Origin of the sequence: Actinosynnema sp. ALI-1.44 (genome assembly GCF_001984155.1) — a bacterium.
Taxonomy (GTDB): Bacteria; Actinomycetota; Actinomycetes; order Mycobacteriales; family Pseudonocardiaceae; genus Kibdelosporangium.
This window is the reverse complement of record NZ_MTQO01000029.1, coordinates 1-115343: the sequence shown is the minus strand read 5'-3', so window position 1 is coordinate 115343 and position 115343 is coordinate 1. Positions and strand designations below refer to the sequence as shown.

The window sequence follows — 115343 nt, the reverse complement described above, 5'->3', positions numbered from 1 at the left end:
GGTACGGGCGCGCTCGCTGGAGTCGCTGGCTCTGCTGGTGCTGATCGTGAGCGTGGTCGGGATCGCGCTGTCGTTCGTGTCCGGTTCGGCGCGGTTCCTCATCGCGAAGGACTCGCTGGGCACCGGCATCGTCGGTCTGGTCGCGTTCTTCTCGGTGTTCTCGTCGAAGCCGATGATGACCCAGGGCCTGAAGCCGTTCTACACGCGCGGCAAGCCCGAGCGGGTCGCCGCGTGGGACCGCCTTTCCGCGGCGGGCAGGCTGCTGCGGCTGGAACGCCGGTGCGCGGCGATCTGGGGTGGTCTGCTCGTTCTGGAAGCCGTCGCCCGCATCATCCTGGCCTTCATCATCCCGGTCGACACGATGGTCTGGCTCTCGACCGTCATCCTGATCACCGCATTGAGCTGGGCGGGCATCCTCACCGGGATCCTCACCCAGTCGGCCGAGGCGCTCATCAACGAGGACGTCGCCAGCCGCGCGCGGCCTGGCACGGACTCGACGCCGACCGCGGCGCAGTCGCAGGCCGCCCTCTGACGAACCAGCACGCTTCACTGGGAGAAAGCATGACCGGAACCGACGGCCCCATTGTGCTGGCCGAAGGCCTGCGGAAACGTTTCGGCAAGAAGGAAGCCCTGCGGGGGTTCGACCTCAGCATCGCGCGGGGCACCGTCTGCGGCCTGCTCGGCCCGAACGGCGCGGGCAAGACGACAGCGATCCGCGTCCTGGCCACCCTGCTGGCCCCGGACTCGGGCCGGGCGGAGATCGCCGGGTACGACGTCGTCAAGGAGGCGGGCAAGGCGCGGCACATGATCGGCATGGCCGGTCAGTACGCCGCGCTCGACGAGAAGCTGACCGGCCGGGAGAACCTCGTGCTGTTCGGCCGGTTGTCCCACATCGGGGAAAGCGCGGTCCAGAAACGAGCCGACGCGCTGCTCGAGCGGTTCAACCTGACCGAGGCGGCGCACCGTCTCGTGTCGAACTACTCGGGTGGTATGCGGCGCCGTCTCGACCTGATCACGAGCCTGATCGTCGCCCCGCCGGTGCTGTTCCTCGACGAGCCGACCACCGGTCTGGACCCGTACAGCCGCAACGAGATCTGGGCGACGATCCGGCAGCTGGTCGCCGACGGCACCACCGTGCTGCTGACCACCCAGTACCTGACCGAGGCGGACGAACTCGCCGACGACATCACGGTCGTGGACAACGGCAAGGTGATCGCGTCGGGTCAGCCGGGTGAGCTGAAGGCGGCGATCAGCCGTCGCATCGACGTGGTCGTCGAGCACCAGCGGTTCCTCCCGGAGGCGGCGGCGGTGATGCAGCGGCTGACCGGGGCCTCGGCGTCGATCGCCGCGGAGATCAGGACTGTCAGCGTTTCGGTGGTCGGCGGGCCGAACCTGCCCACCATCGTGCGCGAGCTGGACGCCGCGGGCGTCGTCGCGCAGGACGTCTCACTGCGCGAACCCACTCTGGACGCGGTGCTGCTGCACCTCACCGGACACGGAGACATGGCCGACGAACTCGAACCTGCCGGGAGCGCAGCCGAATGACCACCCTCACACCCGGGAACACGAACAGTCTCCGCTGGACGTTCGTCGACGGATGGACCATCGTCCGCCGCAACCTCGCCCAGCTGCGCCACACCCCCAGTGAGATCATCGGGACGCTGATGTTCCCGATCATCATGATCGTGATCTTCGGGTACATCTTCGGCAGCGCCATCCCCGTGCCCGGCGGCGGCAACTACCGCGAGTACCTGACACCGGGCCTGTTCACGATGATCGCGACGTCCGCGGTCGTGGCGACGCTGCAGAAGGTCGCCGCCGACGGCGACAAGGGCGTGATGGACCGGTTCCGGTCGATGCCGATGGCGCGGCTGGCCATCCCGTTCGGACAGACCGGCGCCGACTTGATCGTTTCCGTGTTCGCGATGATCGCGATGGCGGTGTGCGGGCTGGCCGTCGGCTGGCGTGTCCACAATGGCATTCCGTCGATGCTGGCGGCGTTCGGTCTGCTGCTGCTGTTCGGGTATTCGCTCAACTGGGCTGGGGTGTACCTCGGGTTGCGGGTGCGTAACGAGTCCACCGCGGACAAGCTCGCGCCGCTGTACCTGCCGGTGAGCATGCTGTCCAACACCTTTGTGCCCACCGGCGGGATGCCTGCGTGGATGCGCACGATCGCCGACTGGAACCCGGTGTCCGCGCTGGTCGCGGCCTGCAGGCAGCTGTTCGGGAATCCCGGTGTCGTCCAGTCGACGGCCTGGCCGCTGCAGCACCCGATCCTGGCCACCCTGTGCTGGTCGGCGCTGCTGCTGCTCATCTTCGTCCCCCTGGCCGGACGCCGTTACGGACTCACCGCGCGATGATTTAACGGTGCACTACCGATGGTATTCAGCCGCAGTTGAACACCGACTTTCCACACCGACACGAGAGTGAACGTTTCCCAACAAGCTTAAACCGGATGAACTGGACATCTCGGCCGCGTTTTCTTTACTCGCGCATTACTGTATCGAGACGACATCGAGTTCTTCCGAGGGGAACCAGGATAAACTGGACACGGATGGTCCGAATATCTTTGCAGGGATATGCGCATATGTGACAACGGAGACGCACCACACCCCCCGGCGTCGGATATACTCCGTCCGACCGCTGGTGGGGGTTTGGTTTGCTGGGGGCAACGCTGAAACCACGCCGGGGTTAGACGAGCTTAACTTCACCCTGGGGGGTCTCAAGTTGCTTGCCGAACGACGTGAACAGCTAGCTATTCTCGATGAGATATTCTCGTCGAGTGCCAATGGCCACGGCGCCATGGCAGTCGTCGAAGGACAAATACTGAGCGGAAAGACCGCACTACTCCGGGCAATGGGCCACCAGGTCAAGAACAGGGGTGCCATTCTCCTCACCGCCGCGGGTTCACCCGAAGAGCAGGAGTTGCCCGGTGGTGTGCTGAACCAGCTGCTGAACAGTGCTATTCTCCCGCCCGAAATCGCGGCACGGGCGGACGCGCTGCTCGACGGCCTGACACATCCGGACAATCAAGGAAATCCGGACGGACACGGCGTGGTGCCGGGATTCTTCCACGGCATCCTGCGTGACCTCGCCCGCGAACACTCGGTCGTGGTCGTCGTGGACGACGTCGAGTTCAGCGACGCGCCGTCGCTGCACGCCCTGCGTTATCTGACCAGGCGGCTGCAGGTGGGCCGGCTGATGGTGGTGTTCAGCCAACGACCCACCACGGCGACCCACCAGCTCGCGTTCCACAACGAGATCCTGGGCCGGTCCTACTGCGAATACGTGCCACTGCTCCCCCTGTCCGTGCAGGGGGTCCAGGAGCTGATCAGCGACGGCACCACAGTGGACGAACCACAGGACCTCGCCCGGCGCGTGCACGCCGTCAGCGGCGGCAATCCCCTGCTGGTCCAGGCGCTGCTCAAGGACAACCTCGGCGACGCGGCCGAACCGGCGGCCGAACTGGTCGCCGGAAAGGCGTTCCAGCGCGCGGTCGCGACCTGCTTCCACCGGCTCGGCCAGGACAGCAAACTGCTGGCCCAGGGCATCGCCATGCTGGGTAGGCACGCCACCCCCGAGCTCGCGGAGGACCTGGTCGGGCTGCGCCCGTACGTGATCAACCGGGCGATGGACGGGCTCACCGGGTGCGGCCTGGTCGAGGAGGGCCGGTTCCGCCATCCGCAGGCGCAGGCGGTGGTCCTCGGGACCGTCGGCGCGGAACTGCGTGGCCAGCTGCACCTGCGGGCGGCGCAGCTGCTGCGCCACAGCGGCGCGGAGGCGACGACGATCGCGGCGCAACTGGTCGCCGCCGGGAGCGCTCCCGAATCGTGGTGCGTGTCCACACTGGAGGTGGCCGCCGACCACGCCATCGCGGCGGGCGACGCGAAGCAGGCGGTCAAGTACCTCGACCTGGCCGCGCAGTCCTGCAGCGGCGGGCGGCGCACCACCATCCTCTCGGCACTGGCCAAAGTGGAGTGGCTGATCAACCCGTCGTCCGCGGTGCGGCACGTCGAGCCGCTCTGCGCCGCCGCACAGGACGGCGGGCTCCAGCCGATCGAACTGGCGACCCTCAGCAATCACCTGCTGTGGCTGGGGCGGCTCGACGAACTCGAACAGACCCTGGCAGGTGCCGTCGCGCACGACGAGATGGCCGAACTCCACGCCAGTGAGGAGTTCGCGCCCATCAAACAGTTCTTCTACTACGCCCAGTCGTCGTTGTGGGACGAAGCGCAAGCCACCCCTACGAACGGTGTCCCCGGGCAGGCCGCAGCCCTGTTGTACGACGTGCTGCGCGGGCAGAAGCCGGCCGGGGTCAGCACGTACGCCGACCAGATCCTGCAGAGCAGCAGACTGGGCGACGGCACGATGCCCTCGACGCTGTGCGCGTTGCTCACCCTGATCTACGCCGACCAGACCGAGCGCGCGAACGAGTGGTGCGAGGCCTTGCTGGAGGATTCCGCGGCGCGCGGCCTGACCACGTGGCAGGCGGTGCTGTACGCCCTCTGGGGTGAGATCGCGCTACGCGGCGGCGACTTCCACTCGGCGGAGCAACGCAGCCGCAGCAGTATGGAGATCATGTCCCCCCAGAGCTGGGGCGTGATGATCGGCTTCCCGCTGAGCACCCTCGTGCAGGCACTGACCTCGATGGGCAGGCACAAGGACGCACGGCAGATGTTGAAGACGCCGGTGCCAAGAACGATGTTCCGGACCCGGTTCGGGTTGCACTACCTGCACGCGCGCGGGCAGCACAGCCTGATGAACAAGCGGTTCCACGCCGCGCTCATGGACTTCCAGCGGTGCGGCGACCTGATGTCGGCATGGCGGATGGACATCCCCGGCCTGGTGCCGTGGCGCGTCGGCGCGGCACAGGCCCAACTGCGGCTGGGCAACCGCGTCCAGGCGGAGAAACTGGCGAAGGAACAACTGGCCACGTTCACCGACTCCGGGCAACGAGTGAAGCTGGCGGCCCAGCAGGTGCTCGCGTCGACCGACGCACCCGCGCTCCCGAAGCACACCCCGGGTTTGCGGCCGAACCGGACCGCGGCGGCGCGTCCGTCGAGCACCGCGACGCTCGAAAAGGCGAAGCTGGCCATCGACAAGGGCGGAACCCTGACATCGAGGCCCGTCCTCTCGACGACGGCCACGGGGCAGGCCAGGCCGGTCGGCGGCGGGATGAGTGTGCTGAGCGAAGCCGAACGCCGGGTCGCCGGCCTCGCGGTGCAGGGCGCGACCAACCGGGAGATCAGCCGCAAGCTGTTCGTCACGTTGAGCACAGTCGAACAGCACCTGACCCACATCTACCGCAAGCTCTCCATCGGAGGCCGGTCAGACCTGCCGAGTGTGCTCCTGCAGACCGGGCAAACGGCGGACGAATGCGAGTGCGTCACAGAGGTGGCCGGGCACGACAACCACCACATGGCCGGGTGAACGAACCGATCCAGCCCAGGACCGTGTGCGACGCGACGCGGTCGGTTCGCTGGTTGTCGACGACATCGACCAGCGAACCGACCGCGGAGTCGGTCCCGTACGCCCTAAGGCGGTGGGCTGACCCGCTCAGCCCGCGTCCGCCTCCTGCTGGGGCCCGGACGCACAGGACAACTCGGTTGTGGCGTTGACCCGTCACCTTCCTGCTCGGGATCAGGAGAACTACGGGCCGTTGGCGTTCCACGCCCTTCGTGGACCTTCGTATCTCGTTGTACGCTGGGGGTACCACGGCCCGTCCCGGACTATTCCGTTCCCACCCGATCGAGTGATGGTGTCCGAAGTGGATGGCCGGCGAGGTGGTCCCGTAGACGCGCGTGCCGGAACTGGTACACGCCGCCCGCCTGTCGAAGCACTCCACGGCGGTGTGCGTCCGCGAGAAACGCCATGACCGACCACGGCAGACGTCTGGTCAGCGGAAGCCACAGGCGCGCGATCAACCACGGCCCCCACACCGTGACGAACAGCATCCACAGCAGCGCACCGCCGATCGTGGCGACCAGCCAGTTGATGAGCCACAACCCGTCCTGGTAGACCTGCCCCAGCGGAACTCCGAAGGTCGGTTCGAACGCGAACCCCATCATCAGCCACACCACAGTGGATCCGGCCGCGCCCACCATCATTCCCTGCCGCAGTGCGGTGCCGCGGTCGGTGCGCAGCAACTCGGCGGGGCTGACTGTCTCGGACGGGTCCACCGGCGCGCCCAGCGCCCGGATCACGGTCACGACGACCCACGTTCCCGTGCCCGCGAACAGGCCCGCGCTCAAACCGACCAGTGCGGTCGACGCGGAGTTGTCGACCAACGGCGACATCAGGCCGAACAGCGTTCCGCCGACCGCCCAGACCAACACGTAAGCCAGGTTCCGCCAGGCACGCATCCCGCGCAGGTCGTGCAGCACCCGACTCAGCCGCCCCCGGACACGCAACCGCAGCCGAGCCGGTGACGGCCGAATCCCCCGGCCCAGTCCCACAATCGTTCCGCCGACGATGCCGCAGACGAGGCCACCGCACAGGCTGGCCACGATCCAGGCCGACTGGCCGCTCGCACCCTGCCAATCCCCGAACCAGCCACCCAGGCCGATGCCCACCGTCGCGACAAGGGAGATCATCAGCCCGGCCGTGAAACCGATGGCCAGCCGGGGCACGGCGTGCACCAGTTGCCACCACGCGACGTCGTGGGTCTCGTTTCCGCGCAGGTGCCGAGCCAGGAAACCGAGCCAGCTGCGTGCCTCGTCGGCTGCGAAACCACGCGAGGAACCCGAGTAGACCGCGGGGAGAAACCCCGAGAGCAGGCGGTTCTCGAGGCTGGTCGTGGACCGGTGTGCGAGCAACTCGGCCGGGTCGGCGTTGGTGTCGCTGAAGATCGCACGGGCCAGCGAGACCATCAACGGCGTGGACAGCACGGCGGCCAGCGGCCCGGACCGCGGTGTCTCGTGCAGCCGGTCCAGCACCGGCTGCCATTTGCCGTGTCGTGTACCCGTCTTGCGAGTGGTCAACGGCAGGTACCGAGCGAGGTCCTCGACGGTGAGATCGGCCAGTTGAACCACCGCCGCACCGGTCAGCACGTCGCCGGTCTCGACCGCGGCCGCGTATTCCTCCGGCCTGCTGGTCAGCAAGAACCGGTCGCCTGGCCGTAAACCCGCGTTGATCGCCCGGATCGCCGCGGCGCGCAGGCCCTCGGTGATCTCGTCGAACCCGTCGAGCACGGGCATCACACGCCGCGTGGTCAACAGCGCCGCGGCCAGCGACTCGCCCATCGCGTCCTTGTCGGCCAGCATCGGGTAGGTGACGATCAACTGGTCGACCAGCCACTCCCGCAGGGGACACGCGACGGGATCCCACGACCCCAGCGAGAAGATCACCGGAACCGGCTCGCCGGGGCGCTCGGCGCGGTCCGCCAGGACGGTCAACGCGAACCGGGAGGTCAGAACTGTCTTGCCCGCTCCGGCTCTGCCGAGGACCACGAGCCTGCCGGACGGGATGCGGCGGAAGGTCCCGGCGATGTTCTTGAGCTCGTCGTCCAGGCGGACCGGTTCGTTCAGGTCGAGCGACTCACGGATGTTCTGCCAGTGGTCGGTCAGCTCCTCGGCGGCGTTGCTCCACCTGCACGGCAACGGAAACGGGTCGTGAACGTGCCGGATGAGCTCCTCGGACTCCCACTGGGCGCGCACCGCTATGGCGAGCATGTCGGCCAGTGCGTCCAACTGCTGCGAGGCAGTCGCGCCTTTGCTGTCCGGTTTCGCCTGCCGTGTCGAGGCCACCAGCGACAACACTGTCAGCGGCAGGCTGACGATGGCGACACACATGCTCACGACGCTGGCGATCTTGTCACCGCGTTCCAGATCGCCACTCGCGAGTTGCAGCACCACCCAGACCACGAGCGCGCCGAGAAAGGCGATACCGCTGACGATGCTGATCCGCTGCCATACCGGTGGACGGGTGCGCGACACGCGTCCATGATGCCAAACCGCCGCTTCGGCTGTACTGGGATTTCGCCAGCTCCGACCGGAATTCCGAGTCGGCTCGGTTCGCCTGCGGACGAACAGCGCCGTGATCCGCGAACGCCGGGTACCTCCTCGACGTACCCGGCTGACGCGAACGATGCCCTTGCCACTCCGGGACACGCGGCCGACGGCACACTGGATTTCGCCGGACGCGGGCCACGGAGTGAAGGATCAAGTGATCGACCTTGCCTGAATGCGGTCGATCACGGCGACCGCGAGGCGGCTTTCAGCGTCCCCGCAGTCGCATGTGGACCGTTCAGGTCACTTCTTGCCCAGCACACCACCGTTGGCGCCGACGAGGCCACCAGCGCCGTTGCCGCTCTGGTTGCCCGAGCCGGTGGCGTTGTCCACGGCGTTCTCGGCCGACGACCGCCGGTAGCCTGCGCACATGATTGTTTTTCTGCACGGAGTACCGGAAACCACCGCGATCTGGCGCAAGGTCCAGGCGGCGATCGGCGTCGAGTCCGTCGCGCTGCCGCTGCCCGGCTTCGGCTGCCCGCGACCGGAGGGTTTCACCTCCACCAAGGACGAGTACGTCGAGTGGGTCGCCGCCCAGCTCGACCAGTACGACAGTGTCGACCTCGTCGGCCACGACTGGGGCGCGGGGCTGGTGTACCAGTTGGCGTTGACCCGGCCGTTGCGCTCATGGGTCGCCGACGTCGGCAACATCTTGCACCCCGGCTACGTCTGGCACCCGCTGGCGCAGATCTGGCAGACGCCGGGCAAAGGTGAGGCCACGATCTCGCAGATGCGGGCGACTCCACCTCAGGACGCCGCAACCCGGTACACCACCGAGTTCAACCTGGACATTGTGGACGCACTGGAAATCGTGAACGGCGTGGACGAGGCCATGGGCGCGTCCATCCTGTCGCTGTACCGCTCCGCCACGCCGAACCCGCACGCCAGTTGGGGTCCGCTGAAGCGCACCGAAGCACCCGGCATGGTCCTGCACGCGACCGACGACAGGTTCTCCGACGAGGCCAAGGCACAGGAGGTGGCGACGGCGTTGGGCGCGCGGTACCAGCTGATCGAAGCCAACCACTTCTGGCCGTACCAGGCTCCGGATCAGGCAGCCGCGATCCTCACCGAGTTCTGGGCGTCGACCCGTTAGGAAGGACGGCCCGTCGTCTTGAGGAGCACGCGTGTTCCGGCAGTGCGCCCACAGCGTGGCCCGAGCTCACAGTGGAATGGCGTGCTGTGTGACGTAGTGCCGGATCAGCGCTTCGATCGATCGGCGAAAGGAATCCTGCCTGCTGTCGCTCAGAGTCCCCGCCAGTTGGCCGATCTCGGTCCGGACCGCCTCACGCACCAGGTGCACGACGGCTCGGCCGTCGTCGGTGTCGGTGACGTGGATGGCGCGCCGGTTGCCGGGGACCGCGATCCGTTGCACCAGTCCACGCCGTTCGGCGCGGTCGACCAGGCCGGTGACGCTGGACTTCTCCAGTTCGAGGATGTCGGCCAGCTGTCGCATGCCGATCTCGCGGTCGTCGAGCACGGCGAGCATCCGCAACTGGGTGACCGACAGCCCGCGTTCCCCGGCGAGGCGCCCCAGGATCGCCTGCACGATGAACGACAGCTGCATGAGCCCGTCGATCAGGTTCAGGTCCGACGTCCTGGCGCCTTCGGGTGAGGAAGCGGTCACAGTGATCAGGTTAGCTTGACCGAGTTCGCGACACCAACTATTTTGGTTCGTGACACCAACAGTACGTGCAACCAACCAAGAGGCGGGCATGACGGACAAGAAACGCATCGCGGTCGTCATCGGCAGCACCCGCCCCACCCGCATCTGCGGCGGTGTCGCCGCCTGGGCACGCGACAGCCTGCAAGAGGACAGCGACCTCGACTACGAGCTGATCGACCTCGCCGACATCGCGTTGCCGTTCCTGGACGAACCCCTGAAAGCCGCGTTGGAGCAGTACGAGCATGAACACACCCTGACCTGGAGCAAGCTCGTGCAGAGCTACCACGGATTCTTTTTCGTGTTCCCGCAGTACAACTGGGGTTACCCGGGGGTGCTCAAGAACGCACTGGACTACCTCTACCGGGAATGGCACAACCGCCCCGCGAGCCTGCTCACCTACGGCACCCGTGGCGGCAACAAAGCCGCTGAACAGTTCATCACCGTCCTGCACGGACTGAAGATGCGAGTGCTCGACACCCACGTCGAAGCCGTCATCACCGAACAGGACGTGGACGACGCCTGGCAGCTGCGCGACCTCGAAGGCACCCTGCGCCCGAACCGCGCCCTGCTGCGCAAGATCGACGAAGAGATGACCGAAGCGCTCACTGACAGCCAATGACCGCGCCCTTTTGCGATGAAGTGGGAGAGCAAATCATGACGACACCGTCGCGCCGGGTGGGCTTCATCGGCCTCGGGAAGATGGGCCGCGCCATCGTCGGCCGCCTGCTCGACGCCGGTTACGACGTCACCGTGTGGAGCCGTGGCGCGGGCACAGCGGACGATCTGGTGACGCGGGGCGCGACCCTGGGCGCCACCCCCGAGGACGCGATCGCCACCGGAACCGTCTTCTCCATGCTGAGCAACGAAGAGGCGGTGCGGCAGGTCTTCACCGCCGAGCGGATCCGCTCCGCGCCGGAGGGCTTCGTCCACGTCAACCACGCGACGATCAGCCCGGGTGCCGCCCGCGAATTCGCCGCGACCGGCGGGGGATACCTCAGCGCCCCGGTGGTCGGCCGCCCGGAAGCCGTCGTGGCCGGGAAGCTGGCCGTACTGGTCTCCGGCGACGCGGACGTCCGCGCCGCGACGGCACCGATACTCGCCGCGATCGGCAGGCGGGTGTGGGACTTCGGCGACGCCGTCGACGCCGCGCCGACAGTGAAGGTGTCGGTCAACTACCTGATCATCCACGCGTTGCAGGCACTGTCCGAATCGATCACCCTGCTGCAGCACGCCGACCTGGACGCCGGGCGGTTCGTCGAGATGATCAACGATTCCGTCTTCCCAGGCGCGGTCTACCGAGGCTACGGCGAGGCCATCACCACGGGCACCTACACCCCGCCGGGATTCACCACCACGCTGGGGTTGAAGGACCTGAACCTCGCGTTGGCCGCGGCCGGTGAGCTCGGCGTCGAACTGCCCACCGGACCGGCCCTGCACGACGTGTTCGCCACCGCGGTCGAGCAGGTCGGCGCAGACCTCGACTGGGCGAGCATCGCCGAGGTCACGCGGCGACGATCCGGGGAGTAAGGCCCACGGCCGGACATTAACGCAACGAAAAGTTGCTTTGAGGGTTCCGTCGGCGTAGGAAGGAGGTACAGCCACTTCGGCATCCGTTTGGAGGAGCGATGTCCGCAACCCCAGCAGTCGACGACCACCCGGTCACCAGCGGAGGAATCCCGGTTCCCCGCGAGTACCTGCGACGCTCGGCCGGACACCCCTTCGACCCGGCCCCGGCGTTGGACGAACTCGCCCGCCGGGCGCCGGTCTCGCGCATCACCCTCGGGGACGGCACGCCCGCTGTCCTCGTCACCGCGTTCACCGAAGCCCGGCACGTGCTCACCGATGCCCGGTTCAGCGCCGACCGGTTCGCCCACCGCTCCGTCCTGCGTCGCGAGGCGCCCGACCCGGACGCGGCCGGTGCGGGGATGTTCGTGGCCATGGACCCGCCGGGCCACACCCACTACCGCAAAATGCTGGTGGGGGGAGTTCACAGTCCGCAGGATGCGTGCGCTGGAACCCCGGGTGACCGAGATCGTCACCAGCCGCATCGACGCGATGCTCGCCACGGGCGGCGAGGCAGACCTGGTGTCCGCCTTCGCATTGCCTGTGCCGTCGCTGGTGATCTGCGAACTGCTCGGCGTGCCCTACGCCGACCGTGCGGAGTTCCAGCGCGTGACCGACGTCCTGAGCTTCGACACCCCGCCCGAGCGTTTTCGTGCGCGCATGGACGAATTCGCCGACTACCTGCGGGGGCTCATCACGCGTAAGCGCGCCCGGCCGGGCGACGACCTCCTGTCGAGGCTGATCGCCCAGAACGGTGTCTCGGACGTCGAGGTGGTCAACATCGCCCGCCTGCTCCTGGTCGCCGGGCACCACACCACCACGAACATGTTCTCCCTGGGTACTTTCGCCCTGCTGCACGATCCCGGCCAAGTGGACCACCTGCGCGAGCACCCCGACCAGATCGCCGCGGCGGTCGAGGAACTGCTGCGGTACCTCTCGATCATCCAACTGAGCATCGTGCGGGTCACCACCGAACCTGTCGAACTCGGCGGCATCCAGGTGCCCGCAGGCACGACTGTCGTCATCGCACAGGCCGAGGTCAACCGCGACCCCACCCACTGGGCCGACCGCCCCGGTGAGCTGCACCTCGATCGGCCACACGCCCCGCACCTCGCCTTCGGCCACGGCGTCCACCAGTGCATCGGACAACAGCTCGCGCGTGTCGAGATGAGCATCGGGTTCACGCAGTTGTTCACGCGCCTGCCGGGCCTGCGCCTCGCCGTACCGGCCTCGCGGATCCCGCTCAGGACCGACACCGGGATCTACGGCGTGGACTCGCTGCCCATCGCCTGGGACGCGGCGTGATGGCCGTACGGACCAAGCAGGTCGAGTAGTCCGGTCACCGCCGCATCCTGGGATCGTGCGTCGGGTCGGCGTACATGGGCGGGCACCCGTTGTGGATGGCGTCGGGGCGCAGTTCGTAGTGCCAGGGTTCGTTGCGGTAGATCTGACACAGTCCATATCGGACGCCGTGTTCGGACAGCCACGCCCTGGCCGCGGCGGGCCCGATGTCGACCGCGTGCCCCGACACGTGCGACGACGTGTCCACAGTGGCCACCCACCGGGCGGCTTCCTCCTCCGAGCCGTACTTCGAGACCGCCTCGCGGCGCAGGTGTTCCTGGTACTCCGGGGAACGCCAGCCGCCGTTGACGAGGATCTCGACCCCGTCGGCCGCGGCGTCGGTGGCGGCCCGGCGCAGGGCGTCGAGCAGGCCGGGGTCGAGGTTGGCCACGGCCGGGGTCTCGTCGTCGAAGACGGGCACGGGGACGGGGACAGCGCCGAGGGCAGGCCGGGCCGCTGTTCGGGTCGATTCGCGGTAGGGCATGCTTCCAGACAAGTCCGCGTGACGTTGCCAGCACGTACGCGATTTTCGATATGCCGACGATATGGGCTTTTTTGTACCGTCACGAGCGTGCGTGTGCTGGTGGTGGAAGACGAGCCCTACATGGCAGAGGCGATCCGGGACGGCCTGCGCCTGGAAGCGATCGCGGCCGACATCGCCGGTGACGGGGACACCGCGCTGGAGTTGTTGAGCGTCAACGCCTACGACATCGCCATTCTCGACCGCGACATTCCCGGCCCGTCCGGTGACGAGGTCGCCGCGAGCATCGTCGACTCCGGGAGCGGCATACCGATCCTGATGCTCACCGCCGCCGACCGGCTCGACGACAAGGTCTCCGGGTTCGGGCTCGGCGCCGACGACTACCTCACCAAGCCGTTCGAACTGCAGGAGCTCGTGCTCAGACTCCGGGCGCTCGACCGCAGGCGTGCCCACAACAGGCCACCGGTGCGGGAGATCGCGGGCCTGCGGCTGGATCCGTTCCGCCGCGAGGTCTACCGGGACGGCCGGTACGTCGCGCTCACCCGCAAGCAGTTCGCCGTGCTCGAGGTCCTGGTCGCCGCCGAAGGCGGGGTGATCAGCGCCGAGGAACTGCTGGAGCGGGCCTGGGACGAGAACGCCGACCCGTTCACCAATGCGGTGCGAATCACAGTCTCGGCATTGCGCAAACGCCTCGGTGAACCGTGGATCATCTCCACTGTGGCCGGTGTCGGCTACCGCATCGACACCGCACCTGGACGGGACCGTGAATAGGGAACCTGGCTTGAGCGTTCGCCTCAAACTCACCCTCAGCTATGCCGGGTTCCTGATGCTCGCGGGCGCGTTGCTGCTCGCGGTCGTGTGGGTGTTCCTGCTGCGCTACGTGCCGACGGTGATCGACATCCCGCCGCAAACGAGTCCGCCGCCGTGGACGCCCGCGCCGCCGTTCGTGCCGTCCCGCTCCGACCTGGTGGAGGCGTTCCTCCCGAAGGCGGCACTCGTGCTGGGGTTCCTGCTGGTCTTCGGTCTTGTCGGCGGGTGGATCCTCGCAGGCAGGATGCTGGCGCCGCTGACCCGCATCACCCACGCCACCCGCCTGGCCGCGAGCGGGAAGCTGTCCCACCGGATCGGGCTGGAAGGCCGCGACGACGAGTTCCGCGAGCTCGCCGACGCCTTCGACACCATGCTCACCCGGCTGGAAGCGCACGACGCCGAACAGCGGAGGTTCGCCGCCAACGCGTCACACGAACTGCGCACTCCGCTGGCCATCACGCACACGCTTCTCGACGTCGCCCGCAACGACCCGAGCCACAACACCGTCGACCTCCTCGAACGCCTCCACTTCATCAACACCAGGGCGATCGACCTCACCGAGGCGTTGCTCCTGCTCAGCCGCGCCAACCAGCGGTCCTTCGCGCGGGAGGAGGTCGACCTGTCCCTGATCGCGGAAGAAGCCGCCGAGACGCTCCTGCCCCTCGCGGAGAAACGCGGCCTCACGATCACGACCTCCGGTGACGTGGCCACCGCGCTCGGGTCACACGCCCTGCTGCTGCAGATGACGACGAACCTCGTGCACAACGCGATCGTCCACAACCTGCCCGAACAGGGCACCGTGTGGGTCACGACCAGCGTTCACCCCAGGAACGTGGAGCTCACCGTCGAGAACACCGGTGAGCAGCTCTCCCCCCGGCTGGTGTCCACGCTCGCCGAACCGTTCCAGCGCGGCACCGAACGCATCGTCGGCGACCACGCGGGGGTCGGCCTTGGCCTGGCGATCGTCAAAAGCATCGCCGAGGCGCACGACGGGACCCTCACCCTCGCGCCCGGCGCGACCGGCGGTCTCCGTGTCGCAGTGCGGCTCCCGACCTCACGAGGCGTGCCTGCGTCGCTCGGTGACCGCGGTGAGCACGTGCCGGGCCAGGACGACGTCCGCATCTGACGCGCCGACCGCCCGCGCGCGGGCCGACATCGCCGCCATCCGCTCGCGATCGATGAGCACCGGGATCAGCGTGTGCACGATCCAGCCCGGGGTGAGGGCGGCGTCGTCCACGAGCAGCGCCCCACCGGCCGCGACGGCAGGCTCGGCGTTCAGCCGCTGCTCACCGCCGCGCAGCGGCAGCGGGACGTACGCGGCAGGCAGGCCGACAGCGGCCAGCTCGGCGCACGTCATCGCCCCGGACCGGCAGATCACGAAGTCGGCCGCGGCGTAGGCGTACTGCATCTCGTCGACGTAGGGAACCACCACGTAGGGCGGCTCGCCCTCCGGCACCTCCGCCGTGTGCTGCGGTCCGGTGATGTGCAGCACCTGCACGTCGGCCGCCCGCAACGACCGGGCCGCGCCGGACACCGCGTCGTTGATCGTCTTGGCGCCCTGCGAACCGCCGGTGACCAGCAGGACCGGTCCGTCGTTGCGCAGGCCGAACCGGTGCCGGGCGGCGGAGCGCAGCGCGTGACGATCGAGCCCGGTGATCGCCGGGCGCAACGGGATCCCGATGGCGGTGGCGTGTGCCAGTGGAACACCGGGCGCGGCGGTGAACACGTGCGTCGTCATCCGGGCCGCCAGCCGGTTGGCCACCCCGGGCTGCGCGTTCGCCTCGTGCACGACGATCGGCAGGCCCCGCCTGCGGGCGGCGAAGTACGCGGGCACGGCCACGTAACCGCCGAAGCCCACCACGACCTCGGCTCCCACTCGGTCGAGCACCGCACCGGCGGCCCGTACCGAGTCACGCAGCCTGCCCGGCGTCCGCAGCAGTGCCTTGTTCAGCGTCCGCGGCAACGGCACCGGCGGAATGAGTTCGAGCGGGTAGCCGCGGGCCGGGATGAGCGTGGTGTCCAGGCCGCGGGCGGTGCCGATGGCGGTGATCTCGGCGGTGGGCGCCAGACGGCGCACCGCGTCGGCGAAGTTCATCATCGGCTCGATGTGCCCGGCCGAATGGCCACCGGCGACAACCACGCGCGGTGCCGTCACGACTGCCCCTGCAGATCACGCAGGAACCGCGTCGAACGTCCTGTCTGGTCGGTGTAGTCGCGGCGCCGGTAGAACTCGTGCGCGCCTTGGCGGCGGTCCGAACTGGTGACCTCCATGCGGACGCACCCACGGCTGGCCGCGAACGCTTCCGCCTCGGCCACGAGCCGGCTGCCGATCCCCTGGCCGCGTGTGTGTTCGGTGACGACCAGTGCCACGATCCGGCCCCAGGAACCGGCTCGTTCGAAGAACGGGAGGACCTGGACCGCGATGACGCCGAGCAGGGCACCGTCGGCCTCGGCCGCGTAGGCCGCGCCCGAGGGGTTGTCGGCCCAGGTCCGGATTCGGGCCGCTGTCGCCGCGGCGTCCTGCTGGGGATAGCCCAGCTGGTCGAGCAGCTCGTTGACGGCCGCGGCGTCCGTGGGGTGTACCTGTCTTATCTGCATTGTGTGATGGGGAAGTCGAAGTAGTCGTCCGGATAGGGTTCGTCTTTCAACGTGTAGTGCCACCACTCGCGTTCGTACGAGCTGAAACCGCAGGCTTCCATGATCGAACGGAGGTGCTGGCGGTTCGCCGCTTCGACGTAGGTGAGGCCGGGTGCTTCGTGGTGGGAGACGGAATCCATCAGGTCGTGGTCGCCGCCCATGTCGGCGAGTTCACCGGTCGCGAGGTGGTACAGCGTCAGGTCGACGGTGCTGCCGCGGCTGTGGCCCGACCTGGCGGCCACGTATCCCCTGTCGAACATCTCGGACCTGTCGATGTTCGGGTAGTGCCGCGGCTTCTTGCGGCCGTCTTCCGACTGCTGTGACCAGCGCAGGAAGCAGTCCACGGCGCGTTGCGGGCGGTAGCCGTCCCAGAGCAGCAGGCCGAAGCCCAGCGACGCGGCCTTCTCCTGCGCGCTGTCCAGTGCCTCGCACAACGCCTTCGTGCCGACGATCCGGTTGGCCAGGTAGCCGTCCACGGGCTTGCCGGTGAAGTTGTCCCAGGTGGCGTACTTGGCGTCCCAGCGGATGCCGGGCACGATCTCGTCGACGAAGACGAAATCCTCCTTCATTGGGCTTTCCCCGTCAGCGCCAGCGACACGAGCCGGTCGATCAGGTCGGCGAGCGGTATCCCCGCGGCCGCCATCATGGTCGGGTAACGGCTGTACGAGGTCAGGCCGGGGAAGGTGTTGACCTCGTTGAGGACCACCGTGCCGTCCTCCTGCAGGAACATGTCCACACGCGACAGTCCGCGGCACCCCAGGGCGCGGTAGATCGCCTTCGCCGTGTCGTGGACGAGCGCGCGCTCCTGCGCCGAGATGTCGGCGGGAACGAGGATCGTCGAGTTCTCCGAACCGCTCTCCGGGTTCTCCTCCTGGTGGATCTTGAAGAAGCCGTGGGTCAGCCGGATCTGGTCCGCTTCCCCGACAGTCAGATCCAGTTCGTTGCCGAGGACCGCGCACCCGACCTCGCTGCCGACGACCGGCTCCTCGATCAGAATCTTCGAGTCGTACTGCCGCGCGTCGGCCACCGCACCGGCCAGCTCGTCCTTGCCGGACACCTTGTTGACGCCGAAGGACGACCCGGAGCGGGCGGGCTTGACGAAGATCGGGTAGGTGAACCGGTCCGGGTCGACGGTCTCGTCCGCCGGGATGATCCAGAAGTTCGGCGTGGCGATTCCCGCGTTCTGCACGACGGTGTACGCGAGCGACTTGTCCATGCACAGCGCGGAGCTCTGGATGTCGCAGCCCACGTAGGGGATGCCGGACAGCTCCAACAGCCCCTGCATCGCGCCGTCCTCGCCGTACTTGCCGTGCAGCACGGGGAACACGACGTCCAGGCCGATTTCCTCGTAGTGCCCCTCGCCCAGGACGACCAGGCCGCGAACGCTGCTGTCCGGCGATAGCACGGCCGGACGGCCGTTCTCCCAGTCCCCGTCGGGACCGTCGCAGAGCTTCCAGGCGCCGTCCTTCGTGATCCCGATCCAGAACGGCTCGTACTTCGCCGTGTCGAGGTTCTTCGCGACCTCCTGCGCGGACTTGACCGAAACGGGATGCTCCTCGCCCGCCCCGCCGAAGATGATCCCGACCCTCAACCTATCCATACTGCTTCCCGCTTTCGAAGTTCACGCAGTTGATGAGACTGTTCTCCACGGTGTCGCTCAGGGCGTGGTCCGTGTAGTAGGCGGTGTGCGGACTGATCAGCACATTCGGCATGCTTTGCAGCCGTACCAGGGGTTTGTTGTCGATGGGCCGGTCGCGGCAGTCGGCGTAGAAGATGTTCTCCTCGCCTTCGACGACGTCCAGCGCCGCGCCGCCCAGCCTGCCGCTTTCCAACGCCAGCACGAGCGCCTCGGTGTCGATGAGCGGGCCGCGTCCGGTGTTGATGACGAACGCGCCGGGCTTCATCTGGTCGATCCGGCCGCGATCCAGGAGATGGCGCGTTTCCGCGGTGAGTGGCGTGTGCAGGGTGACGATGTCGCTCTGCTGCAGCAGTTCGTCAAGGGGAACGTAGTCGGCGGAGGTGACGGGGCGAATGTCGTAGGCCAGTTTCTGGCAGCCGAAACCCCACAGCCTGTCGATGACGGCCGCGCCGATGCGTCCCGTTCCGACGACCCCGACGGTCAGGTCGCGCAGTTCCTTCCCGCGTACCTCGTTCAGCCGGTAGTCGTGGACGTCCGTGGCCCTGATCATGGCCTTCGCGTGGCGCACTGCCATCAGCATCAGCATGATCGTGTAGTCGGCCACGCTGTCGGGCGAATAGGCGACGTTCTCGACGCGGATGCCGACGCTTTGCGCGTACTCGACGTCGATGTGGTTGTACCCGATGCTTCGCGTGGAGATGTACGCGACACCGGCCTCGCTGAGCGCGAGCAGAGTGGAGTTGGTGACCCGGTGTTTGTGGCCGATGCTGATGCAGCGGTGTCCGACGGCCAGGTCGACGTTGGCTTCGGACACCGCCGCATCGGTGATGGTCGGCATGACTCCGCAGCGAGGCGCCAGCTCGCGGAACAACACGGCCTCGTCCCGCTCACATCCGTAGATCGTGATGCCCATCGTCGGGACTGGCGGGACGACTGAGGTCATGACCCCGGAGTCAAGCCGACCTGGTGTTGCCGACGCGTATGCGGTTTTCGATATGCCGACGATATGCTACTGACGGGTAACATCCGGGTCGACGGCAGCCAGCAGAATCGCGCACGCCTGGTCGATCACCTCGGCGGTCACGTTGAGAGGCGGCATGAGCCGGACGACGCAGTCGTCGCGGCCGCCCAGTTCGACGATCAGCCCGTGGCGCAGCGCGTCAGCCTGGACAGCGTGGGCGTGGTCGGCGCTGGTGAGCTCGACACCCCACATCAGGCCACGGCCCCGCACCTCGCGGACCCCTGGACGAGCGCGCAGCACCGACAGGCGGTCCGCCAGCTGCTCACCGCGCCGCCGGACGTTGCCCAGCACGTCGTCACGCTGGACGATCCGGATCGTCGCGGTGCCCGCGGCGAACGCCGCCTGGTTGCCGCGGAAAGTGCCCGAGTGCGCGCCGGGCGCCCACGTGTCGAGCCGCTTGTCGTAGATGATCAGCGCGACCGGCAGGCCCATCCCGCTCAACGCCTTGGACGCGACGATCACATCCGGCTCGATGCCGTACTGCTCGAACGCGAACCAGGTCCCCGTTCGCCCGCAGCCGGTCTGCACCTCGTCGACCACGAGCGGGATGTCCAGCCGCGCGGTCAGCTCACGGACACGGCGGACGAAGTCCACCCGCGCCGGGATGACCCCGCCCTCGCCCTGCACCATCTCCAGCACCACGGCCGCGGGACGCGGGATGCCGCCGTTGACGTCCTGCAACGACCGCTCCAGCAGACCGACGCAGTTGGTCTGGCAGCTGTCCGCCGAGAGCCCGACCGGGCAGCGGACGCAGTACGAGTAGGGGAAGAAGTGCACGCCCGGCATGCCGTTGGCGATCGGCTGCTTCTGGCTGACCAGGCCGGAGAGGGCCATCGCGGCGTGGCTGGAGCCGTGGAAACCGCCCTGGAAGGCCACGACGTCGCCGCGTCCGGTCGCGGTCTTGCAGAGCTTGAGCGCGGCGTCCACCGCGTTGGCACCGGTGGGGCCGCAGAAGTGGATCTTCATCCGGTCGCGCATCCCCGGCGGCAGCATGGACAGCTGGGCGTCGGTGAACTCGCGCTTGGCCGGTGTGGGGAAGTCCAGGGCGTGGCTGAGCACCGAGAACTGGTGGACGGCCGCCGCGACCACCTCGGGGTGGTTGTGCCCCAAGGACAGCACTCCGGCACCGGACAGGAAGTCGATGAAGACGTTCCCGTCCATGTCCCGCACGAAACTGCCGTTCGCCTCGGCGATCGCGATCGGCAGGTGCCTCGGGTACGCCCGCGCGTTGGACTCCCAGCGCTGCTGGTGTGCCAGGAAGTCGGCGGACCTCGGCCCCGGCAGGTCACCGACGACCCGGGGGACGGGTTCGGCCGTCCTGGTTGGAACTGGATTCATGGCAGTCTCCTGGTCAAGTCAGTTCGGTCGCCGGGTTTCCGCGCCACCACGAGCCGGGCGGCGGTTGGGAACCCTTCATCAGGAACGCGTCGGCGTCGAGCACGGCACCCTCGCCCATGAACACTCCATAGTGGACGAACGCGCCGGTGCCGATGGTGGTGCCCGCGCCGATGGTGGTGTGGTCGGACTTGAACGTGCCGTCCTCCAACGAGTGGCACTGCAGCGTGCTGCCGACGTTCAGCACGCAGTCGTCCCCGACGGTCAGCAGGGACTTCTCGGGCATGGCGCAGCCGTCGTCGAACACCCGGCGGCCGATCCGGACGCCCAGCAGCCGCCACAGCACGTTCTTGAACGGCGTGCCGTTGAACAGCGCGAGGTAGCGGTTGGCGCCCATCTTCCAGAACCGTTCGTGCCGCCAGAAGATCGGGTCGTAGATCGAGCAGAACCGGGGCCGCAGCCTGCGAAACCCTTGCGCGGCGTGTTCGGCGACGATCTCGAACCCGACGGAGAACAGCAGCGACGCCAGCAGCCCCGCCGAAACGGCGAACGCGCCCAGACTCGTGTGCACGCTGCCGAGAGCGACACCGATCAACACGACACCGAGCAGCCGCAGCCACCGCGTCGCCAGGTAGAAGAAGATGGTGAGCAGGTTGTGCCTGTTCTTGGCCGCCAGGCCCCTGCGCAAGGCCAGTCCCGTGCTGAGGTGGTCGAACCGTCCGTCCCGCGCCACCGAACGCGGGATCTCGAACGCGGGCGAGCCGAGCAGCCCGACGTCCTCGCGTACCGGACCGTCCAGCGGGACCAGGACTTTGGTGGCCAGCAGGCAGTTGCGTCCCACCCTGGCTTCGGGCGGGTAGTGGATGTTGTTGCCGAGGAAGGCCTGCGGCGCGACAGACGTCCGCCGCAACCGGAATGACGAACCGGAGAAGTCCGCGTTCAGCAGTGACAACCCGTCGGAGACCATGGTCGCTGTGCCGACCGTGGTCAGGTACGGGGACTCGTGCTTGACCTCCACGCCGAAGTTGGAGCCGGTCTGCCGCACCTCGGACAGGTCGTATCCCAGTCCGCGCAGGTAGTACACGATGAAACTGCTGTCGCCGAACAGGTAGTTGAACGGCCGCTGATTGGTCAGCCTGACGACCAGCCGCTGGATCGAGTACCGCAGTCCGTACAACGGGTAGACCCGGTCCGGGGCCAGCACCCGGTTGAACAACCGCGGCACGGTGCACACGAGCAGCAGCCCGACCACCAGCAAACCGAAGTACAGCACGGCCGACGCCGCGATCTGGTACAGGTAGAACTGCCAGTTCGCGAAGTCCGGCGCCCCGTCCGGGTACACCAGATCGGACACGACCTCGGTACCGGCCAGCAGCACCGGTGACGTCACCAGCAGCAGCACCAGCAGTTGGGCCAAGGCGTACATCACCGGGCGGACCCGGCCCAACCGCGTGGAAGCGAGCGCCTGGTAGTCGACCGCGGACTTCTGGGCCGGTGTTCCGTGCCAGGACTCGCCCGCGGGCACGACCTGCCCGGAGGACAGACACGACGCGTGACCGAGTTGGCCGCCGTCACCGATCTCGGTGCCGATGTCCAGCACGGCACCTTCACCGACGAACGCGTTGCCGCCGAGGACGACCGGGCCGGTCTTGATCCGTCCGGCCTCGGCGCGGTAGCAGGTGAAGTACGTGTCCTTGCGGATCACCGCACCAGCTCCGACGTGCAGCAGATCCGTGCACACCGGCGGATTCCTGGACAGGATCAGCGCGCCTCTGCCGATCTTCGCGCCCAAGGCACGCAGGTGGAGGTTGTAGAGCGGGGAGCCGGGGAACAGCGCCAACGGGCTGAACCGGGTGAGCGTCTTGACGGTCCAGAACCGCAGGTAGCCCACGCTCCACAGGCGGATCTCGCCTGGTCGCCAGCGCCCGACCAGTACCCACTTCGCCGCGACCGGCAATGTGCACGCGGCGGTGACGATGACCGCCGAGACGGCGACCGAGCGCAGGTAGCCGTCAACGAGTCCGGTCGCGGCGTGGACCCAGGTGAGTCCGACGTCGAAAGCCAAGCCCCACAAGCAGAGGTAGGCGAGGAACACCAGCGCCTGGAAGAGTCCACAGAGGAGATACGCCGGTGTGGACGCGCGGTGCGCGGGCGCCCGCTTCGGGGCAATGGCGGTCGGCGTCGAGGCGGGCAGTGACGCGGCAAGATCGCGAACCGTGGGATGGAGGTAGACGTCCCGCATCGAGACCGGCGCGAGATCGGTGCGTTCGCGCAGTCGCGTGCAGAACCCGGCCAGCAGCAACGAGTCCGCGCCGTACTCGTCGAAGAAGTGGCCGGTCACGGAAACCCGGTCGAGCCCGAGCGTCTCGGCGAGGGCCGTGGCGAGGACGCGTTCGGTGTCGTCGGCTGGGTCTTCGTGGTCCGCGGCCACGCCGCGTGGGCCGCTCGGCGCGGGCAGGTTCTTGTGGTCCGCCTTGCCGTTCGGCGTCATCGGGATGAGATCGAGCTGTTCGAGGTACGCGGGCACCATGTAGGCGGGGAGCCGTTCCCGCAACCTGCGGTGGATGTCGTGGACGTCCACGGTCGTGGTGTCCTGCCGCAGGCTGTAGTACGCGACCAGTTCGGTCTTGCCCGGTCGTGGCTCGTGCGTGCCGACCACGGCCTGCGCGATTCCCGGCACCTGTAACAGGATCGACTCGATCTCGGTCAGCTCGATCCGGTAGCCCCTGATCTTGACCTGGGTGTCGGTCCGGCCGTGGTACTCGATCTCGCCTTCCGGCGTGACCCGGCCGAGATCACCGGTGCGGTAGATGCGGCCGGACGGGTTGTCCTCGATGCCGAGGAAGTCCGGGACGAACGCGCGTTCGGTCAGATCGGGCCGGTTGAGGTAGCCCGCGGCCAGCCCGATTCCCGCGATCCCGATCTCGCCGAGCTCACCGGCGGCGAGCGCCCTCGGCGCGTGCGGGTCGAGGATGACCACGGAATAGGTCGGCAACGGGACGCCGATCGTGACCGGCCGGTCCGGCTGGAGCTCCGACCACGTGGCGGTGACCGTCGCCTCGGTCGGGCCGTAGACGTTGAGCAGCCGACGGCCGGCACGGTGCCAACGGCTGATCATGTCCTCCGGGCAAGCCTCCCCCGACACCAGCAGGAAACGCAGGTCCGGCAGGTCCTCGTCCAGGGTGGCCAGCAGCGTCGGCACACAGCACAACGCGGTGATCCTGTTGTCCCGCAGGAACTCCTGTAACTCACTGCCGACCAGGCCGACACCGGCGGGTTTCGGCACGAGCGTGGCGCCGGACAACAACGGGACCCAGATCTCCTCGACCGAGAAGTCGAACGCGATCGTCAACCCCTGGTAGACGCGGTCGTCCGGCGTGAAGCCGTAGACCTCCACGGCGACGCGCACGAAGTTGCAGATGCTGGGGTGGTCGACCGCCACGCCTTTGGGGCGCCCGGTGGATCCCGACGTGTAGATGACGTAGCACAGCTCGCCCACCGGGTCGAGCTTCTCCGCCGCGGTCAACCTCCCGCCGGGTCGCGCGGCGATGGCCGCCTCGTCCTCGTCGGCGTACACCACGTCGACATCGAGGGACGCGAATCTGTCCCGCAGTCCGGACACCGACACCACCAGGCGGATCCCGGCGTCCCGCGCGATGTAGTCCAGCCGGTCGTCCGGGAAACCCGGATCGAGCGGCACGTACACCGCGTTGATCTTGAGCACGGCCAGCATCGCGGCGTAGGCCTGCGACGGCTGGTCGAACAGCAGGCCGATCCGGTCGCCGGGCAGGACTCCGCGGGCGAGCAGGTGACGGCCGAGCCGGTTGGCTCGTTCGTCGAGATCGCGGAAGGTCAGGCGTGCCGCACCCGTGTCCACGGCGATCCGGTCGGGCCCCTGGTCGCACTGGTGCTCGAGCAGGTGCTCCAGCCGTTCCCCGGCGTGCCAGCGGACGCGCTGGTCGAAACCACCGCAGGTCAGGATCCGGCTGTCGGCGTCGAGCAGGCCGACCGGGGCGCGCCGCCCAGTCACGGCCCGCCCTGTCATGGCCGTGCTCCGGCGAGCACGCCGAGGCCGTAGGCGTCATGCAACGCCCGGACTGCCTCATCGAGGTGGTCCTCGGGCACGACAGCGGTGAGCCGGGACGGTGACGTGGCGATCATCGGCACGCTGACACCGAGTCCGCCGACGACACGCAGCAGTTCGGTCAGGCACATCGGGTCGTCCAGCAGGGCGGCCCCGATCACCGACACCGCGCCGAGGTCGCCCTCGACTGTCCACTGTGCATCGAGCTCACGGGCGACGGCGGGCAGCAGGTCGTCGAGCGGTGCCGCGCCGCGCACGGTGAACCACAGCTCGCCCGGATCCGACGAGGTCAGCATGTCCAGCCGTAGCCCGTGCCCGACCAGTCCCGTGAGCGCGCACAGCGGCGCGCCGGGCGGCAGCACGCAGTCGGTGAGGCGCACCAGCCGGATACCGGTCTCGTGCGCGATGCCGACCACTTCGTGGCCGCGCTCCACCGGTTCGACGTCACCGAGGCTGGTCGCCGGTCCGGGACGCGACGAATGCAGCACCCGCACAGGCACTCTTCTGCTTTCCGCCAACAGCACCGACCGCGGGTGCAGGACGCGCGCGCCGTAGTACGCCAGTTCGGCCATGGCCTGGTAGGACACCGCCGGGACCGGCTGGGTGTCCGGCACGAGCCGCGGGTCCGCGGTGTGCACGCCGTGGACGTCGGTGCAGATCTCACACTCATGGCTGGCCAGTGCGGCCGCGAGGGCGACGGCGGTGGTGTCGGAACCGCCTCTGCCGAGCGTGCGCAGCTCTCCGTTCGCGTCCCGGCCCTGGAAACCGGCGATCACCACGACCTTGCCGTCGTGCAGCAGTTCGGTGATCCGCGACGGGTCGATCCGGACGATCACACCGGCTCCCGGCGGACCGGCCACCACGATCCCCGCCTGGTCGCCGCTCAGCGAGACGGCGTCGACCCCCAGCTCCAGCAACGCCAGGGCGAGCACGGCGGCGGACACCTGCTCGCCGGTGGCCATCAGCTGGTCGAGCTCACGCGGACTGGGTCGCGCCGAGTACTGTTCGGCCAGCATGACCAGGTGGTCGGTGGTGTCGCCCATTGCCGACACCACGACCACGACACGTTTGCCCCGACGGGACAAAGCGGCCACGTCCTCGGCCACGCCACGAACGAGCTCCGGCCTGGCCAACGACGAGCCACCATATTTGCGCACTACTGGTCCGTCGACCGGTTCCTCCGCGTCGACGGCCGAGCAGTCGATTGATTCATTCACCTCTCAACCCCTCTGACAGGACGTGGGGCAGCGCGCGAATATCGGGCATGTCAGTATCGCGAAAATGCGAAACGGGCGCCTGACTGGCATTATTGGCGAGTCGCCGCGCTACTCCTCCAACTGACACATCGGATGACATGGCACACCTGCCAATGCTGATCGCGGAAGTCATGGCCGATTTTCCGCGACAGGCGCCTTCTGTCCGACGTCTTCGAAAGTAATCCGCGCGAACGTGACCCGGTACCTCCAGAAGTGGTAATCAGCATACTCCATAGTTCGCGGTTATGTTGGTCTAGACCACTGTGACCAAACGGTCTTGCCCTGGGTTGATGAGGAGGGTGGGGATCGTTTACTGATCGCCAATTGGCCGATGTGCCCACATGGGAAAGTCGATACCGACAACCGGCCAGTCAGATGACGTGGCCCGACTGGCCGATGGCGTGAATGTACACGGATATGTTACATACCCGGTAATGTCAAATAACACCGATACCGACGGTTTGATAGGATCACATATGACGTCTCGCTCATATGTGATCGGTCGCCGCAGAAAGATCGCGCCGCTGACCACGGGTTTCCCCGAACACGGCTCGGCGGATGATCACAGCGCGCGCGAGGGTTCCCATTTGCCGGTAGCACCCGATCCACGCCGACCGCGGGTATTGCCCGATCCCGTCCGAGGCCCGGCGCCGTCGATCTCGTGGATGAAGGCCCACCGCAAGCAAACGTGGAATCGACACGATCGGCGCGGGAAACGGCACGTTGGCGTGCTCGTCGCGCATCAGGTTCCGCTCAATGCGGGAGTGGCCCGCGCGTTCGTGAGCAACACGTAAAATGACCAGATTGTCCTTTCCACAGTCAACGCCGTATGTGTTGCCTTTTAACGGGTGATGTTGTCGAGGATCAGGTCGAGGGTGAAGTCGAAGCGTTCGTGCCCATGGCCGGAGGTCAGCTCGGCGGCGTGCTTCCGGGTGTGCGGGAACCGATCGGCCGGCAGGGCCTCGAAACGCTGGACGAGTTCGGCACGGCTGAGCACCCACTCCTGGTCCGAATCGGCCTGCCGCGCGCGGACCAGGGAGAGCTCCAGCGCGTAGGCGGCGACGTAGAGGGACAGGGAATCCATGGCCCAGACCGCTACGCGGGGCTCGATGCCGCCGGCGAGCAGGATCGCGAGAACGGCCTCGCCGACCCGTAAGGTCTCCAGGTTGGTCGACACGACGGCGAGCGCGGCACGGGAGATGCCGGGATAGCGCAGGTACTGGTCCCGGATCTGGCCGTAGACCTCCCTGAGCTGCTCCTGCCACCGATCGGGGTCGGGGTCGGGCAGGACGAGCTCGGAGTTGAGCTTCCCGATGATCAGGTCGTCGATGTCGGCCTTGTTGACCACGTGCACGTACAGCGAGGACGGGCTGGTGCCGAGCTCGGCGGTGATGGCGCGGATGGTCAACGCGTCGTAGCCCTGGGTCGCCACGACGTGCAGCGCCGCGGCGATGATCCGCTCCACCGTGAGCGGCTCCCGGCGCGGCTTGGACTGCCCGGGAGCACCGTCGGCCTGCAGGTGACGGGCCGCGCGGCGGGCTTTCGGATCGTTGACCACGGCGACGACCCTAGTGGTCACGAACTAAGTTCACTATAGAGAACTACGTACATCACGACTCGCTGGGGCGGCGGCGTCGGCCCTGCTGCGATGATGACATCGCCGCTGAGGCAGCGAGTCTTCAGGAGTGAGCAAGGGTGGCCGACCACAGCACGGACGCGACACCCGTCCGCCGACCGGGTGGGCGGACCGCCCGACTGCGTGAGCGCATGCTGGCGGCAGCCACGGAACTGGTGGCGCAGCACGGCATCGGCGGGCTGCGCTACGAGGAAGTGGCCGAAGTCGCCGGGGTGAACAAGACCAGCGTCTACCGCAACTGGCCGGACAAGGTCCAACTGGTGACCGACGCGCTGTCCTCGTTCGCCGCGGACACCTTGTCGGTGAACGACTCCGGAGACCTCCGCGCGGACCTCGTCGACTTCCTCATGGCCCTCGCCGACTCCCTGGCCACACCGCAGGGTCGCGCCCTGCTGGCCGTGGTGACCTCGGCCTGGGAGAACACCGAGATGCACGAGATACTGCAGACCGTGCAAACGCGGCGCGGGGAGTCCCTTCGCCTCCGGGTGGGCAACGCCATCGAGCGAGGTGAGTTGCCGCCGGTGGACGTCCAGTTCCTCACCGAGATGATGTCCGGCCCCGTACACCTGGCCCACCGCCGGAGCAGGCAGCCCTTCACCCGCAAGGACGCAGAGCAAGTCATCGATGTCGTCCTCGCGGGCGTTCGGGCCGTCTACGGCGGCTAGCTTTGGCTAGAAGATCGCGATCGGGTTGACAGGAACCCCTGTCAACCCGTGAATGCGGGGCGGTGCGGCGACGAACATGAAGCTGTAGCGACCAAGTTCGGCGCAGACGGCGGCGAGTTCGTCGGCGTCCACGGCGTCGACAAGCGGCATCCCCATCCGCGGCAGGGCAACCCCGTGCATGGCCGGTGGTGCGCCGGGCGTCATCGGATAGGAGTCCGAGAGGTCTCCGGCGTACAGCGACACGCCGCGGTCGTGCATCCAGCGCGCCGCGTCGATCGTCATGCCAGGCATCGGGTTGCCGCGGTAGCGGGTCTCCACCCAGCCGAACCGGGCGACGAGCGCGTCACCTGATTCGACGCGGACGCCGAAGCGTTCCGCCGCGGCGTCGAGGTCCGCCGAGGTGATCCTGTGGTCGGCGGGCACCGGGCCGTCCGCGCCGAAGTCGAGCAGGACTCCCCTGGTCACGATCCCGGCAGCGAACGCCGTGGTCGACCCGTGCACGACACCGCCCATGGTGACGGCCTCGGCGGCCGGGCGTCCGGGGTACACCTGGCCGTTCTGGGGCATGTGCCCCAACGCGTCGAGGTGCGTGGACAGGACGTGGTGGTTGGTGACGACCATGATGTCCGCGTGCGCGAGCGCCGGGCTTCCGGTGAACGCCATGATCTGCTGGACCGGTGATTCCTCGGCGGTCCGCGGCGGGAACGGGCCGCCGACGATCGGCGCGGGCCGGATGGGCACGGCCAGCGACACCGAACGCCCGGTGCGCACCTCTCGCCCGGCTCGCTCGCGCACTTCGTCCGTGATCAGGTTCAGCGTGCCCAGTTCGTCGTCGTCGCCCCACCGGCCCCAGTTGCTCGGCATGTCGTCCCGCTCGCTCATGGTCGCGATCGTATGAGTCCTCCCCGTCGCCGGGATGGCAGGTTTTGGACAAGTCACTGTGGACGATTGACGCAACCGGCGCGGCACGCGGGCGTCACCTGACTGTGGTACGCAAGTAACTCCTCGAGGAGGTTTCGAAATGCTGCGCCGTGTCTTCGCTCTCCCGCTCATGATCGCCGGGATGATCGCGGTGCCGTCCCCGGCGAACGCGGTGATCGGCGGCTCGGTGAGCGGCTACGGCCCGTGGGCCGTCCGGGTGCTTGTGGACGGTCAACCGCACTGCACCGGGACCGCGGTCAGTCCTGAGTGGATCATCAGCGCGTCGCACTGCTTCTTCGACCAGCCCGACGCGCCGGTCGCGGACGCGCGCATCGAGTTCCGGGTCGGCAGCCTGGACATGCGGACCGGCACCCGGGTGCACCCGGTCGGCAACAGCCGGGTGCGGAACCCGAATGGGCTCGACGCGATGCTGATCAAGGTGCCGAGGATGAACGTCCCCGTGGCCGAGCTGTCCGTGTCCCCGGTGAAACCGGGTCAGCCGGTGCGCGTGTTCGGCTGGGGCGCGACCTGCACCGACGACGAGAACAGCTGCCAGTCGAACGTGCTCAAGCAGGCCGACCTGCGGGTGCTCGCCAACGAGGACAAGCGGTGCGACGGGCACGGCACCCCTGACGGCGCGGACTTCTGCGCGATCCGGGTTTCCGGGGTCCCGGCAGGCGGCGACTCCGGCGGACCGATCATGACCGCCGCGCCACACGGCAAGGAAGCACTCGTCGGCGTGTTCTGGGGATCCGACCGCGCTCGACTGGTGGACGCGGCCGCGATCTCCCACCAGCTCACCTGGATCCGCTCGGTCATCGCGAAGTAGCAGGCCGTGCGCTTCAGCCTCGAAGCGCTGCCCGCTGGCTACTCGGCGGGTGCGGTCTCGACGTTGTAGCCGCCGGGACCTTCCTGTCCGCAGTAGACGACCCCTTTGCTGCCTTCGGGGTCCGCGGCCTTCGCACAGCTCCAGTTGCCCTGGATGTCGATCACGCGGCGACCCGGGCCCTCGCCGCCGGGCGCCTTGGCGAAGTACTCGTTGAGGACCTTGAAGGCCATGTCACAGCCGGGGTTGCCGTTCTCCGTGCCGATGGCGATCACGTCCACTTTGGGCCCTTCGACCGGCCCGACCTTGCCGCCGAAGAGCTTGCTGCAGTTGACGTCCTCGGCGGGCCCGGCGCCGGCGGGGCCGCTCGGCTCCGGTTCCGGCTCCGGGGGCGGCGTCTTGCCGCCGCTGTGACTCGGCTGGACCGCACTGGTGTGGAACGACAGGCCGTCCTTGTCGCAGCTGATCGACCCGGTGCCCTTCGCCCCGGTGTCCGCCATGCACTTCCAGCCCTTGACCTCGACGTGCCTGCCGGATCCCTCGGATTTGCCCGCTTTCTGGAAGTACTCGGCGATCACGTTGATCGCCTCGGTGCACCCCGCGATGCCCTTCGGGGTCTCCACAGCGACCACGTCGACCTGGTACGGCCCGACTTTGCCGCCGCTGGCACTGCAGTTGACCTCTGTGCTGAGGTTGCTCTCCGGCTGGCCGCCTGCTTGCGTCTCCTGTTTCGGGCTTTGCGGCGGGGTACTCGCCGTCCCCGTGGGGGCACCGCCGCCGCACGCGGACAACAGCGCCCCAGCGGCGACCGCGAGACCCACCGCGAACACCTTCACCGACCCGACACGCATCGCGTTCATCCTCTCGATTCCTACGATCCTGGTACAGGATGAAGCCCGCGAACGCGGCCCGAGAAACCGCCACCCGGGAAATGTGACAAGAACACGCCTCATGCCCGCCGAGCGCCGCTCAACTCGGCGGCGACTTCGACAGCGATCTCGATCGCCCGTGTGGCGAGCGGGGATTGGGTGCGCCCGGCACGCCAGTGCAGGTAGATCTCCCGTACCGGCAGGGCAGGGCACAGCTCGTGCACGCGGAGCTGACGGTCGGATTCGACGTTGGCGCCCCGGATCGCGAGCCACGGCAGCACCGCCGACCCCATCCCGGCACGCACCATCGACAGCAGGGTTTCGTTGATCGCGCTGCGGAACACGACCCGCGGACGGGCGCCGTTGTGCGCGAGTGCCTGTTCCATCAACGGTTGGTCGCAGGTCAACGGCCAGGCCACCATCGGCGCGTCGTCGAGCTGCGCCAGCTGGACCGGACCGTCGGGGAAGGCGTCGTTGCCGCACACCAACAGGTACGGGTCGTCGAGCAGCTTGGCGCTCTCGACGTCGCCGTCGATCCGGCCGTCGTAGAACAGCAGGTCGAGATCACTGATCCGCGGTTGGTCCGGCTCCTCCTCGAACAACCTGATGTCGCAGTCGGGCTGCTCCTCCCGCAACCTGCACACGACAACCGGCAGAATCACGTTCGACACGCTCTGGAACGTGCCGATGTCGATCCGACCGCCACCTGCCTTGAACCGGTCCACCGCGTCGGCGAGTTTCTCCGCCCGTGCCAGCAGATCGCGGCCGTGCTCCAGGACCACGGCCCCGAGCGGCGTGATCCGCACCGGCTTGGGGCCACCCGGCCGGTCGAACACCGGACCGCCGACGGTCCGCTCCAACGCGGCGATCTGTTGGCTCACCGTCGATTGCGTGTAACCGAGCCGAGCGGCGGCTCGCCCGAAGGAGCCCTCGTCGGCGATGGCGGCCATCGCGGCGAGGTGACGCAGTTCGATGTCGGTCACCCCGGGAGGGTACATCGCGATGGGCGATTGAATTGATCGCAAACCATCGCTTTTCGCGATGGACGTTTCGGCTTAGCGTTGCGCCAAGGTCAACGAAGGAGAGCCGACATGACGCACACCGACGAGACGACCCGGCTGAGGTCGGCGCTCTGGCTGCCCCTGTTCGACGATCTCGCAGACCCGAGGACGGTGGCACGGCTGGCCGCCGACGCCGAGTCGGCCGGGTGGGACGGTTGCTTCGTGTGGGACCAGCTGTCCTGGCGGCCGCCCACCCGGCAGATCGCCGACCCGTGGATCACCTTGGCGGCGATGGCCACCACGACCGAACGGCTGCGGCTGGGCCCGATGGTCACTCCGCTCCCCCGCCGCCGTCCGGCCAAGGTCGCCAGGGAGACCGCGACACTGGACCAGCTCAGCGGCGGCAGGCTCGTCCTCGGCGTGGGCATCGGCAGCGACCGGTTCGGCGGTGAGCTGTCCAGGACCGGGGAGCAGCTCGACGACCGGCGGCGCGGCCGGATGCTCGACGAGTCACTGGCGATCCTGACCGCCGCGTGGTCCGGCAAGCCGGTGCGCCACCACGGCGAGCACTACACCGTCGACGACATCGAGTTCCTGCCACACCCGGTGCGGCGAGGCGGTGTGCCGGTGTGGGCGGCCGGGTTCCCCGGCAACGTCAAGCCGATCCGCCGGGCCGCCCGGCTCGACGGCTTCGTCCCGGCCAATCTCCAGCACCCGGACCAGCTCGCCGAGATCGTCGCCACCATCACCGGCCTCCGGCCTGACGCGACAGAGCCGTTCGACATCGCCGTCGGTCTCCCCTACGACATCGACCCGGCACCGTATGCCGCCGCCGGTGCGACCTGGTGGCTGCCGGAGTTCGAGCCTGGCGTATCACTGGACACAGTGCGCGGTGTCCTGCGCAACGGACCTGGGCGTAACTGAAAATGTTCGACTACGACGCTGAACTGATTCGCTACCACCTGCGGCTGCGGGCGGCCGCGGACGTCCAGACCACGGATCGAGTACTCGACATCGGCTGCGGCGCCGGACAGACCACAAGGGACGCGGCCAGATCCGCGCGGTCGGGAAGCGCGCTGGGGGTGGACGTCTCCCGCCCGATGCTGGACCGCGCCCGTGAACTCAGCGAGCGGGAAGGAATCGGCAACGTCCGCTTCGAGGTAGCCGACGCCCAGACCCATCCCTTCCCGACGGACGAGTTCACCTTGGGGCTCAGCCGGTTCGGCACGATGTTCTTCGCCGACCCGGGAGCGGCGTTCACCAACATCGGGCGAGCGTTGCGACCGGGGGCGCGACTGGTTCAACTGGTGTGGCAGGCGTACGACCGCCAGGAGTGGTCCACCGCTGTCCGGCAGGCACTGGCCGACGACAGGTCTTCGTCGCGCGGGCACGGCGCCTTCTCACTGGCGGATCCGACCGTCACCGCCAACGTGCTGGCCAAAGCGGGTTTCACCGATGTCGAGATCGCCGACGTCCGTGAGCCGGTCTACTACGGTCCGGACGCGGCCGGGGCCCGTGACGCCCTGTTCGAGCTGCGGATGGTCCAGGATCTGCTCGCGGACCTGGACGCCACGCAGACGTCTCACGCTGTCGACCGGCTGATGACCATGCTCGACGCCCATGACACCGGTGCGGGCGTGTGGTTCGACTCCGCTGCCTGGCTCGTCACCGCACGTCGTTAGCACGCCCGGTTCAGACGCTGCCCTGGATGGCTTGCAGGAGCGCGGTTGTGGCGGGCGGGTCCGGCGGGTCGCCGTAGGTGACGGCGTAGATCTGCCTCGGGTCGTCGGGCAGTTCGGTGGTGTGGACGTCGGGCTCGCGGTGAGCGCGCAGCGCGAGCCCAGGCAGGGTGGTGACGCCCATGCGTGCGGCAACCAGCGCCTGCATGACGACCATGTCATCGCTGACCAGGTTGATGCGCGGGGTGAAGCCCGACCGCCGGCATACGGTGATCAGCTCGTCCTGGCACCGCGCGCACCCGCCGATCCAGGTGGAGTCGTGGTGGTCGGCGACGGTTTGCCCGGGCTCGTAGGTGAGCAGGTAGATCGGGTCGTCGAGGAGGTGGACCAGCCGGAGCCCGTCCTCCTCGCGCGGGGTGTCGGCGTACCGGAAGATCAACGCGACGTCGATCTCCCCGGCGCGCAGCATGCGCAGCGCCTCGACCGGGTGGACGTCGACGAGTCCCAGTTCGATCCCGGGATGCGCACGGGCGAGCGCGGCTGCGGCCTTCGGGACGACGGTGCTCAGGATCGACTGGAACCCGGCCATCCGGACACGCCCGGCCCGCAACCCGACCCGAGCGGCCAACTCGGTCGCGGCGGCGTCCACCCGGCCGACGATCTCGGCGGCCCGAACGGCAAGCAGCTCCCCTTCCGGGGTGAGCCGGATGCCGCGGCCCACCCGTTGGATCAGCTTCGCGCCGGTGGCCCCTTCCAGTCGCGCGAGATGGTGGCTCACCGCAGGTTGGGTGTAGTGCAGCTCCTTCGCCGCCTCGGTCACCGACCCGTGCCGGGCGACAGCGGCCAGCACCGTGAGCTGGGTCAGGTTCATTCATCAAGAATACTTACAGGACAGCGAAAACCTTGGCATTGGACGTCATGCGGGCGGCGGGGCCACGATGAGGAGAAGCCTGGAAGGAGGAACGCAATGACCACCGCATCCGACACTCGGGCCCGGCCCGGTCTCGCGGAGCTGATCGACCGGATCCGCCAGTGCACCCACCCGAGATCCGACCCGCGCACCACCGCTCGACGGGTCGCCGACGTCCTCGCCGAGCTGAACCCCGGCGCGAACCTGCTCACCGCGGCGGAACGAGAAGGATCGGCCGACGGGTACACCCGCCACACGCTGCACGCCGAATCCAGCTTCTCCATCTCGGCAGTGGTGTGGCGCCCCGGCCAGATCACCGAGATCCACGACCACCTGGTGTGGTGTTCGTTCCTCGTCCTGCAGGGCGCCGAAACGGAGAACATCTTCGACATCGACGGTGACCGGCTGGTCCAGATCGGCCGGAAGCAACGCCCCACCGGCTCGGTCAGCGGCGTCGCGCCACCCGACGACATCCACCAGGTGCACAACACCGGTGACACGGTCGCCATCACGTTGCACGTGTACGGCGCCGACCTCAGCCAGGGAACCAGCGTGCGCCGCACGTACCGGTTACGGTGACGCGCAAGTGAACTTTGATTGCTCAGCCCCGGTCCGTTGCGTGAAGTGACCTGATCTTGCCGCCCGCCGCCAGTAGCGTTGCAGGTGTCGCTGACCGGCAGGAGGAGGACGGGTGACCGACCGAGTCTCGGTGGACGTCGAGCAGCTGCGGCGGTTGAGCCAGGAGTTCCAGACCTCGGCGGACGAACTGGGCGCGCGGATCCGGAGATTCCGGGACCAGGCCGAAAGCACCAACGGCGCCTACGGCGAGACGCCGAACGCCGAAGCAGCCGAACGCGAGTACAGGCAAACCGTTCAGCAGACCCTCGACAAGCTCGAGAAGATGCATCAGGACCTCCTGCGGAGCGCGAGCAGCTTGGCCAAGCAGGCAAAGGACTACGAGGACACCGACGCGGAGAGCGCCAGGATCGTCGCGGCCACGTTCCACCCGGAAATCTGATGTCGCAGAGCGCACTGACCCAAGTCGGCCTCGCGGACCCCGGTGGCAGTCCGGCGACCCTGTACCACAACGCCCAGTGCTGGGCGGACATCTCGGCCTACCTGGACGACCACAGCGCGCGCATCGCCGAACTCACCGCGTCCGGCTTGACCGGCTGGGAAGGTGACGCCGCGAAGGCCTTCGCCGCGCGCGGGATGTCCTTGGCGCAGAACGCTGCCGCGGCTTCGGCCAACACCGCCGCGGTGGCGGCCCAACAGCAGCAACACGCGCAAACCCACGAGATGGTCAAGCAGATCATCATCGAACTGAGCATCCAGATCGCTGCCATGCTGGCGTTCTACGCGGCAGCGGCGCTCTTCCCCCCGCTGCTCGCCTGGGCGCAGGCGTGGCTGGCCTACCTGATCGCCACCGGTGCCCGGGTGCTGCGACTGCTCGCCCAGGCGCTCAACGCGTTGGTGCGCTTCCTGGTCCAGGCCAGGGCGTGGGTCAACAACTTCGCCGAACTGACGTGGAATACCTCGCGGTTCAGCGTGGGCTACGGCCGGATGGTGACCGAAGGGGTCCGCGACGTCGCGATCGACCTGACCGCCAACTTGGTGGCGGCGGGCATCCAGCACAAGAAGATCGACCCGGCGCAGCTGTTCATCAGTGCCGCGGTCAGCGGTGGCATCGGCGGTGTGGTCGGCGGGCTGGAGAAGACGGGCGTCAAGAAGGCTGTCGACAACGCGGGCAACGTCAGGCGTGGCGCGGACGGCCTGCCCGAGTTCGTCCCGTTGGGCAAGCAAGCGCAGAACTTCGTGAAGAAGATCGGCTCACAGCCCAGGCCACGGCCCGACGCTCCCCCGCTCTCGCACGCGGACGGCTTGCTCACCAACACCAGGAACGCACACGACAATGCGCGGAACCTCGGTCTCAGGGGCGCACCCGGCGAGAACCACCGGCTCGCCGACGACCTCGCCACCACACGAAACCGCTACGACACCGCGTTGACCAGGCAGGCTGAGGCGAACGAGAACGTCCGCAGGCTCGGTGACGACGTGTGGGCGCGCGAGCAAACCGTGCGGGCCTACCGGAACGCGGCGGACCAGGCCGACCTCCGGGTACGGTCGGCAGACACCAAGGTGGTCCTGTACCGGTCCTCCGGAAACCCGGCCTGGGTGGACGAAAGCATCCGCGAACTCGCGGACGCGCGCGCGGAACTCACCGCAGCGACCCAGGGCCTGCGCACGGCCGAGAACTCCCTGACCACGTCGCGGCGGAATCTCACTGACGCACAACGCAACGCCGCCCGCGCGAACGACGAAGTCACCGCGGCCGAGGACGCACACCGGCTCGCGAGGGACCGGGCGAACGCGTGGATCAGGCACGACGCCGCCCGTGACGCCGCGCGGGTGCAGACCACGTTCGGCGAGCAGTTCCAGTTCGTCCGGCGGAACAACGAGTGGCGTGACTCGTTCGGCGGGCCCAAGGTGTGGCAGGAGATCGTCTTCTACGACATCCCCAAGGACGCGATCAAGGGCGCCGCGAACGGCGCGGCCAAGTCGGCCGTCGAGGTCGCCAGGGGCAACGGCACCAGCGGCGACATCTGGAAGGACGCACTGCTCGGGGGTGCGACGGGCGCGGTACGCGGCGGCGTGAACTCGTTGGGCAACAACAGGGCCTTCCCCGCCGGGGGCCTGGAAGAGACACTGTGGAAGACCGGCAGCAAGACCATGGACGACTACATCCGCCGCAAGATCAAGGACGCCACGTACGGAGCGCCCTGATCCTGCCCCTGGATCTTGCACTGTGGACAGTCCGCCTGCCCCAGGTGTGGCAGGGGGTGTCCCGGCGAGGCAGGATGACGCGGTGAGCGAGCCATCCTTCACCCTCGTCCAGCTCCGGTACTTCGAGGCGGCGGCACGGCACCTCAGCATGACCGCCGCCGCCAGGGAGCTGGTGGTGTCGCAGTCGGCCGTCTCCACCGCGATCGCCCAGCTCGAACGAGAGCTCGGCGTGCAACTGCTGCTGCGCCACCATGCTCGTGGGCTCAGCCTCACCACTGTGGGTCAGGCGTTCCACCAGCGTGTCCTGGACTTCCTCGCACACGGCGCCGAACTCGTCGAGGCGGCAAGGCACGCGGGCGCCGGGCTGGTCGGGCCGCTGGCGGTCGGGTGCTTCGCCACGCTCGCGCCGTTCCGGTTGCCGGGCCTGTTGGCCGAGTTCGAACGCAGGCATCCGAAGGTCGTCGTGGCGGTGCGTGAAGGCGAGCACTCGGCGCTCAAGGCGGCGCTGCGGTCCGGGGAATGCGAGGTCGCCCTCCTCTACGGCTACGACCTCGACGACGACATCGACCGCGTGGTCGTCGACACCGCGCCGCCGTACGCCCTGGTCGCCGCCGACCACCGGCTCGCTGCCCGGGAGACAGTGTCGCTGGCCGAGTTGGCCGACGAGCCGATGGTGCTGCTCGACCTGCCGCACAGCCGCGAGTACCTGCAGTCGGTGCTGCTCGACGCCGGTGTCGTGCCCGTGATCCGGCACCGCACGACCGGATACGAGACCGTCCGCGCCCTCGTCGCGCACGGACACGGCTTCGCGCTGCTCAACCAACGCCCGCCAGTTGATATGACGTACGCAGGCGCTCGGGCGGTTCCCCTCGCGTTGACCGACGACGTCGCGGCGCTGGAGATCGTCGTGGCGTGGATGCGCGGGGTCCGCGTGACCCGGCGCGCGCAGGAGTTCCGCGAGCTGTGTCGTCGCCTTTATGCGCACTGACCTGGTTAGATCTGTTCTGTTGATGCATTAGCCCGAAAACATCTGTTGGACGGATCAAAGCGGCCTGCGTCACGCTGACGCGATGACCGTTCACAAGCGTGTCCGGCCGTTCAACACGCGCGACACGTACCCGGAGCAGAACCTCGACAACGACTTGTGCCAGGCCGTTGTCGCGGGCAACACCGTGTACGTCCGCGGCCAGATCGGCCAGGACCTGGACACCAGCGAATCCGTCGGGATCGGGGACGCCGCCGCCCAGGCCGAGCAGGCCATGGCGAACATCAAAATGCTGCTCGAAGAAGCGGGCAGCCGGATGGAACACCTGGTCAAGCTGACGATCTACCTGGTCGACCCGCGCTACCGGGAACCGGTGTACCGCACCGTCGGCAAGTGGACGAAAGGCGTGCACCCGATCTCGACCGGCCTCGTCGTGTCCGGCCTTGCCCGCCCGGAGTGGCTGTGCGAGATCGACGCGATCGCCGTGATCCCGCAGGAGGAGAGCCGATGACCTTCTCGCTCGTGGCCCGGGACGGGAACCGGTTCGGCATCGCGGCCAGTTCGTCGAGCCCGGCGGTCGCGGCGAGGGTGGCGCACCTGCGCCCCGGGGTCGGCGCGGCCGCGTCCCAGAACATCACCGACCCGCGACTGGGCACCGCTCTGCTCGACCGGCTCGCGGCGCACGGCGACGCGGAACGCGCACTGTCCGAAGTGGTCAAGACGGGCGAGAGCATCGAGTACCGGCAGCTGACCGTGCTCGGCCGGACCGGCGCGGGCTTCGCCTACAGCGGCGGCCACACGCTCGGCACCCACGCCACCGCGACCGGGGACGGCGTGGTCGCGGCGGGCAACATGCTCGCGGGCGACCACATCCCCCAGGTCATCGTCGACGCGTTCACCTCGGCGACCGGCGAACTGGAGCAACGGCTCGTCACCGCTCTCCAGGCCGCTGTCGAGGCAGGCGGCGAAGAAGGGCCCGTGCACTCCGCCGGGCTGGTCGTGGTCGCCGACGTCGAGTGGCGCGTCACCGATCTGCGGGTCGACTGGGCCGACGACCCGATCGACCGGCTGGCCGACCTCCTCGACGTCTGGCTGCCCCAGCGTGACGACTACGTGCGCCGCGGCCTCGACCCCGCCACCGCCCCGTCCTACGGCGTCCCCGGGGATTCCCGATGACGACGCCGAAAGCCGCCGCCCGCGCCCGGGTCGACCAGCACGCCGACGAGCTGGTCCGGCTCTCCGAGCGGCTGCACGCCGACCCCGAGACGGCATGGGAGGAACACCGTGCCGCGGCCGCGGTTCCCGAACTGCTCGACCGCGCCGGATTCCAGGTGACCTCGCGCTACCTGGGCCTGGACACCGCGTTCCACGCCCGCTACGGCAGCGGCCCGTTGCGCATCGCGTTGTGCGCCGAGTACGACGCCCTCCCCGGATTGGGCCACGCCTGCGGGCACAACATCATCGCGGCGAGCTCGATCGGAGCCGCGCTCGGCCTCGCCGCCGTCGCCGACGACATCGGCGTCACCGTCGAGGTCTACGGCACCCCGGCCGAGGAAGGCGGTGGCGGCAAGATCGAACTGCTCGACCGCGGCGCGTTCGCGGGCGTGGACCTGGCGATGATGGTCCACCCCGCGCCGGTCGACGTCGCCGAGGCCAAGCCGTTCGCGGTGAGCCACTCGAAGATCTCCTACACCGGGAAATCCGCGCACGCCGCCGCCTACCCGGAGGCCGGGATCAACGCCGCTGACGCGTTCACCGTCGCCCAGGTCGCGATCGGCCTGCTGCGGCAACAACTGCCCGCCTCGGCCCGCGTGCACGGCATCGTCACGCACGCAGGGGACGCGCCGAACGCCATCCCCGAACACGCCTCCGGCCGCTGGTACGTCCGGGCCGAGACGCTGGCCGAGCTCGCCCGGCTGGAACCTCGTGTGATGCGGGCGTTCGAGGCCGGTGCCCTGGCGACCGGTTGCGAGCTGACCGTGGAACCGGAAAGCAAGCCCTACGCCGAGTTCCGCGCCGACGAGTCCACTTTGGCCGCCTACCGGGCGAACGCGGCGGAGCTCGGCAGGGAGTTCGCCGACGGCGGCACCGCCGCGCGGATGAACCGGGCCTCCACCGACATGGGCAACGTCTCGCAGGTCGTCCCGGCGATCCACCCGTACATAGGTGTGGGCTCGCTGCCCGCCATCAACCACCAGCGCGAGTTCGCGGCGGCCTGCGTCGGCGGCGTCGCGGAGCGAGCACTGCTCGACGGCGCGATTGCGCTCGCGTGGACCGGAGTGGACCGCGCGAACCGGTTCAAGGAGGCGCCTTGACGGCACATTCCGCACCTCTGACCGAGGAGGTGCCCGAGGCCACGATCGATCCCGCGATCCTGCGGCGCAGCATCGCGGCAGGCGCAGTCGGTGTCTTCGTGCACTGGTTCGACTGGGCCGCCTACGCGTACCTGGCGAGCACGATCGCCACGGTCTTCTTCCCGTCCGGTGACCGCACCGCCGGGCTGCTCGCGGTCTTCGGCGTGTTCGCGGTGTCCTTCGGCATCCGCCCGGTCGGCGCGCTCGTGTTCGGCCCGCTCGGTGACCGGATCGGCCGCAAGCGGACCCTCTCGATCGTCATCTTCGTGATGTCGGGCGCCACGTTGGTCATCGGCCTGCTGCCGGGTTACTCGACGATCGGGATCGCCGCACCGATCCTCCTGGTGGCACTGCGGTTGGCGCAGGGGTTCGCGGCGGGCGGGGAGTTCGGCAGCGCGGCCAGCTTCCTCGCCGAGTACGCACCGCGCCGCCGCCGCGGCTTCGGTGTCAGCTGGCTGGAAGTCGGCTCGCTGCTCGGTTTCCTCGCCGGGTCGTTCGTGTTCTTCCTGCTGTCGGTGGGGTTGACGGGTGACCAGCTGTCGGCGTGGGGCTGGCGGATCCCGTTCCTCGTCGCCGCGCCGTTGGGGATCATCGGCTTCGTCATCCGCAACAAGATCGAAGACACCCCCGAGTACCGCACGCTCGAAGCCACCGGCAACATCCCGCGCAGCCCGACCAAAGAGCTGTTCCGCAACAACTGGAAGCAGTTGCTGCAGGCGGCGGGCCTGATGACGATGATGCACGTGCCGTTCTACGCGGTGCTGACCTACCTCGTCACCTACCAGACCGACTACCTCGGCCACTCCGCGGGCGACGCGGCGCTGCTGTCCACTGTGATCTCACTGGTGGGTCTCGTCCTCGTGCCCGCGTTCGGCCGGCTCTCCGACCGGGTCGGCAGGCGCCCGGTCCTCATCAGTGCGGGCTTCGCGCTGCTGGTCCTCGCGACCCCGGCGTTCCTGCTGATGCGCACCGGTATCGCGGGCACCTGGGTTGCGGCGCTCGGCCTCGGGGTCGTCCTCGCGGCCATCCTCGGCACCTACGCGGTGTGGTCGGCCGAGATCTTCCCGACCCGCACCCGCCAGGGTGGCCTGTCGATCGCGTACAACACCACGGCCGCGCTGTTCGCCGGAACCGTCCCGTACCTGATGACGATGCTGATCTCCGCGACCGGGAGCACCCTCGTCCCCGGCCCGTACCTGATGGTCGCGGCCGTGATCGGCCTCGTCGCGGCGTTCTCGCTGCGCGAAACCGTCGGTGATCCGCTGTTGCGGGCGGAGGACATCCGGAAGTGAAGGCCGACAACACCATCGAACGGAGGTCTGCGATGTCGGGCCAAGAAGTCGAAGCCCTTGTCGTGGGCGGGGGCCAGGCCGGGCTGGCGATGAGCGAGCACCTGAGCGACTGCGGCGTGCCGCACCTCGTCCTGGAACGGCACCGGATCGCCGAGCGCTGGCGTTCGGAGCGGTGGGACTCGCTGGTCGCGAACGGACCCGCCTGGCACGACCGCTTTCCCGGGATGGAGTTCGCCGACCTGGCGCCGGACGCCTTCGCGTCGAAGGAGCAGATCGCGGACTACTTCGAGGCCTACGCGGCGAAGATCGCCGCGCCGATCCGGACCGGTGTCGAGGTGACGTCCGTCCGGCGGCACGTGGGCAGGCCCGGCTTCCGGGCAGAGACCTCGGACGGACCTGTCGACGCGCGCTTCGTGGTCGCCGCGACGGGACCGTTCCAGCGACCGGTGATACCGCCGATCGTCCCGGACGGCGCAGGTCCGTTTCAGCTGCACTCCAGCGCCTACCGAAACCCGGGGCAGCTGCCCGCCGGAGCCGTGCTCGTCGTCGGAGCCGGATCGTCCGGGGTGCAGATCGCCGAAGAGCTCCGCCGATCAGGGCGCCGCGTGTACCTCTCCGTCGGCCCCCACGAACGGCCGCCGCGCAGCTACCGCGGTCGCGACTTCTGCTGGTGGCTCGGCGTCCTCGGCAAGTGGGACGCCGAAACCCCGCCGCAGGGCGCCGAACACGTCACCATCGCGGTCAGCGGCGCACGCGGCGGCCACACCGTGGACTTCCGCGCCCTCGCCGCCCTCGGCATCGACCTCGTCGGCCTGACCGGCTCGTACGACAACGGCACCATCCGCTTCGCACCGGACCTGGGCACCAACATCGCCAACGGCGACGCGAACTACCTGGCGCTGCTGGACGAAGCCGACGCGTACGTCGCACGAAACGGCCTGAACCTCCCCGAGGAACCGGATGCCCGCGCACTCGGCGCCGATCCGGCCTGTGTGACCGATCCCCTCCTCGAACTCGATCTCGCCGCCGCCGACGTCACCTCGATCGTGTGGGCGACGGGCTTCGCCACCGACTACAGCTGGCTGCGGGTCGACGCCTTCGACGACAACGGCAAACCCCGGCACCGGCGCGGCGTGTCGGCCGAGCCCGGCGTCTACTTCCTTGGCCTGCCTTGGCTGGCGCGGCGTGGATCGAGCTTCATCTGGGGCGTGTGGCACGACGCGAAGTTCGTGGCGGACCACATCATGACCCAGCTCGCCTACTCACATCGTTACTAGGCAGGTAACTCGCGACGCGAAGCACCCATCTGCGCTGGCTTGCGCAGATGGGTGGTGGGCGTGCATACGCCGCGCTGCGCGGCTACGTGATGCCGGATCATTCCGGTAGTAGCGCACGCCAGTTCAGGGCAAGGTCACTGCTCTCGTTCTCGTGTCAGTCTTTCACGGTCCAGTGCTGCCCGGGGTGCGCCGAGTTGCAGTGCTCGGTGTAGACGCTCGAACTGTGCCCGTAATCATTGGCCAGACAATAATTCGAGTCGAGGGTCAGGGCAATCCGATCACCGTTCACGGTCCAGTGCTGCCCGGGTTTGGCCGAGTTGCAGCGCTCGACATAGACCGCCCCACTGCTCCCATAGTCATTCGCCAGGCACCAGGCCGGATCCAGGGCCAGGGCGATCCGATCGCCTTCAACTGTCCAGTGCTGCCCAGGTTTCGCCGAGTTGCAGTGCTCGGTGTAGACGCTCGAACTGTGCCCGTAATCATTGGCCAGACAATAATTCGGGTCGAGGGTCAGGGAAATCGAACTGTCACTGGCTCTGGTGTCAGCCTGCGCGCTCGCTGCTGCTGCCGCCACCGACAGCGATGCCGACGCCGTCAGTGCGAGAGCGGCGGAAACGAGGATCTTGCGAAGCACGGTTGCCACGACGAAACCCTTTCGTGATTGCGGATCCGCACTGGCCAAGATGTGACTACTGGCCCAGCCAGCGCTCTTGGTCAACAATCCCCATGGAACCACCTCTCCGGGTTCGGCCCCATACCCAAGACCCGAGTTGACTATAACGAGCTACGTTCATGACCGATCCGGGCAAAGCACGACGTTCGCATAACCGGCTGTCATCTCTCGACGCCGGTGACATCATGCGGAGCCGCTACGGCACTGGAAAGACCGCGACGGGGCCGTTGTGGCTCGAGGCCCAGGCCAGAGTGGTTCGAAGGCAGCGAGCAGTCCTGGCCGGGGCCGGTCTCAGTGGTGCACGATCGTGACCACCAACCGGTCGATGCCATGTACGCAGAGGTTTTTTCATGCAGCGTTCGACATGCGACCACACGTGCTCGGCGAAATCGGAACGCGGGAGCGCGCACTCGACCTCCTTGACCTCTTTTTGTCCCGCGCGATCTGTCGGATCCGAAGTATGACGAGATCCGCCTGCAGCCGGGTTCTGGACAGCTGCCGGGTTCAGTCCACCGCGGCGGGCAGCTCGGTGAACACACCGTTGCCGTCGTTGGTGAAAAGCCTGACGATGAGGCTGCTCCCGCGGCGTTCGATCACTCCGACATCCGGCACACCGTCGTGGTTGAAGTCGCCGACGTAGACCTCCCGGCCGACGTAGTCCGACGAACTGATCAACACCGCAGGCGGGGATCCGTCACCGAAGTAGACCTCGACGAAACTGCCCTTCCGCACGCAGAGACGGGAAAGCACCATGTCGTTGTTGCCGATCCCCTTGAAGTCGGCGAAGGCGTGCGACGGAACGGGAACGTAGCTGCAGGCGTTGACCGGCCCAGGGCGCAGGACTTCGTCCCTGCTGTTGAGGAAGGACGCGATCCTGGGCGACTGGTCGCTGGAGGCCCAGATGTCCTGCAGCCCGTCACCGTTGAAGTCGACGGTCCGGATGGTACTGGGGAAGGCGATTCCGTCGTACTGGCGGAGCAACGCGAAGTCGCGCACCAGGAACATGCTTCCCTTGGTGTCGGGGAAGTCGAAGCCGGTCAGGACGAGGTCGATCTCACCCTTCCCGCCGATGTCGATGGCGACACCCATGTCGGGGCAGTACGGCGCACGGGTGTACGGCGACCGGCAGCTGTAGCTCAGCGGCGGTTCGTAGGTGCCGTCCGATCCCCGGTACTCGACCGTGAACGTGCAGATCGGATTGTTGCCGACCGGGCCGAGCACGACCCGGTCGGCGAGACTGTCGCCGTTGAAGTCGCCGTGGATCGGCTGCCCCCTGTTGCCGGCCAGTGCGTGCCCCGGCCAGACCAGTGGTACAGCGAGCAACAGGCCGAACAAGGCCACCAGTCGTGATCGCACGAGTCCTCCCCTGTTCCGTGTCGTCGACGGCAGTCCGGTGGCACGCCGATCAGGGCACTGTCCACCGGAACGCACGCGACGTGTCGCGCTTGAGTGTGTTGCCGACCACCACACCGGCGTTGTTCAGCGCGGTGGCCTTGGCAGGCAGGTCACCGGGTGTCGGCAGTCCGATGAGGACACCGGCACGCCAGTGGAACGGACGCGGCTGACCGTTGACCGTCTGCCAGCCGACGACTTCGCCGCGGTCGTTCACCGCGACCGCTTCGCTCTCACCGGATGTACCGAGATCGACCAGGTCGCCCGCGCGCCACAGCGTCGCCTTGCGCACGCCGGCGTCAAGTCGCCAGCCGACGACGTCACCGTTCTCGTTGATGGCACGGGTGTTGTCGGCGACAGCAGCCGTGCCACCGGGCAGAACCGTTGGCTGGTCGTTGGTCCACCTGACCGCCCGCGAGTTCCCGCCGGTGTGCCAGGTGGCGGCGATGGCGTTGGTTTCGTTGACGGCCGCGACCGTGTAAGTGCCTGTCGGCCCTGCTTCTGACAGGCGGCTGCACCGGGTCGCGGTGCAGCGGAACACGAAGGCCGCACTGCCGTCACGTGGGTGCCGGGACCCCGCAGTGGCGCCGTTGCCGCTCGTGGTTTGGTGATGGACGTACTGACCTTGCGGCGAAAGGGGAACGTCGGCGAACGCACCCTGCCGCCAGGCTCCCGCGTGGTCGTTGGAGTACGACTCGGAATCACCCGTTCTGTCGTAGGCCAACGGGATCACGCCGGTGTCACTGAGATCGCGGACCGTCATCAGACCCGCGCCGCGCTGCGGCGGCGTGCGGTCGACCGCCTGGCCGTTCTCCCAGACACTGACGGACGTGACCTGCGCGCCACCCTGCTTGGTGACGAGTGAGAACACCACGTCCCCACGCGCGTTGATGCCCGTCGCGTGCCCGTCTCCCAGAACCGTGGGAGTCGTCCCGTCCCAGCTGGCGGCACGAAGCGTACCCGGGTACGGGAATTGCGTCGGCGGCTTCCACCCGGATCCCGCGGCCCGCCCCGATTCGTTGAGCACCGAAACCACAGCGGCGGTCATACCGGACGGCGGTGGCAACTCCTCGAACCCGACAGCGGCAGTGACAGTCCCAGTGACAGTCGCAGTGGCTGGCGTCGTTACGAGGACAACCATCGCGGCCGCGGCCAGCCCGGACAACAATCGCATCCTGACGCCCCCTCATTTCACTGGTCGGCGACGACTCGACCACCTACCGTAACCAGATCCCGCCGCGCCCGGTCCCGCCAAGCGGCGCAAGCGCCGACGAGCCATCCGGCTCACTGTGCGCGTGCCGCCCGGAATGCTCCCGTTGGCGAAAACATGTCTACTTCGGACTCGATAGTTCGCGGGCGGTCCGGGTACCTGCGGGTGGATGATCGCGAGGGTCCCGACACGTAAGGAGATGTTTGTGCGGACAACGTGGGGAAAGGGGGCTTTGGCCGTCTCTGTGCTGGCAGCAGCCACAGCGGTGACCGGCCCGGTATCCTGCCGAACCCGAAGAAGTTGTCCACACCGAACGCGGACCGGGGTTACTGCCATCCGCTGCACTGCACCGACTACGGCCCGATGCGCGGCGGACTGCGGCTGGACATGAAGCGGGACGACGGCACGTGGGGCGGGTGCACCAGCGCTTTCAACCTGCGGTCCACCGGAGGCGGATTCCCGGGCAAGGGCTGGGTTCTGACAGCGGGCCACTGCATGCGGACCAAGACCAACAACACTCCGACTCAGCACAACGGCAACAACGTGTTGATGCAGCACGGCATCGAGAAGAGCTCCTATCCGTACGACTACGCCGCGCTGCCGTACGTGGACGACGCGGCGGCCACCAAGTGGCTGGAGGGGCAGACTGGTCGTAACCGTGTGCTGAAGTACTGCCGTAACAGCGGTATGGACAACGACGCCGACAACCCGTGTGGTGAGCGGATCAAGTCACAGGACGAGCTCATCACCGGCACGCACACTCTCGCCGAGATCAAGGCCGGATGGATCGTCTGTGCGACCGGGTCGGCGTCGAGCGCGGTCAACTACCCCGAGTCGGTCGACAGTGGTGCGGGCGCGGGTTACCTCGTCGGCACCCGTTGCGGTCGCGTGCTGTCCACTGACGTGGGCATCAACACCGACCTGTGCGCCCGTCCCGGTGACAGCGGCGGCCCGTTGTACAGCCAGGCCGACCACACGGCGCTGGGCATCCTGATCGGCAACCAGCAGAGCCGCTCCGGGCCGTGCCAGGCGGGCGAACTGAACAACTACGCGCCGATCGACACCATCACCACCGACCTCAGTGCCCGCGTCGCGAGCAAGGGGTCGAAGTTCGCGGTGATCACCACGCCGAACGGCTGATTCCCACCTGCCCGCGGGGTCCTTCGCGACCCCGCGGGCCGCATCTCGCCGACAGGTTGCCTCCCCCGGACGAGGATCACCCGGTGCACTATTTAACTAGTGAAAGGTGCTACCTTGGCCGCCGTCGATGACGGAGAGGACGGCCATGAACGCGCGAAGGCAGCCTGAACAGGCGCTTCCGGTGACTGCCCGAGATCTGGGCAAGAAGTACCGCAGGGGTTGGGCACTGCGGGAGACGGCACTGGTGATCCCGGACAACCGGGTCGTTGCCCTCGTCGGCCCGAACGGCGCGGGCAAGAGCACGCTGATGGGGCTGATCACCGGCTTGCTGCGCCCGACGACCGGGGAGATCACCGTCTTCGGTGACCACCCGACAGGCAAGGGGTTGCACCCCGCGGTGGCCTACCTGGCCCAGCAGAAACCGCTGTACCAGCAGTTCACCGTGACCGAGACGATGACGTTCGGCGCGCGGACCAACCCGACCTGGGACCAGCGCTACGCCGAACACCTGATCGAGCAGGCGGCGGTGCCGATGGACGCGAAGGTGGGCACCCTGTCAGGCGGTCAACGCACTCGCGTCGCCCTGGCCTTGGCGTTGGGCAAGCGCCCGCGCCTGCTGCTGCTCGACGAGCCGCTGGCAGATCTGGACCCGCTGGCCCGCGAGACCGTGCTGCGCACGCTGATCGCCGAGGCGAGGACACAGGGCATCACCGTGGTGCTGTCCTCCCACGTGTTGGCGGAGCTGGAAGGCGTGTGCGACCACCTCGTCCTGCTCCACAGTGGACGAGTTCTGCTCGCCGGTGACGTCGACCAGATCGGCGCCGACCGCGTACCGCTCGGTCAACTGGTCCTCGACCGCATGCGCGAAGCAGCAGCCCAGGATCAAGCAACACGAGGAGCAGCGGCATGATGTGGGTCTCGTGGCGGCGGCAACGCGCGCAACTGATCACTCTGCTCGGAATGCTGGTCGTCGGCGCGGGCGTCATCGCCCTGCTGCGGTCCACCATGATCGACGCGATCACCTCGTCGCAGCTCGCCCGATGCGTGACGCAGGCCCTCCAGGACTGCACCGCGCCCGACGGGGCGGCGAAAGCCTTCCAGGAGGCGTGGACGACCCGGCTCAACATCGGGCAGGCCGTGATCCTCGGCCTGCCCGCCCTGATCGGCGTCTTCATCGGGGCTCCCCTCTTCGCCAGGGAACTGGAACAGGGCACGCACGTGCTGGCCTTCACCCAGTCGGTGCGCCGCACCCGGTGGATGGTCAGCAAGCTGGTGGTCGCGCTGGTGCCCTCGTTGATCGTGCTGATCGGGCTCCAGTACCTGGTCTCGTGGTGGCTGTCCGCCGCGGGCACGCTGGGTCCGCGCAAGAACGGTTCGTTCACCGCGCTGAACTTCGGTATCGAGCACGTCTCACCGGTCGGCTACGCGCTGTTCGCCTTCGCGCTCGGCGCCTTCCTCGGTGTGGTGTCCCGTCGCACCCTGGCGGCGATGACGGCCGGGCTCGGCGCGTTCGTCGTCGCGCGATTCGCCCTGTCCGGCCTCGTGGACCGATTGGTTCCCGCCCAGCGTTTGGAGGTGTCACCCGCGACGAACGTGAACGTGTACCACGACGGCAGCCTGGTGCTGGAGACGGGCTATCTCGACGCCGCCGGACAACTGGTCTCCAAAGAGAAGGCAGGCGCCTTGCTGCAAGCCTGCAAGTCGACGTCCGAGGGGACGCCGAACTCGCAGGAGGGGTTCCTGGCGTGCTTGCCTCAGTCCGGCCTCAGCAAGTGGTACGCGTCCTTCATCCCGAAAAGCCAGGCATGGCAGCTGCACCTGGTCGACCTGGCGATCTTCGGGGGACTCGCGCTGCTGCTGCTGGCGGGTACCGCCTGGGTGCTTCGGCGGCAGAGCTGAGCGTGGTGGGGCCCTTGAGCGGCGGGAACGCATATGCTGACCGGTGTGATCGAGTTCCGGATCGACCGGCGCTCCGGGGTCTCCACCTACATGCAGATCATCCAGCAGGCCAAACAGGCCATGCGACTGGGACTGCTGCACCCCGGGGACCGGCTGCCCTCAGCGCGGGAGGTGGTGGAGGCGACGGCCGTCAACCCCAACACCGTGCTCAAGGCCTACCGCGAGCTGGAACGGGAAGGACTGGTGGAAGCCCGCCGTGGCCTGGGCACCTTCGTGACCAAGTCGCTGTCCTCCGCGGCCACCGCGGGCGATGACGCGCCGCTGCGGCAGGAGCTGTCAGGCTGGATGGGCCGTGCCCGGCGGGGCGGCCTCGTCGTCGAGGACGTCGACGCGCTGTACTCCGCAGTCCGTGATGAGCACTACCCTGCCGAGGAACAAGCATGACAGCCATGACCGCCACCGCCGTGGGCAAGCGGTACCGCACCCGATGGGCAGTCCGCGACTGCAGTTTCGCCGTGCCCGAAGGCAAGGTCGTCGCCCTGGTCGGCCCGAACGGCGCGGGCAAGAGCACCCTGCTGCGCATGGCCGCCGGCCTCGTCCGCCCGACGACCGGCGAACTGAGGACCTTCGGCACTCCCGTCGACGGCCGCATCCACCCGGACGTCTCGTTCCTGGCGCAGAACCGTTCGCTCTACCGCGACCTCACAGTGCGCGAGCTGACACGTGCCGTCGGGGCGATGAACGACCGCTGGTCCACCGACCGGGTCGAGGAGGTGCTCGGACTGCTGGCGGGCGTGGACCACGACGCGAAGGTGGGCACCTTGTCCGCGGGCGCCCGGACCCAGGTGGCCATCGCGCTGGCGCTGGGACGGCTTCCCCGGCTGCTGCTCCTGGACGAGCCACTGTCCGATCTGGACCCGTTGGCGCGCGACGAGACGCTGCGGGTCATCATGACCGATGTCGCCGACCACGGCACCACGGTGGTGATGTCCTCGCACCTGCTCAGCGACCTGCGCGAAGTGTGCGATCACATCCTGTTGATCGACGACGGCCGGGTCCAGGTCGACGGCGACATCGAGGAAGTCCTCGCGGAGCACCGGGTCCTGGTCGGCCCGGTCGCGGACGAGTCCGCTGTGGCGGGAACGCTGATCAGCGCGACCCGCACCGAACGCCAGTCCACCCTGTTGCTGCGGAAGGCCGAGCCCACACCGGCGGGGTGGGCCGACACCGAACCCGACCTGGAGTCCCTGGTGATGGGCTACCTGCGTGCGTCACGCGATCGGCGATCACCGGCCCGACGCCGATAGCCACCCCCCGCTTGGCAACCAATGTGGCATTCGTTGCGTCCGCGTACGCCGTGGGACATCCCCGGCGCACGTGTTCGGTCAGAGCACTAATGACCAGTGTGGACGTAGGCAGCCCATTGGATGGGTTGTCTGGGATGGTTGTCGCGGTAGCGACGGACCGCGTGGTGGAGGGCTTCGGCCGCGAGATGGGTTCGCGGCGGCACGGTGTGCTCTTGGGTCAGGTAGTCGTAGACGTGGCGGGCGATCGTAATGGCGTTCCGGTCGTTGATGGGCCACAGAGTTCCGATGACAGAGCTGTACCCGGCGAGGTGGAACGCGGCGGTGAGGTGGACGGCTTCGTCGGCGTGTTGCAGGTTCGTACCGGTGGTACTGCATACGGAGAGGTAGGCGAGGCGAGTACGGGTGAGCCGGAGCCCCGCGATGTCCGTGACCGTCAACGGATGTGTCCGGTGGTCGTGCAGCAGCAGCCTGCTTGAACTGGGGTCGTCCCAGTCGGTCAATCCATGGCACGCGAAGTGCGCGACCTCGTAGCCGGGGAGGGCTGTGAGGATCATGTCGCGGTCTGTTTCCACACCAGGCGGGGGAAGCGTTGTCACGGTGGCGACTTTCACTGCGAGTTCGTTCGCTTCCTCGGCGGCTCCGGGCAGGTGTGGTACTCGGGTGTCGAGCGTGTCGGCTATCAGCAGTCCTCTGGTCTGCCGCGGTTGGGATCGCCGCCGCGTTCGTAGGCGTGCATCGCGTTGACCGCCGCGTCGCGTTTGTCAGTCACGTCGAACTCCTCGGTCACCAGCACTGACGCTCAATTCGCCACGTACATCTCAGCTTTCAGAATCGTCCGCGTCGGCACCGTGCGACCCCGATGCATCTTGATCAGCAGGTCCACGACACAGCCCGCCAGGCGGTGGGTGTCCTGAACGACAGTGGCGCGCAGCGGACTACCGGTGGTGTCGATCAACGCTTTCGCTTCCAGAACTCCATCGATTCCCACCACGACAGTGTTCCGGGTGACCGAGGAGGGCGTCGACAGCGCGTCGACGGCCCCCAAGGCCATCTCGTCGTTGGTGCAGAAGATCGCGTCGAGACACTCGTGAGGATCCATTTGCCGGACGTGAGCGCGTACAGCGTCGCATGCGCGAGAACGCACGAAACCGCACCGGTCTTCGGTCGTGATCATCACATCCGGCAATTCGCGGCGCAGGATCTTCTCGCACCGTTCCTGCCGGGTGCTGTGTTCCAGACTGGCGACGATGAGGACGCGTGGCTGTCGCTTCCCGCGAAGGTGCCTGGCCAGCCACTGACCGGCCTGCTCACCGAGTTCACCGGTGTCGTATCCGATGTACGCGCTGTTGGGCGGGTAGTCGGCCACCTTGTCGAACGGTTCGATATCGGTGAAGACCACCGGTAATCGTGATCCGCGGCAGAACGTCACCAGGTCGTCACGTAACCGGTGCACCTCACCGGCGAAGATGATCCCACCGACGTACTCACGCCGCCTGTCCAGGAGTCTGCCCAGGTGGTGGGACTGCGCACTGGCGTCATAGTCCCGGTCAGGCACCTTGAGCACGAGGTCGATTCCCTCGCTGTCCAGCGCGCTCTGCGCACGCAGAACGAAATCCGCGACGTAGTACTTCTGACCGAAGGCCGACGTGATCAGAAATGCCCTTCTCGAACGATTTCGCGTACGACGGATCAGCATCATCGCACCGAACGAAAATGCCGCGACACCGCCTGAGGCCATCGCGAACCACATCAGAACAGCACCTGTTGGGAATGCCCTCACGATGACGGCCAGTATGAGTCCGCTTGCCACCGACGTCACTATCGCGAACCGTACCGGCATTTGATCTCGATCGAGCCAGGCCATCGAAGTTCCCTCCGCACGAACCGTCATGCACGCCATCGTCCCGCAATATCAACTCTTCCCGATGACGGGTTGGAGCCCGCGGGACGACAGCACAACGGACTGCACCCCACGCGATTTCTCTCGCGCGGGGTGCTGCGGCGATGCGTGCGGTCAGGCCGGGAGGATCTCGTCCCACGTGACCGGGAGGGCGACCGGGCCGTAGACGGTGGTGTCGGCCTTGAACCGGATCTCCTTCTGCGGCACGGCAAGCCGCAGGGTCGGCACACGCCGGGGCAGGGTGGCCAGTGCCGTGGTCAGCTCCAGCCGTGCGATCTGCTGGCCGACGCACTGGTGCGGCCCGTACCCGAAGCCCATGTGACCGCTGGCCTGTCGGTCGATGTCCAGGCGCTCCGGCTCGGGGAAGCGCTCGGGGTCGTGGTCGGCCGCCTGGATGGCGACGACCACGTACTCACCCGCGGCGATCGGCTGGCCGGCGATCTCGGTGTCGACCGTGGCCACCCGCATCAGCCCGGAACCACCGCCCAGCAGCCGCACCAACTCCTCGGCGGCACCGGCGGCCAGCGACGGGTCGGCGGCCAGCCGGTCGAACTGGGACCGGTCGGCCAGCAGCGCGAGGACGCCGTACGTGATGGCGCTGGCGGTGGTGTCGTAGCCCGCGGCGAGCAGGCCCGCGGCCATCTTGGTGAGTTCCAGGTCGGTGAACGGTTTCTCGTGTGCCTGGCCACGCGTGACCAGCACGCTCAGCGCGTCCTCGCCGGGGGTGACACGCCGCGAACGGATCAGGTTGGCGACATAGCCGAACAGGGCGACCCGCACAGCGGCCAGGTCGTTGACGCCGGTCCTGCCGTCGAACATGGTCTCGGCGTAGCACTGGAACATGCCGCGGTCGGCGTACGGCACGCCGAGCAGTTCCGCGATCACGGACGAGGTCAGCGGTTTGGCGAACCGCTCGTGCAGGTCGACCGGCCCGGACACGGCGGCAAGGCCGTCCAGCAACTCGTCGGCGGTGCGCCGCACCATCGGCCGGAACTCCTCGATCCGGCGCACGGTGGTGACCGCGGGTGCGAACACCCGCCGGAACCGGACGTGGTCCTGTCCGTCCATTTTGGAGAAGTCGCCTTCCCCGACGGGTACGCCGGGCGGCATGTTGGCAAGCATGTGGCCTGCCGGACCGCAACGGTTGCTGAAGCGCCGCGAGTCGCCCAGCACTTCGCGGGCGTCGGCGTATCGGGTGACCAGCCAAGCCTCGATGCCTGTCGGGCAGGTGACCCTGGCCACCGGGGTTCGCGTGCGCACCTCCGCCACCTCGGGAGCCGGCCCGAACGGGCAGACGTCCTCACGGGGTACCGGCAGCGGGCGAGCACTGATCGTGGACGACAAAACGGCTCCTGGTGCGGCAACAGGTCTGTCAGGTCGCTTCGACGTTAGGCACCGGACCGCGCGATCCGCGACAGATTCCACCCCGATCTGCCCGTTCAGCCGTCTCGCTTGGTACGAAAAGGCCGCGCTGCCCGTCGGTGGTTCCGGCCACGCACGCCGGAACCACCGACGGAAGCACGCTCAGTTCGTGTGTGAGATCTCGATGTAGTGCTTGCCGTTCATGGGTATGCACTCCATGCCGTTCACGGTGGGATCGTGCGGCAGGTTGCGCAGGGCTTGGACACACTCGTCCGGAGTCTCGTAGGGACCCTTGTACTCCACGTGATCCGCATAGGCGGTACCGCTGATGAGCAGGGAAACACCAACACTGGCAACTGCTGTTGCCGCGAGTTTCCGCATGTTCATGGTGCCGTCTCTCCTTGTCCCGACTGTGCCGGCAACTACGGGGGCGAAACGCCCGCACAAGATCGTTACCCGCGCGTCGACCGCACGGAATCATCCCTTGCCCGTTCGGTACCGGACGGCTGCCCGAACACACAACAGCTATTGTGCGGCGGGAAAACGCAGCGTCGCGAACTGGGGGAAGTCGGCCACTGTCCTGCCGATCAGGCGATCCGGCGCGTAGTCGGCAAGCAGCGGCGAACGCTCACCGGTGAGCACCTCGGTTCGTCCTCGGTGACGTCCAGCACGTCGACCGGTGCCGGCCTTGAGTCCCGCCGCTTCGACCTCATCCTGTCCATCAACGACCTCGCCGAGCGATACTCGCCAGAAGCGCCGCGCGGGTGGATCTCAGTGGTGTCCGCATCGGACGGTCCCTCTCACTTCGTCGGGGAGGAGCTGTCGGTTGCTGTGTTCCCCCAGCCTCAGCCACCCGGGAGGGTTTCGGTAGGCCGAATTCTCATACCGTTAGCGGTAGTCTGCGCCTATGGCTGGGTCAGCCCTGGAGACCATGGACCTCGTGGTGCTGTCGGCGATCGCCCGGCTCGGGAGGGCGAACCGCTCGCGCAGGTCTTCGACCACCCGGACCGTCGGCGTGACCGCCCGGTGCACACGACAGGATCACCGGAGACAGCGATCCGGTTGGCCGCCGACTCCGACCACGTCGCGGTCGTGCCGAAGTTCACCGCGCACTGGTCGCTACGGGACGGCGTCGTGCGGCTCCTGCCCGTCCAACTGCCCCTGTGGAGCGTCGAACTGAGATTCGTGTACCTGGCAGCGAATGCCACTCGCCCAGGCATCACAGCACTGCTCGACGCGCTGCCGCGGCTGCGCGCCGAGCTCGCGAACGGGCCGCGGTAGACGTCAGCTTCACGCACGGATATTGCGACAACCGGCGGTACTTTCGCACAAACAGACAGTTCTTTTGTTGACTTGCGGCCGAAGTTGTTTTCTTCTGTGACAGACGTGGTCGTCACGCGAACGGGCGTGGGCCGCGTCGTCGGCCCCAAGGAGGTAGCCCTGCCATGCCGCCAGCCGCTTGGTTCGCCCGTCTTGCCCCACTTCTTGCCCCTGTGATCGCGCTCCCCCTGCTCCCGGTTCCAGCGTCCGCCCAGGCTCACATCCCACCTCAGGAACCGGGCGTGACGATGCGCGTGTTCGACGTGCAGGTCCCCCTGACCGACTACTGCAAGCTCAAGCCAGGCCAGACGCCCAACGTCGACAAGCTGATGCCGACAATCGACTGGTCAAGCTCCACGGACTTCGGGTTCGCTGATCGTTTTGTCACCGAAGTAAGCGCTTACCTCCACGTCTCCAGCGCCGGGACCTACGGCTTCCGGCTCACGAGTGACGACGGCGCCCGGTTCCTGCTCGACGGCACCCAGGTGATCGATCACCCCGGCCGTCACGGTGCCACGCCGAAAGACGGTTCGGTTCAGCTGGCCGCGGGCCCCCACGCGCTGCGCATCGACCATTTCGACGCGGACTTCGACCAACGGTTGAAGCTGGAGTGGCGACCGCCGGGCGCGACCGCGTACACCCTGGTGCCGAACTCGGCGCTGAGCACCGATGCCGACGTCGTCCGGGTCACTTCGCCGGGCCGCAAGCAGTGCGAGGGTGTCGCGGATTCTCCTGGTGACGGTCTGCCGCTGACCGGCGTGCACCCCGGCTACAAGCTGACGAACCTGCGTCCTGCGGGCTTCGAACCACAGGTCACGGGCATGGACTGGCTGCCGGACGGCCGACTGGCCATCTCCACGTGGGGCGGCGACCGGCTGACCGTGCTCGGTGAGGTGTATCTGCTTTCCGGCGTCACCGGCACCACCGATCCGGCCAAGGTGACCATGAAACGGATCGCTCACGGCCTACGGGAACCGATGGGACTCAAGTACGTCGACGGCGCGGTCTACGTGTCCGAGAAGCACCAGCTGACCGCCCTGGTCGACAAGACCGGTGACGAGGTCGCCGACGAGCACCGCAGGATCGCGACGTGGCCGTTCGGCGGCAACTACCACGAGTTCGCGTTCGGCCTGCTGTACAAGGACGGATACTTCTACGTCACCACCGGCATCGCGATGGTCCCCGGCGGCGCGACCGCCAACCCGCAGCCCGTGCCCAACCGGGGCAGCACGCTCAAGATCGACAGGAACACCGGTGAGGTGTCCTATGTAGCCGGTGGACTGCGGACACCCAACGGCCTTGGCTGGGGACCCGAAGGGGACGTCTTCGTCACCGACAACCAGGGCATGTACATACCAGCGTCGAAGCTGGTGCGTATCAAGCAGCGCGCCTTCTACAACCACTACACGAACCCGACCGGTCCGTACGACACCCAACCGGTGACCGAACCTGTGCTCTGGTTGCCGCACAACGAGATCTCCAACTCGCCCAGCAACCCGATCGTCCTGCCCAACGGGGTGTTCGCGGGTCAGATGGTGTTCGGTGACGTGACCTACGGCGGTCTGCAGCGCGCGTACCTGGAGAAGGTCTCCGGCGAATACCAGGGCGCGGTGTTCCGTATGACGCAGGGGCTCGAGTCCGGGGTGAGCCGGATCAGCCTCGGTCCGGACGGCGCGATCTACACCGGCGGCATCGGCTGGCAAGGCAACTGGGGGCAGGCGGGCAAACTCAAATACGGCTTGCAGAAGCTCAGCCTCGACAACGCCGACGCGTTCGACATCCACAAGATGCGGGCCATCAGCGGCGGTTTCGAGCTGGAGTACACGCAACCGTTGGCCGACGAGACCGCGAAGAACCTCGCCGCGAAGTACAAGGCCCAGCAGTGGCGGTACGTGCCAACGCCCCAGTACGGCGGCCCGAAGGTCGACGAGGAGACCCTCGGCGTCACCTCGGCGACGCTGTCAGCGGATCGCAAGAAGGTGACGTTGCAGATCGCGGGCCTGAAGCCTGGCCGCGTGGTGTACCTGCGTTCGCCGCGTCCGTTCAGCTCGGTGTCCGGTGCTGAACTGTGGAGCACCGAGGCCTGGTACACGCTCAACCGGCTGCCCGGCGGGACGCCCGCGCCACCGGAGTACGAGGCGGAGTCGGCGAGGTTGACCGGCGGGACCGGGTGGAACACCGACCACACCGGCTATTCGGGCGCCGGTTTCGTCGACCGCAACTGGGAACCGGGCAGCACCACCACGTTCGCCGTCGTACCCGAGCGCGCGGGCCGTCACGATGTCGCCCTGCGGTACGCCAACGGCCCGAACCCCAGCCCGACCCCGGTGTCGAAGTCGATGAGCCTGTACGTCAACGGCAAGAAGGAGAAACAGATCTGGCTCGCCGCCACCGGCAGCTGGGACAAATGGGCCACCCATGTGGAGACGGTGACGCTGCGACCCGGCCCGAACACCATCTCCTACGTCTACGAGCCCACCGACACCGGGCACGTGAACCTGGACAAGATCACCCTGACACCGACGAACCGGGTCACGCTGTTCGACGGCACCAACCTCGACGCGTGGGAGGCGACATCCGGCGGCGCGGCGAGATGGCCTGTCGCGGACGGGTCGATGGAATCGGTCGGCGGTGACATCCGCACGAAGGAACGCTTCGGCGACTTCCGCATGCATGTCGAGTGGTACCAGCCGGACTACCCGCCGGAGGTCACCGGGCAGGCTCGCGGCAACAGCGGCGTGTACATCTACGAGAGTTACGAACTGCAGGTGCTGGAGTCATCCGGGCGTCCACCGGAGCTCAACGGCGCCGGTTCGATCTACCTGAAGAAGGCGCCGGACGTCAACGCCGCGACACCGACCCGCACGTGGCAGACCTACGACATCGAGTTCCACGCGGCGCGTTTCGACAGTGCGGGCAAGAAGGTGCAGAACGCGCGGATGACTGTGTGGTGGAACGGAATCCTGGTGCACCGCGACGTGGCCGTCGACGGACCGACCGGCGCGGGCAAACCGGAAGACCCGGCACCGGGCCAGATCAAGCTGCAGGACCACGGCGACCCCGGCGCCAACCCGCGGTTCCGCAACGTCTGGATCGAACGGATCTGACGGCGAACGGCCAGGGAAGGCCGTCCTTCCCTGGCCGTTCGGTGATCTAGCCGTTAGGGTTGCTGTAGTCCCATTGTCCGGCGTACAGAGGTGTCCACAGCGTCGGGTACGGCTCCTGCATCGGGGCACAGGTGCGCAACTGCATCGCGGACCGGTACCCGGTGTCGGTCAGGCACTTGCCGCTCGAGGCCTCGACGATGTCCCAGTGGTTCGAGCCCCGGTCCACCCACCGGAAGTGCTGGCCGGGACCCTGGCAGTGGCCCAGCACGATCGGGGTGTTCTCCGCGGTGGACGCGTTCTGGGTGCCGAGGCAGTACGCGAAGGCGCCCATGTGGAACAGCCCAGGCGTGCCCGAGCGCATGAACCAGAAACGCTGGTGCAGTCTCCCCTTGCAGTCGAAGGTCTGTACGACGGTGCCCGGGTTGTTCGACCCGCCTCGCAGGTCGAGGCACTTCCACGAATAGGAAGCACGCACCTCGTAGATGGATGCGCTACGCATCGAGGTCGTGTAGTAGATCGCAGGTTCGCTCTGCGTGGCTGCTCCGGCCATCGGTTGCACGCACAACACCGTGAGCAACGAAAGCAATCCCGCTACGAGCAAAGCGACAACTCTTCGCGACATCTTCTCCAGTCCTTTCGGCTGGCGACGTGTCGAACCATGGGACGCGACGGCGCCGGGGTGAGTGGGTCCCACGGGTCAACCTGACGTCGCAGACGCTAGGGCGACGCCAACCGCGCGGAGTCTCATCAGGGTCTCATCCTCGCCGTCGAGATCCACTCTGGATGTTGCCGAGCGCTGTTTCCATTGCCGCACCATGATCCTTTCACGATGGCACGGCTCAGGTAAGGGCACCCAGTTTTCGCTGGAGCCGGTCGGCCTCGTCGTGGCGCTGCTGTGCCCGGTACAACTCCTGCGCCTCCCGCCATGTCACGCGGGCCTGATCATGCTCGCCGAGGGCCAGGTGCGAGTCGCCCAGTCCGTCGAGAGTGTTGGCGACTTCGTAGGTGTAACCGAGTTGGCGGAGCAGAGTGAGGGCAAGTTGGTAGTGCTCAACGGCTTCGCGGTACCGGCCGGTGTGGTGGGCGATGTAGCCCAGGCTGTCCTGGGCGTACGACTCACCGTCGGGGTTGTCGTGGCGGCGGTGCAACGAGAGTGCGTCGCGGCAGTGATCACGGGCCTGTTCGTACTCTCCGAGCCGGGCGGCGTGCCAGCCCATCTCGTTGAGCGCTTCGGCTTCCCACACCGGGTTGTCGAGGGTTCGATAGAGATCCAAAGCGTGGGCGGCGTGCTCACGCGCCTGCCTGTTGTCTCCTCGCTGCCCCCAGGCTCGCGCGAGCAACCGGTGGGTGTGGGCCTGGTTGGTGTGGTCCCGGTGCCCTTCGGCCAAGGCAAGGGATTGCCGCAGGTGCTCGATCGATTCGTTGTGCCGCCCCACCTCGGCGCAGGCATAGCCGAGGACCCGGTGTGCGCGGATCTGGGCCGCGGGGTCGGCAAGGCGATCGGCGGCGGCCAGGCCGGACTGCCAGACGGCGAGCCGGTCATGGCCGCGTCCCCGCCGATCGTGGTAGGTGCCCATGGTCCAAGCCAGGTGCCACACCGCTCGGTGCCATCGGTGGGTGGTCGCCGCGTGTTGAGCGGCCAGCAATGCGGAATGCTCGGCGTCGAACCACGCCAGGGCCGCCGCGTGGCCGGACAGCGGTTCGGGCAGGCAACCCGGCGCTCGCGGGTCGAGTTCGACGGGCGGGCGGTGGGGGTCCAGCAGCAGGTCGGCGGCGTGGGCGGTGTGCAGGTAGAAGTCGACCACCCGCCGCAGCGCCTGTTCCCGTGCCTCCTTCGGTACCTGGTGGTCGGCGATGTCGGTGGCGTAGCGGCGGATCAGGTCGTGCATGGCGTACCGGCCACGCCCGACCCGGTTGAGCAGCGATGCCTTCTCCAGTTCCAGCACCAGTTTCCGGGCCTCCGGGTGACCGATGAGACTGGCGGCGGCAGGCAGCGTGATGTCGGCGCCGGGTGCGACAGCCAGCAGCCCGAACATCATCTGCTGGTCGGCGCTCAGTGCACGGTAGGACCAGGACAACGCGGCGGGCAGGCTCGCACCCGGGTCCTCGTCCTCCAATGCCCCGAGCCCGATTTCCCTCAACTCGGCGGCGAACTCGGCAAGGGGAATGCGGGGGTGGGTGTTGGCACGGCCCGCGATGATGCCCAACGCGAGTGGCAGTCCACCGCACAGCTCGACCAGCTCCCGCACCGCGGCGGGCTCGGCCGTCACTCGATCCGCCCCCACACGCGTGCCCAGCAGGGCGTGGGCCTCGTCGGCGCTGAGCATGTCCAGGGGCAGGTGGTGTGCGCTGTGGCGAGCGATCAGCCCGGTCAGGGTCTTGCGACTGGTGACCACCACCGTGCAGGAGTCCCCGCCCGGCAGCAACGGCACGACCTGCTCGGCGTCGACCGCGTTGTCCAGAACGATCAACATGCGCTTGCCCGCGACCAGGCTGCGGTACAACGCGATCTGGGCCTGCGGGTCGACCGGGACGCGTGCGGGCTCCACACCCAGTCCGTCGAGGAACCGCCGCACCACGGCACTCGCGGGCACCGGTTCGCTGTCCGGACTGAAGCCGCGCAGGTCGGCGAACAGCTGCCCGTCAGGGAAATCCGCCAAGTGCTGGTGCGCCCAGTGCAGGGTTAACCAGGTCTTGCCGACTCCCCCGCCTCCGCCGATCGCCGAGACCACGACCGTCCCGTGAACGACCGCGGCGCCATCCACAGCCGCCGAGAGCGCCTCCAACTCGCGACGCCGCCCGACGAACGCCCCCGGCGGCGCGGGAAGCTGCCGGGGCACCGGCGTACTGGTGTCGGGAGTGTTGACGGTGTCGGTGACCTCGGTGTGCAGCGCGGCGGCCAGCAACTCGTCACGCTCAGCCGACCGCAACTCCAACGCGTCGGCGAGCAAGCGCACCGTCACCAGTCTGGAGTCGGTCCGCTCCCCGGTTTCGAACCGCCGGATCGTCCGCGCGCCGATCCCGGACCGCTCCGCCAACTGCTCCTGCGTCATCCCCGCCTGTTGCCGAAACTGCCGCAGCAGCGCGCCGAACCGACCCGTCACGTGGCGTCCTTCGATCCCGTCGTCTCCCCCGGATTCGCACACTCACGCGCAAACCGGCCACAACCGGTGAGAGTACCTTGATCATCGCGGCCCCGTGGGCGGTCCGAGCACGTGCACGGTCAGTCCTCTTCGGCACGCTTCCGGTGACGCATCTCGTTCCGGATCGCGAGCGTAGAGCGTTGCTTGACCATCTGCGAGACGAGCCAAGCGGCGTCGCTCAACGCCGTCCGCGTGTCGAGTTCGTAGTCGTAATCGGCTGACTGGTACGCGGCCCACTCCAGTTCGCCGTCGGTGCCGACGGCGGACGTCCGCAGCCAGGCCACCGTGGCCTCGATCATCGCATCCAGCTGCTCCAGCCTGGCGTCCAGCCCGCCCGCCACGCTCCGGTCCGGCGGCGGGGCGGCGAACCGGCTGGGCTCGTCGGCGGCCGCCCCCACCATCTCCCGCGCGGACTCGGCAGCGATTTCCTCGGCGTCACGCGGCAGTGCCGCGGTGAGCTCCCACCGGTCGCCGACGAAGCGTTCGACCATCACGATCGCGGAGTACCCGTGCAGCGGGGTGGTGCGGTACACGGCCGTGCCGTGCGCCAAGTGGAAAGCCATGCGCCGCAGGCTACTCCCGCGGAACGGAGACAGGGTCAAGACGTGACTTCCCCACAGCACCCGGCCCGCTCTCCACAATGGAGAGCGGGCGCTCGTGGTCCCTGTTCAGCAGACGATGTCGGTGAGGTGGATGTGCTGACCGTCGTACACCTTGTACCAGCCAGGGCCGAGCTTCTGCACGAATGCGACCTTGCCGAAGCAACCTTTCGGAATCCAGAACCCGTCGGCGTCCTTCACACCGATCTCTTTGGAATTCTGCCCGACTTTCAGCGTGCGCCAGGTGGCGGAATTCGAGCGTTTGCCCCAATCAGTGGTGATGCGCAGGTTCTGGTTGTTGTCGTCGTTGTAGATGTGGCCGCACAACATCCCGCCGAGGCTGCAGTTCCCGAGGACGCCGACCGGCGGCGAACTGCTGACCAGCCGCACATCCGGATGCGCCAGGACCGTGTCACTGACGTCGCCGGTGTCGGCGCTGACGGAGGCAGGAAGGACCACCATGCCGGAAATCAGCGCGACAGCTGCGATCAAAGAAGCACGTATCAACTTGATTTCCTCCACTACGTCACGGACGGAGTCGGTGTGTCAACTCGCTTGAAGATAGTAAATGTGTTGTTTCGACATCCCTTCCTCGTGCGGCTTTCACCCCAAAGAACAGACCGGCCTCGTCCGCCGACGAGCTTGACCGGACCGCCTGTTACCGAGCTCTGCTGTCAGGAATGGACGCCGCGGCACTGCGGCGCCCATTCCTACCCCCAGATCCCGAACGGCGACGAAGCACTGCCGCTGGTTTGTCGAATCCCGAACCTCAGCCACGCTCGGCCGTGGGATCCACGACACCGTTTGTAGCCCGTTCGGGTTGTCCGGTGTCGACCGAGGGACACCGGACACCAGTTTTCGGACAATGGAGGTGACTGCTCAGGAGGGGGTGGTTGGATTGCCACGAGCTGAGCGCCCGCTGGACGCCGACGGGAAAGCGTTGACCGGTTTCGCCGCCGAGCTGCGGCGGCTCCGGGAAAGGGCGGGCAGTCCGCCGTACCGGGAACTCGCCCGGCGAGCGCATTTCTCCTCGACGACATTGTCGGACGCGGCCGGTGGCCGACGGGTACCCAGCCTCGCCGTCACGTTGGCCTACGTCCGGGCATGCGGGGGTGATGCCACGGAATGGGAACGCCGGTGGCGAACGCTGGTCGCGGAGTCGGCCAGGGAAACGGACGTCGAGAACGGGACCCGTGTGGATCAGGACAACGGGACCGCTCCCTATCGCGGGCTCGCGTCGTATCAGGCCGAGGACAAGGATTGGTTCTTCGGCCGGGAACGCCTGATCGACGAAGTGGCGGACGCGGTTGCGACGAAGCGGTTCGTGATGGTCTTCGGCGCTTCCGGTGCCGGGAAGTCGTCGTTGCTGCGCGCGGGTCTGGTACCCAGGCTGACGGCTCAGGGTTCGGCACGAGTCGTGGTGTTCACCCCGGGTCCCGACCCCATCGGGGAATGCGCTGTCCACCTCGCCCCACTGCTCGGTCAACTGCCTGGTGCCGTGACCGCGGAACTCGCCACCGACCCCCGCAACCTGAATCTGGTGGCTCGGCAGGCACTCGTCGACGACCCACCGGAGACCGAACTGGTGCTCGTCGTCGACCAGTTCGAGGAGCTGTTCACCCTCTGCCGGACCGCGGCGGACCGGTCCGCGCTGGTCACGGCGCTCGTCGCGGCGAGTACGGCGGCGAACAGCCGTTGCCGGGTGGTGCTCGGTGTCCGTGCCGACTTCTACTCCCATTGCCTGCAGGACGCCGACCTGGCCGCTCAGCTGCGGGAGGGGCAGGTGGCCGTCGGACCGATGTCGGTCGACGAGTTGCGCCGGGCCATCGTCGAGCCGGCGCGCCGCGCGGGTTGCGTCATCGAAACCTCGTTGCTCACCAGCCTTGTCGCGCAGGCACACGGGCGAACCGGGGTGCTGCCGCTGCTGTCCCACGCTCTGTTGGAGACGTGGCGGCGGCGTAAGGGCAACACGCTCACCCATGCGGGCTTTGACCGTGTCGGAGGAATAGGAGGCGCGCTGGCGCAGTCCGCGGAAGCGGAGTTCGCCGCTCTCGACGAACCCGAGCAGCAGGTGGTCAAAGACCTGTTCCTGCGCCTGGTCGCGTTGGGCGAGGGCACTGAGGACACCAAGCGCCGGGTTGGGCCGGACGAACTCGACGACAGTGCTGAGGCCGTCCTGGGCAAGCTGGTCGACACGCGGCTGGTCGTCCAGTCCGACAAGGGTGTGGAGATCACCCATGAGACGCTCATCAACGCGTGGCCACGGCTGCGGACGTGGCTGGATGAGGACCGTCAAGCGCTGCGCGTGCACCGCGAACTCACGGACGCAGCCGCTGTCTGGCGCGACAACCACCGCGACCCCGGCACCCTTCTGCGGGGTACTCGCCTGGCCGTGATCAAGGACTGGGCGCGCAACGTCCCCCGCGCGAACCAGTCCGAACAGGAGTTCCTGGACGCCAGCGTCAACGCTGAGGCCGCGGAACGGGCCACTGAGGTGCGCAACCGCCGCCGGTTGCACCGCCTGGCGGCCGGGCTGGCGGTGGCACTGCTGTTCGTCACGGGGCTGGCTGGTGTCGCTCTCGTGCAACGCCACGACGCGGTCGCGGCGCGGCAGACCGCGGTCTCCCGGCACCTCGCGGCCGAGGCGTTGAGGTTGAAGGACACCGCGCCAGGCACAGCGATGCTGCTCAGCGTCGCGGCCTTCCGCACAGCCCCGACCACCGAAGCCCGCGGCGCGTTGCTGAGCATGGCTGCCTACCAGGTCTACCAAGGCGAACTGACCGGGCACGGCGACGCCGTCTCCGACGTCAGCTTCGGCAAGGACGGCACCCTGGCCAGCGCCGGCAGCGATCAGCAGGTCATTCTGTGGGACACCCGGAGCAAAACCCGCCGGGCCACGCTGACCGACCACCCGACATTCCTGCGCGCGGTGGCGTTCAGCCCGGACGGACAGCAGATGGCCACCGGCGGCGAGGACGCGAACCTCGTGCTCTGGGACGCCAACCGCGGCCAACGGCTCGCCACCCTGGCCGGTCACACCGAACGGATCAGGGACATCAAGTTCAGCCCGGACGGGCGCTCCGTCGCCACCTCGAGCAACGACCGCACGGTCGTCCTGTGGGACGTGCGCGACCGCACCGCGGTACGTCGCCTGACCGGCCACCAGGGCGTCATCCAAGCAGTCGCCTTCAGCCCCGACGGCAGCATCGTCGCCACCGCCGGCGGCGATCGCACAATCGGGCTGTGGGACACCGCGACCGGCAGGCGACTGGCCACCCTCACCGGCCACACGGCCTCTGTGGACAGTGTCGTGTTCAGTCCGGACGGCCGTACCCTCGCCAGCGCGAGCACCGACTACACCATCAGGTTATGGGACGTCACCAGTCATGCCTCCGTGGCCACGCTCACCGGACACACCAACCAGGCACGAGCCGTCGCGTTCAGCCCGGACGGCCGCACTCTCGCATCGGCGGGCCACGACCACACAGTCATCCTGTGGGATGTCGCAAGCCGCACTGTCCGGGCCCGGCTCACCGGGCACACCAACAACATCTACGCGCTCGCCTTCCACCCCCGCCTGCCGCTGCTGGCTTCCGGCGAGGAACAAGGCCGCATCCTGTTGTGGAACATCGACCGGGCGCCACTGGCCGGGCACACGAAGACCATTTCCGCCACCGCGTACAGCCCGGACGGCAAGACCCTCGTCACCGCGAGCACCGACCACACCGCCACACTCTGGGACGTCGACGATCGCACACCCCTCGCCACGATCCGCTCACGCACCGGACCGGCGAACGCGGTGGCGTTCAGCCACGACGGTCGCTGGCTGGCCATCGGCACCGGTTCACCCCGCCACGCCACGGGTCTCGCCGACGGTGGCGTCATGCTCCTCGACGTCACCGACCGCGCCAGACCAACCGAACTGGCCACCTACACCGGCCACACCGACGAGGTCACCGGAGTGGCGTTCACCCCTGACGACCGGATGCTCGCCACCGCGAGCGCCGACGAGTCGGTGATCCTCTGGGACACCCACCACCACACCAAAGTCGCTGCCCTGCCCGTCGGTGACGCGGTGAACGCCGTTGCGATCAGTCCCGACAGTCGAACCCTCGCGTTGAGCACCGGGAACGCGCACCGGGTCACCCTGTGGAACCTGGCCGATCGAACCAAGTCGGCCACCCTCACCCATCCCGGCCTGCCGCGCGAGATGGCGTTCAGCCCGGACAGCCGCACCCTCGCCACCGTCGCAGCCGACCGGACTGTGACATTGTGGAGTGTCCAGCGCCACGAACCAACCGCGACCTTCACCCACAGCGACACGCTGATCAGCATGGCGTTCAGCCCGGACGGCCGCCTGCTCGTCACCGGCGGAGCGGAGAACACCGTCGGACTGTGGGATTCCGCGACCGGGAGCCGGTTGGCGACGTTGTCCGGCCACACAGGACCGGTCGCTGCCGTGGCGTTCGCCCCCGGCGGCCACGCGGTGTCCAGTGCGGACGCCCGGGCGATCACCTGGACGATCGACGAAGACCGGGCCATCCGGGACATCTGCGACATCATCCACCGCGAACTCACCCGCGAGGAACGCGACCAGTTCCTGCCCGACGCGGACCATCCACCCACCTGCCCGTAGGTCTTCGGTGCCGAACAGTCCGGCCGGGTGACGTGGGCACAGCGAACGCGGGCCGAAGTGCCGGGTCCGCCGTTCGACCTCGATCTCCGACCTTGGTTGGCGGCCGTTCGGGGTCTTTTCCCAGTGACACGGGGAAATCGTTCGTCCGGGCCGATCGCGGCGCCGACCGCTGCCCGTAGCCTGCGATCGTCCGGAAAGCGAACGAAGGAGGTGCGATGAGGACAGGATCCTGGTTGGCGGCCACGGCATTGGCGGCCGGTGGACTGATGGGTGTGCCGCCCATGGCTGTGGCCGATGTCCTGGGCGCGAACACGCCTGGCGCGATCGACGGCAGCTATGTGGTGGTACTCAAGGGACAACGCCCCGTTGACGACCTGGCGGCCCGGTACTCAGGTACGGTCGTGCACACGTTTTCTCACGTTTTCCACGGGTTCTCGGCGCGGATGACGGAACGCGACGCACGGCGCATCGCCGCGGATCCCGCGGTGTCGTACGTACAGCAGAACCAGCGGATACGGGTCTCCGGCGAACAACGCAACCCGCCTTCGTGGGGCCTGGACCGGGTCGATCAACGGCGCCTGCCGATGGACGACGTCTACCGGTACCCCGGCTCGGCGTCGAACGTCACCGTCTACGTCGTCGACACCGGGATCCGGATCAGTCACCGGGACTTCGGCGGACGTGCGATCTGGGGCACGAACACCGTGGACAACCAGAACGTGGACTGCCACGGACACGGTACCCACGTCGCGGGCACTGTCGGCGGGCTGGATCACGGTGTGGCGAAAGGCGTCCGGCTGGTCTCCGCCAAGGTGTTCGACTGCGCCGGCAACGGAACCAGCGAACAGCTCGCGAAGGCGTTGGACTGGGTGGTGGTCGACCACGCGTCCGGCCCGGCCGTGGCGAACATGAGCCTCGGCGGCCCCGCGCCGGACCGGGTGATCGAAGACGCCGTGCGGCGGGTCATCACCGACGGTGTCGTAGCGGTGGTGGCAGCAGGCAACGACTCCGACGACGCCTGCAGGCACTCGCCGTCCCGGGTGCGGGAAGCGTTGACCGTCGGGTCGATCGGCGGGTCGGACTACCGGTCGTACTTCTCCAACTACGGCAGCTGCGTCGACCTGTTCGCGCCAGGGGAAAGCATCACCTCCGCGTACAACGGCAGCGACACGGACTGGGGTGATCTGTCCGGTACGTCCATGGCGACGCCCCACGTGGCCGGCGCGGCCGCACTGGAGCTCTCCCGAAACCCCACGCTGACACCCGCTCAGGTGGCGACCGCGTTGCTGAACGACTCCACCAAGAACGTGGTGGTGGACCCGAGGGGCTCACCGAACCGACTGCTGTGGGTCCGCCCGTAGCTGGCCGGACCTCGAGAGAGGGATGACAGGTCAGACATCGGCGCAGGTAGCAGCTTCGGCTACGGCTCGTCCAGGTGTTGCAGATGCCGTAGCGGCATGTGATGTCGTAGGGGGACCCACTGCACGAAAGGCGCCCTCCGCGATGCACCCCTCCATCACGCCTCCCCGCCAGGTCAAGATCGGTGATGCGGCCGCGTTCGCCGGGACCACCCCGCGCGCGATCCGCCACTACCACGAGATCGGCCTGTTGCCGGAGCCCGAGCGGGGCGTGGACGGCCGTCGCCGCTACGGCTACGACGAGATGATCCGCCTGCTGTGGATCCGCAGGATGGCCGAGGCAGGCATCAGCCTGGACGACATGCGGGCCGCCTTCGACGAAGTCGGCGACATCGAGGAGAGCCTAGGCCGGTTGGCGGACACCCTGGCCGCCAAGGAGGCCGACATCCAACGCCAGCGGGCCGTCCTCCAGCGCCTGCGGGCTGTGGGCAGTCCGCTCGGGTTGCTCTCCGAACTGGTGACGGACCGGCTCAGCTCCCTGCCGCCAGGCGCACTGCGCCGCTCCGACCTCGACGCCCTGCTGGTCACGGAACGGGTCTTCGGCCCGCTGGGCGCCGCCGTCCAGGCGAGCGTGTTCATCGTGTTGGCCACCCACCCCGACCTGCGGGCCGAAGAGGACCGTCTGGACGCCGCCGAGGCCGCACTCGACGACGGCGTGGATCCCCATGATCCCCGCGTCGACGAACTCGCCGCACAGCGGTACGCCCACCACAAGGCCATGGAGGAAGCCATCGAGACGATCGGACTGGACATCGACGAGGAGGCGCTCTTCGAGACCTACGACGCCGATCTGAAGGGCGAGGAGCCCGCGCGGATGAGCGTCTCCGAAGCGGTCACCAAGATGCCCTACGACTTCTCCCCCGCCCGGATCCGCTGCATGGAGCTCACCGCGGAACTCCTCGCCCATGACCACTCCGCGGACAGCTGAACCCCGGTGTTCCCGGTGGCCACGCAAGCGCTTGGCAGGGGTCAGTTGCCGGTGAGCGCGTCGGTGCGGAGTTGGTCGGTGTCCCAGGTCAGCGCACCGGCGCGGATGGCCGCGAGCGCGCGGTCGATCCAGGCGCGCTCGGCTTCCAGCATGGTGATGATGTAGTCGTTCTCGATGAGGAAGATCTCGGGCAGACGCCGGCGTCCGGCATCGAGGGAGATCTGTTCCTCGTCGATGCGCCTGTCGAGTTCGGCGCGGCGCCGGGTGAGCATCTCGGTGACCGCGCCGACAGTCGTCACCGACATGAACGACAGCGCGGCGGCGAACATCGGGTGCTCGAGAGCCGGTCGGGCCAGCGCGTCGTGCAGCGCGTCCAGCAGCGCCGCCGCGCCTTCGTCGGTGAGGCTGTAGACCGTGCGTGCCGGGTGGCCGCCCTCTCGGGAGGGGGTCGAGCTCTCGATCAGTCCGGCTCTCTCCAGCCGGGTGACCGTCTGCTGGACGCTGTTGCGGCTGCGGACGTTGACGACCTTGTCCTTGCCCCGTTCGACGATCAGCTTCTGCATCAGGTACGGGTGCATCGGCCGTTCGAACAGCAGCGCGAGCACAACCAGGCTCAAGGGCGACCGGAGGGTGAAATCGCTGGACGGGGACATACGACTCACCCTATCGCCATAGTCATAGTATGCCGTTTTGCCTTATAGTTATAGTATGTCGTTTCTTCTTCGTCCCGCGGCTGCCACCTCGAGCACTGGCCGCCTACCCGGCGCACTGCTCCTGCTCGGGGTGGCGCTCTACGTACTTCCCACGGCGCTGCACGGCAACCCGCCGATCGACGACGCCGAGGCGACGCTGCGTTACGTGGCCGACCGCGGTTTGTGGACACTCGCACACTTCGCCAACATCGCCGCGGTGGTGCTGTGGGCAGTGGCGGTCGCGACGCTCGTGCCCTCGTTGCCTGTCTCACGGGCCCTCGCCGGTGCGACGGTCATGGTCTTCGGGATCGCGGCGGCGACGTTCGCCGTCTACTTCAGCCTGCACGCCCTGGGGCTGAGCACCGCGGCCGACCAGTACCTCAACGGTGACACGGACCCCGTCGCCGTGCTCGAAAGAGCCGAGACGCTGCTGCTGGTACTGGGAAGCACGGCCTTCGTGGCGCAGGGTCTGCTCGGCAGCGCGATCGCCGTGTTCGCCGTCCTGCTCGCGCGCATCCCGGAGGTGAACAAGCCGTTCGCGTTCACCGGCGTCCTCGCCGGAACGGGCTGGCTGGTCGGCGCGCTGACGATCGACTTCGCGGTGATCGTGCCCTGCACGATCGTCGTCTGGCTGTGGCTGCTGATCCTGGGGGGATTCCTGCTCCGGTCAAGGCTTCCCGGCTCATCGCGACAGCCGGACTCAGCGGGAAGCTAGTGGTTGCGAACGGAAGTTCGTTACCACTAGCACAGGGCGCAGGCCACCACGTCCGGCTCGCTCCGGCGCTGCCCTGGTCGGCAACGCGGAGTGCTGGATTGTCCTCGACCCGGGGCCGCGATCACTCTTTGTGTTCGCCCACTGTTGCCGTTGACGAAGAGGTACTTTAGTGTTCATCGCACATAAGCCATCCGGCAGCTCGGCGAACGGGTCTGAACAGTGGCAGCCTTGGATGTTTCCGGCTCGTTGCGGGTCCAACTGCTGGGACCGGTGCGCGCCTGGCGCGGCGACGAGGAGATCAACCTCGGCAGCGGCGCGCGACGCGCTGTGTTCAGTGCCCTCGCCCTGCACGTGAACAACACCGTGTCCAAGGCAGATCTGGTCGACGGGCTCTGGGGCGAATGCCCGCCTGCCAACGCCGTCGGCATCGTCCGCATCTACATCTCCGACCTGCGCAGAGCACTGGACCCCGGCCGGGGCAAGCGAGCCGACTCCGAGGTGCTCGCGACAGTACAGACCAGTTACTCGTTGCGACTGCCTGAGGACCAGCTCGACGAGCGGTTGTTCGCGAAGCAGCAGGAGCAGGCACAACGGCACTGGGCCGCCGGTGACCTCACCGCAGCGGTCGACGCGCTCGACGCCGCACTGGCGTTGTGGCACGGCCAGGCTCTGCACCGGCTCCCCGGGCCGTTCGCCGAGACACAGCGCGCCCGCCTCGAGGAAAGCCGGATCACCGCGGTGGAGCGCCGTAGCGCGCTGCTGTTGCTGCGCGGCGAGCACGAAAGGGTGAGCGGTGAGCTCACCGAGCTGGTCGCCGCGGCGCCGTCGCGGGAAACCGCGCGCGGGCTGCTGATGGTCGCGTTCAACCAAGCCGGGCGGCGTGCCGACGCCGTCCAGCTCTACCGGGACACAGAACGGACATTGGCCTGGGAACAGGGCATCGAACCCGGACCGGCGCTGCGCCGGATCCACCAGGACATCGCCGCCGGAAACCCGGTGCCCGCCGACGCCATCAGCGCGGGCATCTGGACACCTCGGCACGACACCGACCGCACGATCGTCCTGTCCGGCGCCACCCGCCCGGCTCTTGCCCCGCTCCTGGTCGGCCGGGACGACGAGATCGCGTGGCTGCGCTCCCTGTCACGTGACGTGCTGAACGGCGACGGCAGGTGCGTGGGCGTCGAGGGCATGGCGGGGGTCGGCAAGACGGCGCTGGTCTCCGCCGCGTTCGCCCACCCGGACGACAAGTACGCCGTCGCGTGGAGTTCGCTGACCGAGGACACCGACCATGTCGTCTCGCTTGTCGAGCAACTGTCGGCGGCGCGGCCTCTCGTGTTCGTCGTCGACGACCTCGATTCGGTCGACGAGAGCGGGCTGCTGGCCTGGGATCGGCTGTTCCAGCTGACCCTGCGCCTGCCGGTGCTGCTGGTCGGTGTGTTCCGCACGCATCCGACGCGACCACTTCGCGTGCGTCTCCGTCAGACCATCGGCACCACAGGTGGTCGGCTCAGGACCATCAGACCACTACCCTCGCGCGACATCATCGAACTCGCGGAGCGGCGTCTCGACGCGCGGTGCGGTCCTCGGCTACGGGAACTGCTGGACGGTGCGGGCGGCAACCCGTCGTTCGCCCATCAACTGCTGGACGCTGTGACGAGCTCTTCCGTCCTGCACACCACGGCGGGCGTCGCCGATCTCGACGAGGGATACGAGACCGAACTCGCCGATGAGCTCGTGCGCCTCACCAAACAACACCATCTCGCGCTCGCGCCCCGCACGCGGCAACTGTTGCGTTCGGCCGCCATGCTCGGCGAACAGTTCGACCTCGGTGACCTCGCAGCGCTGATGCGCACGACCCCGGCTGGTCTGATCACGCCAGTGGAGGAGGCTGTCCTGACGGGCAGGCTGGACGCCGACGGCCACCGCCTCTCGTTCCGCAGCACCGTTCTGCTCAAGGCGTTGGTCGACCACCTCGGTCCCGTGGCCAGAGCCGCGCTGCACCGGGACGCCGCCGAAGCCCTCGCCTCAGCCGGGACGCCGGTGGAGCGGGTCGCGGCGCACCTGCTCGCCGTGAACCACGTCGACGCGTGGACCGCGCGATGGGTCCTGGACAACATCGAGACTGTCGCCACACGGGACCAGGCTGCCGCCTTCGAGTTGCTCGACCACGTCATCGCGAACACCGATGCGAACGAAGAGCAGCGCGACGCGCTCACGGCACGCCGGACGCGGATGGAGTTGCAGCTCGGCCGAAGACCGAGGACCGCGGCCGTGCCGGACACGCCGAGCGACGTCGAGTATCCCGCCGAGATGCGGTGGATCCTCGACTACCTCGACTGCCGGACATCGGACGAGGAGGCCGAATCGGCAGTTCGGGTGGACCTCGAACACACCCTCGACGACCTCGGCGGCGCGGAGCAGGCAGCACGAGCGGTGCTCTGGCACGCGACGAACACATCGGATCCCGTCGCCACAATGGACGCGCACAAGGTGTTGTGGTTCATGGCGACCATGCGACGCGACCACAAGGCTGCCCTGGCACACGCCGACAGTGCGCTGGAGACGCTGCAGCACACCACCGACCGCGTCTACCCGCAGCTGGACCTGTTGGCCGATCGCGCTTTCTCACTGCAGAGCCTGGACCGCCTCGACGACGCGACGCACACCCTCGCGCGGATGCGCTACATCGGCGACCGCCTGCGTCCACCAGCCGCGCGTCCGCACGTCCTGACCGCCATCCACCACTACTGGCTGGGCCGCTGGGACGAGGCACTCGGCCATCTCGACCGCGCCGCACTGGACAATCAGGACGAGACGCACGACCCCTCAGGACATACGCAACTGGTGCGGCACAGCGTCGCGGCCCTGGTCGCGGGCCACAGAGGGGACACACCCGCATTGCACGCCCACCTCCGTGTGGCGGAAAAGTACTCACCACGCGCCGGCAATCCCTGCGAAGGCAGTGACTTCCACCTGGTTGCCACGGCGATGCGCGCAGGCGTCGAATCGGGTGTCGCTGAACAGTTGGCCGCCATGGACCCCCTGCTCGACCGGACACAGGACCGGATGGCACCGCGCCACCAGTGGATGCCCCGGATCATGCGGCTCGCCATGGACGTCGGCGACCAGGGCCGGGCAGCGGCGGCCCTGCGTGTGTGCCGGGCCGAAGCGGCGAAAGAGACGATACCGGCTCGTGCCCACGCCGCGGTGCGCTGGTGCCAAGGGCTTGCCGAGCGGGACCCGGACGTCCTGATCGACGTCGCGTGGCGCTACAAGCAAGTCGGCAGGCCGGTCGAGATGGCCGCCGTTCTCGTGGACGCCGCCGTGGCCTTCGCCGAACGCGGCCGGATCAGTCTCGCCACCCTCACGTTCGCCGACGCGCTGCCGGTACTGACCGAGTTGGGCGCGACGGCCGATTTCGACCGAGCGGCCCAGCGGATGCGTGGGCTCGGTGTCCACAGCACAGCCACCCCGGTACGCCGGCAGACCATCCCGAAATGGGGCTCCCTGTCCGATCTCGAGCGCCTCACCGTCGAGATGGTCGCCGCGAGGCGGACGTATCCGGAGATCGCCGCCCAGCTCTCGCTGTCCCGCCGGGACGTGCAGGCCACCTTGTCCGCCGCCATGCGGAAGCTGGGCATCGAATCCCGTTCCGACCTGATGGAACGGGTTCGCAGCTCACCCGGCGAAGTCTGACCGGTTCGGCACCGGCTCCGCCTCCTGCTCGTCGATGATCCGTTCGATCAGGTCGTCGACGGCGACGTACCCGTCATCCATGCCGTGCCCTTCTAGATTATCCCCGCGCGCCAGGCGAAAGCGACGGCGTGTGCCCGGGTTTTGAGTTCGTGGCGGCTCATCAGGTCGTGCAGGATGTAGTTCACCATCCGCTCGGAGTAGCCGATCCGGTCGGCGACTCCGCCGGTGTTGTGGCCGTCGGCGACCAACTGGAGCACGTCCCGCTCCCGCGCGGACAGGCCTGCCACGGTGAGTCCCCTGGGCTCCAGGACATCCCGCCGCATCCGGTCGATGTGGGCAAGCAGGCTGCCCTGCAGCCACGGCGGCAGGAACGCCGTGCCCTGGCTGACTCCGACAACCGTCCGCAACAGCTCCTCACCAGTGGTGGTGTGCAGCTGCAGCACCGCCGCCGTGCCGAAGTGGATCGCGGTCAGGCCGTCGACGCGGAACCGCTCGGTGACGATCACGCACCGCGGCGTCGAGTCCAGTCGCGACTGGGCCCGAGCCTTGCGCAGGAACGCTATGACCTTGTCGTCGAAGGACTCCTCGATGACCACGATCACCTCGGCCTTGGCCACGTCGGAGTCGCCGAGCACCGTCAGCCGGTCGTCGGCGCCCAGGATGCGCTCCGCGCCGAGGGCGGTCATCGGGTCCGAGGCGCGCACCGAGATGGCAGTCGCCTTCCGCGACTCCACATCGTTCGACAAGTGCCTTGGTTTCACGACGAAAGTCTCCTGCAAGGGTCTTCATCTTGCGTAAACGCGCGAATCGGCCGGACGAGCCCTCAGGATCACGGTCCGCGACCCCTGGCACCGGCATATAGTATTACTATAATACTGTCAGGTAGTTGACGGCGGAAGGGACGAGATGACCACGACCACTGACCGGGATCCGCAGCGCTACATCGACGACATGGCGCGCGAACGGGGCTACGTCCTCGATTACCACAAGGTGATGGCCAAACAGGACTTCGACGTGCTGCGGGCAGCCAACGATCTCGTCGGCGCCGCCTACCTCGACCAACGAACGCTGGACCGCAGGACTAAGGAGCTCATCTTCATCGTCAGCCTCACGGTGATGCGTGCCACGAAGGGACACATCCAGAGCCACATCAAGGTCGCCCTCGATCTGGGCGTCACGCCTCGGGAGATACTCGAAGCGATCGAGATCTCCCTGCCCGAGGCGGGAATCGTCGCCTTCCAGACCGGGTTCGAAGCCTGGCGCGAGGTCGTCGGCGCGGACGGCCTCGAACCGACCGTCGACGCCTTCCACGGCTGAGTCACCGGCCATCCACGAAGGGAAAGACCATGACGGACGCCGTCACCTTCATCGGACTGGGCACGATGGGGCAGCCCATGGTCCGCAACCTCGCGCGATCCGTGCGGGTCGCGGTGCACGACACGGACCGCGCCGCGATCGACGCGGCCACCCGGAACGAAGGGGTGACGGCGTTGCCCGGCCTGCTGGCCGGGGCCGACGCCCATGTCGTGATCCTGATGCTGCCCAACAGCACTGTCGTCGAGCAGGTGCTCGGCGACCCCGGCGACCGGGGAAGCTTCGCCGGCCGTCTGCGGCCGGGCGCGCTGGTCGTCGACATGGGATCGTCAGCGCCCCGCGCGACCCAGGACCTGGCCAAGCGGCTCAGTGAGCACGGCGTGGCGATGGTGGACGCGCCAGTCTCCGGTGGTCCGCGCAAGGCCTCGACTGCCGAGCTGACGATCATGGCAGGCGGCTCGGCCGAGGACTACGAGCGAGCCCTTCCCCTGCTGCGCACGATGGGCACGTCGGTGACGCACACAGGACCCGCCGGGTCCGCGCACGCGCTGAAGGCGCTCAACAACCTGTTGTCCGCCATCGGCCTGGTCGGGGCGCTCGAGGTGCTCACCACGGGCACCAAGTTCGGCCTCGACCCGCGGACCATGCTCGACGTCATCAACCGGTCCACCGGCCGCAACCAGTCGACCGAGGTCAAGATCGGACCGGAGGTGCTGGCCGGGCGGTTCCAGGTCGGGTTCTCGCTTCCGTTGACCGTCAAGGACATCACCACCGCACTGGACCTCTCGACCTCGCTCGGCCTGGCGCCGGAGGTGTCGCGGGCGTGTGTCCGGTTCTGCCAGGCCGCGCTGTCCGACCTGGGCGAGGGCAATCCGGACCAGTCCGAGATCGCCCGGTACCTGGCGAAGGTGACCGGCGTCGACCTGACTCGCTGACCAGGGCGTCCGCCGCGTCGGCCACCCACCGCGTACTACTCTGATACCGTCATAGGCTGGTGAAGAAGGGGGCGTCCGCGTGACAGGGCAACGAGTGCAGCGGGTCGCCGCGCCACTGCGCACCCAGGTCCTCGAAGCGCTCCGGCAGGACATCCTCCTCGCGGAGTTCCAGCCAGGCGAACGGCTGGTCGAGGCGCGGCTGTGCGCGCGGTACGAGGTTTCCCGCACGGTCGTCCGCGAAGTCCTGCGGCAGTTGGAGTCCGAGGGGCTGGTGACCACGGTGGCCAACCGCGGCCCTGTCGTCACCGAGCTGACATCCACCGACGCCAAGGCGTTGTTCGAGGTTCGCGGCGCGCTGGAGGGCTTGGCCGGTGCTTTGTTCGCCGAACGGGCCACCGCCGAGCAGCGCGACCAGATGGGCAAGGTGATCCGGCGGTTCGCCAGGACCTACCGCAGGACGGACCTGGCCGAGCGGTTGGCGATGAAGGACGAGTTCTACGACATCCTCATCGCGGGCGCGGCGAACCCGATCGTCGACTCGACGCTGCGCGGTATCCACGCCCGGGTGCAGATGTTGCGCGGGTTGTCCCTGCAGGCCGAAGGCCGCGGGCCGGAAACCGTCCGGGAGCTGACCGCCATCCACGAGACTGCGGCCGTGCGGGGCGACCCGGTCGCCGCTCGTGAAGCATGCGAAGACCACGTCCGCAACGCCGCGGCCACCGCGCTGCGCGAACTCGCCGCCCGGCAGCTGGAACACCCGCAACCACGCGCCGACTGAGTCCCGGCCGACCGCCGTCGACCGGGACTCGGCTGTCCTATTCGGACATCACATCGGCCAGCAGCCCGGCCGTGGCCTCGGGCGACTCGGCGTGGAAGTGGTGGCTGCCCAGGTCGACCAGCTCGATGCGGATCCGGTCGCCATAGCGGTCGATGGCTTCCTGGGTGATGATCTCGCGCACGGCGAACAGCGTGATCGGCTGCGTGATCGCGTCCAGCGTGGCGTCCATGTCCCAGTGCAACAGGGCTTCGAGGGCGTGCAGCCCCGCGGGCTGGCGCACCGCGCCCATCTTGGTGGTGTACTTGTCCACCAGGGCCGGGTCGGTGCTGGGCAGTGAGCCCGCCTCCACCATGCCGCGCATCGCACCGGCGAAGTCCTCGCGGAACGGGCGCAGCAGAGCTTCGGCCTGGTCCTTGTCCTGCGCGGGGAACAGCGACAGGTAGTGCAAGGCTTCGAGCTCGACCACGCGAGTGACCACATCGGGCAGCAGCCGGGCGGTTTCGAGCGCGACCGCCCCGCCCAGCGAATGTCCGACGACGACGCACGAGCCGACCGACTCGGCTTCCAGCACGGCCGCCACGTCACGGGCGAACTCCTCCATCGTCCAGACCTCGCGGGTGGACCGGGAGTCCCCGTGTTCGGCGAGGTCGACCGCCAGCACGCGGAGGTGCCGCGGGAGGAAACCGGTGATCGCGTCGAAGTCGTGGCGGTCGCACCCCCAACCGTGGATGAGCGCGATGGTGGGCCCGTCGGCGGGACCGCTGGCCGTGTACCGGATCGTGGTGCCGTCGGGACGCCGGACCTCGTCGTGCTTGGTGTTGTCGATGACCACCGTCATGGCGGTTCCTTTCGGGGTAGTGGATTCGGTCTCAGAGCGCGCGGTGGTACCGGACAGGCCATGCGTCCTTGTCGGTGGGACGGTGGCGCAGCGCGAGGTACGGGTCACGCAGCAGTGCGCGGCCCAACAGCACGGCGTCCGCCTCCTGGGCGCCGACGATCCGGCCCGCCGTCGCCAGGCTGCCGATCTGCCCGACCGGGGCGACCGCGAGTCCCGACGCCTCCTTGAGGGTGGCCGCGAACCCGACGTTCACCCCTTCCCTCGTCGGCGGGCGGGCCTCCTCGTCACGCACCAGGACGCCGGAGGTGACGTCGAGGAGGTCGATGCCCGCGGCGGCGAGTTCCTTGGCGAACTGCACGGCGTCCTCGATGGTGATGCCGCCGTCGATCCAGTCGGTCGCGGTGATGCGGACGAAGACGGGCTTGTCCTCCGGGAAGGCCTGCCGGACGGCGCGGGCGACACGCAACGGCAGGCGCATCCGGTTCTGCGGGCTCCCGCCGTACTCGTCGGTCCGGTGGTTGGCGAGCGGGGACAAGAACTGGTGCAGCAGGTACCCGTGCGAGGCGTGGATCTCGACCGCGTGGTAACCGGCCAGATGGGACATCCGAGTCGCCTGGGCGAAGGCCTCGACGACCTCGTCGAGGTCGTCGGGGGTCGCTTCGCGAGGCGTGGCCAGGTCGCCGAACGGGATCGCGGACGGCGCGATCAGGTCCCAGCCGCCGTCGGCCGCGCTCACCGGACCGTTCTGCCCTTCACCCTCCCAGGGGACCTGGTGCGATCCCTTCCGGCCCGCGGCGATCAGCTGGATCGCGGGCACCGCGCCGTAGTCGGCGACGAACGAGGTCAGGCGCCGGTGCGCGAGGGCCTGGTCCTCCGTCCATATCCCGAGATCCGCCGCCGTGGTCCGGTGCAGCGGTCCGACCGCGGTGGACTCGACCATGAGCAGGCCAACGCCGCCGAGCGCGCGAGGGCCGTAGTGCACCATGTGCCAGTCGGTCGGCATGCCGTCGGGCCCTGCCGCGTACTGGGCCATCGGGGACATCCACACGCGGTTGGGGGTCGTGACCTCCCGCAGCCGCAACGGGTTCATCTCCGGGCCGGGGGTCTCTGTGCTGGGCACAGCTGAACTCACTTCCTCACGGGTTTCCTGGGAGCACACTACGAGGTGTTGACATACGAGAATACCGTATTACGGTAATCCCGTCGATGGAGCCGGTGCCCAGCGGGTGAGACGAGCAGCACGATCCGCCCCGGTCCCCCGCCGCCTCTCCCGGAGTGGTCAGTCCACTCCGGTCACCCCCGATCTCAGGGAGAGCCGTGACAGCACAAGAGCACACCGTCGTGCCCGAAAGCCCGGTCCGGATGACCGGCGAGCAGCGCAAGGCCGTCTTGGCCGGAGCGCTCGGCAACGCGGTCGAGTACGTGGACTGGGGAATCTACGCCGCCCTGGCACCCGTCTTCGCGAGCCAGTTCTTCCCCCGCGGCGATTCCACCGCCGCGTTCCTGTCCACATTGGCGATCTTCGCCGCGGGCTTCTTCGTCCGCCCGCTCGGCGGTGTCGTGCTCGGCGCCTACGCCGACCGGTTCGGCCGGAAGAAGGCGCTGACGCTGACCATCAGCCTGATGTCGGCAGGCGGTCTGGCCATCGCGGTGTGCCCGACCTACGAACAGGCAGGGGTGTTCTCCCCACTGATCCTCCTGGTCGCCCGGCTCGTGCAGGCGTTCTCCGCGGGCGGGGAATGGCCGAGTTCGGTGTCCTACATCGTCGAGAACGCGGCCGCGGGGCGGCGGGCGTTCGCGGGGTCCTTCCAACAGGTGTCGACCGCGGGCGGCATCCTGCTCGCCTCGCTGCTCGCACTCACCGTGACCGCGCTGCTGGACGATCGCCAGCTGCACGAGTTCGGCTGGCGGATCGCGTTCGCCATCGCCGCCGCACTGGGCCTGGTGGTCCTGTGGTTGCGGTTCCGCACCAAGGAAACCCAGCACTTCGACGACGCGGCGGCGTCCGGTGGATCGCGCCGACCGGTGCGGACCCTGTTCGCCGAGCACAAGCTGAGCCTGCTGCGGGTCGTCGGGATCACGGTTCCCGGCACGATCATCTACTACCTGTGGATCACCGCCATGCCCGGCTACGTCACCGTGACCACCGGTCTCGACCTGGGCAAGGCCCTGCTCGCGAACTCGTTGTCGGTCGTCGTGTTCATGCTGTTGCTCCCGCTCGGGGGACTGCTGTCGGACCGGTTCGGCAGGCGGCCGACTTTCCTGTTCTTCCTGGCCGGGTTCGCGGTGTACGCGTGGCCCGCCTACCACCTGCTCGACGGAGGTGGCTTCTGGACGTTGCTGCTCGTCGAGCTCGTCGGCGTCGTGCTGCTCGTCGGCAATTCGGCCAACGTGGCCGCCATCTACGCCGAGCTGTTCCCGACCCGGGTGCGCACGACCGGGATCGGCCTGCCCTACGCGACGGCGGTCGCCGTGTTCGGCGGTACGGCACCGTATTTCACGACCTGGCTGGCCAGCATCGGGCACCGGGACAAGATCTGGATCTACGTGGTGACCGCGGCCGTGGTCGGCATGGTCACGATCATGACGATGCCCGACGGCGCGAAGATGGACCGGCTCCGGTGACACGGCTGTCAGTCCGCCGACATCAGGTGGCTGACCTCGGCCGCCGCGGCCACCACCAGCGGCGCGAGGGTTTCCTCCCGGGCCCGGTCGTAGCGCATCTCCGGAACGGCGAGCGTGACCGCGGCGACCGGGCGGCCGTCCGCGTTCGTGATGGCCGCGGCGATGGAAGCCACGTGCGGGCGGTACCACGAGGAGGAACCGTTGAGCGCGTATCCACGCTTCGAGGTCTGGCCGATCTCCCGCTGGAGCTCCGCGGCGTCCGGCACGCGACTGTTGGCGAACTCGGAGAGCTCGCGCTCGAGCAGCCCGTCGACCTCGGCACTGTCGAGCAGCGCCATGATCGCCACGCCTGCCGAGGTCGCGCGCAGCGGCACCCGCGAGCCGACGTCCATCACGACGCGGATCACCTGGGAGGTGTCCTCGCGGGCGAGGATGACGAGGCATTCCCCGTCGCGCGCGCCGAGAAGAACGGTCTCGTCGGTCTCGGCCGCGAGTCTCTTGATCACGGGTCCCGCCACTTCCCGCAGGTCCCGCTCCCCCGCGCCGCGCAGGCCGAGCGCCAGCACCTTGCTCGTCACACCCCATCGCGCGCGGTCGAGGTCGACGACCTTGAGCCAGCCTGCCTGCTGGAGCGTCACCAGGCACCGCTGCACGGTGCCCTTCGGAATCCCGGTCACCCTGGCCAGCTCCGAGACGCCGATCGGTTGCCGCATGGCGACTTCCTCGAAGACCCGCAAGGTGTTCAGGACGCTGTTCATCGACCGGACGCTGCCAGCCGGTTTGTCCGCCTCTTCCGCGTACACAGCCCGATCGTATCACTCTGCGCACCACCGTTTCTCATCGTGATACAGCACGCAGTGCTTCGGACCAACAATTGGACTACATTGTGATACCTCGTATCACATTGCGAAACGGAGGATCATGGATCTCGTCGTGGTGGGAGATGTCGTCGCCGCAGGACGGCCGCGGCGCCCGGTCGTGGCGCACCCCGGGCCGGGCGACTCGGCCCCGCGTCGTGTCCGCCGCCGGGCGGACGCTGGCCTTCTTCAGCTTCTGCTCCGCGCTGCCGCTCGGCTTCAACGCCACGGCCGACAGACCGTCCATCGTGGTCGACGAGGGCGGGCGCGTACGGCGAACCCCCATCAAGGAGGAAACATGAGTGAACCGTGGCAGTGGGATGAGGAAACCTGGCGCGGACACGTCGGGCGTGTGCGCGCCGGACGGCCGTTGCGGCCGGATTCCTGGCCGGGCGACGCCAAGGCGGCGGTGACGTTGTCGTTCGACTCCGACCACGAGACGATCCCGTTGCGCGACGGGGAGGTACTGCCGGGCAAGCTGTCACAGGGCGAGTACGGCGCGCGGACCGGTGTGCCCCGGGTCCTGAAGCTGCTCGACCGGTTCCGGGCGCCGTCGACGTTCTTCATGCCCGCCGTGTCCGCGCTGCTGCACGACGGCGAAGCGAAGTCCTATGTGGATGCCGGGCACGAGGTCGCCCTGCACGGCTGGATCCACGAACGCAACACCCAGCTGCCGCCCGAAGCCGAACGCGACCTCACCTTCCGGGCCGCGGACACGCTGGAGCGCCTCACCGGGACACGACCGGTTGGCATCCGCACCCCGTCGTGGGACTTCTCCGAGCAGTCGCTGCGGATCATCCGCGAGCTTGGCCTGACGTACGACTCCTCGCTGATGGCCGACGACGACTGCTACGAGATCCTCGCCGACGGTGAGCCCACCGGCATCGTCGAACTGCCGGTCGAGTGGATCCGCGACGACATGCCGTACTTCATGATGGAACGGTTCGGGGCGCAGCGGCCCTACACGCCACCACGCGGCGTGTTGTCGATCTGGCGCGACGAGTTCGACCTCGCCTACGCCGAAGGCGGTGTCTTCCAGCTCACCCTGCACCCGCACGTCATCGGGCACCGCTCGCGCATCACGATCCTCACCGAACTGCTCGAGCACATCGCCTCGCACGAAGGCGTCTGGTTCGCCACCCACGCCCAGATCGCCGACCACGTCTCCCTCGGAAAGGACCTGGCGCGATGACCGAGATCGACCCCGGCATCGACCACCGCATCGAGCGCGCGTTCGAGGAGAACCTAAGCTCGGTCCTGGACCTCTCGCACCGGATCAACGCCAACCCCGAACTGGCCTTCGAGGAACACGAGACCTCGGCGGCGCTCATCGAGATGCTGGAACGCGGCCGGTTCACGGTGGAGAAGGGCGTCGCAGGCCTGTCGACGGCCTTCGTCGCCTCGGCCGGGTCCGGCGACTTCGCGTTCGGTCTGTGCGCGGAAATGGACGCGCTCCCCGACATCGGGCACGGCTGCGGCCACAACGTCATCGCAGCGTCCGCGGTCGGCGCCGCCCTGGCTTTGGCCCCCTACGCCGACGAGCTCGCGCTGACCGTACGGGTCTTCGGCACCCCGGCCGAGGAAAAGGGAACCGGCAAGGAAATCATGGTCAACTGCGGCGTCTTCGACGACACCCACGCGGCCATGATGGTGCACCCCACGCTCAAGGACGTCGTCATCCCCCACCTGCGCGCTTCGCGGTCCTGGCAGGTGACCTACACCGGGATCGGCGGGCACGCCTCACGCCCGTGGAGCGCGCTGAACGCGGCGGACGCGACAGTCGTCGCCCAGACCGCCATCGGCCTGCTGCGCCAGCAACTGCGTGACGGCATCAGGGTGCACCACGTCGTCAAGGAGGCCGGTGCCGCCGTCAACGTCATCCCCGACCACGCGGTCGTCGACTGCATGATCCGCGCTGACACGATCGACGAAGTCGACGAGGTATGGGAACGGGTGCGGCCCTGCTTCGACGCGGGCGCCATCGCCACCGGCACCCGCGTCGAGTACACGACGCTGCCGTCCGTCTACCGCGAATTCCGGCACGACCCAGACCTGGCCCCGCTGTTCGAAAAACACGCGAAAGCGACCGGCCGGACCTTTCCCGACTACCCCGACAAGATGTTCGGCTCGACCGACATGGGCAACGTCTCGCTGCGCGTCCCCGCGATCCACCCCATGCTGTCCTTCGACCTCCCGCCCGAGGCCGGAAACCACACCGCGGCCTTCGCCGTCGCGGCAGGCGGCCCCGACGGCGACCGGTTCGTCCACGACGCCGGTCTGGCGATGGCCCTCACGATCGCCGAAGTCGCGCAGTCCGACCAGATCCGGGCGCGGCTGATGGCCAAGACAGCCGACCGCTGACCGCAGGGCGCGAACACCACACAGAGAAATCCGCCGAACTGGAAACAACTGCACTTTTCTTGCCGGGAAGGGAAGGATTCCACGACAGGGCGTTCACGAATGGCACGATCATGTCAATCCGCAGGTAAACCACTGTTTCGACGGCGCCTTCGGTGATTAGCATCCGGTGGCGACAATTCCGAGGGACATGGCCGGAGAGCGACCTGCGTCCACACGCGCCATTTTCACCCAGCGGAGGAACACGTGGACATCCCGGTCACCCAACCCCTTTCCTACCCGTTCAACCGGTGGGAGGGCCTTGAGGTAGACGAACGCTACGCACGGTTGCGTGCCGAATCGCCGATGGTCCGGGTCAAACTCGCGTACGGCAACGAAGCGTGGTTGGCGACCCGGTACGAGGACGGCCGTCTCGTCCTGGCCGACCCCCGCTTCAGCCGGGTGCTGCCGCCCGGGCTCGACATGCCGCGGATGGGTGAGCGCAAAGTGGACTCCGGGCTGATGGCCACGGATCCGCCGGAGCACTCCAGGATTCGACGCCTCGCCGCGAAGGCGTTCACCCAGCGCGGAGTCGAGTCGCTGCGCCCCACCGTGACCAAGGTGGCCAACGAGCTCGTGGACGCCATGATCGACCTCGGCCCGGCCGTCGACCTGGTCGCGAACTTCGCCGTGCCGCTCCCGACGACCACGATCTGCGTCCTGCTCGGCGTGCCCGTCGCCGATCAGGCGCTGTTCGGCGAATGGGCGTCGGGGTTCCTGTCGGCGACCGGGCTCACCGCCGAGAAGATCGACGAGTACCAGCGCAACCTCTGGACCTACATGGCCGAACTGCTCGCCGAGCGCGTCGCCGATCCCCAGGACGACCTGCTCAGCGCATTGGCCAACGCCAAGGACAACGACGACCGGTTCAGCGGCGAGGAGGTCCTGCACCTGGCCGCGAGCCTGCTCGCCGCGGGCCACGAGACGACCACCGCCGCGATCTCGGACTTCGTGCTCACGCTGCTGCGGCACCCGGGTGAACTCGCCAAGATCGAGCAGGACCCGGAGCTCATCCCGCAGGCAGTCGAGGAACTGATGCGGTTCGTCCCGCTTGGCGTCGGCGCGACCCTGCCGCGGTACGCGAAGGAGGACGTCGAGGTGGGTGGCGTGCTGGTCAGGGCGGGCGAGCCGGTGCTGGTCACGATCAACTCGGTGAACCGCGACGACGCCGTGTTCCCGAACGCCGCCACCTTGGACGTGACCAGGACCGTCAAGGCGCACCTCGGGTTCGGCCACGGCGTCCACCACTGCCTCGGCGCGTCGCTGGCCAGGACGCAACTCCAGGTCGCGCTGGCCACACTCGTCGGCCGGCTGCCGAACCTGCGTCTCGCCGTGCCCGCTGACCAGCTGCGCTGGAAGCAGGGCGGGTTCGTACGCAGCCCGGCCGAGATGCCGATCAGCTGGGACCCGCCGGTGGTACAGAACCTCCCCAGAAGTACCCACCCGTGACGGGTGCCGACACCCGCGGCGCACTCATCGCGGCGCGTATCGACCGGCTCCCGGCCGACCGGCTCCCGGCTTCCAGGCTCGCCGTCCGGGCACGGCTGGTGATCGGCGCGGTCACGTTCTTCGGCGGTTTCGACCAGTTCCTGATCGCCTACGCGTTACCCGCGTTGCGTGCGCAGTACCAAATGGACACCGCCACCACCACGCTCACCATCACCGTCGGCTCGGTGGGCACGCTGATCGGCGCACTGCTCACGGGCAGGCTGGCCGACCGGTTCGGACGGGTGCCGGTCGTCGCGTGTTTCCTGGTGCTGTACTCGTTGAGCAGCTTGTTCGCCGCGTTCGCGCCGAACGTCGAGTGGCTGCAGGCAGCCAGATTCCTGCAAGGTATCGGAGTCGGCGGCGAAGTGCTCGTCGCGGCGACCTACATCAGCGAGATCATCGGCCCGAGAAGGCGTGGCAGGTTCGTCCTGCTCTACGAACTGGCGTGTGTCACCGGGCTCGTGATGGCATCACTGGTCTCGGCGTGGGTGGTGCCGTCGTTCGGCTGGCGCGCTTTGTTCGCGGTGGGCGCGTTACCCATCTTCGTGGCGGTCGCGCTGCGAACAGTCCCCGAATCGCCACGATGGCTGGCGGCACGTGGTCGTTACGACGAGGCCGAAGCGGTAGTGGACCACTTCGAAGCCCTGGCACACAAACAGTTCGGCACACTTCCCGACATCGAGCTGTCCCCCTCGGCAACCGCGACCGACCACCCGAGGCTGCTGGATCTGTTCGGCCGCCGGTACTTGCGTCGCACGGCTGTGGTGTCGGTGCTGTGGTTCGTGTCCTTCCTCGTGAACTACGGCCTGTCCTCATGGCTTCCGACGATCTACACGAGCATGATCCACCTCGGCATGAGTACCTCGCTCACCTACAGCATGGTCACCACCGTCGCCGGGCTCGTCGGCAGCATCGTGATCGCCACCACCGTCGACCGACTCGGCCGACGGACCGGACTCATCGTCGGACTGCTCGGCGGCACGGTAACCCTCGGCGCGGCCGCGGTCATGGCCCCGGCGACAGGGCCGGGCGTGATGGTGTTCGTGTCGGCGGCCGCGCTGTTCGTGTTCGCAGTGAGCCTCGTCGTGAACCTGTACGGCCCGGAGTTGTACCCCACTCGCTCCCGCGCGGCCGGTGCGAGCATCGGTGGGGTGTTCGCCAGGCTTGGCGTGATCGTCGGACCGATCATCACCGGGCTCGCGGTCGGCGCGAACGGCGGCATCGCCCCGGTTTTCGGCGTGCTGGCCGCGGCGTGCGCCATCGGTTGCGTCACCGTTGTGCTGTTCGGTGTCGAGACCGCGCGCCGACCGCTGGAGCCCTTGTCTCCCTGAGATGACCGTCAGCGGACCGGACCGAGGTGGAGATATCGCTCAGCCGGGATCGTGGTGCTCCGTGTCCACGCGTGGAAGAACCCGCCGAGGTCCACTCCGGACTCCCGCTGCGCCAGCTGTTCGAACTCCGGCCACGAGGCGTTGCCACCCCGGTGCAGCTCCTGCCAGCGGGTCAGTAGCCGGAAGAACGTGTCATCGCCGATGCTCCGGCGCAGTGCGTGCACCATCAGCGGCCCGGTCCGGTACACCGCTGCGAGGTACTTCTCGGCGCCGGGGTCGTAGAGCGGCACCTTCCAGAAGTCCGGCTTGTCCCGGTTGACGGCGACGAGCTCGCGGTAGTGGGCGTCCAGGTCCTTGCCTTCTTTCGCTTCACTCCACAACCACTGGGCGTAGGTGGCGAAGCACTCGGCAACGCAGATGTCGCGCCAGTTCCGGCCGGTCACGTTGTTGCCGAACCACTGGTGCGCCTGCTCGTGCACGATGAGGCCGACCACGTCGTTCCACGCCGTGCCCGGATACAGCGGCCTGCTGTGGGTTTCCAGTCCCATCGCGATGTCCTCGTTGAAGTAGATCCCGCCTGCCGAGGAGAACGGGTACCTCCCGAACTTGGCCGAGAGGAAGTCGATGATCTCCGGGACGCGGTCGCCGTGCTGGCGGGCCGCGGCCTCCGCCCCCGGGGCATAGGCGCTGATCACCGGGGTTCCGTCGGCCAGCGCGGCGTTGACGACGGTGAACTTGGCGATCGCCAGCACCGCGGTCCACGTGGACAGCGGGCTGTCCTCGCGCCAGCGGAAGGTGGTTCGGCCCCGCTCAGTGGTGGTGGGGCCTGGCCTGCCGTTGCCGACCGCTGTCCACCCCTGCGGCACGGTCGCGGTCAGCGCGAAGGTGGCCTTGTCCGACGGGTGGTCGTTGGACGGGAACCAGCTGGTGGCCGAATGCGGCTCGCCTGCCATGAACATGCCGCCGGTTTCGGGGTTGTACCGGGTGTCGCCGTTCTTGCCCGAATACACCACCCGCACGTCGAACCGGGCACCCCGGCGGATCGGCCGGGCCGGGGTGACCACCAGCTCGTGTTCCCCTTCCCGTGTGAAACCCCGGGCCGGTACTCCGTTGACGGTGATCGTGGAGATGTCGAAGGTCGGGGTGAAGTCCAGGTTGAACTGGTCCAACCCGGCGGTGGCGGTGGCTGACACCGTGGTGTCCCCGGTGAGCTCGTCCGGCTTGTCCGGGTCGTAGCCCACTTTCACGTCGTAGTGGCCGACGCGGTAGCCGCCGTTGCCGTCCTGCGGCCAGTACGGATCACCGATCCCGTCTCCCCCGACTCCGGCGAAGGCGACAGGGGCGGTCAGGGTCAGGCTGGTGAGCAGTGCTCCCAGCGTCAGCAGGTGTCGTTTCCTGATGGGCAACACAGAGATCTCCTTGGGCCAGTGCGGGGTTCAGGAGGCGGGGGTGCCGGGCTTCCAGTCGGGGTGTCCGGGCATCGGCGGGGTCTTGGTGCCGTACAGCCAGTCCTTGAGCAGGCCGCTGACATCACGCCCGGACACCTGGTTCGCGACGGTGATGTAGTCGGCCGTGCTCATCACACCGTCCTTGAACCGCGACACCACCGTGCGTTCGATCCGCTCGAAGGTCTGCGCGCCAACGGTTTGGCGCAGCGCGTACAGCGCGAGCGCCCCACCGACGCGTTGGGTTTGGCCGGACACCGGCTTGGGCCGCGCCGGGGCTCCCTCACGGTCACGGTTCTCCTGGTCCATCTCGTAGTTGAACCGCATGCCCGCGGCGAAGGCATCAGGGGAACCGGGCTGGCTCAGCTCGGAGTCGTACCAGGTGCCGTAGAAGTGGGCGTGTCCCTCGGCGGTCCAGTCGTCGTCGAGGTTCACGGGGGTGACGGATGCACCGAACCACTGGTGGTTGAGCTCATGGGTTCGCAAGTAGTCCGCCGGGTCACTGGCCAGTGTCGATGCCGCGATGGTGGTCATCGTCTGGCTCTCGAAAGGGCTGATGGTGCCCAGCGGGGCGAAGATCCCGTAGGTGCCGAAGGGGTAGGCACCCAGCCTCGCGGTCTGCCACCGCAGCTGGTCGTCAGTCCTGGCCAGCGTTTTCTCGAGCTGGTCGGCCTGGGCGGTCGGCACGACATCACGAATGGTGACCCCGTCCGGGCCAGGGCGGGTGATCAGCGAATAGGGGCCGACCGCGATCTGCCCGTCGTGCGCGGGCATCGGGTGAACCATGCGATAGGTGCGCGCGGTCCGGCCGCCAGGCAGCTGCCGGGTCTGCGTCAGATCGCCGTTCGCCACCCCGGTCAGGTGGGCGGGAGCGGTGACGCTGATGGTGTACGTGGCCTTGTCCGCGATGTCGTTCTTGCACGGGTACACGTGGTGCATGGTCTGGTGGTTCTGCGGGGAGATGGCGAAGCCGTCATCGATCTCCCGCCATGGACCGCGGTTGTCCGGTCCATTGGACCTGGTGACCACATAGTCGACGGTGACCGAGAACTCCGCGCCGCGGGCCAGCGGCTTGGGGGTGACCAGCAAGCGCTCGCCGCTGGCCTGGAACCTGGCGGGTCGCCCGTTCACCGTGACCTGGCTGACCCGGCCGCCGCCGAAGTCCAGCGCGAACCTCGGCAACGCACCGGTGGCCCTGGCCTTGAGTGTGGTGGTGCCCGCCATGTCCTTCGAGCCGGAGCGGTACTCGAGGCTCACGTCGTAGTGCAGCGCGTCGTAAGCATCCGTTACGGCGGGACGGGCATCGGCGCCCGCAGCGGCGCCCAGTGCGGCCGTGGCGCCGACCACGACGATCGCGATCATGCGGTAGGTGGTTTTCACAGCCGCGAAGTTAGGAGCCACGCGTCCGCGGCCCGTCCCTGTCGTGTCCCAGTTGTGTCGCAGCGGTCACTGTGGCGTGCAGCGTTCGGCCAACACAGCCAGGAAGCTCTCCCCCCAGGCGAGGATTGTCGACTCCTCGAAAAGATCGGTCGAGTACTCGAACACCACGCGGATGGTGTCGTCGGACGGGATGATCACCGCGTACAACTCGTTGCGAGCCATACCAGGATGGGACAGTTCGCGCAGCGTAGCGCCGGGCAGGCCGAACGTCGGCGCGGGCGTTGTCACCACGGTGAACAGGACAGTCGGGAAGAGGCCATCCGCCTCGGACGGGGCGACCAGCCGCGCGACCTCGGTCAAGGGCAGAGCCTGGTGGTCGAGCGCCGTGTACACCGTTTCGGCCATCCGAGCCACCACGTCTGGAAAACCGCCGTCCGGGCGTACTCTCAGCAGTACCGCGTCACCGAGCGGACCGACGATTTCGTCGTGGTCGCCCTGCAGGCGATTCGCGCTCGACGCGGCCAGCACGATGTCCGGCTGGCCGCAGAGATCCGATATCCACGCCGCGAAGGCCCCGGCCAGCACCATGTAGGGAGTGCTTCCGAACTCGGCAGCCCGTCTGCGGACCCCTTGAGCGACCGGAGCACCGGCCACGAACTCGTGACGAGCGCCGCGGCCGGACAACCTGCCAGGGCGCGGATGGTCGACGGGCAAGGCCAAGCGCAACCTGGCGCCGTCCAACTCCTTGCGCCAGAAAGCTTCCAACTCCGCTCTCCGGGGTGGAGCGAGGTTGCTTCGTTCGCAGCGAACGTACTCCGCGAACTGTGCTCGAGGCGGTCGTAGCTGAGTCCCTCGGTACAGCTCGCCGATCTCACGCCACAAGATGTCGAGCGACCACGCGTCGCACACCGAATGGTGCCACACGACAACGAGTACCCACCGAGCATCGCTGATTCGTGCCAGGCGGAACCGGAACAGAGGTGCCTCGGTCAGTACGAACACCTCGCCCACCTGCTCCCGGCACCACCGCTCAACGTCATCCGGGTCCAGGTCGGTGACCGGGAGCTCAACGGGAACCTGCGCCAGGACCTGGATCGTGTCGTCGGACAATCTCATCCGCAAGGCGTCATGCCTGCGCACCAGTTCGGTGAACGCCTGGGTCAGCGCGGTCAGGTCCAGCGGCCCTTCCACGTCGACGCGATGCGCGATGTTGTACACAGCCGGGTCGACGCGTTCGTGGTGTCTTTGCCAGAGCCTGCGCAGGAACGACGTCATCGGCAACTCCGTCTGCCGTCGTGCTGCCACAGCGCGGATCGTCGGCGCGTGGAAGAAGTCCGTGATGGACAGCTTCAGCCGGTGTTCGGCAGCTATCCGGTTCACCAGTCTGATCGCCGTCAACGAGTGGCCGCCCAGTTCGAAGAACGACGCGTTGACTGGCACCGACTCCCTGCCCAACTCCGCGCACCACGCCGCGTGCAGTGACCGCTCCAGGTCGTCCGCAGGCGTGTCGTCGTTCCTCGCCCTCCCGTATGTCGGCGCCGGGAGCCGGTCGCGATCCAGCTTTCCGCTTGTGTTGTAAGGCAGGCGATCGAGCTGCACCCACCGTCGCGGTATGGCGTGGCCCGGCAACCACTCGGCGAGCTCGTCAGCGAGGTCCCCGCGACCGGAGACCACATACGCGACGAGTTCCGGCTCTCCGTGCACGTCAGGCCGAGCCACCACAGCGGCGTCGACGACGCCGTCCAGCTCCTGCAGCACGGCCTGCACCTCGCCGGGTTCGACCCGGTGACCGCGGATCTTCACCTGGTCGTCGATCCGGCCGACGAACTCGACCGTACCGTCCGCCCGCCAACGGCCAAGATCACCCGTGCGGTACACACCGTTGAACGGCGACCGCACATAGCCCTGGGCTACTGCGATTCCGGCGATGTGGATCTCCCCCACCGCGCCAACGGGAACCTCACGACCACCGGAATCGAGCAACAGCAGTTCGACGCCGTCGATCGGCGCACCGATCGGTGGGCGGGATTCGCTCTCGTGGTCGACCAGCTGCGAGGTGACGATGATCGTCGTTTCGGTCGGACCGTACTGGTTGTACAACGCGCAGGAAGGGTGCTCGGCCAGGAACCGGCGTAACGCTGGTGTGACGGACAAAGCCTCCCCCGCCGAGAATATCTCACGCAACGACGGCAGGGACGGCAGCGACTCCACGAGATACTTCAACGGCGTGAAAGGCAGGAACAATCGCTGGACGTCGTACTTCGCCACCACGGCAGGCACGTCGTGCCGCATGTCCTCGGTGATCAGCACGAGCGTCGCGCCAGCGGCGAGCGTCGTGAAGATCTCCTGCACGCTCACGTCGAACGCCGTCGAAGTCCACTGCAGCGTGCGCAGCGCCCGGTGGTGCCGCAACTGCCAACGAACCAGGTTCACCGGCCCGCGGTGGGGCACCACCACGCCTTTGGGCCGCCCAGTCGACCCCGATGTGTAGATGCAGTACGCCGGGCTGTCCGGCGTTGTGGTCACTGCGGGTGGCGCGGAGTCCAGGTCGTCCGCGCTCCCCCACTCACTGAGGACCTCGGTCGTGAGCAGGAGCGCGACCGCGCAATCCGCCATCATGTACTCGCGCCGCGCTTTGGGCGTATCCACATCGATTGGCAGGTAGGCCGCACCGGCCTTGAGAACGCCTAGCATCGCGGTGATCTGCTCGGCACCACGCGGCAGGAGCACCGCGACGAAGTCCCCCGGGCCGATCCCGCGTTCGTGCAACCGTCTGGCCACCCGGTTGGCGTGTTTGTCCAGGTCCCGGTAGGACACCTCGATGTCCTGCCCGAGCAATGCGACGGCGTCCGGCGTATCGGCGGCCTGGCGTTCGACGAGATGGTGCAGACCTTCGGACGGCACCGCGACCGGCGCGCCTTGCCACGAGTTCAGCGCGGCCCGATCGTGCTCGGTGAGCGTCACCAGCTCGGACAACACCGCATCGGGACGGGCCATCGCGCGGCGGAGCACTGCCTCGACGAGATCGAGGACGCGACGCACTGTGACCTCGTCGAACAGCCTTGTGTCGTACTCGACCGAGCAACGTAGCCCGGCACGGTGCTGCGTGAGGTAGAACGTGATGTCGAAAGGCGCTCGATCACTCGGTACGTCGAGCAGATCAACGGTCAACGGCGCCGCGAACTCGACTTCCTCGGCGTTCTCGAACTCCACCATCACCTGGAACAACGGGTTGCGGCTCGCGTCTCGCGTCGGGTTCAGCGCCCGGACGAGCTCGTCGAACGCGACGTGGCGGTGCTCGTAGGCAGCAATGGTGCGGTCCCGCACCTGGCTCACCAGGTCGGCGAACGCCGGATCGCCGGACAAGTCCATCCGCAACGCGACCGTGTCGAGGAACAGACCGACCTCACCTTGGGCATCCGGTGGCCGGTTCGTCACTGCGGTGCCTATCACGACGTCGTCCTGGCCACTGAACCGCCCGAGCGCCGCGGCGACCGCACCGAGCATGGCCATGAACGGTGTGACTCGGTGGCTCGCGCAGAATCGTGCCAGTTCACGCGTGAACTTGAACTCGTGCGTGAAGCTCGCGCCTTCGGCGTGCCGTGCCACCGGACGGGGCCGGTCCGTCGGCAACCGCAGCACCGGGGCGTCCGCCAGCTCTCGTTGCCAGAACTCGAGATCGGCCTCCTTGGCCGATCGGCTGTGTTCGGGCGTCACCCTTATGTCCACAGTGGGCAACGTGCCGCCACTGTAGTGGGCGGCCATGTCCCGGACGAGCACCGCCGTCGACGACGAGTCGAACACGATGTGGTGCGCCAGCAGGAAGAGCAGGTGGTGCTCGTCGTCCAGCCGCAGCAGCCTGGCCAGCACCAGCGGACCTTCCGCCAGGTCGAAGATCTCCCGGCCGACCGTGCTGAGCACCGAGCGCAAGGCCGTGGTCTCGTCGGTGCCGGTGTAGTCGAGCACCGGGCAGTCGAACTCGACGGCAGGCAGCACGACTCGATGCGGTTCACCGTCCTGCTCGCGAAAGACAGTCCGCAGCTCAGGTTGCCGGTGCACGGCAGCTTGCAGCGCGGCAATCAGTTTCCGCTCGTCCAGCCGGCCGGTGAACCTGATGGCTTTGGGCTCGTGATACGCGCTGGTGTCCGGATGCAGCTGTTCCATCAGCCAGACTCGTCGCTGCCCCGGCGACAACGGCAACCGCGGCGTCGAATACCGCTCGCGCAGACGGTCGACGGCAGGCAATGCCTCGATGACGTTCCGAGTCGGCACACCGAAGTCCACGAAGCACGCGATCTCGTTCACACCGGCGGCGATCAGCCGGTCGGCGACAGCCGCGACATCCTGCTCGGCACCGATCAGCGCGCGCGACTCGCAGTATCGGCGGTAAGCCTGGTCGAGCAGGAAATCGACGTCCTCCTCAGGCGTGTTCGCCAGGTCGATGTCGAACCCGAGGCTGTTCGTGACCTGGTCGAACAGGGACAGCGAAGACCGCAGGTAGGCACAGAACGGCTGGTAGGCCTCGGTTATGGCATCGGGGCCGACGTGGGTGTGCACGAGCACGACGACTCGGCCCGCGGCCGGGTCGAGGCCGTGTTCACGGCGGGTGCGCCGGTACAGGGCGATGTTCTCCGCGAGTTGGTCCACGGTCTGCACCATCAGGTTCGTAACGACCCCGAGGTCCTCTTCAGCAGCCCGCCGGTAGCTGTCCGGGTTGCTCACCACCGCGACGAACATCGGTGGCCGTTGCTGGATCGGACGGGGGTACAGCCGCACGTCGATGGGCTCGCCGCTGCCGGAAGTGGCCTCGATCGCCTCGCCTGACCACAGCCGCCGCACTGTGTCCAACTGTTCGTACATGAGCTCGCGGTGCTTGCCGAAGTTCTGGGGCGCCAACGCGAAGTCCCCGGCGTGCCAGCCACTGGCGAAGCACAGCCCGACACGGCCGCCGGACAAATTGTCCACGACCGACCACTCCTCCGCCACCCGGATGGGATTGTGCAGCGGCAGCACGACGGAGCCGGCCTGCAACTTGATCCTTCTGGTGCGGGCGGCGAGTGCGGCAGCGAGCACCGACGGGTTGGGGAACAACGCGCCGAACGAATGGAAATGCCGCTCCGGCAGCCAGACCGAATGGAAACCGTGCCGGTCCGCGAACTCGGTGGCCGCGTTGATCAACTCGTACTTGTTCGTCTCCTGCTGTTCCGGGTAGTCCCCGAAGAAGTAAAGACTGAAGTCACAGGACACGCCACCGCTCTGGGTCGCCCGCTCGTCGGGCACAACTGGTTCGGGCGGCGCGGAAAGCACCACCGGCTCGGGATCGCGCTCCCGCACAGCGACGGTGGCGGTGTTCTGCGGAGGCAGCTCGACGGAACTGGTCGTCAACATCGCCAGTTGCCGTTCCATCAGGTCGACCAGGCGTTCACCGAGGCGCAACTGGCGGTCCACCGTCTCCTGTACGACCGACGCCGGTCGGCTCACCGTTTCCGGCTCGTCGGGGACATCGACGATCTCCGGCTCGGTACCGATCAGCGATGCGAGCTTGCGGGGAGTGTCAGCGTCCGCGAAAAGCGTACGCACGGGCACCTTTGCCCCGAACTCCGCGTCGACCGCTCGTGCCAGGCTCATCAACGTCAACGAGTCCGCGCCGAAGTCGAAGAACGACTTGTCGGCTGTCACCGCGCTCTCCTCCGCGCCCAGCACACGGGCCACAACAGCGCGCACGGAGCGCAGCCGCCCCTGCGACGGGACGACGTCAGGCGTCTGTTCGGCTTCCTCCACCGGGAAACGGGTGCGTTTGAAGGGGTAAACAGGCAACGAGATCCTGGAACCACCACGGATCACAGCCGCCCAGTTGATGTCAGCACCACGAACGTAGAGCTCCCCCAGAGTGAGCCAGAGAGCGGTGACCCGGTCGACCCCGGCGCGTTGGCTCGGCAGCCAACCGTCGCCCAGTCCAGTGAGGACTTCCCCAGGCCCGACCTCGATCACGTCGGATCCGTCCACAGCAGACATCACGAGGTCGAACCGCACCGGCTGACGCGCCTGGCGCACCAGGTAGTCCGGATCAGGCAACCACCCGACAGGACGCTCCCGACCGTCCAGGCTGCTCACGAACCGCACCCGCAACGGGTTCAACGGGACGGTCTTCGCGTAGTCCCGGAACTGCGCGAGCGCGTCATCCATCAGCGCCGTATGAAAAGCCCTGTCGAGTGCGAGCCGGGTGGTACGCACATCCGCACGGTCCAGGACCCGGCGCACCGCGTCTGGCGTACCGGCCAACACGTGCGCCTCGGATCCGTTGACCGCAGCGAGCACGGTCCCTGTCGCATCAGCGATTTTCTGTGCCACAGCGATATCAGCGTGCACCGCGACCATGCCGCCCGGTTCACTGTCCGCCATCAGCCGCGCGCGCTCACCGGTCAGGCGCATCCCGTCGGCCATCGTGATCGCACCACCGACGCACAAAGCCGCGTACTCGCCGAGACTGTGCCCCGTCACCGCATCCGGTGTGATGCCGAAGCTCTCCCACAGGCGCGCCAGCGCGACCTCGAACGCGAACAGCGCAGGCTGAGCGGTCAACGTCGGCCACACTGCCTCGGCACGGTCGTTCAGCAGCAGGTCGAGCAGCCCGCCGCCGTAGACATGATCGCATTCGTCGAGCACGTCACGCACGACGGGGAACACATCGTACAGTTCACGTGCCATGCCGTATCGGGCACTCCCCTGGCCGGAGAACGCGAACAGCGTCCGCGTCAACGGTTTCGACGCCTCCCGCACCACGAACCCGCCGCCACCGATCGCCACAGCCCGGCAGGCGAAGTGTGCACGACCCAACGCGAGCGTGGCAGCGATGTCCGCAGGCGCGGCGCGGACAGACCGGAACTGGTCCACGAGGTCGGCGAGCGCCTCCGGATCCCGTGCCGACAGCGGAGCGATCGTCGGCACAGGAGACGGTGGCGAGGTGCGACGCCGCGGCGGCTCTTCGAGTATCACGTGTGCGTTGGTGCCCCCGACGCCCAGTGCGCTGACTCCGGCGCGGCGTGGTCCTTCGGTCGTCCAGTCGTTCAGGCGAGTCGCCAGGACGAACGGGCTGTCGTCCAGGCGCAGTCCGGGGTTGGGTCTGCTCAGGTTGAGCGTCGCGACCAGTTCACCGTGCCGCAGCATCAACACGGTCTTGATCAGCCCGGCCATCCCGGCGCAACTGTCCAGGTGCCCGACGTTCGCCTTCACCGACCCCAGTGCGCAGAAGCCGGACCGCTCGGTGTCCGCTCGGAACGCGCGGGTCAAAGCCTCGAACTCGATCGGGTCACCCAGTTCGGTACCGGTCCCGTGCGCCTCGACGTACGAGATCGAGTCCGCCCGGACACCCGAGCGGGTCAACGCTCGTCGGATCACGTCGACTTGACCGGCCACCCCCGGCGCGGAGAATCCCGCCTTGCTCGCACCGTCGTTGTTCACCGCCGAGCCGAGGAGCACAGCGTGCACGGTGTCGCCGTCGGCGATGGCCCGGTCCAGTCGTTTGAGCACGACAGCGGCGACGCCGTTGCCGCCGACCGTGCCGTCTGCCTCGGCGTCGAACGGACGACAGCGGCCCGTGGGCGAGAGCGGTGCGCCTCGGCGGTAACCGGACTGTTGCGGCAGGTGCACCGCGGCCGCTCCGGCCAGTGCCATGTCCACCTCACCGGCCAGCAGCGACTGAACCGCGAGGTGCACGGCGACCAGCGAGGTCGAGCACGCCGTCTGGACGCCGATCGCGGGTCCGGTCAGGCCGAGCCGGTAGGCGACCCTGGTCGCCAGGAAGTCCGGTGCCTGCCCGATGACCGCCTGCATGGCGGCGGCCGAGTCACCGGTCACGGCCGCTCGCGCCTGCTGGCCGTACAGGTTCGAGCCGGATCCGGCGAACACCCCGGCGACCTCGGACGTGCCCGCGTGACCGGCGTCCTCCAGCGCGTGGTAGCACACCTCGAGGAACAGCCGCTGCGCCGGATCGGTGACCGCCGCTTCGCGCCCGTTCATCCCGAAGAACTCGGCGTCGAAAGCGTCCACGTCCTCGAGCACACCCATCACCGGCACGCGGTCCGGATCGTCGGTGCCGAACACGCTGACGCTGTCGACACCGGCCCGGAGGTTGGCCCAGAACTCGTCCACCGAGCGCGCCCCGGGAAAACGCAGTGCCATTCCGATGACCGCGATCCTGGTGTCCTGCGGTGGTTCCGCAGGTCGGGGTGCGGCGGCGACGGCGACCGCGTCGAGGTAGGCCGTCAGCGCCTCGACAGTGGGGTGTTCGAAGAGGGCAGTCTGCGCGATCTCCCTGCCCAGCTCACGCTCCAACCGATCACGCAACCGCACCAGCAGTACCGAGTCCAACCCAGCCTCGTAGAACGGCTTGTTCCTGGCCACTGGCATGCCCAGCACCGCGGCGACGCTCTCGGCTACCACGCCCAGGGTGTCGACCACCAGGCGGTCCCGCAACTTCGCGCGCTGCACCTTGCCCGACGGCGTCCTCGGTAGCTCCGCCACCGCGACGACGTGCGCCGCGGTCAGCCTCAGCCGCTGGTGCAGAACTCGACGGATCGCCTGGGCCGTCCGGTTGTCGTCATCACCGCCGACGAAGAAGATCGCGAGTTGCTCCGTGCCGCTCCGCTCGTCCGGTACGCCACACGCGGCGACCTCACCCGGTCGCACGCCGGGCGCGGTCGCGGCGACCTGCTCGATCTCGTGGGCGAAGTGGTTGTGGCCCTTGAGGACGATCACGTCCTTGTGCCTGCCGGTGATCACGAGCTGTCCGTCGGACAGGAAGGCGAGATCACCGGTGTCCAGCCAGTCCGGCTCGCTGAACGCGGCCGCGGTCGCAGCAGGGTCGTTGAGGTAGCCGGGTGTGACGCGCGGCGAGCTGATGTGCAACCTGCCGATGTGCCTGTCCGGTAGGACAACGCCGCGGTCATCGACGACACGCAGGCGCGTTTCGTGTGCCGGTGGACCGACGGCGACGAACGTGGACACGTCATGCTCAGGCGTGTCGTCGTCGGCGTAGAGGAGCTCTCCGCCAAGGCTGGACTTGCGGACGCGGTGCACGGCGTGGGGGTCGGCGAGCCGGCCGTACGTGATCGCAGTCGTCGTCTCGGCCATGCCCCACGCAGGCACGATGCAACCGGGGCCGACGCCGACCGCGTCCATGAACCGGTCGAGCACCGGCAACATGATTTGTTCGCCGCCACACAGCAACGTGCGCACGCACGACAGGTCCCACGTCTGGTCGGTCACCGCGTCCGCCACGAGCTGGTAGGCGAACATGGGTGCCCAACTGTGGTTCGCACGGTGCTCAGCGATCAGGTCGAGCCAGCGAGTGGGATCAGCCAGCACGTACGACGTCGGCGCGTGCACGTTGGTGCAGCCCGCGAACACCTCCACCAGGTGCGAGAGCAGGAACGCGCCGCTGTGGTCGAGCGGTAGCCAGTTGAGGCTGACGTCACCGGGCCGCACATCGAGAAGGCGCCTGGTGCTGGCCGCGAACCGGACCAGTGCTCGCTGGGTGAGCTGCGCGGCCTTCGGCTGGCCGGTGCTCCCCGACGACAGCATCAGGACCACGACGTCGTCGTCATCGACATCGGCGAACTCGACCGCGGGCTCGTATCGCAGACAGGAGGCCACCGTGACCACAGCGCTCGACGCGAACGACGCAGGTACAGCGTTCGCGATCACCAACGGCTCACCGAGCAGGCGCCATGTGTGCCGCAGGCGCTCCATGGCCGGTCCACCCTCATCCGCGGGATCAGCGACCGCGGCAGGCGTGATGCCGCCGAGTACGCACGCCCAGAGCGCAGGGAAGAAGTCCGCGAGCGCGAGGCCGGAGAGCACGACATGATCCCCTTGCCGCACACCGTGTGCGCGCAGCCCCGTCAGGATCCGACACGCCTGTGCCAGCAGTTGCGGGTAGGTGATCAGACGACGCACACCGTCCGCGACCACCATCACCCCGGCATCCGGGTGCGATTCAGCGGCCCGCCGCAGGGCGCCGACGACGTCGCGCGGGTCGTCCTCAGTCAGGATCAGATCGGGTCCCGATAGCCATGTCATGTCTTGTCCCCCAGTGTTTCAGCAACAGCAGAACTGCTGCGGCGGTCAGTGCGACGCCGTGGAACATCGCAACGACCACGACAGCGGGCAGGATCTCGAGCGAGGCACCTGCGGCCACCATGCCGACAGCGAAACCGGCTGTCTCGGCGGCCGAGGACAGCCCGAACAAACCACCGCGCCTGCGCTCCGGTTCCTCTTGCAGGCGCGAGGTGTACGCGATCTCGGTGACACCGTCGGCGAACCCGGCCATGGCGACCAGGCACAGCCACACCGGCGTTGGCGGTGAGGTGAACGCCAGCGCGAAGGAAATCGACATCACACCGGTGCCGAGTGCGAACATCCGCTCACCCGAAGCCGGTTTCCAATATCTCTTGACGACGTGGTGCGCCAGCAGGATCCCCACAGCCCACGCCACCCAGAACCGGCTCAGGAACGCGGCGCCGTCCTGCGTCGTGCCTGCCAACACAGACAGCGCGACGTTGTGCGACGACGACGCCAGCGCGTCGATGCCGCGCACGACCACCATCGCCAACAGCAGGAACGGCAACGCGCCCAGGGTCACCCGGGCCGAAGTGCGCTGTGGCGCCGAATCCTCGGTACGCAGGCGAACGATCGTGATCGCGAGGGCGGAAACCAGGAACGTGGCCGCGTTCATCGCGAACGCGGCTTCGACACCGCCGAAGCCGATTACGACACCCGCGCCGCCAAAGCCCGTCACCGTCGCGAACGACTTGGCGATGACCAACAACCCATTCGCCTTCACCCTGGCGCTCTGCCCGACCATCTCCGGAACAGAAGTCCGCAACGCCACCGTGAACAAGCTGTTTCCCGCGCCGAGCAACACAACGACTCCCGCGAGCACGACAACGTGCCGCGCGGACAGCACGAGCACAGTCATGGCAGCCGCCTGCACGAGGTCCGCGCCGATCATCAACCTGCGGCGGTCGAATCGACCGACCAGACGACCGGCGACCAGCCCGCCCAGACTTCCCGCTGCCAGCCGTAACGCCATCACCAGTCCGACGCCAAGGCCGCCGCCGGTGACCTCGTAGGTGTACAGACTGAGTGCGACCAGGTTGAGGTAGTTTCCAGCCGCGGACAACGCGTATCCGCCTGCCACGCACCGGAAGCGGAAGCCCACATCAGATGCCGACGTGGCTGTCATGCTGTCGTTCTTGGCGAGACAGCCGACCCTCCAAGGTCTCCGCGTTGCCGGGATGTGGAGGCGTCACGACCACGGGACGACGCGCGAACACGTAACAGGTGCGGACAGGGCCGCAAGCCACATTCGTCAACCACGATGCCCCCCACAGACAGACCTCCGACGCCTCGGCCCGGCGTCAGTCAGGCCATGATCGAACGGATCTCCGTGATCAGGATATCCAGCGCCACTCGTTCGGCCATAGATGTCTCCGGTGCCACAGATCGACCACCAGACAGGTGCTCGGGACGCTCATCGTGGTTCCACGCCTGGTGTTCGAACGATTGGCCGAACGACAAGCACCGCCCCCACACCATTTCCCGGTCTCACCGGCATCCCTAATTCCGCAGTTCGGCGGGATTGGGCGACGCCACCCGTGTGCGGGAAGCAGACCAGTCGGACTGATCGGCTGTCCCCAACGCGCGCCAGCGGCGTTGGCAGAGTGCGGCGAGGTTGGCGGCGGCCAGAATCGCCGCGGCCACTGGGAAGAACGGAGCCGGTCCGATCTCGTCCACCACGAAACCCGCCAGTGCGACCGAGATCGGCAGGACTCCGAAGCTGGCCAGCAGCAACACTCCGCTCGCGCGGCCGAGCAGGGCGGGTGGAATCGATCGCTGGAACGTCGTGATCATCAGGACGTTCGCGAAGCCGTTGCTGAGGCCGACGATCACCATCGCCACACCGAGCGCCCACGTGCTGTTCGGATATGGCGCGACGGCGAGCGTGGCCGCTTGGAGGAGAAACGCACACGACGCGAAGACGGCGGGACGAGGTGGCGAACGAACTTGGCCAGCGACCAGCGTCCCGACCAACGCGCCCGCGGCGATGGCGGCGAGCAGTCCGCCGTAGAAGGTGGCGTTGGTCTGTAACGTGTCTCGCACCAGCGACGGCAACGCCACTTCGCTCAGGCCGCCCAATCCGAGGTTGGCGGCGGCGGTGGCCGCCAGCCCGAACGGCAGAATCGGGATGGCACGTATCAGCGCGCGCAGCCCTACGAAGCTCGGTTCCTCGCGCCTCCCGCGGGTGGTGTGTCGCTGTGCGGAACGAACACCCAGCAGTGACAGCGCCGAGACGACGAAGGTGGCCGCGTCGATCGCGAACGCGGGCGCCGGGCCCAGACAGGCGACCAGGACTCCACCGAGCGCGGGCCCTGTCAGCGCCGCCAATTGGGTACCGCCGGACGCCAATGCGTTGCCGGCTTGCAGATCCTTGTCGGGCAGCAGGGTGGGGACGATGGCGAACGACCCTGGCAGGAAGAATCCCGTTCCCGCGCCGACCAGTGCCGCGATCGGAACGATGATGCCGATTCGCGCCGGTCCGAGGGCTGCCTCGACAGCCAACGCGGCGACGCCGATCGCGCGTACGCCGTCGGCCACCATCATCACCGTCCACGGCTGCCAACGGTCACTGGCCTTACCACCGACGGCCAGCAGAAGTGTGCGCGGAATGCCATACGCGGCAAGGACCACACCAAGAGTGAGGGCCCCGCCGCCCGCACTGAGGACGTACCAGGGCAGGGCCACCGCATAGCACACGTCGCCCACGTTGGAGGCGAGCTGACCGGCTACCAGGAAACGAAAACCCCGGTGCCGTAAAGGTTCGACAGCGCGAATCACCGCTCGTTCTCGCCGTCGTCTCCTGCCGGGACGCTGATCGGGTAGGAGAACACCAGCATCTCGACCGGCAGCGACGCCCCGGGCCGTTGTGCCGGATCGTCGAGGCGTTCGCGGAACCGCGACAGCAGCATCGCAGAGATCTCCTGGTTCAGCTCCGCCAGTTCCGCCGCGGTCAAGTACAGCACGAACTCGTTGTTCTGGGCCGCGTCCTGCCAGCGCTCAGGATAGGTTCGCCTGGTCTCCAGCCATTGCCGGTGCCGGTCGAGTTGACGCTCCCGCACCAGGCGCGTCAACGCGTTCGCCGCGACCTCGCTCGCCGCGTCGCCGGGGGTCGATCCGATGGACATCCCGATCGCGGTCATCCGCCACGGCCGTGCCCGCCCCTTGCCACCACCTGCCTCTTCGACGAATCCGTACTTCGCCAACTGCCGCAGGTGAAACGAGCAGGTCGTCGGTGATTCGCCGATACGGTCGCCGACCTCGGTGGCTGTCATCGCGCCACCCAGGCTCAACGCCTCCAGCAACGCGATGCGCACGGGGTGCGTGAGCGCGCGAAGAGTCCGCACGTCCGTGACCGACCGCAGCTCCACCGCCTCCGGCCCTTCTTCGAGAGACATCTCTCAAGAGTTATCTCTCGACACAGTTCTGTCAAGAGCTCGACCGCTCACCCCCTCCGGGAGCGGGCACCGAAGTGCCCTCGGATTCCGGCCACCATCCTGATGAACAACAACGACTCGCCACTGAGGTCGAAGAAGTCCGGCTCGGCACGCGCTTCGCCGACCCCCAGCAGGTCTCGCCGGATCTTCATGACCTGGTCCAGCGAGCGTCCCAGCGGACCCGGCAGCCGACCGTCCACAAGTGACCCTGAGCGCCTTGCGCGCTGACGAAAGTTTGGTCACGCCAAGATCGTCGCGGGCTCACCGCCGAGATGACGCGCTTGATCGCCGCCAACCCGACCTGGAGCCGGGCTTCGTCTTGCGTTCTACACTTCGGCCGACGTCAACAGGTGTCAGGGACGGGCGGGATGGTGTGGTGGAGCTCCGCGAGATCGAGATCTTCCTGGTTCTGGCCGACGAGTTGCATTTCGGCCGGACAGCGGAGCGGTTGTACCTGTCGTCGTCGCGGATCAGCCAGACAGTGCGCGTGTTGGAGTCACGGGTCGGCGGGGCCTTGTTCGAGCGGACGTCGCGGCAGGTGCGGCTGACGTCGTTGGGTGAGCGGTTGCGGGATCGGCTTCGTCCGGCCTACGAGGAGATCCACCGGGCGTTCGGTGAGGCCAGGGAGACGGCGTCGGGGATCACCGGGACGTTGCGGATCAGCCTGTTGAACTTCGTGGCGGGCGGACCGGTGTTCGCGGAGATCGTTCGGCAGTTCACGACGGCGCACCCGGGGTGTGAGGTCGACGTGTACGAGGCGTTTCCCGGTGAGGCGCTCAACCGGCTCCGACGCGGTGAGCTGGACCTGGTGGCGCACTGGTTGCCGGTTCGGCAACCGGATCTGACGGTAGGGCCGGTTGTGATGCGTGACGACCGCGCGGTCGCGGTCCGCGTTGGACATCCGCTGGCCGAGCGCGGCCATGCCACCGCAGCGGACCTCGAGGCGTTCCAGATGGTCGACGCGACGGACGTGGTTCCCCCGGAGACACTGGAGGTGCTCTATCCCGGACCGGTCGGACGGCACCGCGAGGGGCGGATGGTCGAGGTGCTGTCCCTGGTGGCTCGTGGGGAGATCGTGCACCCCACGGTGGCCACCCTCGGGGACTACTACAGTCATCCCGGGGTCTCGGTGGTTCCGCTTCGCGGCTTTCCCGCGCTGGAGAGCGCGCTGGTGTGGGTGACCGAGCGGGAGTCCGCGGCGGTCCGGGCGTTCGCCGCGATCGCCGCCGAGCTGTCGAACGCGGCTCCGGCGACCGGGTCGCCCCGCTGAAGGACCAGCCAGATCCGGTCCCGCTCGCGGAGCAACGCCGGGTCGGCCAGCGGGTCGCCGTCGACGACGACGAGGTCGGCGAGCTTGCCGGGCTGGACGGTGCCGAGCCGGTCGTCCAGGCCAAGCGCGCGGGCGCCGGTCGCGGTGGCGGCGAGCAGCGCCTCGTGGGTGGTCATGCCGTGTTCGACCAGGCGGGTCAGCTCGACCGCGGCGTCGGAGAACGGCTGCCAGTCGTGGCCGAGCGCGATGGGCACGCCCGCGGCCCGCGCGGCGAGCAGAGTGCGTGACGCCTCAGCCAGATTGTGGCGGGCCAGCCGGATCAGGGGCGCGGTCCACTGTCCGGACGCGACACCGTAGTAGCAGGACAGCGTGGGCACGAGGACCTGGCCTGCCGCAGCCATCCTGTCGAGCAGGTCGGGTCGCTGGTTGAGGTACATGCCGTGCTCGATCGTGTCGGCACCGAACCGGATGGCGAGTTCGGTCCCGGCCAAACCCTCGGCGTGCGCGGCCACCCGGAAACCGAGCCGGTGTGCCTCGTCGACCAACGCGGCGACCTCGGGGCCAGTCAGCTGAGCGGGATGGGGATCCTCCAGTTCGACCGAACGGGCACCGGTGGACATCACCTTGATGAAGTCCGCACCGCGGCGCACTTGTTCGCGGACTGCCTTGCGCACCTCGTCCGGCCCGTCCGCCTCGCGGTACATGCCGTCGAAGAAACGTCCGCCGGGCGCTGTCGCCGACACGATTCGGCCACAGGTCAGCAGGCGCGGCCCGCGGAAAGCCCCGTATCGCACGGCTTGACGGACGGTGACCACGTCGTCGCCGTACGAGCCGACGTCCCGCAGGGTCGTGAAACCCATCCGCAGGGCTTTCCGCAAGTCGGCGGCCACGAAGTGCGCTGCCGTCCCCGGCCAGAGCGGTTCTGCGCCGTCATCGGGCGTCGGCGGGGTGGCGAAGACGTGCGCGTGCGCGTCGATCAGTCCCGGCAGGACAGTGCGTCCGGCCAGGTCGATCACTTCCGCGTCGTCGGGCACGGCACCGGCGCGGTCCTCCGCGGCGATCAACCCGTCCTCGATCAGAATCGCCCGGCCGTCACGGGCGGCGGCCCCGGTCGCGTCGAACACCCGGGCGTTGGTCAACCACATGCTCTGCACCCGTCCAGCCTGAACGACCCGCCCCAACCCGAACAACAACCGTTGGCTCACCCCATCGTTGAGCCACGCTTACCGATGCGGTGAGCGCGGCGCCGTTGTTCCCACCAGGAACTCCTGCCGAAGATGGAGCGAGCAACGACACGGCTTCCACGGGAGAGGAAAGAAATCATGACCAACCGGCAGCGGGCACGCATCGACGCGGTGCGAACCGTCGGCATCCCGGTCAGCGATCAGGACCGGGCGCTGGAGTTCTACGTCGGCGTCCTCGGCTTCGAGAAGCTGATGGACGCACCGATCGGGCAGTTCGGTGGCCGCTGGATCGACCTGCGTCCGCCGAGGTCCACCGTGACCGTCGCGTTGACCCCGGCCCGTGAGGCGCAGTTCGCGGGCGTGGACACCGGGATCCGCTTCACGACCGAGGACGCGTCGGCGTTGCACGCCCAACTGTCGAATGACGGTGTGGACGTCGACGAACTGCTGCGCTGGCCAGGAGTGCCGCCCATGTTCGACTTCCGCGATCCGGACGGCAATGTCCTGTACGTCAGCGAAAGCCCCGCGCCCACCAATCCCGCCACCGATGAGGAGGAGACCCGATGACGACGGCGACCCAGCGCGGAGGCGCACGCACGTTCGTCGGTGGTGGCCGCGTGCTGGTTGCCGCCGTGTCCACCATCCTGGCGAGCACGCTCTACTACATGATCTTCGGGGAGGTGTACCAGCAATTACGCGGCGGCGTGAACGCGACCCCGGATCCATGGGCGATCGCTGTCCAGTTAGGACGCAACTTCCTCGTCGCGGCCGTCCTGGCGACACTGCTGCACCGGCTCGCGATCACCACCCGGAGGTCAGCGCTGGGCGTGGCAGCGTTGGTATGGCTCGGGTTCCAGGCCATGGCCGTGCTCGGGTCGGTGATCCACGAGCAATACCCGTGGGGGCTGTACGTCCTGCACATCGGCGACGCACTGCTGACCACCCTGGTGATGACCCTCATCCTGCAGAAAGGAAAGGGTGACCACCACGCTTGAAGCGAGTGGGACAGCCTCACCCCAGCACTGTGCCCGAGTTCTGCGCGCCGTGGGGGCGTTTGCGGGAGAACGCCGAAAGGTCTATCTCCAGGCCGGTGTGCTCGCCGACGAATCGCACCGGACGTACGTCGTGGTCCACTCCGTTCTCCGTCTGGTCGATGATCGCGGCGAGGAACTTGCCGACGACGGGCGCGTTCTTGAACTGGTTGCCGCTCGTCCCCATGGCGACGTAGAACCCGCCCAGCTCCGTGCGGTCGTAGATCGGCGTCCAGTCGTCGGCGACGTCGTAGACTCCCACGACCCCGCGAGCCCGATTGGGTATCTCCAACGCCGGTAGCCGCCGCGCAGCTCTCGTCACCTGGGCTTCGAACACCGCCATCGTCGGGTGCTGGGCGACGGCATCCGGGTCGTCCACCCACTGCATCGGGTCGCATTTCGGTTCCGTACCACCGACCAGCAGTCCCCCGCCGACCTCACCGCGCAGGTACGTTCCCAGGTCCATGTCCGCGACGCAGGGCCAGACGCGGGCACTGGCGGGAGCCGCGACGTGTGCGACCTCCTGCCGTAGCGGCCTGCATCCCACGGCGAAGTCGGATCCGACCGAGGCCAGCTCGTTGATGCGCGTCGACCACGGGCCCGCCGCGTTGACCACTACGGCGCAGGGGATCCTGCTCCCATCAGCGAGTGTCACCGCGGTGACCCGGCCATTGGCCCGCTCGACGCCATGCACCGACGCGTGGAACCGGAACTCGGCGCCGTGTGCCCGCGCGGCGGCGGCCAGGTTCTGCGCCGCCAGTTGCGGATCGTTCACGTACCCCGCGTCAGGTGTGTACACGGCACCCAGCTTGGTCTCGGCCTCGACCCAGAACTCCTCGTCGTCGAGGCGTTTCGGTGGCCAGTACCTGCCGACGTCGATACCGGGGATCCGCTCGGACAGGTCCACACTCGACCACACCTCGAAGGGGACACCCACGGTCTCGAACAACGGCAGGTACACCGACCGGGGAGCGACGTCCACGTCCAGCATCGCCATCCCGCACCGCACGTACCGAGCCAACGGCCCGACATCGCGGCCGAGGTGCTCCGCCCACGACCGCCAGCCGAAGTGCGCCTCCCAGGCGGTGGCGACGCCCGCGGCGGTGGAGAAGTTGAACCGCACCACCGCGCTGGACGCACTCGTGGAGCCGTGGCCCGCTCCGCCCGCCTTGTCGACCACCGTCACCCGCCAGCCACCGCGAGCGAGTTCCAGTGCGATCGACGCACCGATCACTCCCGACCCGATCACCACGACATCCGTGGCCATAGACCTCTCCCTCGCTCAGCGCGCGTCACACGAACCACGCACGATGGCCCTCCGCGGTTGAGCCTCGGCGTTCGCGCTTACAGCGCGCGGCAGGTCCTGAGGTAGCTGAGGAACGAGGCCTGCAGACCGGTCACGTGTGTTTCGCGCAGGATCGCGCTGGTGACGGCCTCACCGCGGGAGATGAGGTGGTGCAGGACGGTGGCCGCGTTCTTCGTGATGTTCTGGTAGATGGCCAGGTCTCCCAGCAGCTCTCGCTCGTTGAGGGTCACGTGGAGCCTGGTGGTGTGCTGCCTGTCGCCCAACGCTTGGAGCTGGGCGAAGACCTGGCTGTCCGCACCGGCGACGCCGGGGCTGCCCGCTCCGATGCTGTCGAAGAGCGTGGTGCCGGTGAGCCAGGTGTAGAGACTGAACAGCCCGCCGTAGGAGTAGCCGAAAAGGCCGTGGCCGCTCGTGGCTGTGCCGTAGTCGCGTTCGATCCGCGGGTGCAGTTCCGCGGTGAGGAACCTCAGGAACGCGTCGGCGTGGGTGTCGCGTAGTTCGGCGAGGTAGGCGTCGGCTTCTTCGCGTGTCATCGTGCCTGCTCGCAGTCCCACCTCCACGGCGTCGACGAGCTCCTTGGCGATGGGCTCACCGGGTGGCACGAGGTCTCTGTTGCGCAGTCGTGCCCAGTGTTGGGCTTCCTCGCCCGCATAGCCGACGCTGACTTGGATGTAGGGCTGGATCTTCTGCATGGGATCCAGCTGGGTGACGATGAGCGGGGCCGTCATGCCCACGGTCCAGTTGCCGTCGAGCACGTACACGGCCGGCGCCTGTGTCGTGGCAGGGTCGTAGTTCGGTGGCGTGGTGACCCAGACGCCGTAGTCACGCCCTGAGCTGGAACGCATCTCGAAGTAGTCGGTGTCGGCGAGGCAGCCGTGCCACATGGTGCTCATCGCAGGTCCTTCACAACGCGTCCGGCCTGGACGACGACAACGGCGTTGGCGGGGTCGGCGAACAGCTCCGGATCTTCGAGCGGGTTGCCGTTCCAGAGCACGAGGTCTGCCCGCATGCCGGTCGCGATGACCCCGACATCACCGGACAGGCCGAGGATCTCGGCGTTGGTCTTCGTGGCCGCCACGAGCGCGTCCATCGGCGTCTCGAGTGCCGCGCGCAACGTGAGCTCCCCGCCTCGGCGGTCCTGAGCCGGACCGATGAGATCGGAACCCAGCCCGATCCGCACCCCGGCTTCCTTGGCGACAGCAAGCGCCTCGGTCATCCGTTCACGAACTCCCATCCCGCGATCGCGGGTCGACTCGTCGAGGCCGGCTCCGGCGGTGTCGTGCAGCAGTTGCTCGACGACAGCGAACGTGGGCACAAGGGCAACCTCACGACTGGCCATCAGGGCGGCCGTGGACTCATCGAGGTCGGTGCCGTGCTCGACACAGCGCACCCCGGCCTCCACCGCGTTCCGGATGCCGTCGTTGTTGTGGGCGTGAACCGTCACATAGGTGCCGCGCGCCGCGGCTTCCTGGACAGCGACGGCGATCTCTTCCACGGTGAACTGGGTGTCGGTCAGCCGGTCGTGAGCGCCGACCACTCCGCCGGTCACACAGAGCTTCAGGAAGGTGGCTCCGCGACGGAACGCCTCGCGCACGTTGCCTCGCAACTCGTCGGCGTTGCCCGACATCATGGACAGAGCGCACAGACCCGGCACGTGATGGCGGTTCCACAACTCGGTGGGCTCCCACTCGGCTCCGTAGTAACCGTGCCCACCGGTCTGGCACTGCACCGGTCCGCACGACAGCACGCGCGGTCCCCTGACCTTGCCCTTCGCGATCGTGGTGACGACGCCGCCGTCGATGCCGCCGGTGTCCCGGACGGTCGTGAAGCCCGCGTCGAGCGTCGCGCCCGCCGCGGCGAAGATGTCGGCCGCGATCTCGGCGGCACTGATCCGGAACGAGAACTGCGGCTGGATCGGGCTCGACAAGCCCAGGTGGACGTGGGCGTCGATCAGGCCGGGCGTCATCGTCAGCCCGCCTGCGTCCAGGCGCTCGCCGTGCGCTTCGGCGGCACCGAGCTGGGTGATACGCCCGTCTTCGACGGTGACGCTGACGTCGACGGGGTCGCGACCCGTCCCGTCGGCTACCGCCGCGCCGACTACCTGAAAACGTCCCACGAGTCGTTCCCTCCGCCGTTGGAAGCTGACTGCGACCATGGGGTGAGCACCAGGGCGCCGCCGACCTTTCTTTTCCAATGGATAAACTGTGGGAGTGATCTTGTCAAGCACGGAACGCAAGGGCGACGCGCGCGAGCGTCTCCTGGCCCGGCTTCTCGACGCCTTCGACGAGGCCCCTCCCGCACCGGAGGTGTCGCTCCGCGAGATCGCCGCCCGGACCGAGACCAGCCACGCCCTCCTGCGCTACCACTTCGGGTCGCTGCCGGGCGTCCTGGCGGCCATGCTCAAGGCACAGCGAGCTCGGGACAACGCGGCGCTTTTCGAGGCCGCCCAACAGGGCACCTTCGACGACCTCGTCGTGGCGATCTGGCGGACCTACACCCGCCCGGAGCAGCTGTCGCGGATCCGCAGCTTCTTCCACGTCGTCGGACTGGCCGCGTACCGGCCGGAGGACTTCCGCGAGTTCATCGACTCGCTCGACGACCTGACCAGGATGCTGGCCTCGCTCGCGGAACGCGAAGGGCGCGACGCCCGGGAAGCACTGACCGTGGCCACCGTCACCGTTGCCGCGATTCGCGGCCTGCTCTTACAGGAAGTGCTGACTCCGGCGGTCCACTCGGAGGACGCGGTCACCCTGATCCTGCGGATGAGCCAGGGCCGATCCGGTCCACGGACTCATCCGGGGACCTGAGCGGAGAGCCACCTTCCGGTCCATCCAGCGGACTGCTTGCCGCGTTGAGGTGCAGGAGCATGTGCAACTCCAGCGCACGCTGCGGGGACCGCCAGCCCTCGCCCAGCAGGCTGTCGGCTACGGCCAGTCGCTGGTAGAGCGTGTTGACGTGGATCGCCAGCGCGGCGGCTGCCGGGCGAACGCGGCGACCGTGATCGAGGAACACCCGCAGGGTCTCCACCAGCGGCACACCCCGGCGTCGTTCCTCGGCGAGCACCGGGCCCAGCACGTGCTCGAACGCCTCCGCCAGATCGCGGCGACCGGCGTGGTCGAGCAGAATCCGGTACAGCCCGAGTTGGTCGGCGGTCGCGGCTTCTCCCGTGCGCCCCAAGGCTTCCAGGGCACGCAGCGTCTGCCGGGCCGCGTGGAAGCACCGCCGCAGTTCCGCCTGCCCGCGCGCGGGGCCCGCGATGCCCGCAGTCCTTGCGTCGCGCGGCCAGTCCCGGCGGATGTCGTCGGGGTCGGCTGTGGTCACGACAAGCAGCCGACCGCCGTGCTCGGCCGTGAGCACGCCGGGCAATCGCGGGAGCGGCGTCCGTCCGGAGGCCACCACGAGCACCGAGTACCGCGCCGACGGGTCCAGCCCCGCTTGCCGCAAGTTCGGTCGCTCCGACGTCGTGGTGAGCAGATCGACCAGCAGTGCCGCGCGGGTACGCTGCGACGCTTCGGCCGCGGCCTGCTCAGCGAGAAGCGCCAGTGCGAGTGCCGGGGCGGCGCGGTCCAGCAGCAGCCGGTCCTCGTCGACGGGCTCACCGTCGAGCACCAGCACACCGAAGCGTCGCTCTCCGGCCACGACGGGCTGCGTCCCAGCCGGGTTGTCGTCCCCAGTACCCGGCTGTTCCGCCACGAAGCGGACCTGCCCGCGCGCCATCGAGCTGATCTCGGCCAGCAACTCCTCGACGCCGCCGCCGGTGAGCACCACGCGCGTCAACCGCTGGTCCCAGAGCAGCGTCCGCTCCAGCTCGTCGGTGCGCCGCGCGAGCTGGTCGTTGGCGGCGTTGAGGCGACTGAGGGCGTTGGCGTTCTCGATGGCGATCGCCGCGTGCGCGGCCAGCGCCGACGCCAACGTCACCTCGTGCTCAGTGAAGTCCCGTGCCTGGCGCTTGCCCACGAACAGGGCGCCGAGCACGCGGCCGCGCAGGCGCAACGGGACTCCAAGCAGGCCGCGCATGTTCTCAGCGCGTGCTGCCATGTCGGCGGTGTCGTCGTGGCGGAAACGCCGCTCCGCCTGGTAGTCGGCCGTCCAGCGGGGCGCGGCGTGCTCGATCACCTCACCGGCCAGCCCCACCGACAACGGGATCGCCACCCCGACCAGTTCTGGTGTGAGCGCACCGCTGGCGACCTTGAGTCGCAGATGCCCGTCCTCGACGAGACCGAGGTAGGCCAGGTCCGCGCCGAGCAGTCGGCGTGCCTGGTCGACGATCTCCGGCAGCAGATCGCCGGGTTCGTGGCGGGTGGCCAGCCGGATCGCGATGTCGTTGAGCGCGGCCAACTCGGCCGCTCGCCGCGCCTGCTGCCGCAGCGTCATCGTCAGCCGCAACGCTTGCGCGGTCTCCCGGTCGGCCGCCGCGGCGTCCCGCGACCGCACCAGTTCGCTGCCGTACCGCTGGAGCTCGTCCGGGGCGGCGTCGCGCAGCAGCAAGTCCAGCCATGACTCCGTCACCAGTAGACACTCCATCCATTGGTTGTCGTCAACGGTAGCTGGTCCGCACATTGAGCGACGGGCGTGACGCGGATAACGTCGCCGTCATGCGAGACGACGCGTGGCGGCGTGAGCTGATCGAGGACCTGGGCCGGGGCCTGCCGGACGGCCGGGTGATCACCGATCCCGCCGTGGTGTCCGGCTACGTCCACGACGAGGCCGAATGGGCGCCGCACGGCACACCGGCGGCCGTGGTACGACCGCGTACGGCCGAAGAGGTGCGGCACGTCGTCCAGGTCTGCCTACGGCTCGGCGCCCCAGTCGTCCCACGGGGTGCGGGCACCGGGCTGTCCGGCGGCGCGAACGCGATCGAGTACAGCGTGGTCGTCTCGACCGAGGCGATGACCACGATCAAGGAGATCAACAGGCGGGAACGGCTGGCCGTGGTCGAGCCCGGCGTGGTCAACGACCACCTGCGCGCGGCCTGCGCCGAGCACGACCTCTGGTACCCGCCGGACCCCGCGAGCGCGCCGTGGTCGACCATCGGCGGCAACGTCGCCACCAACGCGGGCGGACTGTGCTGCGTCAAGTACGGCGTCACCCGTGACTACGTCCTTGGCCTGGAGTTCGTGACCGGGACCGGCGAACTCGTCCGCGTCGGCCGTCGCACCGCCAAAGGCGTCGCGGGCTACGACCTCGCCGGGCTCATGGTCGGCTCCGAGGGCACGCTCGGCGTCATCACCGAGGTCACCGTGCGGCTGCGCCCGGCTCGCGAACCCGAACACACCGTCGTGGGTTACTTCTCCTCGACCGTCGACGCCGGGTACGCGGTCGCCGCCGTCGCCGAAGCCGGGCTGGAGCCCTCGGCGCTGGAACTGATCGACCGGCACTGCCTTGCCGCCGTCGACGAGTGGAAGCACATGGGCCTGTCGGCCGAGGCCGACGTGGTGTTGCTTGGCCGAACCGACAGCCCCGGCCCGGCGGGCGAACGAGAAGCCGACGCGATGCTGGCCTGTTTCGAGAAGGCGGGTGCGACGTTCGCGGCTCGCTCGACCGACCAGCAGGAGGCCGACGCGCTGTTCGACGCGCGACGCCTGGCCTACCCCGCGCTCGAACGGCTCGGGCCAGTGCTGACCGAAGACGTCTGCGTGCCCAAGGGCGCGGTCCCCGAGATGCTCGCGCGGATCGAGGAAGCCGCCGTGCGGCACGACACGCTGATCGCCAACATCGCGCACGCCGGCGACGGCAACCTCCACCCGCTGCTGATCACCCACCCCGGCGACGACGACGCGAGGAAGCGGGCACAGGCGGCGTTCGACGACATCATCGCGGCGGCGTTGGAGTTGGGCGGCACGGTGACCGGCGAGCACGGAGTCGGTCTGCTCAAACGGGACGGGTTGGCCGCCGAGGCCGGGTCCGCCGTGCTGGCACTCGGCCGTGCGGTCAAGAACGCGTTGGACCCGCACGGGATCTTCAATCCCGGCAAGGTGATTGCGACCGAGCGGGAAAGGGCGTGACAACGGCGCCAGCCGTCCTCAGTGGACAGTTTGCGGACAGGACACCAGGCTACGGGCTGGGACCGCGCCCCGTGGATCAGCGCGCGGTCCTAAGAGTTCCAAACAAGTTGATTACTTGTGGTGCCTGAAGGTTCATGATCGTTGATCATGAACGAGCGCGGAAAGGTGAGCAGCCGCCATGGATCGTCCCGGACGACCTGGGGAAACGAATCGAGCCACTGGTGCCCCGCTGGGAATACACGTTGTCCCGGCCAGGCCCAAGCGGCTGACCCTAAACCAACACACAACGGGCTGGTAGGTAACCAACACAGTGCACCCAGCGCCGGAAACCGAACCCCTGGCCGGAAACCGCACTCCAACGCAACCAACGACGCTAAAGCAATCAGACATCATCCGTGAAAACCAGCCCCAGCGACAAGCAGGCCACAAGGAGGCAGACCGTAACTCAACCGTGGCCAACGCTGGAAAATAGCACTGTTTCCGATAAACTGGACTTATGCCCGAACAGCTCGCTGTTCCATTCCGCCCGGTAGGTCAACCACCACACATTCCACTCGCCGAGATGACACGGGATCAAGTTCTCGACTATGTGGTGGACCGTCACCGGCAACGTAACCAGATCGACGGCGACATCATGCAAGCATATGCCCGGTTCGCGGAACTAACCCCGCCACAACGCAGCGGAATCACCATCGGAGACGGCGCGGCGGAAGAGATCGCGTTGGAATTGTCTCTCAGCCCGAACACCACCGCCAAACACCTGCATGAGGCCCAGGAGTTGGTGACTCGCCTGCCGGGGACGGTGTCGGCGCTGACGGCGGGCGAGATCGATGTCATGCGGGCCAAGGCCGTGCGGGAGTACACCGCCGAGTTGGACGACGACCAGGCCGCACAGGTGGAGAAGCGGGTGTTGGCGGGCGGGAGGCAAGAGAACCTGACCCGGTTCAAACACGTCCTGCGGCGGGAAGTGATCCGGGCGGATCCACAGGGTGCCGAACAGCGGCGGTTGGCGGTGAAAGCGCAGCGGGATGTCACCCGGTGGCACCGGGCCGATGGCACTTCGAGTCTTACTGTCCACTTGCAGCCACACGAGGCGGAGTTGGCGTATCAGCACATCAACCTGCTCGCCGGACACGCCACAGGCTCAGGCCGGAACCTCGCGAAGGCGCGGGCGGATGTGTTCATGGACTTGATCAGCGGCAAACAGAGTGACCGGCCGTCGGTGAGTGTGAACGTGGTCGTGCCGATGACCACGTTGATGGGATTGAACCAGGAACCCGGAGAAATCAGCGGGATCGGTCCGATCACCGCTGAGTACGCGCGAGAACTGGCCCAGAACGCCACCTGGCGACGGGTGATCACCGACCCCACCGGGCAGGTGCTGGAAGTGTCTCGGCGACGGTTCGCCTCACCCGGGTTGACCCGGTTCGTCCA

94 protein-coding genes and 1 pseudogene (1 of these 95 running past the window's edge) are annotated in these 115343 nt (G+C 68.0%); 50 read left to right on the top strand and 45 right to left on the bottom strand.

From position 1 onward, the window contains the following. The 4 genes from ALI144C_RS04730 to ALI144C_RS04715 form a co-directional block, all read left to right on the top strand. Positions 1-532 carry the 3' portion of a VC0807 family protein gene (locus ALI144C_RS04730; RefSeq protein WP_076985760.1) on the top strand. Its footprint begins 185 nt before the window's first position, so only the last 532 of its 717 coding nucleotides appear in the window; its start codon lies off the left edge, out of view; its stop codon occupies positions 530-532. A 29-nt stretch (positions 533-561) separates the two neighbouring features. Then, positions 562-1545, top strand: a complete 984-nt coding sequence (locus ALI144C_RS04725; RefSeq protein ID WP_076985759.1) for an ATP-binding cassette domain-containing protein — start codon at positions 562-564, stop codon at positions 1543-1545. After that, positions 1542-2360: an ABC transporter permease gene (locus ALI144C_RS04720; protein WP_076985758.1), complete on the top strand. Its 819-nt coding sequence runs from the start codon at positions 1542-1544 to the stop codon at positions 2358-2360. Before ALI144C_RS04725 ends, ALI144C_RS04720 begins: the two co-directional genes overlap by 4 nt. Positions 2361-2589: 229 nt before the next feature. Further along, a complete protein-coding gene (locus tag ALI144C_RS04715) occupies positions 2590-5430 on the top strand; it encodes a helix-turn-helix transcriptional regulator (protein WP_083752712.1) in 2841 nt (946 codons plus the stop codon). A 299-nt stretch (positions 5431-5729) separates the two neighbouring features. Here the strand turns inward: ALI144C_RS04715 and ALI144C_RS04710 are convergent, their stop codons facing one another. Together ALI144C_RS04710 and ALI144C_RS58335 are read right to left on the bottom strand one after the other, a co-directional pair. Continuing rightward, positions 5730-7934: an NACHT domain-containing protein gene (locus tag ALI144C_RS04710; protein WP_083752711.1), complete on the bottom strand. Its 2205-nt coding sequence runs from the start codon at positions 7932-7934 to the stop codon at positions 5730-5732. A 315-nt stretch (positions 7935-8249) separates the two neighbouring features. Then, complete coding sequence (locus ALI144C_RS58335) at positions 8250-8378, bottom strand: hypothetical protein (protein ID WP_269086650.1); 129 nt, start codon at positions 8376-8378, stop codon at positions 8250-8252. Between ALI144C_RS58335 and ALI144C_RS04705 the strand changes: the two genes are divergently transcribed. Next, positions 8377-9099 (top strand): alpha/beta fold hydrolase, encoded by a 723-nt coding sequence (locus ALI144C_RS04705; protein WP_076985756.1) that lies wholly within the window; start codon positions 8377-8379, stop codon positions 9097-9099. The two genes, ALI144C_RS58335 and ALI144C_RS04705, sit on opposite strands and share 2 nt — an antisense overlap. A gap of 66 nt (positions 9100-9165) precedes the next feature. Here ALI144C_RS04705 and ALI144C_RS04700 read toward each other — a convergent pair whose 3' ends face one another. After that, positions 9166-9630, bottom strand: coding sequence for a MarR family winged helix-turn-helix transcriptional regulator (locus ALI144C_RS04700; protein WP_237773982.1), 465 nt, complete (start codon positions 9628-9630; stop codon positions 9166-9168). 88 nt (positions 9631-9718) lie between these two features. Here ALI144C_RS04700 and ALI144C_RS04695 point away from each other — a divergent pair, with 88 nt between their 5' ends. The 3 genes from ALI144C_RS04695 to ALI144C_RS04685 all read left to right on the top strand — a co-directional run bounded on the left by ALI144C_RS04695 (position 9719) and on the right by ALI144C_RS04685 (position 12537). Next, positions 9719-10288, top strand: a complete 570-nt coding sequence (locus ALI144C_RS04695) for an NADPH-dependent FMN reductase (RefSeq protein ID WP_076985755.1) — start codon at positions 9719-9721, stop codon at positions 10286-10288. Positions 10289-10323: 35 nt separating this feature from the next. Next, positions 10324-11196: an NAD(P)-dependent oxidoreductase gene (locus ALI144C_RS04690; protein WP_076985754.1), complete on the top strand. Its 873-nt coding sequence runs from the start codon at positions 10324-10326 to the stop codon at positions 11194-11196. A 474-nt stretch (positions 11197-11670) separates the two neighbouring features. Then, positions 11671-12537 (top strand): cytochrome P450, encoded by an 867-nt coding sequence (locus tag ALI144C_RS04685; RefSeq protein WP_237773981.1) that lies wholly within the window; start codon positions 11671-11673, stop codon positions 12535-12537. A 34-nt stretch (positions 12538-12571) separates the two neighbouring features. Here ALI144C_RS04685 and ALI144C_RS04680 read toward each other — a convergent pair whose 3' ends face one another. Next, a complete protein-coding gene (locus tag ALI144C_RS04680; protein ID WP_076985753.1) occupies positions 12572-13057 on the bottom strand; it encodes a M15 family metallopeptidase in 486 nt (161 codons plus the stop codon). A gap of 87 nt (positions 13058-13144) precedes the next feature. Between ALI144C_RS04680 and ALI144C_RS04675 the strand changes: the two genes are divergently transcribed. Together ALI144C_RS04675 and ALI144C_RS04670 are read left to right on the top strand one after the other, a co-directional pair. Then, positions 13145-13825 carry a response regulator transcription factor gene (locus tag ALI144C_RS04675; RefSeq protein ID WP_076985752.1) on the top strand — a complete coding sequence of 227 codons (681 nt, stop codon included), beginning with the start codon at positions 13145-13147 and terminating at the stop codon, positions 13823-13825. Then, complete coding sequence (locus ALI144C_RS04670) at positions 13818-14990, top strand: sensor histidine kinase (protein WP_076985751.1); 1173 nt, start codon at positions 13818-13820, stop codon at positions 14988-14990. The genes ALI144C_RS04675 and ALI144C_RS04670 overlap by 8 nt, the downstream gene beginning before the upstream one ends. Here the strand turns inward: ALI144C_RS04670 and ALI144C_RS04665 are convergent. From ALI144C_RS04665 to ALI144C_RS04625, 9 genes are all read right to left on the bottom strand, one after another. After that, positions 14919-16019, bottom strand: coding sequence for a UDP-N-acetylglucosamine--N-acetylmuramyl-(pentapeptide) pyrophosphoryl-undecaprenol N-acetylglucosamine transferase (locus tag ALI144C_RS04665; protein WP_076985750.1), 1101 nt, complete (start codon positions 16017-16019; stop codon positions 14919-14921). The genes ALI144C_RS04670 and ALI144C_RS04665 overlap by 72 nt on opposite strands. After that, positions 16016-16462 (bottom strand): GNAT family N-acetyltransferase, encoded by a 447-nt coding sequence (locus ALI144C_RS04660; RefSeq protein WP_076985749.1) that lies wholly within the window; start codon positions 16460-16462, stop codon positions 16016-16018. The genes ALI144C_RS04665 and ALI144C_RS04660 overlap by 4 nt, the downstream gene beginning before the upstream one ends. Beyond that, the gene (gene vanX, locus ALI144C_RS04655) at positions 16453-17070 is read right to left on the bottom strand and encodes a D-Ala-D-Ala dipeptidase VanX (protein ID WP_076985748.1); all 618 of its coding nucleotides are present in this window, start codon (positions 17068-17070) and stop codon (positions 16453-16455) included. The genes ALI144C_RS04660 and vanX overlap by 10 nt, the downstream gene beginning before the upstream one ends. Continuing rightward, positions 17067-18101 carry a D-alanine--(R)-lactate ligase gene (vanA, locus tag ALI144C_RS04650; protein ID WP_076985747.1) on the bottom strand — a complete coding sequence of 345 codons (1035 nt, stop codon included), beginning with the start codon at positions 18099-18101 and terminating at the stop codon, positions 17067-17069. The genes vanX and vanA overlap by 4 nt, the downstream gene beginning before the upstream one ends. Next, the gene (vanH, locus tag ALI144C_RS04645; RefSeq protein ID WP_076985746.1) at positions 18094-19083 is read right to left on the bottom strand and encodes a D-lactate dehydrogenase VanH; all 990 of its coding nucleotides are present in this window, start codon (positions 19081-19083) and stop codon (positions 18094-18096) included. The genes vanA and vanH overlap by 8 nt, the downstream gene beginning before the upstream one ends. 66 nt (positions 19084-19149) lie before the next feature. Next, complete coding sequence (locus ALI144C_RS04640) at positions 19150-20499, bottom strand: diaminobutyrate--2-oxoglutarate transaminase family protein (RefSeq protein WP_076985745.1); 1350 nt, start codon at positions 20497-20499, stop codon at positions 19150-19152. A 13-nt stretch (positions 20500-20512) separates the two neighbouring features. Next, positions 20513-24541, bottom strand: coding sequence for a Pls/PosA family non-ribosomal peptide synthetase (locus tag ALI144C_RS04635; RefSeq protein WP_083752710.1), 4029 nt, complete (start codon positions 24539-24541; stop codon positions 20513-20515). Further along, positions 24538-25797, bottom strand: a complete 1260-nt coding sequence (locus ALI144C_RS04630; RefSeq protein ID WP_237773980.1) for an aspartate kinase — start codon at positions 25795-25797, stop codon at positions 24538-24540. The genes ALI144C_RS04635 and ALI144C_RS04630 overlap by 4 nt, the downstream gene beginning before the upstream one ends. 880 nt (positions 25798-26677) lie before the next feature. Further along, the gene (locus tag ALI144C_RS04625; protein WP_237773979.1) at positions 26678-27415 is read right to left on the bottom strand and encodes a TetR/AcrR family transcriptional regulator; all 738 of its coding nucleotides are present in this window, start codon (positions 27413-27415) and stop codon (positions 26678-26680) included. A gap of 116 nt (positions 27416-27531) precedes the next feature. On the opposite strand from ALI144C_RS04625, the gene ALI144C_RS04620 reads away from it, so the two are divergent. Then, complete coding sequence (locus tag ALI144C_RS04620; RefSeq protein ID WP_076985743.1) at positions 27532-28137, top strand: TetR/AcrR family transcriptional regulator; 606 nt, start codon at positions 27532-27534, stop codon at positions 28135-28137. 6 nt (positions 28138-28143) lie between these two features. On the opposite strand, the gene ALI144C_RS04615 is transcribed toward ALI144C_RS04620, so the two are convergent. Then, positions 28144-29019, bottom strand: coding sequence for a cyclase family protein (locus ALI144C_RS04615; RefSeq protein WP_076985742.1), 876 nt, complete (start codon positions 29017-29019; stop codon positions 28144-28146). A 139-nt stretch (positions 29020-29158) separates the two neighbouring features. Between ALI144C_RS04615 and ALI144C_RS04610 the strand changes: the two genes are divergently transcribed. Beyond that, entirely contained in the window at positions 29159-29887 is a 729-nt protein-coding gene (locus tag ALI144C_RS04610; protein WP_076985741.1) for a S1 family peptidase, read from the top strand. A 38-nt stretch (positions 29888-29925) separates the two neighbouring features. Here ALI144C_RS04610 and ALI144C_RS04605 read toward each other — a convergent pair whose 3' ends face one another. Together ALI144C_RS04605 and ALI144C_RS04600 are read right to left on the bottom strand one after the other, a co-directional pair. Further along, positions 29926-30744: a hypothetical protein gene (locus tag ALI144C_RS04605; RefSeq protein ID WP_076985740.1), complete on the bottom strand. Its 819-nt coding sequence runs from the start codon at positions 30742-30744 to the stop codon at positions 29926-29928. A gap of 89 nt (positions 30745-30833) precedes the next feature. Beyond that, positions 30834-31736: a LysR family transcriptional regulator gene (locus ALI144C_RS04600; protein ID WP_076985739.1), complete on the bottom strand. Its 903-nt coding sequence runs from the start codon at positions 31734-31736 to the stop codon at positions 30834-30836. Between the two features lie 108 nt (positions 31737-31844). On the opposite strand from ALI144C_RS04600, the gene ALI144C_RS04595 reads away from it, so the two are divergent. Next, positions 31845-32678, top strand: coding sequence for an LLM class flavin-dependent oxidoreductase (locus ALI144C_RS04595; RefSeq protein WP_076985738.1), 834 nt, complete (start codon positions 31845-31847; stop codon positions 32676-32678). Positions 32679-32680: 2 nt separating this feature from the next. Next, the gene (locus ALI144C_RS04590) at positions 32681-33436 is read left to right on the top strand and encodes a class I SAM-dependent methyltransferase (protein WP_076985737.1); all 756 of its coding nucleotides are present in this window, start codon (positions 32681-32683) and stop codon (positions 33434-33436) included. A 10-nt stretch (positions 33437-33446) separates the two neighbouring features. On the opposite strand, the gene ALI144C_RS04585 is transcribed toward ALI144C_RS04590, so the two are convergent. Further along, positions 33447-34304, bottom strand: coding sequence for a LysR family transcriptional regulator (locus tag ALI144C_RS04585; RefSeq protein WP_076985736.1), 858 nt, complete (start codon positions 34302-34304; stop codon positions 33447-33449). A 96-nt stretch (positions 34305-34400) separates the two neighbouring features. On the opposite strand from ALI144C_RS04585, the gene ALI144C_RS04580 reads away from it, so the two are divergent. The 9 genes from ALI144C_RS04580 (at position 34401) to ALI144C_RS04540 (ending at position 43035) form a co-directional block, all read left to right on the top strand. After that, positions 34401-34922, top strand: a complete 522-nt coding sequence (locus tag ALI144C_RS04580; RefSeq protein WP_076985735.1) for a cysteine dioxygenase family protein — start codon at positions 34401-34403, stop codon at positions 34920-34922. Positions 34923-35034: 112 nt separating this feature from the next. Further along, a complete protein-coding gene (locus ALI144C_RS04575) occupies positions 35035-35361 on the top strand; it encodes a type VII secretion target (protein WP_076985734.1) in 327 nt (108 codons plus the stop codon). Continuing rightward, positions 35361-37127 (top strand): hypothetical protein, encoded by a 1767-nt coding sequence (locus tag ALI144C_RS04570; protein ID WP_076985733.1) that lies wholly within the window; start codon positions 35361-35363, stop codon positions 37125-37127. Before ALI144C_RS04575 ends, ALI144C_RS04570 begins: the two co-directional genes overlap by 1 nt. A gap of 82 nt (positions 37128-37209) precedes the next feature. Beyond that, complete coding sequence (locus tag ALI144C_RS04565; protein ID WP_076985732.1) at positions 37210-38115, top strand: LysR substrate-binding domain-containing protein; 906 nt, start codon at positions 37210-37212, stop codon at positions 38113-38115. Positions 38116-38197: 82 nt separating this feature from the next. Continuing rightward, positions 38198-38623, top strand: a complete 426-nt coding sequence (locus tag ALI144C_RS04560) for a RidA family protein (protein ID WP_076985731.1) — start codon at positions 38198-38200, stop codon at positions 38621-38623. After that, a complete protein-coding gene (locus tag ALI144C_RS04555; protein ID WP_076985730.1) occupies positions 38620-39288 on the top strand; it encodes a DUF1028 domain-containing protein in 669 nt (222 codons plus the stop codon). The genes ALI144C_RS04560 and ALI144C_RS04555 overlap by 4 nt, the downstream gene beginning before the upstream one ends. Next, positions 39285-40427, top strand: a complete 1143-nt coding sequence (locus ALI144C_RS04550) for a M20 family metallopeptidase (RefSeq protein ID WP_076985729.1) — start codon at positions 39285-39287, stop codon at positions 40425-40427. The genes ALI144C_RS04555 and ALI144C_RS04550 overlap by 4 nt, the downstream gene beginning before the upstream one ends. Continuing rightward, entirely contained in the window at positions 40424-41758 is a 1335-nt protein-coding gene (locus tag ALI144C_RS04545) for an MFS transporter (RefSeq protein ID WP_083752707.1), read from the top strand. The genes ALI144C_RS04550 and ALI144C_RS04545 overlap by 4 nt, the downstream gene beginning before the upstream one ends. A gap of 32 nt (positions 41759-41790) precedes the next feature. After that, complete coding sequence (locus ALI144C_RS04540; protein ID WP_076985772.1) at positions 41791-43035, top strand: flavin-containing monooxygenase; 1245 nt, start codon at positions 41791-41793, stop codon at positions 43033-43035. 154 nt (positions 43036-43189) lie between these two features. Here ALI144C_RS04540 and ALI144C_RS04535 read toward each other — a convergent pair whose 3' ends face one another. The 3 genes from ALI144C_RS04535 to ALI144C_RS04525 all read right to left on the bottom strand — a co-directional run bounded on the left by ALI144C_RS04535 (position 43190) and on the right by ALI144C_RS04525 (position 46274). Beyond that, the gene (locus ALI144C_RS04535; protein WP_076985728.1) at positions 43190-43678 is read right to left on the bottom strand and encodes a ricin-type beta-trefoil lectin domain protein; all 489 of its coding nucleotides are present in this window, start codon (positions 43676-43678) and stop codon (positions 43190-43192) included. A 534-nt stretch (positions 43679-44212) separates the two neighbouring features. Next, complete coding sequence (locus ALI144C_RS04530) at positions 44213-45064, bottom strand: hypothetical protein (protein WP_143230401.1); 852 nt, start codon at positions 45062-45064, stop codon at positions 44213-44215. Between the two features lie 49 nt (positions 45065-45113). Continuing rightward, positions 45114-46274 (bottom strand): hypothetical protein, encoded by a 1161-nt coding sequence (locus ALI144C_RS04525; RefSeq protein WP_076985726.1) that lies wholly within the window; start codon positions 46272-46274, stop codon positions 45114-45116. A 336-nt stretch (positions 46275-46610) separates the two neighbouring features. Between ALI144C_RS04525 and ALI144C_RS04520 the strand changes: the two genes are divergently transcribed. The 5 genes from ALI144C_RS04520 to ALI144C_RS04500 all read left to right on the top strand — a co-directional run bounded on the left by ALI144C_RS04520 (position 46611) and on the right by ALI144C_RS04500 (position 50656). Further along, complete coding sequence (locus ALI144C_RS04520) at positions 46611-47450, top strand: trypsin-like serine protease (protein ID WP_237773978.1); 840 nt, start codon at positions 46611-46613, stop codon at positions 47448-47450. Positions 47451-47631: 181 nt separating this feature from the next. After that, positions 47632-48360, top strand: coding sequence for an ABC transporter ATP-binding protein (locus ALI144C_RS04515; RefSeq protein WP_237773977.1), 729 nt, complete (start codon positions 47632-47634; stop codon positions 48358-48360). Continuing rightward, the gene (locus tag ALI144C_RS04510; RefSeq protein WP_076985724.1) at positions 48357-49349 is read left to right on the top strand and encodes an ABC transporter permease; all 993 of its coding nucleotides are present in this window, start codon (positions 48357-48359) and stop codon (positions 49347-49349) included. The genes ALI144C_RS04515 and ALI144C_RS04510 overlap by 4 nt, the downstream gene beginning before the upstream one ends. A 45-nt stretch (positions 49350-49394) precedes the next feature. Further along, the gene (locus ALI144C_RS04505; protein WP_202818849.1) at positions 49395-49793 is read left to right on the top strand and encodes a GntR family transcriptional regulator; all 399 of its coding nucleotides are present in this window, start codon (positions 49395-49397) and stop codon (positions 49791-49793) included. Further along, positions 49790-50656: an ATP-binding cassette domain-containing protein gene (locus ALI144C_RS04500; RefSeq protein ID WP_076985722.1), complete on the top strand. Its 867-nt coding sequence runs from the start codon at positions 49790-49792 to the stop codon at positions 50654-50656. Before ALI144C_RS04505 ends, ALI144C_RS04500 begins: the two co-directional genes overlap by 4 nt. A gap of 86 nt (positions 50657-50742) precedes the next feature. Here the strand turns inward: ALI144C_RS04500 and ALI144C_RS04495 are convergent, their stop codons facing one another. From ALI144C_RS04495 to ALI144C_RS04480, 4 genes are all read right to left on the bottom strand, one after another. Further along, positions 50743-51336, bottom strand: a complete 594-nt coding sequence (locus ALI144C_RS04495) for a CHAT domain-containing protein (RefSeq protein ID WP_237773986.1) — start codon at positions 51334-51336, stop codon at positions 50743-50745. Positions 51337-51455: 119 nt separating this feature from the next. Beyond that, positions 51456-52406 (bottom strand): sugar ABC transporter substrate-binding protein, encoded by a 951-nt coding sequence (locus ALI144C_RS04490; protein WP_237773976.1) that lies wholly within the window; start codon positions 52404-52406, stop codon positions 51456-51458. A 264-nt stretch (positions 52407-52670) separates the two neighbouring features. After that, complete coding sequence (locus tag ALI144C_RS04485) at positions 52671-53816, bottom strand: cytochrome P450 (RefSeq protein ID WP_202818848.1); 1146 nt, start codon at positions 53814-53816, stop codon at positions 52671-52673. Between the two features lie 264 nt (positions 53817-54080). Then, on the bottom strand, positions 54081-54305 hold the full coding sequence (locus ALI144C_RS04480) for a hypothetical protein (protein ID WP_076985718.1): 225 nt from the start codon (positions 54303-54305) through the stop codon (positions 54081-54083). A gap of 270 nt (positions 54306-54575) precedes the next feature. On the opposite strand from ALI144C_RS04480, the gene ALI144C_RS58330 reads away from it, so the two are divergent. Next, positions 54576-55199, top strand: a complete 624-nt coding sequence (locus tag ALI144C_RS58330) for a LysR substrate-binding domain-containing protein (RefSeq protein WP_076985717.1) — start codon at positions 54576-54578, stop codon at positions 55197-55199. A 164-nt stretch (positions 55200-55363) separates the two neighbouring features. After that, positions 55364-58345 carry a family 16 glycoside hydrolase gene (locus ALI144C_RS04470; RefSeq protein WP_076985716.1) on the top strand — a complete coding sequence of 994 codons (2982 nt, stop codon included), beginning with the start codon at positions 55364-55366 and terminating at the stop codon, positions 58343-58345. A 46-nt stretch (positions 58346-58391) separates the two neighbouring features. Here ALI144C_RS04470 and ALI144C_RS04465 read toward each other — a convergent pair whose 3' ends face one another. From ALI144C_RS04465 to ALI144C_RS04450, 4 genes are all read right to left on the bottom strand, one after another. Further along, entirely contained in the window at positions 58392-58967 is a 576-nt protein-coding gene (locus tag ALI144C_RS04465; RefSeq protein WP_083752704.1) for an RICIN domain-containing protein, read from the bottom strand. A gap of 217 nt (positions 58968-59184) precedes the next feature. Next, on the bottom strand, positions 59185-61449 hold the full coding sequence (locus ALI144C_RS04460) for an ATP-binding protein (protein ID WP_083752703.1): 2265 nt from the start codon (positions 61447-61449) through the stop codon (positions 59185-59187). Positions 61450-61568: 119 nt separating this feature from the next. Further along, complete coding sequence (locus tag ALI144C_RS04455; protein WP_076985714.1) at positions 61569-62051, bottom strand: hypothetical protein; 483 nt, start codon at positions 62049-62051, stop codon at positions 61569-61571. Positions 62052-62156: 105 nt separating this feature from the next. Next, complete coding sequence (locus ALI144C_RS04450; protein WP_076985713.1) at positions 62157-62609, bottom strand: hypothetical protein; 453 nt, start codon at positions 62607-62609, stop codon at positions 62157-62159. 376 nt (positions 62610-62985) lie between these two features. On the opposite strand from ALI144C_RS04450, the gene ALI144C_RS04445 reads away from it, so the two are divergent. The 3 genes from ALI144C_RS04445 (at position 62986) to ALI144C_RS04435 (ending at position 69069) form a co-directional block, all read left to right on the top strand. Further along, a complete protein-coding gene (locus ALI144C_RS04445) occupies positions 62986-66723 on the top strand; it encodes an nSTAND1 domain-containing NTPase (protein WP_168211166.1) in 3738 nt (1245 codons plus the stop codon). A gap of 215 nt (positions 66724-66938) precedes the next feature. Beyond that, a complete protein-coding gene (locus ALI144C_RS04440) occupies positions 66939-68084 on the top strand; it encodes a S8 family peptidase (RefSeq protein ID WP_076985712.1) in 1146 nt (381 codons plus the stop codon). Positions 68085-68226: 142 nt separating this feature from the next. Continuing rightward, positions 68227-69069 (top strand): MerR family transcriptional regulator, encoded by an 843-nt coding sequence (locus ALI144C_RS04435; protein WP_076985711.1) that lies wholly within the window; start codon positions 68227-68229, stop codon positions 69067-69069. A gap of 41 nt (positions 69070-69110) precedes the next feature. On the opposite strand, the gene ALI144C_RS04430 is transcribed toward ALI144C_RS04435, so the two are convergent. Next, a complete protein-coding gene (locus ALI144C_RS04430) occupies positions 69111-69722 on the bottom strand; it encodes a PadR family transcriptional regulator (RefSeq protein WP_076985710.1) in 612 nt (203 codons plus the stop codon). Positions 69723-69777: 55 nt separating this feature from the next. On the opposite strand from ALI144C_RS04430, the gene ALI144C_RS04425 reads away from it, so the two are divergent. Both ALI144C_RS04425 and ALI144C_RS04420 read left to right on the top strand, forming a co-directional pair. Then, positions 69778-70476: a DUF4386 family protein gene (locus ALI144C_RS04425; protein ID WP_076985709.1), complete on the top strand. Its 699-nt coding sequence runs from the start codon at positions 69778-69780 to the stop codon at positions 70474-70476. 219 nt (positions 70477-70695) lie between these two features. After that, the gene (locus ALI144C_RS04420; protein ID WP_076985708.1) at positions 70696-74172 is read left to right on the top strand and encodes a BTAD domain-containing putative transcriptional regulator; all 3477 of its coding nucleotides are present in this window, start codon (positions 70696-70698) and stop codon (positions 74170-74172) included. 92 nt (positions 74173-74264) lie between these two features. Here ALI144C_RS04420 and ALI144C_RS04415 read toward each other — a convergent pair whose 3' ends face one another. After that, positions 74265-74933 carry a helix-turn-helix transcriptional regulator gene (locus ALI144C_RS04415; protein WP_237773975.1) on the bottom strand — a complete coding sequence of 223 codons (669 nt, stop codon included), beginning with the start codon at positions 74931-74933 and terminating at the stop codon, positions 74265-74267. 145 nt (positions 74934-75078) lie between these two features. Between ALI144C_RS04415 and ALI144C_RS04410 the strand changes: the two genes are divergently transcribed. The 3 genes from ALI144C_RS04410 (at position 75079) to ALI144C_RS04400 (ending at position 77199) form a co-directional block, all read left to right on the top strand. Then, positions 75079-75489, top strand: a complete 411-nt coding sequence (locus tag ALI144C_RS04410) for a carboxymuconolactone decarboxylase family protein (RefSeq protein WP_076985707.1) — start codon at positions 75079-75081, stop codon at positions 75487-75489. Positions 75490-75518: 29 nt separating this feature from the next. Beyond that, positions 75519-76421, top strand: coding sequence for an NAD(P)-dependent oxidoreductase (locus tag ALI144C_RS04405; protein ID WP_076985706.1), 903 nt, complete (start codon positions 75519-75521; stop codon positions 76419-76421). Between the two features lie 79 nt (positions 76422-76500). Further along, complete coding sequence (locus tag ALI144C_RS04400) at positions 76501-77199, top strand: GntR family transcriptional regulator (protein WP_237773974.1); 699 nt, start codon at positions 76501-76503, stop codon at positions 77197-77199. A gap of 37 nt (positions 77200-77236) precedes the next feature. Here the strand turns inward: ALI144C_RS04400 and ALI144C_RS04395 are convergent, their stop codons facing one another. Further along, a complete protein-coding gene (locus tag ALI144C_RS04395; RefSeq protein WP_076985704.1) occupies positions 77237-78037 on the bottom strand; it encodes an alpha/beta fold hydrolase in 801 nt (266 codons plus the stop codon). Between the two features lie 31 nt (positions 78038-78068). Continuing rightward, positions 78069-79157, bottom strand: coding sequence for an NADH:flavin oxidoreductase/NADH oxidase (locus tag ALI144C_RS04390; protein ID WP_202818847.1), 1089 nt, complete (start codon positions 79155-79157; stop codon positions 78069-78071). Positions 79158-79354: 197 nt separating this feature from the next. Here ALI144C_RS04390 and ALI144C_RS04385 point away from each other — a divergent pair, with 197 nt between their 5' ends. Continuing rightward, positions 79355-80662: an MFS transporter gene (locus ALI144C_RS04385; RefSeq protein WP_237773973.1), complete on the top strand. Its 1308-nt coding sequence runs from the start codon at positions 79355-79357 to the stop codon at positions 80660-80662. A gap of 8 nt (positions 80663-80670) precedes the next feature. Here ALI144C_RS04385 and ALI144C_RS04380 read toward each other — a convergent pair whose 3' ends face one another. Then, positions 80671-81465 (bottom strand): IclR family transcriptional regulator, encoded by a 795-nt coding sequence (locus ALI144C_RS04380; RefSeq protein ID WP_076985703.1) that lies wholly within the window; start codon positions 81463-81465, stop codon positions 80671-80673. A 140-nt stretch (positions 81466-81605) separates the two neighbouring features. On the opposite strand from ALI144C_RS04380, the gene ALI144C_RS04375 reads away from it, so the two are divergent. From ALI144C_RS04375 to ALI144C_RS04355, 5 genes are all read left to right on the top strand, one after another. Next, entirely contained in the window at positions 81606-81821 is a 216-nt protein-coding gene (locus ALI144C_RS04375; RefSeq protein ID WP_076985702.1) for a hypothetical protein, read from the top strand. Beyond that, complete coding sequence (locus ALI144C_RS04370; protein ID WP_076985701.1) at positions 81818-82711, top strand: polysaccharide deacetylase family protein; 894 nt, start codon at positions 81818-81820, stop codon at positions 82709-82711. Before ALI144C_RS04375 ends, ALI144C_RS04370 begins: the two co-directional genes overlap by 4 nt. Beyond that, positions 82708-83880 (top strand): M20 family metallopeptidase, encoded by a 1173-nt coding sequence (locus tag ALI144C_RS04365; protein WP_076985700.1) that lies wholly within the window; start codon positions 82708-82710, stop codon positions 83878-83880. The genes ALI144C_RS04370 and ALI144C_RS04365 overlap by 4 nt, the downstream gene beginning before the upstream one ends. A 243-nt stretch (positions 83881-84123) precedes the next feature. Continuing rightward, complete coding sequence (locus ALI144C_RS04360) at positions 84124-85365, top strand: cytochrome P450 (protein WP_237773972.1); 1242 nt, start codon at positions 84124-84126, stop codon at positions 85363-85365. Beyond that, complete coding sequence (locus ALI144C_RS04355) at positions 85362-86735, top strand: MFS transporter (protein WP_076985699.1); 1374 nt, start codon at positions 85362-85364, stop codon at positions 86733-86735. Before ALI144C_RS04360 ends, ALI144C_RS04355 begins: the two co-directional genes overlap by 4 nt. 8 nt (positions 86736-86743) lie before the next feature. On the opposite strand, the gene ALI144C_RS04350 is transcribed toward ALI144C_RS04355, so the two are convergent. The 7 genes from ALI144C_RS04350 to ALI144C_RS04320 all read right to left on the bottom strand — a co-directional run bounded on the left by ALI144C_RS04350 (position 86744) and on the right by ALI144C_RS04320 (position 103265). Next, the gene (locus ALI144C_RS04350; RefSeq protein WP_237773971.1) at positions 86744-88144 is read right to left on the bottom strand and encodes a M1 family metallopeptidase; all 1401 of its coding nucleotides are present in this window, start codon (positions 88142-88144) and stop codon (positions 86744-86746) included. Between the two features lie 27 nt (positions 88145-88171). Then, a complete protein-coding gene (locus ALI144C_RS04345) occupies positions 88172-89560 on the bottom strand; it encodes a M1 family metallopeptidase (protein ID WP_143230399.1) in 1389 nt (462 codons plus the stop codon). A gap of 66 nt (positions 89561-89626) precedes the next feature. Continuing rightward, entirely contained in the window at positions 89627-99640 is a 10014-nt protein-coding gene (locus ALI144C_RS04340; protein ID WP_076985697.1) for a hybrid non-ribosomal peptide synthetase/type I polyketide synthase, read from the bottom strand. Further along, the gene (locus tag ALI144C_RS04335) at positions 99603-100805 is read right to left on the bottom strand and encodes an MFS transporter (protein ID WP_076985696.1); all 1203 of its coding nucleotides are present in this window, start codon (positions 100803-100805) and stop codon (positions 99603-99605) included. Before ALI144C_RS04335 ends, ALI144C_RS04340 begins: the two co-directional genes overlap by 38 nt. Before the next feature lie 374 nt (positions 100806-101179). Further along, positions 101180-102457, bottom strand: coding sequence for an MFS transporter (locus ALI144C_RS04330; protein ID WP_076985695.1), 1278 nt, complete (start codon positions 102455-102457; stop codon positions 101180-101182). Continuing rightward, positions 102454-103074, bottom strand: a complete 621-nt coding sequence (locus tag ALI144C_RS04325; protein ID WP_076985694.1) for a helix-turn-helix domain-containing protein — start codon at positions 103072-103074, stop codon at positions 102454-102456. Before ALI144C_RS04325 ends, ALI144C_RS04330 begins: the two co-directional genes overlap by 4 nt. Before the next feature lie 47 nt (positions 103075-103121). Further along, positions 103122-103265 (bottom strand): acyl carrier protein, encoded by a 144-nt coding sequence (locus ALI144C_RS04320; protein ID WP_143230398.1) that lies wholly within the window; start codon positions 103263-103265, stop codon positions 103122-103124. 224 nt (positions 103266-103489) lie between these two features. Here ALI144C_RS04320 and ALI144C_RS04315 point away from each other — a divergent pair, with 224 nt between their 5' ends. Further along, a complete protein-coding gene (locus ALI144C_RS04315; RefSeq protein ID WP_168211165.1) occupies positions 103490-104383 on the top strand; it encodes a LysR family transcriptional regulator in 894 nt (297 codons plus the stop codon). Between the two features lie 32 nt (positions 104384-104415). Here the strand turns inward: ALI144C_RS04315 and ALI144C_RS57220 are convergent. Beyond that, a pseudogene (locus tag ALI144C_RS57220) lies at positions 104416-105528 on the bottom strand (amidohydrolase family protein); the annotation flags it as partial. Between the two features lie 177 nt (positions 105529-105705). Between ALI144C_RS57220 and ALI144C_RS04305 the strand changes: the two are divergent. Next, on the top strand, positions 105706-106134 hold the full coding sequence (locus ALI144C_RS04305; protein WP_076985691.1) for a VOC family protein: 429 nt from the start codon (positions 105706-105708) through the stop codon (positions 106132-106134). After that, positions 106131-106562 (top strand): DUF1761 domain-containing protein, encoded by a 432-nt coding sequence (locus ALI144C_RS04300; RefSeq protein ID WP_076985690.1) that lies wholly within the window; start codon positions 106131-106133, stop codon positions 106560-106562. Before ALI144C_RS04305 ends, ALI144C_RS04300 begins: the two co-directional genes overlap by 4 nt. A 16-nt stretch (positions 106563-106578) precedes the next feature. Here ALI144C_RS04300 and ALI144C_RS04295 read toward each other — a convergent pair whose 3' ends face one another. The 3 genes from ALI144C_RS04295 to ALI144C_RS04285 form a co-directional block, all read right to left on the bottom strand. Beyond that, on the bottom strand, positions 106579-107865 hold the full coding sequence (locus ALI144C_RS04295; protein WP_076985689.1) for an NAD(P)/FAD-dependent oxidoreductase: 1287 nt from the start codon (positions 107863-107865) through the stop codon (positions 106579-106581). Between the two features lie 77 nt (positions 107866-107942). Continuing rightward, the gene (locus tag ALI144C_RS04290) at positions 107943-108797 is read right to left on the bottom strand and encodes an alpha/beta hydrolase (RefSeq protein WP_076985688.1); all 855 of its coding nucleotides are present in this window, start codon (positions 108795-108797) and stop codon (positions 107943-107945) included. Then, complete coding sequence (locus tag ALI144C_RS04285; RefSeq protein ID WP_076985762.1) at positions 108794-110020, bottom strand: metal-dependent hydrolase family protein; 1227 nt, start codon at positions 110018-110020, stop codon at positions 108794-108796. Before ALI144C_RS04285 ends, ALI144C_RS04290 begins: the two co-directional genes overlap by 4 nt. Before the next feature lie 94 nt (positions 110021-110114). Between ALI144C_RS04285 and ALI144C_RS04280 the strand changes: the two genes are divergently transcribed. After that, positions 110115-110711: a TetR/AcrR family transcriptional regulator gene (locus ALI144C_RS04280; protein WP_076985763.1), complete on the top strand. Its 597-nt coding sequence runs from the start codon at positions 110115-110117 to the stop codon at positions 110709-110711. On the opposite strand, the gene ALI144C_RS04275 is transcribed toward ALI144C_RS04280, so the two are convergent. Then, the gene (locus ALI144C_RS04275; protein WP_076985687.1) at positions 110650-112413 is read right to left on the bottom strand and encodes a helix-turn-helix domain-containing protein; all 1764 of its coding nucleotides are present in this window, start codon (positions 112411-112413) and stop codon (positions 110650-110652) included. The two genes, ALI144C_RS04280 and ALI144C_RS04275, sit on opposite strands and share 62 nt — an antisense overlap. A gap of 86 nt (positions 112414-112499) precedes the next feature. Between ALI144C_RS04275 and ALI144C_RS04270 the strand changes: the two genes are divergently transcribed. Both ALI144C_RS04270 and ALI144C_RS04265 read left to right on the top strand, forming a co-directional pair. Next, on the top strand, positions 112500-113909 hold the full coding sequence (locus ALI144C_RS04270; RefSeq protein ID WP_076985686.1) for an FAD-binding oxidoreductase: 1410 nt from the start codon (positions 112500-112502) through the stop codon (positions 113907-113909). A 562-nt stretch (positions 113910-114471) separates the two neighbouring features. Beyond that, on the top strand, positions 114472-115343 hold an 872-nt coding region (locus tag ALI144C_RS04265; RefSeq protein ID WP_168211164.1), incomplete at its 3' end, for a DUF222 domain-containing protein.

Excerpts from the sequence above, each read along its gene's own strand:
- ALI144C_RS04305 (WP_076985691.1), top strand. The coding sequence starts at position 105,706 with ATGACCAACCGGCAGCGGGCACGCATCGACGCGGTGCGAACCGTCGGC.
- ALI144C_RS04560 (WP_076985731.1), top strand. The coding sequence starts at position 38,198 with ATGACCGTTCACAAGCGTGTCCGGCCGTTCAACACGCGCGACACGTAC.
- vanX (WP_076985748.1), bottom strand. The coding sequence starts at position 17,070 with ATGAAGGAGGATTTCGTCTTCGTCGACGAGATCGTGCCCGGCATCCGC.
- ALI144C_RS04570 (WP_076985733.1), top strand. The coding sequence starts at position 35,361 with ATGTCGCAGAGCGCACTGACCCAAGTCGGCCTCGCGGACCCCGGTGGC.
- ALI144C_RS58335 (WP_269086650.1), bottom strand. The coding sequence starts at position 8,378 with ATGTGCGCAGGCTACCGGCGGTCGTCGGCCGAGAACGCCGTGGACAAC.
- ALI144C_RS04470 (WP_076985716.1), top strand. The coding sequence starts at position 55,364 with ATGCCGCCAGCCGCTTGGTTCGCCCGTCTTGCCCCACTTCTTGCCCCT.
- ALI144C_RS04410 (WP_076985707.1), top strand. The coding sequence starts at position 75,079 with ATGACCACGACCACTGACCGGGATCCGCAGCGCTACATCGACGACATG.
- ALI144C_RS04365 (WP_076985700.1), top strand. The coding sequence starts at position 82,708 with ATGACCGAGATCGACCCCGGCATCGACCACCGCATCGAGCGCGCGTTC.
- ALI144C_RS04550 (WP_076985729.1), top strand. The coding sequence starts at position 39,285 with ATGACGACGCCGAAAGCCGCCGCCCGCGCCCGGGTCGACCAGCACGCC.
- ALI144C_RS04395 (WP_076985704.1), bottom strand. The coding sequence starts at position 78,037 with ATGACGGTGGTCATCGACAACACCAAGCACGACGAGGTCCGGCGTCCC.
- ALI144C_RS04705 (WP_076985756.1), top strand. The coding sequence starts at position 8,377 with ATGATTGTTTTTCTGCACGGAGTACCGGAAACCACCGCGATCTGGCGC.
- ALI144C_RS04425 (WP_076985709.1), top strand. The coding sequence starts at position 69,778 with ATGTCGTTTCTTCTTCGTCCCGCGGCTGCCACCTCGAGCACTGGCCGC.
- ALI144C_RS04320 (WP_143230398.1), bottom strand. The coding sequence starts at position 103,265 with ATGAAGATCCGGCGAGACCTGCTGGGGGTCGGCGAAGCGCGTGCCGAG.
- ALI144C_RS04270 (WP_076985686.1), top strand. The coding sequence starts at position 112,500 with ATGCGAGACGACGCGTGGCGGCGTGAGCTGATCGAGGACCTGGGCCGG.
- ALI144C_RS04490 (WP_237773976.1), bottom strand. The coding sequence starts at position 52,406 with ATGTGGTTCGCGATGGCCTCAGGCGGTGTCGCGGCATTTTCGTTCGGT.
- ALI144C_RS04610 (WP_076985741.1), top strand. The coding sequence starts at position 29,159 with ATGCTGCGCCGTGTCTTCGCTCTCCCGCTCATGATCGCCGGGATGATC.
- ALI144C_RS04695 (WP_076985755.1), top strand. The coding sequence starts at position 9,719 with ATGACGGACAAGAAACGCATCGCGGTCGTCATCGGCAGCACCCGCCCC.
- ALI144C_RS04370 (WP_076985701.1), top strand. The coding sequence starts at position 81,818 with ATGAGTGAACCGTGGCAGTGGGATGAGGAAACCTGGCGCGGACACGTC.
- ALI144C_RS04435 (WP_076985711.1), top strand. The coding sequence starts at position 68,227 with ATGCACCCCTCCATCACGCCTCCCCGCCAGGTCAAGATCGGTGATGCG.
- ALI144C_RS04590 (WP_076985737.1), top strand. The coding sequence starts at position 32,681 with ATGTTCGACTACGACGCTGAACTGATTCGCTACCACCTGCGGCTGCGG.
- ALI144C_RS04595 (WP_076985738.1), top strand. The coding sequence starts at position 31,845 with ATGACGCACACCGACGAGACGACCCGGCTGAGGTCGGCGCTCTGGCTG.
- ALI144C_RS04720 (WP_076985758.1), top strand. The coding sequence starts at position 1,542 with ATGACCACCCTCACACCCGGGAACACGAACAGTCTCCGCTGGACGTTC.
- ALI144C_RS04615 (WP_076985742.1), bottom strand. The coding sequence starts at position 29,019 with ATGAGCGAGCGGGACGACATGCCGAGCAACTGGGGCCGGTGGGGCGAC.
- ALI144C_RS04585 (WP_076985736.1), bottom strand. The coding sequence starts at position 34,304 with ATGAACCTGACCCAGCTCACGGTGCTGGCCGCTGTCGCCCGGCACGGG.
- vanH (WP_076985746.1), bottom strand. The coding sequence starts at position 19,083 with ATGACCTCAGTCGTCCCGCCAGTCCCGACGATGGGCATCACGATCTAC.
- ALI144C_RS04295 (WP_076985689.1), bottom strand. The coding sequence starts at position 107,865 with ATGGCCACGGATGTCGTGGTGATCGGGTCGGGAGTGATCGGTGCGTCG.
- ALI144C_RS04640 (WP_076985745.1), bottom strand. The coding sequence starts at position 20,499 with ATGAATCCAGTTCCAACCAGGACGGCCGAACCCGTCCCCCGGGTCGTC.
- ALI144C_RS04525 (WP_076985726.1), bottom strand. The coding sequence starts at position 46,274 with ATGCGATTGTTGTCCGGGCTGGCCGCGGCCGCGATGGTTGTCCTCGTA.
- ALI144C_RS04440 (WP_076985712.1), top strand. The coding sequence starts at position 66,939 with ATGAGGACAGGATCCTGGTTGGCGGCCACGGCATTGGCGGCCGGTGGA.
- ALI144C_RS04430 (WP_076985710.1), bottom strand. The coding sequence starts at position 69,722 with ATGTCCCCGTCCAGCGATTTCACCCTCCGGTCGCCCTTGAGCCTGGTT.
- ALI144C_RS04300 (WP_076985690.1), top strand. The coding sequence starts at position 106,131 with ATGACGACGGCGACCCAGCGCGGAGGCGCACGCACGTTCGTCGGTGGT.
- ALI144C_RS04465 (WP_083752704.1), bottom strand. The coding sequence starts at position 58,967 with ATGTCGCGAAGAGTTGTCGCTTTGCTCGTAGCGGGATTGCTTTCGTTG.
- ALI144C_RS04500 (WP_076985722.1), top strand. The coding sequence starts at position 49,790 with ATGACAGCCATGACCGCCACCGCCGTGGGCAAGCGGTACCGCACCCGA.
- ALI144C_RS04540 (WP_076985772.1), top strand. The coding sequence starts at position 41,791 with ATGTCGGGCCAAGAAGTCGAAGCCCTTGTCGTGGGCGGGGGCCAGGCC.
- ALI144C_RS04375 (WP_076985702.1), top strand. The coding sequence starts at position 81,606 with ATGTCGTCGCCGCAGGACGGCCGCGGCGCCCGGTCGTGGCGCACCCCG.
- ALI144C_RS04690 (WP_076985754.1), top strand. The coding sequence starts at position 10,324 with ATGACGACACCGTCGCGCCGGGTGGGCTTCATCGGCCTCGGGAAGATG.
- ALI144C_RS04660 (WP_076985749.1), bottom strand. The coding sequence starts at position 16,462 with ATGCAGATAAGACAGGTACACCCCACGGACGCCGCGGCCGTCAACGAG.
- ALI144C_RS04680 (WP_076985753.1), bottom strand. The coding sequence starts at position 13,057 with ATGCCCTACCGCGAATCGACCCGAACAGCGGCCCGGCCTGCCCTCGGC.
- ALI144C_RS04455 (WP_076985714.1), bottom strand. The coding sequence starts at position 62,051 with ATGGCTTTCCACTTGGCGCACGGCACGGCCGTGTACCGCACCACCCCG.
- vanA (WP_076985747.1), bottom strand. The coding sequence starts at position 18,101 with ATGGATAGGTTGAGGGTCGGGATCATCTTCGGCGGGGCGGGCGAGGAG.
- ALI144C_RS04340 (WP_076985697.1), bottom strand. The coding sequence starts at position 99,640 with ATGACATGGCTATCGGGACCCGATCTGATCCTGACTGAGGACGACCCG.
- ALI144C_RS04480 (WP_076985718.1), bottom strand. The coding sequence starts at position 54,305 with ATGAACATGCGGAAACTCGCGGCAACAGCAGTTGCCAGTGTTGGTGTT.
- ALI144C_RS04325 (WP_076985694.1), bottom strand. The coding sequence starts at position 103,074 with ATGTCTCTCGAAGAAGGGCCGGAGGCGGTGGAGCTGCGGTCGGTCACG.
- ALI144C_RS04405 (WP_076985706.1), top strand. The coding sequence starts at position 75,519 with ATGACGGACGCCGTCACCTTCATCGGACTGGGCACGATGGGGCAGCCC.
- ALI144C_RS04605 (WP_076985740.1), bottom strand. The coding sequence starts at position 30,744 with ATGAACGCGATGCGTGTCGGGTCGGTGAAGGTGTTCGCGGTGGGTCTC.
- ALI144C_RS04290 (WP_076985688.1), bottom strand. The coding sequence starts at position 108,797 with ATGAGCACCATGTGGCACGGCTGCCTCGCCGACACCGACTACTTCGAG.
- ALI144C_RS04685 (WP_237773981.1), top strand. The coding sequence starts at position 11,671 with ATGCGTGCGCTGGAACCCCGGGTGACCGAGATCGTCACCAGCCGCATC.
- ALI144C_RS04725 (WP_076985759.1), top strand. The coding sequence starts at position 562 with ATGACCGGAACCGACGGCCCCATTGTGCTGGCCGAAGGCCTGCGGAAA.
- ALI144C_RS04635 (WP_083752710.1), bottom strand. The coding sequence starts at position 24,541 with ATGACAGGGCGGGCCGTGACTGGGCGGCGCGCCCCGGTCGGCCTGCTC.
- ALI144C_RS04510 (WP_076985724.1), top strand. The coding sequence starts at position 48,357 with ATGATGTGGGTCTCGTGGCGGCGGCAACGCGCGCAACTGATCACTCTG.
- ALI144C_RS04335 (WP_076985696.1), bottom strand. The coding sequence starts at position 100,805 with ATGACAGCCACGTCGGCATCTGATGTGGGCTTCCGCTTCCGGTGCGTG.
- ALI144C_RS04555 (WP_076985730.1), top strand. The coding sequence starts at position 38,620 with ATGACCTTCTCGCTCGTGGCCCGGGACGGGAACCGGTTCGGCATCGCG.
- ALI144C_RS04580 (WP_076985735.1), top strand. The coding sequence starts at position 34,401 with ATGACCACCGCATCCGACACTCGGGCCCGGCCCGGTCTCGCGGAGCTG.